Source organism: Pseudomonas haemolytica (assembly GCF_009659625.1).
Classification (GTDB): domain Bacteria; phylum Pseudomonadota; class Gammaproteobacteria; order Pseudomonadales; family Pseudomonadaceae; genus Aquipseudomonas; species Aquipseudomonas haemolytica.
This window is the reverse complement of the sequence record NZ_VOIW01000002.1, coordinates 687,278-802,620: the sequence shown is the minus strand read 5'-3', so window position 1 is coordinate 802,620 and position 115,343 is coordinate 687,278. Positions and strand designations below refer to the sequence as shown.

The window sequence follows — 115,343 nt, the reverse complement described above, 5'->3', positions numbered from 1 at the left end:
GTATTGTCCGAAGGCGATGACCAGCAGGACCCGATTGCCGACTCGGCGCGGGGCGTACTCGACGGGCACATCGTGCTGTCACGGCGTCTGGCGGAGGAGGGGCATTACCCCGCCATCGACATCGAGGCGTCGATCAGCCGGGTCATGCCAGCGGTGGTCACGCCGGAGCACATGGCGCGTGCGCAGCATTTCAAGCAACTCTGGTCGCGCTATCAACAGAGCCGCGACCTGATCAGCGTCGGTGCCTATGTGGCGGGCGGTGATCGCGAGACCGACCTGGCGATTGCCTTGCAACCGCAACTGGTCAGCTACCTGCGCCAGGGCCTCAACGACAAGATCAGCATGGCCGAAAGTGAATCGCACCTGGGCTCGATCTTCGCCCCGGCGCCAGGCGGCTAAGCCATGGCCAACAGCCGCGCCGCCCGCCTGGCCCCGGTGGTGGACATGGCCGAAAAGGCCGAGAAAGCCGCGGTGCAACGCCTGGGTTATTTCCAGGGCCAGGTGCGCCTGGCCCAAAGCAAGCTGGGCGACTTGGAGCGCTTTCGCGGCGAGTACCAGCAGCAGTGGATCGAGCGCGGCAGTAAAGGTGTGTCCGGCCAATGGTTGATGGGTTACCAGGGCTTTCTTACTCAGTTGGAAACCGCCGTAGGCCAACAACGCCAGAGCCTGGCCTGGCATGAGAGCAATCTCGACAAGGCCCGTGAGGCCTGGCAACAGGCGTTTGCCCGGGTCGAGGGGCTGCGCAAGCTGGTGCAGCGCTATATCGACGAGGCACGGGCCCTCGAAGACAAGCGCGAGCAAAAGCTGCTCGATGAACTGTCCCAGCGCCTGCCCCGCCAAGAACAATTCTAACTAACGACGCAGGGCAAATGTGGGAGGGGGCTTGCTCCCGATGGCGGTGTGTCAGTCAAAAAATCCATTGCTGACACACTGCCATCGGGAGCAAGCCCCCTCCCACATTTGAGCTGCTGTGTTGCCCATATCCCGTTCAACTGCTAAACCTTGTTGCACAGTGCCAATGACAAGGAAGCAGTCACATGTCAGTCGAGTCAGAAGTATCCCTGGATGGGAAGAAGTTGACGATCGCAATCAGGGGCCGGTTCGATTTCGGCAGCCACCAAAGCTTTCGGGATTCCTACGAGCGTTTCTATAAGGTGCCCGAGACCTATATCGTCGATCTCAAGGAGGCCACTTATATGGACAGTTCGGCCCTCGGCATGCTCCTGCTGCTACGTGATCATGCCGGCGGTGATGAGGCCGAGGTCCGCGTGATCAACAGTAACTCCGACGTGCGCAAGATCCTCGCGATCTCCAATTTCGACAAGCTGTTCGACATCTGTTGAGCGCCTTGGCCCCGGTTCTTGAGGCGCTGTGCATCCTGATCGCCGAAGACAGCGCGGCCGACCGGCTGTTGTTGTCCACTATCATCCGTCGCCAGGGCCACCAGGTGTTGACTGCCAGTAATGGTGCCGAGGCGGTTGAAGTCTTCACCCGTGAACGGCCGCAACTGGTGCTGATGGACGCGCTGATGCCGGTGATGGATGGCTTTGAAGCCGCCCGGCAGATCAAGCAACTGGCGGGTGAGGCGTTGGTGCCGATCATCTTCCTCACTTCGTTGCGCGAGAGCGAAGCCCTGGCCCAATGCCTGGATGCCGGCGGCGATGACTTCCTGCCCAAGCCCTACAACCCACTGATCCTGGCAGCCAAGATCAACGCCATGGACCGCCTGCGCCGCCTGCAGGCCACGGTGCTGCAACAGCGTGACCTGATCGCCAGGCACCACGAACACCTGATGCATGAGCAGCGGGTGGCCAAGGCGGTATTCGACAAGGTTGCTCACTCCGGTTGTATCAACGCCGCACCGAATATCCGCTACCTGCAATCGCCCTACGCGCTGTTCAACGGTGACTTGCTGCTGGCCGCCTATACGCCGTCCGGCGACATGCATGTGCTGCTCGGCGATTTCACCGGCCATGGCCTGCCAGCGGCCATCGGCGCCATGCCCTTGGCCGAAGTGTTCTACGGCATGACCGCCAAGGGCTATGGTCTGACACAGACCCTGCGGGAAATGAACGCCAAGCTCAAACGTATCCTGCCGGTGGACATGTTCTGCTGTGCCACCTTGCTGTGCCTGAGCCCCCAGCGCCGGGCGGTGGAGGTGTGGAACGGCGGCATGCCCGAAGGCTACCTGCATGAAGTCGCCACGGGCAGGCGCACGCCGTTGATGTCGCGGCACTTGCCCTTGGGCGTGCTATCGGCAGAGGCATTTGATGACAGCACTGAGGTCTGGCCGATGGCCTTGGGCGACCGGGTGTTCCTGCTCTCCGATGGCGTGCTGGATACCGCTGACGCCAATGATCAACTGTTCGGCGCCGAGCGTTTGCAGCAGGTGTTCGCCGCCAACCGTGAGCCGGACCGCCTGTTCGAGGATATCGAGCACGCCCTGGCGGCCTTTCGTGGCCAGGCACGCGATGACGTCAGCATGGTCGAGATCACCTTGCTGTCCGGCCTGGCGCTGCGTGTGGCCGAGCCAATGTATGCCGACAGCGGCCAGTCATGCCCGCTGGATTGGTCGGTGAGTTTCGAGTTCCGCGCCCAGACCCTCCAGCGTTACAACCCACTGCCGTACTTGCTGCAACTGCTGTTGGAGGTCCATGGCCTTCGAGAGCAGAGCGGGGCTCTCTACAGTGTGATGGCCGAGTTGTATTCCAATGCCCTGGAACACGGCGTGTTGGGCCTGGATTCACGGCTCAAGCGCGATGCGCAGGGGTTTGCGCAGTACTATCGCCAGCGCAATGAGCGGCTGGCGCAATTGAACAGCGGTTATGTGCGCATACATGTACAGGTGGCGCCGACCGACAGCGGCGGCAAGATGACCCTGCGTATCGAAGACAGCGGGCCGGGTTTCGACGTAGAACAGGAGCTGGCACGGCCTTTGGACGTCGACCGTCTGTCTGGCCGGGGCTTGAGCCTGGTGCGTCAATTGAGCAGCGCTGTACGCTGGTCTGATGGCGGGCGCAGTGTCTGCGTAGAGTTTTGCTGGGCGGCTCTGGCATAATCCGCCGATTCTTGATCAAGGAGCGAGCAAGTGGCTGAGATTCATTTGGACCCCGAGGTATTGTCGGGTTTGCAGGACGTCATGGAGAGCGAGTATCCCAAGCTGCTCGATACCTTTCTGGACGATTCGCAGAAGCGCGTCGAGGCGTTGCGCAAGGCAGGCGATGATGCCAAGGCGTTGGGGCGGATTGCGCACAGTTTCAAGGGCAGCAGTGGCAACCTTGGGGCGGTGCGGTTGGCGAAGTTGTGTCAGCGGTTGGAGGCTGAGTCCGTTGGGCCGGCGTCGAACCTGGGGGCGTTGGTTGATCAGATTGATCATGAGTTTGCATTGGTGAAGCCGCTGTATGAGTCGGAGCGCCAGCGCTTCAGTATCTGAATCATCGCCGTAAACCTGGCCCGACTCTTGCTCTATCTCCATTTACTGCATCCCCGACCCCCATGCAGTGGAGAACCTTACCTATGCCAGTCGCCCCTAATTCGCTCCTTCAGGCTGCCCCCGCGGCCAAGCCTCAAGCGTCTGCCGCCACCCCTGCGGTAGCGGTGGCGGCCCCGCGGGACAAGGGCCCTGGCTTTGCTCAAGTGTTTGCCAACCAAGGCAGCAAGCCGACGCTTACGGCCGACGACGGCGCAAACAAAGTCACACGGGACAAGCCTTCTGACGCCAACGCCAAGCCGGTTGCCGGTCACGACAAGCCTGCCGCCAGCAAGCCAGCGGTTGCCGATAGCGGCAATCCTTTGCCTGCCAAGCCACCGGCCAAGGCCGACGACGGCGCTGACAGTGATGGTGACAAAACCACTGACCCGTCCCAGGCGCAGCAACCCGCAGTTGATCCTGTGGTCGACCCGGCGGTGATCGCTGCCGTTACGCCCGTACCCGTAGCTGTGCAAGCCTCGGCACCCGCCGCGGCTGCCGAGGACGCGGCCCTGCCCGTCGCTGTGACCGATGAAGCCAAGCCGACGGCCTTCGACCCGGAGGCCGACCCCCTGGACTCGATGCCGGCCGTGCGCCTGGCGATGGAGCAGGGCGGTCACGTGTCGGCCAGCAGCCAGGCGCCGCAGAAAACCGCGTCCGCGCCTCAGGATCAACCGACCGCCGCGCAGAGCTTTGCCGCCGGCCTGGCCACGATGGTCGACCAGCAAGCCACCAAGGACAGCACCGACCAAGGTGGCGACAAGGCCTTTGGTGGGCTGATTGATGACGGCCTCAAGGACCTCAAGAACGCCAGCAGCGACACCCGCGTGGATGACTTCGCCAACCGTCTGGCCGCGCTGACCCAGGCCGCCACGCCGAAAACCGCGAATGCCTTGCCTCCCGTGGCCAATGCACCGCTGGCCATGCATCAGAGCGGCTGGACCGAAGAAGTGGTCAACCGCGTGATGTACCTGTCCAGCGCCAACCTCAAGTCGGCGGAGATCCAATTGCAGCCGGCTGAGCTCGGGCGCCTGGACATCAAGGTCAACATGACGGCGGACCAGCAGGCCCAGGTCAGTTTCATGAGCGGCCATGCGATCGTGCGTGAAGCCCTGGAAAGCCAGTCTGGCCGCTTGCGCGAGATGTTTGCCCAGCAGGGTATGGGGCAGGTGGATGTGAATGTGTCCGACCAGTCTCGTGGCCAGGAGCAGCAGCAACAGCAAGGCCAAGCGCGGGGCGTGAGCAGTGGCGGTCGGCGTGGTGATAGCGCTGACACTGGCAGTCACGTTGACGTGGCTGAAGTGGCAGCGCCAGTGACCTCAACCGTGATCGGCTCCAGCGCCGTCGACTACTACGCCTGACCTGAGTCAAATAGAGATCCAAATGTGGGAGGGGGCTTGCTCCCGATAGCGGTGCATCAGCTAAGGATGTCTTGACTGACACACTGCAATCGGGAGCAAGCCCCCTCCCACATTTGATGTGTGTTGCCAGGCTGCCAGACAACTCTGGCATAACACTTGCTCTTGCCTTCCCGTAGATCTATGAATCCCCGAATAGTGACGGATTATTGGCATGGCGAAGAGCGACGACGCAGCAACCCCCCCCGCAGGCAAAGGCAAGCTCAAGCTGATCCTGTTGATTGTGCTGGGCCTGCTCCTGGCCATCGGTGCCTCGATTGGCGGCACCTGGTACATCATGCACAGCAGTGCAAGCAAGCCGGCACCCGCCGCCGAAACCGCCACTAACGTCAAGCAACCGGCTATCTTCGAGCAGATGCTTCCGGCCTTTGTTGCCAATTACAACGTGAACGGTCGTCAGCGCTACTTGCAGGTGAGCATTACCTTGCTGGCGCGCAACCAGGCGGACCTGGATGCCCTCAAAGTGCATATGCCGGTGATCCGTAACAACCTGGTAATGCTGTTCTCCGGCCAGAGCTTCGACAACCTGGCCACCCCGGTCGGCCAGGAAATGCTGCGTCAGAAGGTCACTGCCAGCGTGCAGGAAGTGGCCCAGAAAGAACTCGGCAAAGTCGTGGTCGAGCAGGCGCTCTTCACTAACTTCGTATTGCAGTAGGATCACGACATGGCCGTGCAAGACCTGCTGTCCCAGGATGAAATCGACGCGCTGTTGCATGGTGTGGACGATGGTCTGGTACAGACCGAAATGGCTGCCGAGCCCGGCAGTGTCAAAAGTTATGACCTGACCAGCCAGGATCGCATCGTCCGTGGACGCATGCCGACCCTGGAAATGATCAACGAACGCTTTGCCCGCTATACCCGTATCAGCATGTTCAACATGCTGCGCCGTTCGGCCGACGTGGCCGTGGGCGGCGTGCAGGTGATGAAATTCGGTGAATACGTGCACTCGCTGTACGTGCCCACCAGTCTCAACCTGGTCAAGATCAAGCCGTTGCGTGGCACCGCGCTGTTCATCCTCGACGCCAAGCTGGTGTTCAAGCTGGTGGACAACTTCTTTGGTGGCGACGGCCGTCACGCCAAGATCGAAGGGCGTGAGTTCACCCCTACCGAATTGCGTGTAGTGCGCATGGTGCTGGAACAGGCCTTCATCGACCTGAAGGAAGCCTGGCAAGCGATCATGGAAGTCAACTTCGAGTACATCAACTCGGAAGTGAACCCGGCCATGGCCAACATCGTCGGCCCCAGCGAGGCCATCGTGGTGTCGACGTTCCACATCGAACTCGATGGCGGTGGCGGCGACCTGCACGTGACCATGCCGTACTCGATGATCGAACCGGTGCGCGAAATGCTCGACGCCGGCTTCCAGTCCGATCTCGACGACCAGGACGAGCGCTGGGTCAAGGCCCTGCGCGAAGACCTGCTGGACGTCGACGTGCCGCTGAGCGCCACCGTCGCCCGTCGGCAATTGCGCCTGCGGGATATTTTGCACATGGCGCCTGGGGACATCATCCCCGTCGAATTGCCGGAAGAACTGATCATGCGCGCCAACGGCGTGCCGTCGTTCAAGGTCAAGCTCGGTTCCCACAAGGGCAACCTGGCTTTGCAAGTGGTTGAGCCGATCAACCGTCGCTGATCCCTATTTATGATTGTTTGCTTCGCCGAGGACATGTAATGGCTACCGAACACGAAAACACTTCCGCCGAAGACCAGGCCCTGGCTGACGAGTGGGCTGCGGCCCTGGAAGAGACCGGCGATGTTGGGCAGGACGATATCGACGCGCTGCTGGCCGCCGATGCTGCCACCGCACCGGCCGGCAACCGCCTGCCGATGGAAGAATTCGGCAGCGTGCCGAAGAACAACGAGCCGGTGACCCTCGATGGCCCGAACCTGGATGTGATCCTCGATATCCCGGTGTCGATCTCCATGGAAGTGGGCAGCACCGAAATCAACATCCGCAACCTGCTGCAACTCAACCAGGGTTCGGTGATCGAGCTGGACCGCCTGGCCGGTGAGCCATTGGACGTGCTGGTCAACGGCACCCTGATCGCCCATGGCGAGGTGGTGGTGGTCAACGAGAAGTTCGGCATCCGCCTGACGGACGTGATCAGCCCGAGCGAACGCATCAAGAAGTTGCGCTGAGATGAAGTACTCGATGGCGGGACTGTTGCTGGCGCTGCCATTGAGCGCCCTGGCGGCTGAGCCGGTGGCGCAAGCGGCGGCTGCGGCGCCCGTAGTCAGCAGCGGTGTTGGCGGGCAATTGACCCAGCTTGTGCTGGGATTGTTGCTGGTGGTCGGCTTGATCTTCGTGCTCGCCTGGCTGATGCGCCGCGTGCAGAGCATCGGCCCAGGCAATGCGCAGGTTATCGAACTGGTCGGCTCGCGTGCCCTCGGCCCGCGCGATCGGCTGGTACTGGTGCAAGTCGGCGAGGAGCAGATCCTGCTCGGCATTACCCCCGGCCGCATCACCCCGCTGCACGTACTCAAGACCCCGGTGGACGCGGCCAAGACTGAGGCCGCTACGCCAGAATTCGCCCAGCGCCTGATGGAGTTGCTGGGCAAGGATCAGAAGGATAAGAAGTAATGCGCGTTTTATTGACGCTCATGCTGTTGCTGGCCGCGCCGTTGGCGATGGCTGCAGACCCGTTGTCGATCCCGGCGATCACCCTGGGTACCAACGCGGCCGGCGCCCAGGAATATTCGGTCAGCCTGCAGATCCTGCTGATCATGACGGCGCTGAGCTTTATCCCGGCGTTTGTCATGCTGATGACCAGTTTCACGCGGATCATCATCGTCTTCTCGATCCTGCGCCAGGCCCTGGGCCTGCAGCAGACGCCGTCGAACCAGATCCTCACCGGCATGGCCCTGTTCCTGACGCTGTTCATCATGGCGCCAGTGTTCGACAAGGTGAACCAGCAAGCCCTGCAACCGTATCTGGCAGAAAAACTCAACGCCCAGGACGCCATCGACAAGGCCCAGGGCCCGATCAAGGACTTCATGCTGTCGCAAACCCGCTCCAGCGACCTTGAACTGTTCATGCGCCTGTCCAAGCGTACCGACATCGCCACCCCCGACCAGGCGCCGCTGACTATCCTGGTGCCGGCATTCGTCACCTCTGAATTGAAGACCGCGTTCCAGATCGGTTTCATGATCTTTATCCCGTTCCTGATCATCGACCTGGTGGTGGCGAGCGTGCTGATGGCCATGGGCATGATGATGCTGTCGCCGCTGATTATTTCGTTGCCGTTCAAGATCATGCTGTTTGTGCTGGTGGACGGCTGGGCGCTGATTATCGGCACCCTGGCCGGCAGTTTCGGAGGGGTATAGCGCTATGACCCCAGAAGTCGCCGTCGACCTGTTCCGTGAAGCGCTGTGGCTGACCACCATGATGGTTGCCGTGCTGGTGGTGCCGAGCCTGTTGGTGGGCCTGTTGGTGGCGATGTTCCAGGCCGCGACCCAGATCAACGAACAAACTCTGAGCTTCCTGCCACGCCTGCTGGTGATGCTGGTCACCCTGATTGTCGCCGGCCCGTGGCTGGTGCAAACCTTCATGGAATACATCCTGCAGCTGTACGGCAGTATTCCGCAGTTGATCGGCTGAGCCCATGCAGTCCGTGCTGGCCTTGACCGACACCCAGATCAGCACCTGGGTGGCCGCTTTCATCTTGCCGCTGTTTCGCGTCACGGCGGTGCTGATGACCATGCCGGTGTTCGGTACCACCTTGGTGCCACGGCGCATCCGCCTGTATTTCGCCGTCGCCATTACCGTGGTGATCGTGCCCGGTTTACCGCCGATGCCGCCGGTGAATGCGTTGGACCTGAGTGCGCTCTTGCTGATTGCCGAGCAGATACTCATCGGTGCGGTGTTGGGCTTCTCCCTCACGCTGTTCTTCCAGGCGTTTGTGATTGCCGGGCAAATCGTCTCGATCCAGATGGGCATGGGCTTTGCCTCGATGGTCGACCCTACCAACGGCGTGTCGGTGGCGGTGATCGGTCAATTCCTGACCATGCTGGTGACCTTGCTGTTCCTGGCCATGAACGGCCACCTGGTAGCGTTCGAGGTGCTTACCGAAAGCTTCACCACCTTGCCGGTGGGTTCGGGGCTGGTGGTGAACCATTTCTGGGAGCTGGTGGGGCGCCTCAGCTGGGTGCTGGGCGCGGCGTTGCTGCTGGTGTTGCCGGCGATCACCGCGCTGCTGGTGGTCAACATTGCGTTTGGCGTGATGACCCGGGCGGCGCCGCAACTGAACATTTTCTCGATTGGTTTCCCCTTGACCCTGGTGTTGGGCATGGGGATTTTCTGGATCGGCATGGCCGACATTCTCAATCAGTATCAACCGCTGGCCACCGACGCCTTGCAGTTTTTACGTGACCTGGCACGGGCGCGCTGAGCCATGGCCGAAAGCGAGAGTGGTCAGGACAAAACAGAAGACCCCACGGAGAAACGTAAAAAGGACTCCAGGGAAAAGGGCGAGATTGCGCGCTCCAAAGAACTGAATACCTTCGCCACCATGATGGCCGGCGCCGGTGCCCTGCTGATCTACGGCGGTGGCTTGGCGCTGGACCTGATGGAGCTGATGAAACTCAACTTCAGCTTGCCCCGTGAAGTGCTGCTCAGCCCCGGCGCCATGGGCCAGTACCTGCTGCATTCGGGCAAGATCGCGATTCTGGCGGTACAGCCGGTGTTGATCACCTTGTTGCTGGCCGCGCTGATCGGCCCGGTCGCCCTCGGCGGCTGGTTGTTCGCGGCGGGCAGCATGGCGCCAAAGTTCAGCCGCATGAACCCAGGGGCCGGGCTCAAGCGCATGTTTTCCGCCAAGGCGCTGGTGGAATTGCTCAAGGCCCTGGCGAAATTCATCCTGATTCTGTTCGTGGCCCTGGCTGTGCTGTCGTCCGACATCGATGATTTGCAACGTATCGCCCATGAACCGCTGGAGTCAGCGATCATCCACAGCGTGCAAGTGGTGGGGTGGAGTGCACTGTGGATGGCCCTCGGGTTGATCCTCATCGCAGCGGTGGACGCACCGATCCAGCTGTGGGAAAGCCACAAGAAACTGCTGATGACCAAGCAGGAAGTACGCGACGAACACAAGGATCAGGAAGGCCGCCCCGAGGTCAAGCAGCGCATTCGCCAGCTGCAGCGGGAAATGTCCCAACGCAAGATGATGGCTGCCGTGCCCGATGCCGACGTGGTCATCACCAACCCGACCCACTACGCCGTGGCCCTCAAGTACGACCCCGAGAAAGGTGGCGCACCGATGCTGCTGGCCAAGGGCAGCGACTTTACCGCCCTGAAAATCCGTGAAATCGCCGTCGCCAACGACATCCTGCTGCTGGAATCGCCGGCGCTGGCGCGGTCGATCTTCTATTCCACGGACCTTGACCAGGAAATCCCTGCCGGCCTGTACCTGGCGGTGGCCCAGGTATTGGCCTATGTGTATCAGATCCGCCAATACCGCGCCGGCAAGGGCAAGCGCCCAGATCCGCTTAAAGACCTGCCCATCCCGCCGGATTTGCGCCGCGACACTTAATCCCCGTCTGACCTGTCAACTTTGACAGTAGCCATTACGCCGCCTTCACTGTTTGATACAGCGATGAGGCGCGCAGCCATGCGCGGCTCGGGAGGCGGTGATGGATAGGGGTTCGGTCAGGTGGTTCGATGCGGTCAAGGGCATTGGCTTTATTGCCCGGGACCTTGATGGCAATGAGGTTGCTGTTGAACCCAAAGGCGCTAAGTGCGGTGAAGCCCCGCCAGCCGTTCCCAGGCTTCGAAAAACCCGCAAGCGAAAAAAAACACCGGATGCATGATTCACTGGCCTTAGCACCTATCGACCACTTGCGTCTACCTGTCAACTTTGACAGTAGCCACAGTGCGCTTTCCGTTGTTTATTACCCTTCGCGCATGTAGTAAACGAGCTGCGGGGAGAGCGGTATTGAAGGTAGCTACAGGTACTGTCAAATCCTTTGAGTTGATCCGCGGCGAGTGGTTGATTGCGTTGGACGACGGGGAAGAAAACGTCTTCATCGATTGGAGCGATTGGCATTGGGCTGCACTGTCGATTGGTGAGCAGATAATGTTTCAGATGATCCATAAACCCCAGGGCGTTTACGCGCTTCCCATTAGTGCGTGTAACGACACAGAGGCGGATCCAAAGGTGTAAGGGAGAGCGGAAATGGCAACCGGTACTGTGAAGTGGTTTAACGCGGAGAAGGGGTTTGGTTTTATTACCCCGGATGATGGGAGTACGGATGTTTTTGCCCATTACTCGGCAATTCAGTCGCATGGGTTCAAAAGCCTGGAAGAAAACCAAAAAGTAGAATATGACCTAGCCCAAGGACCAAAAGGCCCTCAGGCCGATAATATACGGCCTATTTAAAGGCTCAAATGTGGGAGGGGGCTTGCCCCCGATAGCACTGGCTCAGTCAATGAATCTACTGCCTGACACAGAGCCATCGGGAGCAAGCCCCCTCCCACATTTGACCTGGTTTGTACTTCTATCAGATCAGTCAATTGCCAGGCCGTCACGGGGACGCGCCGGACTGCCATTTGTCAGAAGGCACGGCCTACCTGTCAATGTTGACAGTAGTTCGCCCACTACTTGCGCGCGTAGGCTTGGACAGGGACTTGTGGCCACGCCAGGGGGGCGGTCACGTAGGAGTGTCAAGGAGAGTCTTCATGGAAAAAGGTACCGTTCGTGTGTTCAACAAAGAGAATCAATTTGCGGAAATCCAGCCGGATGAAGGCGAGGGTAGGGTGACTGCGTATGAGGAGGCACTTAGCACCGCGAAGCTGACTGATCTACAAGAGGGGGACAGGGTGATTTACGAGGTACGCAGCGATGGCCACGTTAGCCACATCAGGCTCGTTAGGTCTTAACCCTCAATAGAAATACCCACCGGTATTCACTTCAAGTAAAAGTTGGAAGGCTTCTTGCAACCCCGCCTCCACGACGCTTCCCAGCGTCAAAACTTTGCTTCAAGGACACGAGGAATACCGGTGGTAGATCGCTCTCAAATGCTCAACACGGCCCGTGGCACCCTGACTGACCTGTCGCGGGGCAATCTGGGTGTGCCGTTGTTGTTGCTGGTGATGCTGGCAATGATGATGTTGCCGATGCCACCGTTTCTGCTCGACGTGTTCTTCACCTTCAACATTGCCCTGTCCGTCGTGGTACTGCTGGTGTGCGTGTACGCCCTGCGGCCGCTGGATTTCGCGGTGTTCCCCACCATCCTGTTGATTGCGACCCTGCTGCGCCTGGCGCTGAACGTGGCGTCGACGCGGGTGGTGATGCTCCACGGCCAGGACGGCCACGCCGCTGCCGGTAAAGTGATCCAGGCCTTCGGTGAGGTGGTGATCGGCGGTAACTATGTGGTCGGTATCGTGGTGTTCGCGATCCTGATGATCATCAACTTCGTGGTGGTGACCAAGGGCGCCGGGCGGATTTCCGAGGTGAGCGCGCGCTTTACCCTCGATGCGATGCCCGGCAAGCAGATGGCCATCGACGCCGACCTCAACGCCGGCCTGATCGACCAGAACCAAGCCAAGTCCCGCCGCCTGGAAGTGGCCCAGGAAGCCGAGTTCTATGGCTCGATGGACGGTGCCAGTAAGTTCGTGCGCGGTGACGCCATCGCCGGCCTGTTGATTCTGTTCATCAACCTGATTGGCGGTATGGCGGTCGGCATCTTCCAGCACGGCATGACCTTCGGCGATGCGGGCCGGGTGTACGCCTTGCTGACCATCGGTGACGGTTTAGTGGCGCAATTGCCATCACTGTTGTTATCCACAGCGGCGGCCATCATGGTCACCCGTGCTTCGGGCTCCGAAGACATGGGCAAGCAGATCAGCCGCCAGATGTTTGCCTCGCCCAAGGCCTTGGCCGTGGCGGCGGGCATCATGGCGATCATGGGCATCGTCCCGGGCATGCCCCACGTTTCATTCTTGACCATGGCAGCCCTGGCCGGCGGCGGCGCCTACCTGTTCTGGAAAAAGCAGAACGCCGTCAAGGTTCAAGCCTTGCAAGAGGTTGCGCGCCAGCAGGACCTGCTGCCATCCCCGGCCCGCGCCCAGGAAACCAAGGAGTTGGGCTGGGACGACGTGACTCCGATCGACATGATCGGCCTGGAAGTCGGCTACCGCCTGATCCCGCTGGTGGACCGCAACCAGGGTGGGCAACTGCTGGCACGGATCAAGGGCGTGCGCAAGAAGCTGTCCCAGGACCTGGGCTTCCTGATGCCCACCGTGCATATCCGCGACAACCTCGACCTGGCCCCCAGCGCCTATCGCCTGACCCTGATGGGCGTGATCCTGGCCGAAGCCGAGATCTACCCGGACCGCGAACTGGCGATCAACCCTGGCCAGGTGTTCGGCACGCTCAACGGCATTACCGCCAAAGATCCGGCTTTTGGCCTGGAAGCGGTGTGGATCGAAGTCAGCCAGCGCAGCCAGGCACAGTCCCTCGGGTATACCGTGGTCGACGCCAGCACCGTGGTCGCCACGCACCTCAACCAGATTCTCTACAAGCACTCTCATGAGCTGATCGGCCACGAGGAAGTCCAGCAATTGATGGGGTTGCTGGCCAAGTCGTCGCCGAAACTGGCCGAAGAGTTGGTGCCGGGCGTGCTGACACTGTCGCAGTTGCTCAAGGTGTTGCAAGCGCTGCTGGCCGAACAGGTGCCGGTACGCGATATTCGCAGCATTGCCGAGGCCATCGCCAACAATGCCGCCAAGAGTCAAGATACTGCCGCGCTGGTGGCAGCGGTGCGCGTCGGATTGTCCCGTGCAATCGTGCAAAGCATTGTAGGTATTGAGTCCGAGCTGCCTGTGATCACCTTGGAACCAAGGTTGGAACAAATATTGCTCAATAGTATTCAGAAGGCCGGTCAGGGCCAGGAAGAGGGTGTCCTGCTGGAGCCAAGCATGGCTGAGAAGCTGCAGCGTTCGTTGATCGACGCCGCACAGCGCCAGGAAATGCAAGGCAACCCGGTGATTCTGCTGGTGGCCGGTCCGGTTCGTGCGATGTTGTCGCGGTTTGGACGCCTGGCCGTACCGAATTTGCACGTATTGGCTTACCAGGAAATTCCTGACAATAAGCAAGTGACTATCGTCGCGACAGTTGGGCCCAATGGCTGAGGTAGTGGGTTATGCAAGTTAAGCGTTTTTTCGCCGCCGATATGCGTCAGGCCATGAAACTGGTCCGTGATGAGCTGGGCGCCGACGCCGCGATTATCGGTAACCGTCGGATTGCCGGCGGTGTCGAGCTGACGGCTGCGCTGGATTACACGCCCCAGGCCTTGGCCCCGCGTGTGCCGAACATGGAACTCGAAGACGAGCTGCGCAAGACCGCCTCGCGTATTGTGTCGGCCCAGGCTGAACTGAGCATGCGTGGCGACAGCGATGCCAGCACCAATCGCCAATTGTTCGCCGGCTTGCCATTGACCGCCGCCGAGCCGCTGGTAGAGCCAACCTTCATCGAACCCCCGCGCCCAGCCGCGCCTGCCCCGGCCGCTGCCGTCGACCAGCGTGTGTTTGACTCGATGCGCTTTGAACTCAACGGCCTGCGTGAGTTGCTCGAAGTGCAACTGGGCTCCCTGGCGTGGACGCAACTGCAAGGCAGCAAGCCGCAACAAGCCAACCTGTGGCGCCGCTTGCAACGCATCGGCCTGTCTGGCCCGCTGTCCCGCGACTTGCTGGCCTTGACCGCGGAAGTCGAAGAACCGCGCCAGGCCTGGCGCATGTTGCTGGCGCACTTGGCCCGCATGATCGCCACCCCGGAAATCGAACCGCTTGAAGAGGGCGGCGTGATCGCCATGGTCGGCCCCGCCGGCATGGGCAAGACCACCACCCTGGCCAAGCTGGCCGCCCGTTATGTGCTCAAGTACGGCGCGCAGAATATCGCCCTGGTGAGCATGGACAGCTACCGCATCGGCGCCCAGGAGCAGCTCAAGACCCTGGGCCGTATTCTCAATGTGCCGGTGACTCACGTCGACCCGGGCCAGTCCCTGGCCAACGCCCTGGACCCGCTGCTGCGCAAGCGCGTAGTGCTGATCGATACCGCTGGCCTGCAAGCCAGTGACCCGGCCCTGCGCATGCAGCTCGAAAGCCTGGCCGGGCGTGGCATCAAGTCGAAGAATTACCTGGTGCTTGCAACCACCAGTCAGAAACAGGTGCTTACCGCTGCTTATCACAGTTACAAGCGTTGCGGGCTGGCCGGCTGCATCCTCACCAAGCTCGATGAAACCGCGAGCCTGGGTGAAGTGTTGAGTTTGGCCATCAGCCATGAATTACCGGTCGCCTACCTGACCGACGGGCCGCGGATCCCGGATGATCTGCATCTACCGCGCCGTCATCAGTTGGTCAGCCGTGCCGTGAGTGTGCAAATGCAAGAAGAGCCTAGCGAGGAAGCGATGGCCGATATGTTCGCCGACCTTTACCACCACCCGGCTAAACGGGTCGGTTGAGGCAGGATGAACACCGTGAAATGTACCTACATCGATGGTCTGCAAGCGATTCACGCGGCCAAGCCATGTAGCCTGCGTCTAAGCAAGACAAGGTAAAGAAATAAAATGGGCAGCATGCATCCCGTACAGGTGATCGCGGTGACCGGCGGCAAAGGTGGCGTCGGAAAAACTAACGTGTCAGTGAATTTGTCCCTGGCCCTGGCAGAGCTTGGCCGTCGCGTCATGCTGCTGGATGCTGACCTGGGCTTGGCGAACGTGGACGTTCTGCTGGGACTGACACCCAAACATACCCTTGCCGATGTGATCGAGGGCCGCTGTGAGCTGCGCGATGTGCTGCTCCAGGGCCCCGGTGGCATCCGTATCGTGCCGGCGGCCTCGGGCACCCAGAGCATGGTGCACCTGAGCCCTGCGCAACATGCCGGGCTGATCCAGGCGTTCAGTGATATCGGCGACAACCTCGACGTGCTGGTGATCGACACCGCTGCCGGGATCGGCGAGTCAGTGGTCAGCTTCGTGCGCGCCGCCCAGGAAGTGCTGCTGGTGGTGTGCGACGAACCCACTTCGATCACTGACGCCTACGCGCTGATCAAACTGCTTAACCGTGACTACGGCATGAACCGCTTCCGCGTGCTGGCCAACATGGCCCAAAGCCCGCAGGAAGGGCGAAACCTGTTCGCCAAGTTGACCAAGGTCACGGATCGCTTCCTCGATGTTGCTTTACAATACGTCGGCGCAGTTCCCTATGACGAGTGTGTGCGCAAGGCCGTGCAAAAGCAGCGTGCGGTCTATGAAGCGTTCCCTCGTTCGAAGTGCGCACTGGCGTTCAAGGCCATTGCCCAGAAGGTCGATACCTGGCCGTTGCCCGCCAACCCTCGGGGGCATCTGGAGTTTTTCGTCGAGCGTTTGGTGCATCAGACGAGCGCAGGACCGGTGCTATGACAGCCAGCGGCTACAACCTTTACAAGAGATCGGCACGTGACAGCCAAGGTGAATTGATCGAGCGCTATGCGCCCCTGGTCAAGCGCATTGCCTATCACCTGTTGGCGCGCCTGCCGGCGAGTGTGCAGGTCGAAGACTTGATCCAGGCCGGCATGATCGGCCTGCTCGAAGTGTCGACCAAATACGACGCGAGCAAGGGTGCGAGTTTCGAGACGTATGCGGGTATCCGCATCCGTGGCGCGATGCTCGATGAAGTGCGTAAAGGGGATTGGGCGCCGCGTTCGGTACACCGCAATACGCGCATGGTCAGTGATGCAATTCGTGCAATTGAAGCAAAAACCGGTCGTGACGCTAAAGATCATGAAGTTGCGGCCGAACTCCAATTGAGTCTCGACGATTACTACGGGATTTTGAACGATACCTTGGGCAGCCGCCTGTTCAGTTTCGACGACCTGTTGCAGGACGGCGAACACGAAGGGCTGCACGAGGACGGCGCAAGTGCACATCTGGAGCCGTCCCGCGACCTGGAAGACGAACGTTTCCAGAGCGCGTTGGCGGACGCGATTGCCAATTTGCCGGAGCGTGAGCGCCTGGTGCTGGCGCTGTACTACGACGAAGAGCTGAACCTCAAGGAAATCGGTGAGGTCCTGGGGGTCAGCGAATCGCGTGTCAGCCAGTTGCATAGCCAGTGCGCAGCTCGCTTGCGGGGGCGATTGGGAGAGTGGCGCGCGCGCTGACAGGCAGTGTGGGGACACTGCAGACGCTACCGCGACGCCGCAAGGCTTCGCGGGTGCGCACCGTGGTGCCCTGGGCAGTCCTTTTTGTGTAACGCCTGTTGATTGAAATGGCGCGTCCAGGTGCTGGGCGCGTTTAAGACTGCTTGGAGGTCGAATTGGACAAGAACATGAAAATCCTCATCGTTGATGACTTCTCAACGATGCGGCGGATCATTAAGAACCTGTTGCGTGACCTTGGGTTCACTAACACGGTCGAGGCGGATGACGGCATTACGGCGATTCCGATCCTCAACAGCGGGAGCATCGACTTTCTGGTAACCGACTGGAACATGCCGGGTATGACCGGTATCGATCTGCTGCGCCACGTGCGCGCCGATGAAAAACTGCGCAGCCTGCCTGTGCTGATGGTGACCGCCGAAGCCAAGCGTGAACAGATCATCGAAGCCGCCCAAGCCGGGGTCAACGGTTACGTGGTCAAGCCATTCACGGCGCTGGCCTTGAAAGAGAAGATCGAAAAAATCTTCGAACGCATCGGTCATTGATGCAGCCACGGGGGAGCTATGGAGCATAACGAAACGTCACAGGGCGACTTTGAGTCGACCTTGAAAAAACATGCTCACCAGTTGGTCGACAGCCTGGAAAAAGGCCAGTTCGGCGATGCGGTGCAGTTGATCCATGAGCTTAACCAGACCCGTGACCGCGGCCTGTACCAGGAAGTGGGCAAGCTCACACGCGAGCTGCACAGTGCGATCGTCAATTTCCAGATTGACCCGCGCATGCCCCAGGCCGAAGAAATATCGCAAATCACCGACGCCACTGAACGCCTGTCCTATGTGGTCAGGCTGACCGAGGCGGCGGCCAACCGCACCATGGACCTGGTGGAAAACGCCACGCCCCTGGTCAACGGCATGGCCACCGAAGCCCAGGCCCTGAGCGTTGACTGGGGCCGCTTCATGCGCCGCGAAGTAGGCGCTGAAGAGTTTCGTGAGTTGGCGCGCCGGGTCGAAGGTTTCCTGTCGCGCAGCGAACAGGAAAACCGCACGGTTGCCAGCAACCTCAACGACATTCTGCTGGCCCAGGATTACCAGGACCTCACCGGTCAGGTGATCAAGCGCGTGACCCAGTTGGTCACCGAAGTGGAAAGCAACTTGCTCAAACTGGTGCTGATGGCCGGCCAGGTCGACCGTTTTGCCGGCATCGAACATGACCGCGAAGCGATCCTCTCGGAAAAAGATCCACAAAAACATCTCGCCAAGGGTGAAGGTCCGCAGATTCATGCCGATAAACGTGAAGACGTTATGTCAGGTCAGGATGACGTAGATGACCTGTTATCCAGTTTAGGCTTCTAAGGAGCACACCCATGAGCTTCGGCGCCGATGAAGAAATCCTCCAGGATTTCCTTGTAGAGGCCGGCGAAATTCTAGAGCAACTGTCCGAACAACTGGTCGAGCTGGAAAGCCGACCGGATGATGCGAACCTGCTCAATGCAATTTTTCGCGGTTTTCACACTGTAAAAGGGGGCGCCGGCTTCCTCCAGCTCCATGAGCTGGTGGAGTGCTGTCACATCGCCGAGAACGTGTTCGACATCCTGCGCAAGGGTGAGCGGCACGTCGACTCGGAACTGATGGACGTGATTCTCGAAGCACTGGATGCGGTCAACGGCATGTTCAGCGAAGTGCGCGAGCGTGCACCGATCACTGCTGCCACCCCGGAACTGCTGGCCGCCCTGGCGCGCCTGGCCGAACCGGCTGCTGCTGCGCCGGTGGTGCAAGCCGCGCCTGAGCCGGTGGTGGAAGCCGAGCAGGACGTGACCGACAGCGAGTTCGAGCAGTTGCTCGATTCGCTCAATGCGGTCAAGGCCGAAGCTGAAGCACCGGCTGCGCCTGCTGCCACGCCGACCAGCGAAGACATTACCGACGCAGAATTCGAATCCCTGCTCGACCAGTTGCATGGCAAAGGCCAGTTCGCGGCTGACGCCGTGGCACCTGCGGCAACGCCAGAAACTCCGGCTGCCAACGCCAGCACTGACATTACCGACGACGAATTCGAGGCGCTGCTCGACCAACTGCATGGCAAGGGCACGTTTGTGGCCGAAGCCCTGCCGGAGGTCGCCGCCACTGCCACCGCCGCTCCAGCGGCCAGTGCAGCACCTGCTGGCGACGGGTTGATCTCCGATCACGAGTTCGAAGCCTTGTTGGACGAGTTGCACGGCAAAGGCAAGTTCACCGAAGTGGCCCCGGCGGCTGCGGTCGCCACCGCCGCGCCGGTTGCCGCCAAAGCTGCTGCGCCGGCCGCCAAGCCAGCCCCTGCTGTGGCCCCGGCCCCTGCGCGTGCAGCGGCACCCGCGGCTGCAGAAAAGCCGGCCAGCGAAGCCGAAACCACCGTGCGCGTTGATACCGCACGCCTGGACGACATCATGAACATGGTCGGCGAACTGGTGCTGGTGCGTAACCGCCTGGTGCGCCTGGGCCTGAACAGCGGCGACGAAGCCATGCAAAAGGCCGTGTCGAACCTCGACGTGGTCACCGCTGACTTGCAGACCGCCGTGATGAAAACGCGGATGCAGCCGATCAAGAAAGTCTTCGGCCGCTTCCCGCGTCTGGTTCGCGACCTGGCACGCCAGCTCAAGAAAGAAATCAACCTGGAACTGGTGGGCGAAGAAACCGACCTCGACAAGAACCTGGTCGAGGCCCTGGCCGACCCGCTGGTCCACTTGGTGCGCAACGCCGTCGACCACGGCGTGGAAACCCCGGAAGAACGCGAGGCCGCAGGCAAGTCCCGCAACGGCAAGGTGATCCTGGCGGCGGAGCAGGAAGGCGACCATATCCTGCTGTCGATCACCGATGACGGCAAAGGCATGGACCCGAATATCCTGCGAGGCATCGCAGTCAAGCGTGGCGTGATGGACAAGGACGCCGCCGACCGCCTGACCGACACCGAGTGCTACAACCTGATCTTCGCCCCGGGCTTCTCGACCAAGACCGAGATCTCCGACGTATCCGGCCGTGGCGTGGGCATGGACGTGGTGAAGACCAAGATCAGCCAGCTCAACGGCTCGATCAATATCTACTCGACCAAGGGCCAGGGCTCCAAGATCGTCATCAAGGTGCCGTTGACCCTGGCGATCATGCCGACCCTGATGGTGATGCTGGGCAACCAGGCGTTCGCTTTCCCGCTCGTCAACGTCAACGAAATCTTCCACCTCGACCTGTCGCGCACCAACGTGGTGGACGGCCAGGAAGTGGTGATCGTGCGCGACAAAGCGTTGCCGCTGTTTTACCTCAAGCGCTGGCTGGTGGCTTCGGCCAAGCATGAAGAGCAGCGCGAAGGCCATGTGGTGATTCTGTCCGTGGGCACCCAGCGCATCGGCTTTGTGGTCGACCAACTGGTGGGCCAGGAAGAAGTGGTGATCAAGCCTTTGGGCAAGATGCTGCAGGGCACCCCGGGCATGTCGGGCGCGACCATTACCGGTGACGGTCGCATCGCGCTGATTCTCGATGTTCCAAGCATGCTCAAGCGTTACGCCGCACGGCGTATTTGATTCTGGTGGGGCAGGGCGGTAGTGCCCGCCCCGCCTAACGGAGTGTTTATGGCAGTCAAGGTCCTGGTGGTGGACGATTCGGGTTTCTTCCGCCGCCGCGTCTCGGAAATTCTTTCCGCCGATCCAACGATCCAGGTGGTCGGCACGGCCACGAACGGCAAAGAGGCGATCGATCAAGCAATTGCCTTGAAACCGGACGTAATCACCATGGACTACGAGATGCCGATGATGGATGGCATCACCGCCGTCCGTCATATCATGCAACGCTGCCCTACACCGGTATTGATGTTTTCCTCGCTGACTCATGAAGGCGCTCGGGTGACCCTCGACGCACTGGATGCCGGCGCGGTGGATTTCCTGCCGAAGAATTTCGAAGACATCTCGCGCAACCCCGAGAAGGTCAAGCAGATGCTGTGCGAGAAGGTGCACAGCATTTCCCGCAGTAACCGCCGCAGCTTGTTCAGCGCACCTGCGCCGGCACCCGTATCGACGCCCGCAGCGCCTGCGCCGACCTCATCGTTTGCGCGCCCGGCGCCTGCTGCGCCCGTGGCTCGGCCTGCAGTGGCGCCGGTACGCGCCGCCGCCCCGAGTGCTCATTCGCCAGCGCCCAAGCGCAAGGCTTACAAGCTGGTCGCCATCGGCACCTCCACTGGCGGCCCGGTGGCCTTGCAGCGGGTGTTGACCCAACTGCCGGCCAACTTCCCGGCGCCGATTGTGTTGATCCAACACATGCCGGCGGCATTCACCAAGGCGTTCGCCGAGCGCCTGGACAAGCTGTGCCGCATCACCGTCAAGGAAGCCGAGGATGGTGACATCCTGCGCCCTGGCCTGGCACTGCTGGCCCCGGGTGGCAAGCAGATGATGGTGGACGGCCGTGGCGCGATCAAAATCCTGCCGGGCGATGAACGCCTGAACTACAAGCCGTGCGTGGATATCACCTTCGGTTCGGCGGCCAAGTCCTACGGCGACAAAGTTCTGGCGGTGGTGCTCACCGGCATGGGCGCCGATGGTCGTGAAGGCGCACGCCTGCTCAAGCAGGGTGGCAGCGCCATCTGGGCCCAGGACGAGGCCAGCTGTGTGATCTATGGCATGCCCATGGCCATCGTCAAGGCTGACCTGGCTGACGCGGTCTACAGCCTGGATGACATCGGCAAGCATCTGGTGGAGGCTTGCCTCTGATGGATGTCTTGAGCCTGATCGGCATCACCATGGCGTTTGTCGCGATCATTGGCGGCAACTACCTTGAAGGCGGCCACCTCGGCGCCTTGGCCAACGGTCCGGCGGCGCTGATTGTGATCGGTGGCACCGTGGGCGCTGCGCTGTTGCAGTCGCCGCTGAGCTCGTTCAAGCGTGCCATGCAGATTCTGGTGTGGATCATTTTCCCGCCACGGGTCGACCTGCCAGGCGGCATCGACCGTGTGGTCAACTGGAGCCTCACCGCGCGCAAGGAGGGCCTGCTGGGCCTGGAAGGCGTGGCCGATGCCGAGCCCGACAGCTACGCACGCAAGGGCCTGCAATTGCTGGTGGACGGCGCCGAGCCGGAAGCGATCCGCAGCATCCTCGAAGTGGATTTCTACACCCAGGAAAGCCGCGACATCAACGCCGCCAAAGTCTTTGAAAGCATGGGCGGCTACGCGCCGACCATCGGCATCATCGGCGCGGTGATGGGCCTGATCCATGTGATGGGCAACCTGGCCGACCCTTCGCAGCTGGGCAGCGGCATTGCCGTGGCGTTCGTCGCGACTATCTACGGCGTGGCCAGTGCCAACCTGGTGTTGCTGCCGGTGGCCAGCAAGCTCAAGTCGATCGCCATGCGCCAGTCGCGTTATCGCGAGATGTTGCTCGAAGGCATCCTGTCGATTGCCGAGGGCGAGAACCCGCGCTCCATCGAATTGAAGCTTCAGGGCTTCATGGACTGATGGGAAGGAGCTGCCTGTGAGCCGTCGCCGTCGCGAGCCCGAGGAGCACGTCAACCACGAACGCTGGCTGGTGTCCTACGCGGACTTCATCACCTTGTTGTTTGCGTTTTTCGTGGTGATGTATTCCATCTCGTCGATCAACGAAGGCAAGTACAAGATCATCTCCCAGGCGCTGGTGGGCGTGTTCAACGATACCGAGCGTGCCCTCAAGCCGATTCCCATCGGTGAGGAACGACCCAAGACCGTGACCCCGGCCAAGCCGCTGGTCAACGACAGTGATGAAATCGCCGCCGGTGTTGGTGGCACCAGCGATCCGCTGAAAAGCATCGCCGACGACATCAGCGCCGCATTTGGCGACCTGATCAGTTCCAACCAGATGACCGTGCGCGGCAATGAGCTGTGGGTGGAGATCGAGCTGAACTCGAGCCTGTTGTTCGCCAGCGCCGATGCGTTACCGAGCGACCAGGCGTTCACCATCATCGACAAGGTGGCTTTGATCCTCAAACCGTTCGAAAACCCGATCCACGTTGAGGGCTTTACCGACAATTTCCCCATCAGCACCGCGCAGTACCCGACCAATTGGGAGCTGTCGTCCGCCCGTGCCTCGAGCATCGTGCGCATGTTGGCGATGCAGGGCGTGAACCCCCAGCGCCTGGCGTCGGTAGGCTATGGTGAATTCCAGCCGGTGGCCAATAACGCCACGGTGGAAGGTCGTGCACGCAACCGCCGGGTGGTGCTGGTGGTGTCGCGCAACCTGGATGTGCGCCGCAGCCTGACCGGTACCGGCACCGCCAATGCCACTCCGGATGCGGCGTTGAAGCGCGCTGGCACACAAACTGCACCGCCCGTTGTCAAGCCGCCGGCCAGATCGAGTAACGTCAATTCTCCGTCACCGGCTCAATAACTTTATGCAATGTCTCGGTCGCGCCTGTGCCCACCGGGAGGAACCAACCGAATGAGAGTCTGGGCAGTTGCCAATCAAAAGGGTGGAGTCGGCAAGACCACCACTTCCATCGCCTTAGCCGGCTTGCTGGCCGAGGCGGGCAAGCGTGTGGTCGTGGTCGACCTGGACCCCCACGGTTCCATGACCAGCTATTTCGGCTATGACCCGGATGCGCTGGAACACAGTTGCTATGACCTGTTCCTGCACAAGGGCAGCGTGCCATCGGATTTGCCCGGGCAACTGCTGTTGCCCACCAGCAACGACAGCATTTCCTTGCTGCCTTCGAGTACCGCCCTGGCTACCCTTGAGCGCCAGTCGCCGGGGCAGAGCGGCCTGGGCCTGGTAATCGCCAAGACCCTGGCGCAGCTGTGGCAGGAATTCGACTACGCGATCATCGACAGCCCGCCGTTGCTGGGTGTGCTGATGGTCAACGCCTTGGCCGCCAGCCAGCAGTTGGTGATCCCGGTGCAGACCGAGCACCTGGCGGTCAAGGGCCTGGAGCGCATGGTCAGCACCCTGGCGATGATCAACCGCTCGCGCAAGCAGGCGCTGCCGTTCAGCATCGTGCCGACCTTGTTCGACCGCCGTACCCAGGCGTCCCTCAGCACTCTGCGCGTACTGCGCGATGCCTACCCGGAGACTATCTGGAACGGCTACATCCCGGTGGACACGCGCCTGCGTGACGCCAGCCGTGCGGGGCTCACGCCGTCGCAGTTCGACGGCAAGAGCCGCGGCGTGCTGGCGTACCGTGCGTTGCTCAAGCACTTGCTGTCGCAGCAGCTTGTGGCGCAGGTGGCGTGATGAATCGTCCTGTTGAGCTCAAGACCCGGCCGCAACTGGCGCTGCAATCCTACCTGGATGCCTTGCTCCAGGATGCGACTGCCGAGGAGCTGCCGGAACCGATTCTGGTACTTGAACCTGCTATAGAAGAAAGCACGCTGGATGAGTTTCAGCAGGCCGTGATGGAAGAACAGGCGCGTGATGCGCAGGTTGTTGCGTCTCCAATCGTGGTGCCTATCGCCCCTGTGGAGGTGACGCCGGCGGTTGTCGAGCCGGTAGTTGAAGTGCACCTTGCGCCGAGCATTACACCACCGCCGATCACCGGCGATGGTCGCCCGTCGTGGGCTGCGGAGCCGTTCGAATGCCTGCTGTTCGACGTCGCCGGGTTGACCCTGGCGGTGCCGCTGGTGTGCCTGGGCTCGATCTATTCGCTGGAAGGCCAGGAACTGACACCGCTGTTCGGTCAACCGGAGTGGTTCCTCGGCATCCTGCCCAGCCAGGCCGGCAACCTCAAGGTGCTCGATACGGCGCGCTGGGTGATGCCCGACCGCTACCGCGACGACTTCCGCCAGGGCCTGCAGTATGTGATCTCGGTGCAGGGCTACGAGTGGGGGTTGGCCGTGCATCAAGTCAGCCGCTCGTTGCGCCTGGACCCGAATGAAATCAAATGGCGCAGCCACCGGGGCCAGCGCCCCTGGTTGGCGGGCACTGTGATCGAACACATGTGTGCATTGCTGGATGTCGCTGAGCTGGCCGAGTTGATCGCCAGCGGCGCGGTCAAGGAAATGCCACAGAGCAAACGCAGTTGATTGAACAATAAGGGCCGTGCGCGAGTGCGATCAGAGAAGTACATACGCCGTGAGCAACGGCACTTGAAGGGGTCAGAGCAATGAACAAGTCAGCGTCCGCACAGGGTTTGGATGATCCGATCCTGCAATGGGTAACCTTCAAACTGGACAATGAGTCCTATGGCATCAACGTGATGCGCGTGCAGGAAGTGCTGCGCTACACCGAGATCGCCCCGGTACCGGGTGCGCCTAGCTACGTGCTGGGCATCATCAACCTGCGCGGCAACGTGGTGACGGTCATAGACACCCGCCAGCGCTTCGGCCTGGTGCCGACCGAAGTCAACGACAACACCCGTATCGTCATCATCGAGGCCGACAAGCAAGTGGTCGGGATCATGGTCGATAGCGTGGCCGAAGTGGTTTACCTGCGCCAATCGGAAGTGGAAACCGCGCCGAACGTGGGTAACGAAGAGTCGGCCAAGTTCATCCAGGGCGTGTGCAACAAGAACGGCGAACTGCTGATTCTGGTTGAGCTGGACAAGATGATGAGCGAAGAAGAATGGTCGGAACTGGAGAGCATCTGATTGTTCCTTGATGCGGCGGTGATTGTCCTGGCCCTGTTGTGGGCCGGGACCTTGGCGTTTGTGCTGCGCTATGTGCGCCAGCAGCGGGAGTTGGCCTTGCAACAGGCCGAACGCGATGCAGTGCGTGACCGGCGCATTCTGGAACTGGTCAAGCGGGTCGACCACTTCCAGCAAAGTGCGGTACGGGTTGGGGACGAAGTGCATGAACTGCGCGCAATTCTTGCGCCGTTGCCGGATAAGTTGGTGCAGTTGGAACAGCGTGATCCTTCGAACCTGTCGTTTGCCCAGGCGGCCAAGTTGGTGGGGATGGGCGCGACCGTGGATGAGCTGACGCAGTCGTGTGGGTTGACCCAGGCTGAGGCGCAGTTGATGAGTAAGTTGCACAAAAGCTGATTGGGGCTGGGGGTAATGTGGGCGGGGGCTTGACAGTCGATAAGGTCCTCGCCCCACCACTCGGTGCCTCGCCTAGGCTCGGTGTGCCCGAACGAAGGCTTGAATCCGTGGCTAACCCGGCGTCCTGCCGGGTTACCCACGGATTCAAGCCTGCGTTCGGCCAGCGTGGTTTAACGGGGCGCCTGAGATCAAAACCGACTCGCTTCGCATCGTAGATACGCTGGCGGTGCTTCTGCTTTTCTGTGGGAGCCGGTCAGTTAAGCGAACGAAATGCTCAAGGCAGCGAAGATCAAATGTGGGAGCGGGCTTGCTCGCGAAGGCGTCGGCCCAGCAAACATTGATGTTGACTGACCCACCGCATTCGCGAGCAAGCCCGCTCCCACAGGGGGACGCGCACGCCTCGACGATCAGGTCGGCTATAAGGCCGCCTCGCTGTGTTTTTGATTTTGATCTTAGGCGCCCCGCGCCATGGATGGCGCGTGGCGTCGGCCCCCCAAATCAATGTCGGATTACGGGCACACCGAGCCTAGGCGAGGTGCCGAGTGGTGGGGCGAGAGCCCTTTGGTTACTTTGGGGCTCTTTTCCAAAGTGACCCGCTGTAAGAGCGGAACCAATAGTAGCCGTTACCTAAGCAACGGATATTTACGCGGTACACCACCCACCCACCCAATTTATTTCCCTCCCCATAGACTTTTTCCCCCTCTCCAAAGGTCAACATCCTTCAAGCACCTTTGACCCAGGAGATCTCCCCCAATGACCACCCCCAAGGCACTGTTAATCCTCCACGGCAAGCAAGCCCTCAACGAGGACGTGCGCGCCGCCGTGCTGGCCAGGCGCAAGGTAGGTTGGGAACTGGCCGTGCGGGTGACCTGGGAGGGCGGCGATGCCCAGCGTCTGGTCAACGAGGCACTGGAGGGCGGGTATACCCATATCATCGCCGGCGGCGGCGACGGCACCCTGCGCGATGTGGCCGAGGCCATGGCGTTGGCCAAGACCGATGCCAGCCTGGTGCTGATGCCCCTGGGCACCGCCAATGACTTCGCCAAGGCCGCCGGTGTGCCGTTGGAACCGGCCGGTGCCCTGGCCTTGCTGGACGTTCAGCCCAGGGCGATCGACCTCGGCCAGGTCGGCGGGCAAATCTTCCTGAACATGGCCACCGGTGGTTTCGGCAGCCAGGTCACGGCCAACACCTCCGAAGACTTGAAGAAAGTCCTCGGCGGTGCCGCTTACCTGTTCACCGGTTTATCGCGCTTCAGTGAATTGAAGGCTGCCTATGGGGAGCTGGAAGGCCCGGATTTCCATTGGAAAGGCGAGTTGCTCGCGCTGGGTATCGGCAACGGTCGCCAGGCCGGCGGCGGGCATGTCTTGTGTCCCGGCGCCTTGGCCGATGACGGGCTGCTGGATGTGAGCATCCTGCCCGCGCCTCAGGAAGTGGTCGGCACCCTGCGTGAATTGATGAATAACGGTTGGGGCCTGGACACCATGTTCGTGCGTGCACGCCTGCCGTGGGTCAATATCAAGGTGGCCCAAGGGTTGTACATCAACCTCGATGGTGAGCCACTGGAAGGCGATGACCTGCATTTCGAAGCGTTGCCCAAGGCCCTGCGCGTGCACTTGCCGCTGGGCTCGCCGTTAGTCGTCCAGGCTGATGATCTGCTCGCGCACGGCGAATAACACCAGGCCCGCCACGTCGAAGATCTGCAAGCGCTTCATGATCTGCGAGCGATGGGCTTCCACGGTCTTGATGCTCAGGCCCAGGCCGTGGGCGATTTCACGGGTGGACTTGCCGCGTACGATCAGGCGCAGGATTTCCAATTGCCGCGCCGTGAGGTTGTGACTGTGGGCGGCAGGTGCGCTGGAGCCCTGGTGGTGGATCAGCGCCTGATTGATCACGGTGTGGGCGATGGCGGGGCTCAGGTAGCGCTCGTTGTTACGCAGGGCCAGCAGGGCGTGTTCCAGTTCGTTGGCGGTGGTGTCCTTGAGCAGGTAGCCGTGGGCGCCAGCCTCCAGCGCACGCATGATCAGCTCGGGGTCGGTGTGCATCGACAGGATCAGCACCTTGCACTTGGGGTAGGCGCGCTTGAGTTGCTGCAAGGCGTCCAGGCCGCCGGTGTGCTTCATCGACAGGTCGAGCAGCACGATGTCCGGCAGCAGGGCGCTGAATTGCTCCAGCAGTTGCGCGCCATCGCTGGCTTCGCCGATCACGCTGTAACCGGGTATATCCAGGATCAGCGCGCGTACGCCGGCGCGAATCAGTGCGTGGTCATCGACCAGGAGTAAACTGCAGGTCACTCGAGAACCTTAGGGGCGCTGGCCCGTTCGAGGGCGCGGGGCGCCCAGGGGAAAAGTGCGTCGATACGTGTGCCTTTGCCTGGTCGGCTGCTGACGGACAGCGTGCCCCCCAACTGATCAATCCGTTCGGTCATGCCGGCCATGCCCCGTTGACCTTCCCTGCCGGGGTCGCTGGCAGGCGAAAAGCCCAGGCCGTCATCGCAGATCATCAGCGACAGGCCTTCCGGCAGGCGTTGCAGACGCACCCGCAAATTGTGCGCCTGGGCATGGCGCAGCATATTGGTCACCGCTTCCTGGGTGATGCGAAAGGCCGCCACGGCCATTTCTTCGGGGATGCCGGTGAGCCGTTGCTGGCACTCCAGGCTCCAGCACACCTGGGTGTTTTCCAGGGTTTTGAGCAGGTGCGCGCGCAGGCTGGCTTCCAGGCCCAGGCTCGCCAGTTGACGAGGGTTGAGGATCGCCGAAACGTCACGCACTTTCGCCAGGGTTTCAGTGAGTGTATTGCACAGCACCGAGCAATGGTTTTGCAGCTCTTGAGGCAGGCGGCGCTGCAACCATTCGCTCTGCAATTTGGCGGCGGTCAGCAGTTGGCCGATATCGTCGTGCAGCTCGCGGCTGAGGCGATGGCGTTCGTTTTCCTGGACTTGCAGCAGGCGGTCGGCCAGTTCCTGGGGCTGGAACTTGATGGATTTACGCGAATTCCACTGTCGCAGGCCCACCACCAACAACGTTGCCAGGTTGAGCAGCAGGATCAATAACGTCAGCGGCGCGCCCTGCAGGTAAGCCCACAGGCTGGCCAGCAGTGAGCACAGGCACAGGGCAGGGATGAGGTGACGCGCATGACTCCGGGACACGGACCTGGCGATAAGTGACTTGAAGTTGGCGTACATAGCGGATGGAGCCAATGAGGGTTCACTGCGGGAAGACCGGCAACGGCGATTGACTGGGCTTTGTTGGGCGTGCGGTGCCGAATCGTTGTTACCCATGAGGAAGTTGAGTCACTTGGAGCGGGGCATAGTACCACCACTATTACCGTTGGTCGCCAGCACTTTCCCCATCCATGTATTAACCACGCATATGCCCTGGCGGCAGTCCCAGAGTTCAAAGATAGTCAGTTGTATTAGTTGGAGTACTTTGTACAGTTATTGAGTAGCTGGCTAATTGATATTTCTTCCGCCGGTAATCGAGTTGCATCGTTTGAGCAAGGGCGGTCGTTTTTAGATAACCCATGTATTAAATACGACCTTTGCACGTTTCACGGCCCATGGCGCAAACGATGCTGCGGGTTACGTTCGTAGTCTTTCTGAGGGATCTGCGATGTGACGGTCGCAATCAGCGACGTTTGTTCACTCTCATCCAGGCCCAGCTTGCCGGTACGGATGTCGATCAATTCCAGTTGCCAGGCCAGCAACGTCAGGCAGTCGTGCAGGGCATCCAGGGCCTGGTCATGCAGTTGCACGGGGCTCACGGCATTGGCGATCAGGTATTGGATATGCCGGGAGAACTCGCTGATGGCTTGCAGGGCCAAGCCATCAGCCTTTTCAGCCAGCTTGGCCAGGCTGGCTTTCATGCAGTCGATGGCATCGCTGTCGTTGCGAATCAAATGCAGGTGGCTCAGGCATTCTTCAGACTTGGCCAGCAGCATTTCCGCTTCCAGCAGAAACTCGGGGAGTGCTGTTTGCCATTCGTTTGCGCTATTCATCATGCAATTCTCCACAACTTAAGGTCGGGTGATTGGATGTCGCACTGGGTGAATGGCTTAAAACTAGCGCTGAAATATGACTGGAATCTGTAGGTTGCTTCCGAGATTTCAGTAGGAATTTTATTTGAATACACACGCAAGCTCTGGATAGCTCTGGTTATCCACGGCGATTGCACAACTTCAGTTGCCGACATGTAAGTGCCTGAAAGACCCGTGGGTCGTGGGCTTGGGATGGCAAACAAAAGCCTGACTCCATTCATGCAATGAGAATGGCGTCACATTAATGGCTATTAGATATCGCGAATATCAGGTTGGGCCTGATTGTGCGTAGGGGAATCCCTTACACGGCGGAACCTCGCGTCGATTTGAATGTCGCGCAAGGCTCGGTATTGCCATATGAAGAGGCGCTTGCAGTAAAGCATGATGTCAGTGTGGCATCAATGCATTTACGTGGCATTTTAAGCGGGTCAAGGTCTGGCGCTCGCCGCCGATAACCCACTGGTAGGAGCGACGCTCAAGTCCGTTGCACACCCTCTCAGCACACCAGGAGCTTTCAATGGCCGGCATTCTCGACACGGTAGATCAACGCACGCAATTGGTGGGGGAGAATCGCCTGGAGATTCTCATGTTCCGCCTGGCCGGGCGGCAGTTGTTCGCGATCAACGTGTTCAAAGTGCAGGAAGTGCTGCAACTGCCCAAGCTGACCCTGATGCCCCAGCGCCACCCCTTCGTTTGCGGGGTGGTCAACCTGCGTGGCCAAACCCTGCCGGTGATCGACCTGTCCCAGGCCATCGGCATGCGCCCTTTGGTGCCGGGGCCCAACAGCACCATTATCGTCACCGAGTACAACCGTTCGGTGCAGGCGTTCCTGGTGGGCGGCGTCGACCGCATCGTCAACATGAACTGGGAAGCGATCCTGCCACCGCCGGCCAGCGCCGGTCGCCAGCATTACCTCACCGCCATCAGCAAGGTCGATGACCAGTTGGTGGAAATCATCGACGTGGAGAAGGTCCTCGCCGAGATCGTGCCCTACAACGCCAAGGTCTCCCGGGAGAAACTCGAAGACCCGGTGCTCGAGCGTGCCCGTGGTCGCGAAGTGCTGCTGGTGGACGACTCCAATGTGGCGCTCTCGCAATTGCGTGACACCCTGGGCCAGTTGGGCGTGAAGATGCACATCGCCAGCGACGGTCTCAAGGCGCTGAACATGCTCAAGGCCTGGGCCGACAGCGGCCAGGTGATGACCGACAAACTGCTGATGATCTTCACCGACGCCGAAATGCCCGAAATGGACGGCTACCGTCTCACCACTGAAATCCGCAACGATCCGCGCCTGCGCGGGCTCTACGTGGTGCTGCACACCTCGCTATCGGGCAGCTTCAACGAATCGATGGTGAAGAAGGTCGGCTGCGACAATTTCCTCTCCAAATTCCAGCCGGACAAGCTGGTGGATGTGGTGCGCCAGCGACTGATGTTGGACGAAGTGTCCGCCTGACTTTAGGATGACACTTTGTTTCCCAGGAATGCAGGCCCATGCTTCGTCTCAGCGCGTTGTACCGTTACCCCTTGAAATCCGGCAAGGGCGAACCCTTGCAGCAGATTGGCCTGGATAGACTCGGGGTGGATGGGGATCGACGCTGGATGCTGGTGGACGAAGCCAGCGGCAGGTTCCTGACGCAACGGGCCGTGGCGAAGATGAGCCAACTGTCGGCGCTGTGGAACAGCACCGGCGGCCTGACCCTCAGCTCGCCCGGCCATACCGCGCTTGACGTGGCCTTGCCCGGCGACGATGGGTTGCGCGGCGTGACCATCTGGCGCGATACCCTGCGCGTGCCGGATGCCGGCGATGCGGCGGCAGCCTGGGTCAGTGCGTTCATTGGCAAACCCACGCGCCTGGTCCATATGCCCCTTGAGCGCGCACGCTTCACCGAGTCCGGTTATGGCCAGGATGACGATCAGGTGGGGTTTGCCGACGGTTACCCCTTGCTGCTGATCGGCCAGGCTTCCCTTGACGACTTGTGCGCGCGTATCGGCCGGCCGATGCAGATGCTGCGCTTTCGTCCCAACCTGGTGATCGAAGGCGCCGAGGCCTTTGCCGAGGATGGCTGGAAACGCTTGCGCATCGGCGATGTGGAGTTTCGGGTGGTCAAGCCGTGCTCGCGTTGCATCCTCACCACCATTGACCCACAGACCGGCGAGCGCAGCCCCGACCGCGAGCCCTTCGCGACGCTTGAGGCCTACCGCAAGACCGAGAAGGGCGCGATGTTCGGCCAGAACCTGGTCAACGACGGCATCGGGCGCCTGGAAATCGGCATGCCGGTGACGGTGCTGGAATAAAAAATGCCCGTCTCGCTGGAGACGGGCATTTTTATGTGCCGGTGACGCTTAACCGCGGTATTCACACAGGTAAGCGGTGTCCACGGCGACCTTCAACTGGAACTTGCTGTTGGCCGGTACGTGGAACTGGCTGCCGGCGGCGAAGGTTTCCCACTCGTTGGCATCAGGCAGTTTGACGGTCAGGGCGCCGGACACCACGTGCATGATTTCACGCTGGGCGGTGCCGAATTCGTATTCACCCGGAGCCATCACGCCGATGGTCGCCGGACCCTCTGCGGTGCCGAAAGCGATCGACTTGACGGTGCCGTCGAAGTACTCGTTGACTTTGAACATGGGTGAATCCTCGGAAAAGGGTCTGGAAAGGCCGGCCAGTATGCCCAAGCCCACGGGAGCTGCCTAGACCGGCAAAATCAACGGTAACAGGCGTGCGGTGTTGCGTGCATCTTCCAACGCGCGATGCTGCTGACCATGGAACTGCATCCCGGCCAACTGCAGGGCGCCATTGAGCCCCAGCGGCTTGTCCAGGCGCCGGGCCTTGGCAAAGCGCTGCTTGAGGTTCACATGGGGCGTCTGCCCAAGCGCACTGGCCAGGCCATGGCGTTGCCATTCGAGTTCAAGCTGCACGCGATCGTAATCACCCCAACTGGCCCAACCTTCCAGGCGTGCCTGATGCTGGCCCAGCCAGCGCTCGAACAGTGGCCATACCTCGGTGATTGGCGCGGCTGCGTCGATGTTGGCCTGGGTGATATGCGTCAGTTTGCGGCAAAAGGGCGTCAGCAATGGCCGCCGCAGTGGCCGCACAAAGCGCTGGAAGTGATCCAGTTCGCGGCCCTGGCGGTTGACCAGGCTGGCGCCGATCTCGATGACTTCCATCTCCGTCACGGGCCAGCCGCCGTCATCCGTTGTGGCTTCAAGGTCAATAATCAGCCAATGAGGCATGGTGCAGGTTCCCGTACTCGTCCTTCCTGATGGGGATAGAGCGTAGCCGGGCCCTGTAGTTCCGCCTAGGCCGTTATTCGATCTCCAGCAAAACCTGACGATTGCGCACCTGATCGCCTGTTACCACCTGCACGCCCTTGATGATGCCGTCGATGCCCGCCTTCAACGGGTGCTCCATTTTCATCGCTTCGAGCACCAGCAAGAGTTGGCCTTTGCTGACGCGTTCACCGACGCTGACCCGTATGTCGACGATGGCGCCGTCCATTGGCGCCTTGACCGTGCCGCTGCTGGCGTCGGCCTGGCGACTGGCGACTTGTTGGGAGCGGTTGATGACCTTCAAGCCGGGCAACCACAGTTGAGTGTCGTCGAGGTGGTAGGCGATGCGCCGGCGAATCCCATTGAGCTCCAGGGTGGCCCAGCGCCCGTCGGTGGTGAGTGGCAGAGCGTCGCTCGTCACGGCGTGGATTTGGCCATTGACCTCCAGGCGATAGGTGCACGCAACAGTGGCGTTGTTGCGCCATCCTGCCAGACCTTGGGGATGCTGGTCGGCGCTGTGTGTATAAAACAGTGCTGCTGCCAGGGTGACCTGTTCTTGCGACGGCACTTGGGGCGGTATGTCGCCGAAGTGTTCTGCGATAAATGCGGTGCTGAAATCGCCGGCGATAAAACCCGGATGTTTGAGCAAATCAGCCAATAGCCTCTGATTGGTGGTGACGCCGAGTAACACCGTGTCTTCCACCGCCCGCAGCAACTTACGTCGGGCCTCTTCACGGTTGGCGCCATGGACGATGATCTTGCCCAGCATCGGGTCATAGAATGGGCTGATTTTTTCGCCTTCGCGTAAACCATGGTCGATACGCACGCCGGGGGCGGGATCCCAGCGCAGCACGTCACCGGTTTGCGGCAGGAAGCCCTGGGCCGGGTCTTCGGCGTACAGGCGTACTTCCATGGCGTGACCGCTGAGGACCACATCGGCTTGCTCAAACGGCAAGGGTTGGCCCGTGGCGATGTGTAGTTGCCAGGCCACCAGGTCGAGCCCGGTGATCAGTTCGGTCACCGGGTGTTCGACTTGCAGGCGCGTGTTCATTTCCAGGAAATAGAACCGGCCGTTGCGGTCGAGCAGAAATTCCACGGTGCCGGCGCCGACGTAATTCACCGCACGCCCGGCCTTCAGCGCAGCTTCGCCCATGGCCTGGCGCAGTTCGGGCGTCATCACGGGGCAGGGGGCTTCTTCGATGACTTTCTGATGGCGGCGCTGAATGGAACAGTCGCGCTCGCCGAGGTAGATAAGGTTGCCTTGGCTATCTCCGAACAGTTGGACCTCAACGTGGCGCGGGTCGATCAGGGCCTGTTCGAGGATCAACTCGTCGTTGCCGAAGGCGTGCATGGCTTCCGAACGTGCGGTGCGCAGTTGCTCCAGCAGTTGCTCGCGTTGATGCACCAGGCGCATGCCACGCCCACCGCCACCGGCGCTGGCCTTGATCATCAGCGGGAAGCCGATACGCTCGGCCTCTAGTTGCAGGGTGGCATCGTCCTGGGCGCTGCCTTGGTAACCGGCGATGCAGGGGACGCCGGCATCGAGCATGGCGAGTTTGGACAGGCGCTTGCTGCCCATCAGTTCGATAGCTTCGACGCTGGGGCCGATGAAGGTGATATTGGCGTTCTGGCAGGCACGGGCGAAGTCGGGGTTTTCGGAGAGGAAGCCGTAGCCAGGGTGGATCGCGTCGGCGCCGGTGCGGTGGGCGGCGTCGAGGATGGCGGCTATGTTCAGGTATGACTGGTGTACGGGAGCGGGGCCGATGTTCACGGCTTCGTCGGCCATCTGCACGTGCAGGGCGTGGGTGTCGGCGTCGCTGTACACGGCGACGGTGCGGTAGCCCAATGCCTGGGCGGTGCGTTGGAGACGGCAGGCGATTTCGCCGCGGTTGGCGATCAGAATCTTGGTGAGTGCGGGCATTGGGTTATCCCTTTGATGATGGAGGGTCTGTTCTGGCCTCATCGGGAGCAAGCCCCCTCCCACATTGGAATGCATTTCAAATGTGGGAGGGGGCTTGCCCCCGATAGCGTCATTCGCACCACCGAGGCATGCGCTTCTGCACAAATGCCTGCGTGCCCTCAATCCCTTCCTCACTTGTCACCGCCTCGGCAAACCACTGTGCCCCGCGGTCCAGCACGGCACCAAGCGGCTCATTCACACTGGCCAGCAACAGGGATTTAGTCCGTGCATTCGCCCCCGGCGCACATTGCAACACCTGCCCCAACACCTCATCCAGGCGCTGCGCCAATGCCTGCGGGTCATGCTCCACAAAATGCACCACCCCCAGCCGCTCTGCTTCAACCCCATCAAACCGCGCCGCCGTCAGCGCCAGTCGCCGTGCCTGGGTCAGCCCAATACGCTTGACCACAAACGGCGCAATCTGCGCCGGCAACAACCCCAGGCGGGTCTCCGGCAAGCCGAACTGCGCTTTGTGATCAGCGATTGCAATATCACTCACGCACGCCAACCCAAACCCGCCGCCTAGCACCGCGCCTTGCAGCAGCACAATCACTACCTGCGGCAACGCCTCGACCTCTTGCAGCAGCGTGCCAAACGCGCGATTCAACGCTTGCATCTGATTCCCCGCGCCGATCAGGTCCTTCACATCGGCCCCCGCGCAGAAATGCCCGCCAGCGCCGCTGATCACCACGGCGCGCACCTGGCTGTCCAACTGTGCCAGCACCTCACGCAGTTCCTTGACCATCTCCAAGCTCATCGCATTTCGGCATTCAGGCCGGTTGAGGGTGATGTGCAGCACACCGTTATGGGCTTCGAGCAGCAAGGTGTTCATGGCTTTTTACCGGGCAGGGTGCCCATCAGTTTGCAGATGATGCCCAGCATGATTTCGTCGGCACCGCCGCCAATCGATACCAGGCGTACGTCGCGATAGGCGCGGGCCACCGGGTTGTCCCACATGAAGCCCATGCCGCCCCAATATTGCAGGCAACTGTCGCTGACTTCACGGCCCAGGCGTCCGGCCTTGAGTTTGGCCATGGAGGCCAGGCGAGTCACGTCCTGGCCCTTGATGTATTGCTCGGTGGCCTGGTAGACCAAGGCGCGCAGGCACTCGATTTCGGTCGCCAGTTCGGCCAGGCGGAAGTGGATCACCTGGTTGTCGATCAAGGCTTTGCCGAAGGTCTGGCGCTCCTTGCAGTACTCGATGGTGCTGTCGATGCAGTACTCCAGGCCCTTGATCATATTGGCTGCGCCGAACAGGCGCTCTTCCTGGAACTGCAGCATCTGCATCATGAAGCCTGCGCCTTCGTGGCCGATGCGGTTGCGCTGCGGTACGCGCACGCTGTCGAAGAACACCTGGGCGGTCTCGGAGCTGTGCATGCCGAGCTTTTCCAGAGGTGGGCTGACGCTGATGCCCGGGGTGTTCATCGACACCATGATCAAGGATTTGTTGATATGCGGCTTGTCGTCCGAGGTGTTGGCCAGCAGGCAGATAAAGTCGGCGCTGGGCGAGTTGGTGATCCACATTTTGCTGCCGTTGATCACGTAGTCGTCGCCGTCCTTGCGTGCATGGGTCTTGAGCCCGGCCACATCGGAGCCGGCGCCGGTTTCCGAGACGCCAATGCAGCCGACCTGCTCGCCGCTGATGGCCGGGCGCAGGAACTCGTCGCGCAGTTCATCGGAACCGAAGCGCGCCAGGGCTGGGGTGCACATGTCGGTCTGCACGCCGATGGACATGGGGATGCCGCCACAGCGGATGCTGCCGAATTCTTCGGCGGCGACGATGGAGTAGCTGTAGTCCAGGCCCATGCCGCCGAATTGTTCCGGCTTGGAAATGCCCAGCAGGCCGAGGTCGCCGGCCTTGCGGAAGATCTCGTGGATGGGAAAGCGCCCGGCTTTTTCCCATTCATCCACATGGGGGTTGATCTCGCGGTCGACGAAGGCGCGCACGGTGCGGCGCAGTTCCTGGTGTTCCTGGGTAAAGATCATTGTTCTTGTTCTCCTGTTAGAAACGCGCCACGCCAAAGCTGTTCGGTTGCAGTTGCCGCAGTTCGGCTTCGTGACAGATATCCAGCACAAACCCAAGCAAAGTGCGGGTATCCCGTGGATCGATCAGCCCGTCGTCCCACAGGTTGGCGCTGCCGTAGAGCGCAGTGGACTGGCTGTCGAGCTTTTGCGCAGTCACCTGTTCGAGCATGTCCAGCACCTTGGGGTCGGGCACCAGACCGTCCTTCAACTGTTTGGCCTCGGTGACGATACGCAGCACTTTGCCGGCTTGCGCGCCGCCCATCACCGCCGTGCGGCTGTTGGGCCAGGCGAAGATAAAGCGTGGGTCCAGGCCGCGTCCGCACATCGCATAATTGCCGGCGCCGTAGGAGCCGCCGACCACGATGGTGAGTTTAGGCACGCGGGCGTTGGCCACCGCCTGAATCATCTTTGCGCCGTGCTTGATCACCCCTTGTTGTTCGGACTCGGTGCCGACCATGAAACCGGTGGTGTTGTGCAGGAACAGCAGCGGCGTGCGGCTCTGGTCACACAGCTGGATAAACTGCGCGGCCTTGCTTGCGCCCTTCGGCGTGATCGGGCCGTTGTTGCCGATCACGCCGACGGCGCGCCCTTGGATATGCAGGTGGCCGCAGACGGTGTGGGCGTCGAACTCGCCCTTGAATTCCAGGAAGTGCGAGCCGTCTGCCAGGCGCGCCAGGATCTCGCGGACGTCGTAGGGTTTTTTCGGGTCATCGGGGATCAGTCCCAGCAACTGGTCGATGGGGTACAACGGCTCTTTATAGGTGCTTTTCGCGGGCTTCGGCAGCCGGTCATTCCACGGCAGCAGGCTGACAACTTCACGCACGATACGCACGCCATCGGCATCGTTTTCCGCCAGGTATTCGGCTGTACCGGCGGTTTGCGCGTGCATCTGGGCGCCACCCAGTTCTTCATCGCTGGCGACTTCGCCCGTCGCGGCCTTGAGCAGCGGGGGCCCGGCGAGGAACAGCTTGGCCTTGCCGCGCACCACCACCACGTAATCCGACAGCCCCGGCTGATAGGCACCGCCGGCCGTGGCCGAGCCGTGCACCACGGTGATCTGTGGCAGGCCCATGGCTGACATACGCGCCTGGTTGGCGAAGCTGCGTGCGCCTTCGACGAAAATCTCGGCGGCATAGTTGAGGTTGGCGCCGCCGCTTTCGGCGAGGGTCACCACCGGCAGTTTGTTCTCCATGGCGATCTGTTGCAGGCGCAGGGACTTTTTCAGGCCGGAGGGCGAAATGGTACCGCCCTTGATCGCGCTGTTGTTGGCCACCACCAGCATGCGCACGCCACTGACATAGCCGATGCCGGCGATCAGCCCGCCACCGGCGGCGCTGCCGTCTTTGTCGTCGTGAAGCTTATAGCCGGCCAGGCTGGCCAGCTCGAGGAATGGCGCGCCGGGGTCGAGCAGCAAATTGAGGCGCTCGCGAGGCAGCAGTTGGCTGCGCTTGTCGAACTTGGGCTTGGCTTCCTGGGCCTTGGAAAGCAGGGTGTGTTCCAGTTGGCGCAACTGGGCGATGGCGGCCAGCATGGCGTCGCGGTTTTGCGCGAACTGCGGGCTGTGGGCGTCGATCAGGCTTTCAATCATCGGCATGGGGTTATTGCTCCGCCTTTAGCACATCCGGCAGGTAGGCACGGTGGAAACCGTTGAAGGGTTCACTCGGCGCCTGTGCCGTGTGCAGCGGCCACGCGCGGCTGCCCAGGCTGGCGGCGCCGTCAATGCGCAGGGTGCTGCCGCTGACAAAGGCTGCGGCCGGGCTGAGTAGAAACACGATGGCGGCGCTGACTTCCGACTCGGTGCCGATACGCTTGAGCGGTACATGCTCGCGCAGGGTAGGGATCACCGCCTTGAACGCGCCGTCATAAGTGTCCATGCCGCTGGAGGCAATCCAGCCGGGCGCCACGGCGTTGACGCGCACCCCGGCATAGCCCCATTCAAACGCGGCGGTCTTGGTGAAGTTGTCCATGCCCGAACGCGCCGCGCCGGAGTGGCCCATGCCGGGCATGCCGCCCCACATGTCGGCGAGCATATTGACGATGGCGCCGCCGTGTTTGCTCATCGACTGGTTGAACACTTCCCTCGCCATCAGGAAGCCGCCCACCAGATTGGTGCGCAGTACGGTTTCAAAGCCCTTTTGATTGATCGCGGCCAGTGGCGACGGATATTGGCCGCCCGCATTATTCACCAGGCCGTGGATCGGGCCGTGGTCCTGCAGGATCTGGGTGACCAGCGCTTTCACCGCCTCTTCATCGCGGATATCACAGGCGTGCCAATGGGCGTCGCCGCCGTCTTCGGCAATTTCTGCCGCGACCTTCTGCAGCTTTTCCGGCTTGCGCCCCACCAGGATGACGCGGGCGCCCAGGGCCGCCAGTTCATGGGCGGTGCAGCGGCCAATGCCACTGCCGCCACCGGTGACAATCACGGTTTGCCCCTGGAACAGGTCGGCTTTGAAGATTGAGTCGAAGGCCACGGCGACGGTCCTTTTTAGATGAGAGAGTCTGCGATGTGTTGCGGCACGGCGATGGGGATTTCCAGCAGTTGCTGGGCGAAGGCTTTGCCTTGGGGGTCGATGCGCAGGCTGGCGATGCCGCCGCCGCCCAAGGCATTTTCCAGCAGGAAATTCAGGCTGTGGCTGCCGGGCAAGTACCAGCGTTCGACACGACCATGGATCGGGTCGAGCAGGTGGCCCATCCAGTCGACGATCACCTCCGGGGTCAACGCTTCGGCAATCCACGGCAGGTAGTCGGGGTGGCGGGCGATCACGCCGATATTGCTGTGGTTGCCCTTGTCACCAGAGCGCGCCACGGCGAGTTTCACCAGCGGCACGCTGGCGTCGGCGCGGCCCTGGGGTTTGGCCGGTTCCGTGGGGGCGGCGGGTGTGAGCATGGGCGTCGAGGCAGGCAGCTCGACGGCGTGGCGTTGGCCCAGGTAGTCGATGACCACTTCGCAGGACGATTTGTCGATCAGGAACGAAAACAGCCGGATCAGCGGGTACACCGTGGGCCGCCCACCGACGATGCCGGTCAACCCCGGAGCCATGCCCGTGGCCGCCTGGGCGATCTCGCGGGCAAACAGCACCAGCGCCTGCTTGCTCGGGTGCCTTACGGCCAGCTTGACCACCACCTCACGGCAGTCCTCGCGCCGGGCATGGGCGCCGTAGGTGGCTTCACTGCCGAGCAGCTCGATGTTGACTTCGCTGTAGGGTGCCCAGCCACGCTGGCTGAACAGTTCTGCGGTCTTGTTGATGATCGCCTGGCTGACTCGCTCGGCCTTGGCCACCGCGTCGATCCCGGCGAGCAGGCAACTGGCGGTACAACGAAAGCCATCGGGGTAGGTGGCGCTGACCTTGTACTGATCGGTGGGTGGTAGGCCTTTGGCGCCATGCAGGCGCACCGAGTGTTTGCCCTGTTGCTGCACTTTGACCCGGCTGAAATCGCAGATCACATCGGGCAATAGATAGGCGCGCGGATCACCGATTTCATACAGCAGCTGTTCGGCCACGCTCAGTTCGCTGATCAGCCCGCCGCTGCCCTCGACCTTGTTCACGGTGAACTGGCCGTCGGCGCTGACTTCGACAATCGGGAAGCCGATGTGCTCATAGTCCGGCACGTCGCGCCAATCGGTGAAATTGCCGCCGGTGCACTGGGCGCCGCATTCGATGATATGCCCGGCCAACGCGGCCTGGGCCAGGTGATCGTAATCCTGCCAAGACCAGTTGAATTCATGCACCAGTGCCGCGCTCACCACTGCGCTGTCGACCACCCGGCCGGTGATGACGATATCAGCGCCCAGTCCCAGGGCCTGGGCAATGCCCGGCGCGCCAAAGTAGGCGTTGGCGGACACACACATGGGGGGCAGCGGGGCAGCGGTGAACATCTCGCTGACAGTGGGCAGGTGTTTGAGTTGGGGGTGCAGGTCATCGCCAAGCAATACCGCGATTTTCAGCGGCACCTGGGCTTTGTCGCAGGCTGCTTGCAGGGCGGCGGCGCACGCCTGGGGATTGATGCCACCGGCATTGCTGATCACGCGGATGCCTTGGCGCTGGATATCCGCCAGCAACGGTGTGAGGACGTCGACAAAATCCATGGCGTAACCGGCCTGGGGATCTTTCATGCGCGCACCGGCAAGGATCGACATCGTGACTTCGGCCAGGTAGTCGAACACCAGGTAATCCAAGGCGCCACCGTGCACCAACTGGGCGGCGGCGGTGCAGGTGTCGCCCCAGAAGGCGCTGGCGCAGCCGATACGAACCGTCTTGCTCATGAGAAATCCTTGCTCCAATGGCTGGCGTCGAGACTACCAAGCAAGCGCTTGGTTTGTAAACTCTCTGAACAAGTTTCACCCAAGCGCTTGCTTGGGTGGCGGCCACGGCCTAAATTGCCGCCCAAGACGTCAGTAGAAGTGAAGGAGAGCAGCATGGATGAGCACAAAGCCCTGGGGGTGATGCGCGCCATGGTCGACGGTGGCCAGTTGACCGATCCCGAGAGTGCGCGGGGCAAATTGCTGCAAACCGCGGCTCACCTGTTTCGCAATAAGGGCTTTGAGCGCACTACCGTACGTGATCTGGCCAGCGCGGTGGGCATCCAGTCCGGCAGCATCTTTCACCACTTCAAGAGCAAGGATGAGATCTTGCGGGCGGTGATGGAGGAAACCATTCACTACAACACCGCGATGATGCGTGCCTCGCTGGAGGAGGCAAGCAACGTGCGCGAGCGTGTGCTGGCGCTGATTCGCTGCGAGTTGCAGTCGATCATGGGCGGCAGTGGCGAGGCGATGGCGGTGCTGGTCTACGAGTGGCGTTCGCTGTCGGCCGAAGGTCAGGCCCAGGTGCTGGCATTGCGCGATGTGTATGAGCAGCTCTGGCTGCAGGTGCTAGGCGAGGCCAAGGCCGCTGGCTACATCAGGGGCGATGTGTTTATCACCCGGCGCTTCCTGACAGGCGCGTTGTCCTGGACCACCACCTGGTTCCGCGCGCAGGGCAGCCTGACCCTTGAAGAACTGGCCGAAGAAGCCTTGTTGATGGTGCTGAAGTCGGACTGAAGCGCAGGCCATTAATTTGATGGCAAACGTTGTCTCTCCAGGCAAAAACGCCTAGCTTATCGCCCTCAGAGTATTCAACGGTGTGTGTCTCGATGTTTTCGCCATGGCGGCTGGCTGCAGGACTTACTTTATGGGCACTGGGCACCGCAGCGTGGACGCAGGCCGGTGCTGCGCAGTTGGTGAGAGTCGGCGCGGCGCACTTTCCGCCCTACACCATACGCCCTGAGCAAGGGGCCGACACCGGCTTGCTGCCGCAATTGGTCGAGGCCCTGAACGCTGCGCAAACCGACTATCAGTTTGTATTGGTGCCTACCTCCATCCCACGGCGTTTTCGCGATTTCGAGCAAGGCCGGGTCGACATGGCGATCTTCGAAAACCCGTCCTGGGGTTGGAAGAACATTGCCCATACCAGTGTCGACATGGGCCTGGAAGATGCAGAAATCTTCGTCGCCCAACGTCAGTCCGGCCGCGACCAGCGCTATTTCGCCGACCTCACCGGTAAACGCCTGGCGGTATTCAGCGGCTATCACTACGCCTTCGCCAACTTCAACTCCGACCCCAAGCACATGGCCGAGCACTTCAACGCCACGTTGACCTATTCCCATGACAGCAACTTGCTGATGGTCGCCCGTGGGCGCGCCGATATCGCCCTGGTCACCCGTTCGTACTTGAGTGACTTCATGGTGCGCAACGCGGACATGGCTGGGCAGTTCCTGGTGTCGGAGCGCATTGACCAGGTTTATCACCATTACGCGTTGCTGCGGCCGAAGGCACCGATCACGGGGGAGGCGTTTTCTGTATTGCTCAAGGGCCTTCGGGATAATGGTGAGATGCTGAAGATCTTCGAGCCGTATCGCATTGATGTAACACCACTGCCCTGAGTTCTCTGGGGGGGCAAAATGTGGGAGTCCCCACCCTACTTCAAACCCTGCGCGCAAACGTATCGCTATGGCTACCCGATACCTTGCGGCAATGCACCAGCGCATCACGAATCATGAAGTTCACCAGGGTCGGCGAAACCCCCAGTTCCTTGGCGATATCCTTTTGCGGCACCCCATGCAGGCGGTACATCTCGAAGGCATAGCGGGTGCGCTGGGGCAGCTCCGTCAGGGCGTCGGCGATGTTTTCCAGAGTGTTGAAATTGATGTGGGAGGTTTCCGGTGACGCGCCGTGAATAACCACATTCAAGCCTTCCTCTTCGGGCCCGGAGTATTTGAGCTCCAGAGCCTGCTTGCGGTAGTGATCGATCGCCAGGTTGCGCACGATCTGGAACAGATAACTCAGTTGGGCCTTGAACGAAGAGGTGATCGTCGGTGCCGACTGCAACCGGAAGTACGCATCCTGCACCACATCTTCGGCGCGGGAGCGGCACCCGGTAATACGTGCCGCGATCTTCACCAAAATCAGTCGATTGTCGACGAACGCCTGGAGAAGGGGTGAGTCGCACCTGCCTGTGGATACTTGTTCCGTCATGGAAATCACCTTACTGCTAATAGGTTAGGGGAGGGCGTCCCTGCTGAGGCCTCCTACACATCGGGCAACAAATTATGCTGAATGATAATGATTGTCAAATGAGAAGACGAACTAATCTTATGCCTTTGTGGAAGGTGTGAACCACGCCTCGCTCGTCCCCGGCGACTAATTATTTGCCGCTGCCGTCCGTTCTTCTGGGTGACAGGCCTGTTAGTGCAACGGCCAAGGATCAGCACCCGCAGGAGGACCAGATGGGTTTTTATCGTGCATTCGGCATGTTGCAGTTTGGAGTCCTCACCTCATGAGTGCGCCAACCCGGCTGCGCCTGTTTTGCCTGCCCCACTCAGGCGCCAGTGCCTCGGTCTACGCCCGCTGGCGTCGCGCCCTGCCGGATTGGCTGCACGTATGCCCGTTGGAGTTGCCGGGGCGTGGCATGCGCATGGACGAGCCGTTGCAACGCGATATCAAGGCCCTGGCCGCGCAGCTCGCAGAAGAAATCAGCCCTGACCTCGACGGCCCCTATGCCTTGTTTGGCCACAGCCTTGGCGGGTTGCTGGCGTTTGAATTGGCCCACGCTTTAAGCGCACGCAATGTGCCTGCGCCTCTGGCCCTGTTCGCCTCCGGCACTGCTGGCCCGGCGCGCCGTGATGTCAGTGAATACGCCATCGAAAAGACCGATGCCCAACTGATAGCCCGCTTGCGGGAGTTGAAGGGCACCGCCGAAGAAGCCTTGGCCAGCCCCGAGTTGATGCAGTTGATGTTGCCGATCCTGCGCGCCGACTTCCTGCTGTGCGGCAGCTTCAGCTATGGCGAGCGCGAGCCTCTGGGCCTGCCGATCCATGTGTTCGGCGGCAAGCAGGACAGCGTGCGCGCCGACCAGTTGCTCGACTGGCAACTTGACACCGCCAGCGGCTTTTCCCTGGACATGTTTGACGGCCACCACTTCTTCCTCGTGCAACACGAAAGCGCCGTGCTGCGTTGCGTGCGCCGCTATGCCGACGAACACCTGGCCCGCTGGCGCAGCGACGCAGCGCGGCAACGGGTTGCCGTCTGATCGCTCCCCGCTGTTGATTTTCAAGTACGCCGAATTTCCCGTAAGCCGATTTCAGGCAGGAACCCCATGATGGACGCCTTCGAACTCCCCCGCACTTTGGTCCAGTCCCTTCAACGCCGTGCCGCGCAGACACCGGACCAGGTAGCTCTGCGCTTCCTGGCCGAGTCGGCCGAGCAGAGCGTGGTGCTCAGCTACCGTGACCTGGACCAACGCGCCCGCACGATCGCCGCCGCCTTGCAAGCCAGCGCCGGCCCGGGCGAGCGTGCGGTGCTGCTGTTTCCCAGCGGCCCGGACTACGTCGCGGCGTTCTTTGGTTGCCTGTACGCCGGGGTGATCGCCGTGCCGGCTTACCCGCCGGAGTCCACGCGCCGCCATCACCAGGAGCGCTTGCTGTCGATCATTGCCGACGCCGAGCCGCGCCTGCTGTTGACGATTGCCAGCCTCAGCGAAGGCCTGGCGCAGATCGAAAACGCGCCGCCGGTATTGAGCGTGGACACGCTGGATGCGCAGCAGGCCGACCACTGGTTCGAGCCCGCGCTGCAAGCCGACGACATCGCCTTCCTGCAATACACCTCAGGCTCCACCGCCTTGCCCAAGGGCGTGCAGGTCAGCCACGGTAACCTGGTGGCCAACGAAGTGCTGATCCGCCGTGGCTTCGGTATCGACCTCAACCCCGATGACGTGATCGTCAGCTGGTTGCCGCTGTACCACGACATGGGCCTGATCGGTGGCCTGCTGCAACCGATTTTCAGTGGCGTGCCCTGCGTGTTGATGTCGCCGGCCTACTTCCTCGGCCGCCCACTGCGTTGGCTGGAAGCAATCAGTGAATACGGCGGCACCATCAGCGGCGGCCCGGATTTCGCCTACCGGTTGTGCAGCGAGCGGGTCAGTGAGCCGGCATTGGGGCGCCTGGATTTGAGCCGTTGGCGCGTGGCCTATTCAGGCTCCGAGCCGATTCGCCTCGACACCCTGGAACGCTTCGCGGAAAAATTCGCCCCCTGCGGCTTCACCCCGAATAATTTCTTCGCCTCCTATGGTTTGGCCGAAGCAACCCTGTTTGTCGCCGGCGGCACCCGTGGCCAGGGCATTCCCGCGATGCGCATGGACGAACAGGCGCTGGCCGCCAACCGCGCCGAACCGGGGCAGGGCAGTGCGATCATGAGTTGCGGCACCAGCCAGCCGGACCATGCTGTGCTGATCGCCGATCCTCATACGCTCACGAAGCTTGCCGACAACTGCGTCGGTGAGCTCTGGGCCACGGGCCCGAGCATCGCCCACGGTTACTGGCGCAACCCCGAAGCCAGCGCCAAGACCTTCGTCCAGCACGCCGGCCGCACCTGGTTGCGTACCGGTGACCTGGGTTTCATCCGCGACGGCGAGGTGTATATCACCGGGCGCCTGAAGGACCTGCTGATCGTGCGCGGCCACAACCTCTACCCCCAGGACATCGAACAGACCATCGAGCGCGAAGTGGAAGTGGTACGCAAAGGTCGTGTCGCTGCCTTTGCGGTGAATGACCAAGGCCTGGAAGGCATCGGCATCGCCGCGGAAATCAGCCGCAGCGTGCAGAAAATTCTGCCGCCCGAAGCGCTGATCAAGGCGATCCGCCAAGCCGTGGCCGAGGCTTATCAAGAAGCCCCGAATGTAGTGGTGCTGCTCAACCCTGGCGCTTTGCCGAAGACCTCCAGCGGCAAGGTGCAACGTGCGGCCTGCGCGATTCGCTATGCCGATGGCAGCCTCGACAGCTACGCGCAATTCCCCGGTGTGCAAACGCCGGCGAGCGAGGTGGCGCTGGCGTCCGACCTGCACAACCAGATCGCGGCGATCTGGTGTGAACAACTGCAACTGACCAGCGTGGCCGCCGACGATCACTTCTTCCTGCTCGGCGGCAACTCCATCACCGCCACCCAAGTGGTCGCCCGCCTGCGCGAAACCCTGGGCCTGGAACTCAACCTGCGCCTGCTGTTCGAAGCGCCGACGCTGTCGGCATTCGCCGCGAGCGTGGCGCAACTGCAACAGGACGGCGGCGTTGCCCAGGGCGCGATCCATGCACTGTCGCGCCACGAAGACCTGCCTCAATCCCTGGCACAGAACCGCCTGTGGATCACCTGGCAGCTGGACCCTCACAGCAGCGCCTACACTATTCCGGGCGCGCTGCACCTGCGCGGCGAGCTGGATGAAGACGCGCTGCGCGCAAGCTTCCAGCAACTGATCCAGCGCCACGAAGCCTTGCGCACGCGTTTCTACGAACGCGATGGGCAGGCCTTCCAGCGTGTCGAGCCACGGGTGGATTTCACGCTGCAAGTCATCGACCTCGGCGACCTGCCGCACGCTGAGCGCGAGGCCCGTGCGCAACAGATCCGCGAAGACGAAGCACGCACCCAGTTCGACCTTGAAACAGGCCCGCTGCTGTGGGTCACCCTGGTGCGCCTGGACGATGAAGAGCACCAGCTGCTGGTGACGCTGCATCACATCATCGCTGACGGCTGGTCGCTGAATATCCTGATTGACGAGTTCTCGCGCCTGTACGCCGCTGCCGTGCAAGGCCAGAGCCTGGAACTGCCACCGCTGGCCCTGCACTATGCCGACTACGGCAGCTGGCAGCGCCAATGGCTGGCCGAAGGCGAAGGCCAGCACCAACTGGCGTACTGGAAGGCCCAGTTGGGTGAAGAACATCCGGCCCTGAACCTGGCCACCGATCACCCGCGTTCTGCTCTGCATCGGCACAGCGCCTCGCGCCACAGCCTGCGCCTGGATGCGCGCCTCAGCGCCGCCGTTCGCCAGACGGCCCAGGCCCATGAGTCGACCCCGTTCATGCTGCTGTTGGCAGCGTTCCAGGCTTTGCTCTATCGCTACAGCGGCCAGCGCGATATCCGCATCGGCGTGCCCAATGCCAACCGCCCGCGCCAGGAAACCCAGGGCCTGATCGGTTTCTTTATCAACACCCTGGTGCTGCGTGCCGAGCTGGATGGGCGCCTGCCGTTCAACCAACTGTTGGCGACCACCCGCGAGACCGCAATGGCCGCCCAGGCCCATCAGGACTTGCCCTTCGAACAACTGCTGGAGGCCTTCCCCCAGGCCCGCGAACAGGGCCTGTTCCAGGTGATGTTCAACCACCAGCAACGTGACCTCAGCGCCTTGCGCCGCCTGCCGGGCCTGCTCGCCGATGAACTGCCATGGCACAGCCGCGAAGCCAAGTTCGACCTGCAACTGCACAGCGAAGAAGACCGTAACGGGCGCTTGAGCCTGTCGTTCGACTACGCCGACGAGTTGTTCGAACCCGTGACCATTCAGCGCCTGGCCGAGCATTTCATCCACCTGCTGCAAGCGGTGTGCACGCAACCCCAGCAAGCCCTTGGCGACTTGCCGTTGATGCCGGCTGACGAACAGCAACCCTGGAGCGAAGCGCCCTGTGCACCGGCCCGGCAATGGCTGCCCGACCTGCTCAACCAGCAGACTTCGGACGCCACCGCGCTGGTCTGGCAGGACGCCAGCCTGACCTTCGCCCAACTGCATACCCAGGCCAACCGCCTGGCCCATTACTTGCGCGACAAAGGCGTCGGCCCGGACGTGTGCGTGGCCATCGCCGCCGAGCGTTCGCCGCAACTGCTGATCGGCCTGCTGGCGATCATCAAGGCCGGTGGCGCCTACGTGCCGCTGGACCCGGATTACCCCACCGAGCGCCTGGCCTACATGCTCAACGACAGCGGCGTACACCTGCTGCTGACCCAGACGGCGTTGCTGGAGCAGTTGCCCACCGCCGAAGGCGTGTGCGTGATTGCCATGGACAGCCTGCACCTCGACAGCTGGCCAACCCAGGCACCGGGCCTGCACCTGCACGGCGAAAACCTTGCCTACGTGATCTACACCTCCGGCTCCACTGGCCAGCCCAAGGGCGTGGGCAACACCCATGGGGCGCTGGCCGAGCGTTTGCAGTGGATGCAGGCCACGTACCAGCTGAATGAAACCGATGTGCTGATGCAAAAGGCACCGATCAGTTTCGACGTGTCGGTGTGGGAATGCTTCTGGCCGCTGATCACCGGTTGCCGCCTGGTGCTGGCGGGGCCTGGTGAGCATCGCGACCCGCACCGCATCGCGCAGTTGGTGCAGGAACACGGCGTGACCACGCTGCACTTCGTGCCGCCGTTGTTGCAGTTGTTTATCGACGAGCCGTTGGTGGCTGAATGCACCAGCCTGCGTCGCCTGTTCTCCGGTGGCGAAGCCTTGCCCGCCGAGTTGCGTAACCGCGTACTTGCGCAACTGCCGGCGGTGCAGTTGCACAACCGTTATGGCCCAACCGAGACCGCGATCAACGTCACACATTGGCATTGCACCGCCGCGGATGGCGAGCGCTCGCCGATTGGCCGGCCGTTGGGCAATGTGATCTGCCGCGTGCTCGACGAGCAGCTCAACCCGCTGCCGGCCGGTGTGCCGGGTGAGTTGTGCATCGGCGGTATCGGCCTGGCCCGAGGTTACCTTGGCCGTGCCGGGCTGACCGCTGAACGCTTTGTCGCGGACCCCATGGGCGCGGCCGGCGCACGTCTGTACCGCACCGGGGACCGTGCGCGCTGGAATGACGATGGTGTGCTCGAATACCTCGGGCGTCTGGACCAGCAGGTCAAACTGCGCGGTTTCCGTGTGGAGCCGGAAGAAATCGAAGCGCGCCTGCTGGCCCTCGACGGCATCGCCCAAGCCGTGGTGCTGGTGCGCGATGAGCAGTTGATCGGTTACTACACCGGCCCCACCGAACTGGACGAACAGCAACTCAAGACCGCCCTGGCCGCCGAGTTGCCGGAATACATGGTGCCTGCGCTGCTGATGCGCCTGGACGCCATGCCCCTGAGCCCCAGCGGCAAGCTCGACCGCCGTGCCTTGCCGGAGCCGGTGTGGCAAACCCGCGAGCACGTCGAACCGCACACGCCTTTGCAACTGCAAATCGCCGCGATCTGGCGCGAAGTACTCGGCCTGCCACGCATCGGCCTGCGCGACGACTTCTTCGCGTTGGGCGGGCACTCGTTGCTGGCCACGCAAATCATCTCGCGCACCCGCCAGGCGTGTGATGTCGAGCTGCCATTGCGCACCCTGTTCGACGCCAGCGAGTTGGGCGCCTTTGTCGAGCAGGTCGGGTTGATCCAGGCCGCGGGCCAACGTAACCAACAGACTGCAATCACCAAGGTCGACCGCAGCGCGCCGGTGCCGTTGTCCTATTCCCAGCAGCGCATGTGGTTCCTCTGGCAGATGGAACCCGACAGCCCGGCCTACAACGTTGGCGGCATGGCGCGCCTGCGCGGGGTGCTGGATGTGGGGCGTTTCGAGGCGGCGTTGCAGGCGTTGATCATGCGCCATGAAACCCTGCGCACCACCTTCCCGAGCGTCGACGGTGTGGCGTGCCAGAAGGTCGCTCCGCAGACCGGTGTGCGCATGGACTGGCAGGACTTTTCAGCGCTCAACCAAACCGAGCGCCAGCAGCGTTTGCAGCAACTGGCGGATCAAGAAGCACACACGCCATTCAACCTGGAAACCGGGCCGCTGTTGCGGGCCTGCCTGGTCAAGGCCGGCGAGCAGGAACACTACCTGGTGCTGACCCTGCACCATATCGTCACCGAAGGCTGGGCCATGGACATCTTTGCCCGTGAACTCAGCGCCTTGTACGAAGCCTTTATCGACGATCGCGACTCGCCGCTGGCGCCGTTGCCGGTGCAGTACCTCGACTACAGCGTGTGGCAGCGCCAGTGGCTGGAGTCCGGCGAGCGCCAACGCCAGCTGGATTACTGGACCGCGCAATTGGGCACTGAACACCCGCTGCTGGAACTGCCCGGCGACCGCCCGCGGCCACCGGTACAAAGCCACCAGGGCGAGCTGTACCGCTTCGACCTGAGTGATGAGTTGGCCGCGCGCGTACGCGCCTTCAATGCCGAGCGCGGCCTGACCCTGTTCATGACCATGACCGCGACCCTGGCCGTGTTGCTCTACCGCTACAGCGGCCAGACCGACCTGCGCATCGGCGCCCCCGTGGCCAACCGGATTCGCCCGGAAAGCGAAGGGCTGATCGGCGCATTCCTCAATACCCAGGTGCTGCGTTGCCAGCTCAATGGGCAAATGAATGTCGTCGAACTGTTCGAGCAGGTGCGTCACACCGTGATCGAGGGCCAGTCGCACCAGGACCTGCCGTTCGACCATCTGGTCGAAGCCCTGCAACCACCCCGCAGCGCCGCGTACAACCCGCTGTTCCAGGTGATGTGCAACGTGCAGCGCTGGGAATTCCAGCAGAGCCGTGAACTGGCAGGCATGACCGTCGAGTACCTGGCCAACGATGCGCGGGCCACCAAGTTCGACCTCAACCTGGAAGTCACCGACCTCGACCATCGCCTGGGTTGCTGCATGACCTACAGCACCGACCTATTCGATGAGCCGCGCATTGCGCGCATGGCCGAGCATTGGCGCAACCTGCTGGAAGCCTTGATCACCAACCCGCAGCAGCGCCTCAGTGAGCTGCCGCTACTGACCGCAGATGAACAGCGTGCATTGCACGACAGCCTGGGGGTTGAGAAGGGCGAGCACCGCCTCGACCAGTGCATCCATCAACTGTTCAGCCAGCAGGCCAGCCAGCGTGCCGATGCTCCGGCGCTGACCTTTGCCGGTGTGACCCTGAGTTACGCTGAACTGGATGCCCGCGCCAACCGCCTGGCCTGGATGCTGCGCGAGCGCGGCGTCGGCCCGCAGGTACGTGTCGGCCTGGCGCTGCCGCGCTCGCTGGAAATGGTCATTGGCCTGCTGGCGATCCTCAAGGCTGGTGGCGCCTACGTGCCGCTGGACCCGGAATACCCACTGGACCGCCTGCACTACATGATCGAGGACAGCGACATCGGCCTGCTGCTCAGTGATGCGGCGATGTTCGAAGCCCTCGGCGAACTGCCGGCGACGGTGGCGTGCTGGTGCCTGGAAGATGATCTGCCGGTGTTGACGAATTACCCCGCCGACGCGCTGCCGTTTGTCAGCCTGCCACAACACCAGGCGTACCTGATCTACACCTCGGGCTCCACCGGCAAACCCAAAGGCGTGGTGGTGTCCCACGGTGAAATCGCCATGCATTGCCAGGCGGTGATCGAGCGGTTTGGCATGCGTGCGGATGACTGCGAACTGCACTTTTATTCGATCAACTTCGACGCCGCCACCGAGCGTTTGCTGGTGCCGCTGCTCAGTGGTGCGCAGGTGGTATTGCGCGCCCAGGGCCAGTGGGATGCTGAAGAAATCTGTGGGCTGATTCGTACCCACCGCATCAATATTCTCGGCTTCACTCCCAGCTACGGCAGCCAGTTGGCGCAGTGGCTGGCGACCCAGCAGCAGACGTTGCCGGTGCGCATGTGCATCACCGGTGGCGAAGCGCTGACCGGCGAACACCTGCAGCGCATTCGTGCGGCGTTCACGCCCGAGGTGTTTTTCAACGCCTACGGCCCGACTGAAACGGTGGTCATGCCGTTGGCCAGTCTCGCTCCGCAGCAGTTGGAGGAGGGCGCTGGCAGCGTGCCGATTGGCAGCATCATTGGTGAGCGCGTGGCTTACATTCTCGACGCCGACCTGGCGCTGGTGCCCCAAGGCGCCAGCGGCGAGTTGTATATCGGTGGCGCCGGGCTGGCCCAGGGTTATCACCGCCGTCCGGGGATGACGGCGGAGCGCTTTGTCGCGGACCCGTTTGCCGCCAATGGCGGGCGCCTCTACCGCACTGGCGACCTGGTGCGCCAACGCGCCGATGGCCTGGTGGAATACCTGGGTCGCATTGACCATCAGGTGAAGATTCGTGGTTTCCGCATCGAACTGGGCGAGATCGAAACGCGCCTGCTGGAACATGCCGCCGTGCGCGAAGCGGTGGTGCTGGCGCTGGATGCGCCGAGTGGCAAACAGCTGGTGGCGTACCTGGTCAGCGATGCCGAACACGCTGGATTGCGCGAAGCGCTGAAGGCGCACCTCAAGGCGCAACTGCCAGACTACATGGTGCCCGCGCATTTGATCGTGCTCGACAGCATGCCGCTGACCGCCAACGGCAAGCTCGACCGCCGGGCTCTGCCGCAACCCGACCCGGAGGCCAACCGCCAACACTACGTGGCGCCACGCACCGAGCTTGAAAGTACGCTGGCGGCAATCTGGTGCGCGGTGTTGAACGTGCAGCAAGTCGGCCTCGACGATAACTTCTTTGAACTGGGCGGCGACTCGATCCTGTCGATCCAGGTGGTCAGCCGCGCACGCCAGGCCGGGATTCATTTCAGCCCCCGCGACCTGTTCCAGCACCAGACCGTGCAAACCCTGGCCGCCGTCGCCACCCGCTCGGAGCAGGTCACGGCCGAGCAAGGGCTGCTGACCGGCCGCTCGGGCCTCACGCCGATCCAGCACTGGTTCTTTGACACCGATATTCCGACGCGTCAGCACTGGAACCAGGCGTTGGTGCTCAAGCCACTGCAACTGCTCGAACCCCATCGCCTGGAGCAAGCGCTGCTGGCGGTGTTGGAACACCACGATGCGTTGCGCCTGAGCTTTACCCAGCGCGACGCGCAATGGCACGCCGAACACTTGGCCGTACCGGAAGGCGGCGTGCTGATGCAGGCCCAGGTGCGTGATATGCAGCAGTGCACCGCACTGTTCACCGACACCCAGCGCAGCCTCGATCTGGAACACGGGCCGCTGTTGCGTGCTTTGCTGGTGGACGGCCCGCAAGGCCAGCAGCGCTTGTTGATCGCGATCCATCACTTGGTGGTGGACGGCGTGTCATGGCGCGTGTTGCTGGAAGACCTGCAAAACGTCTATCGCCAACTCAGTGAAGGCCAGTCCGTCAGCCTGCCGGCCAAGACCAGCGCGCTACGGGATTGGGCTGCGCGTTTGCAGGCGTATGCCCATAGCGAATCCCTGCGCGAAGAATTGAGCGTGTGGCAAGCACAGTTGGCCGGCCCGACCGTGGCATTGCCGGTGCAGCGCCCACAAGGCGCACTGCGCAATCGCGATGCCGACACAGTCAGCGTGCGCCTGGATGCCGAGCATACCCGTCAGTTGCTGCAACAGGCGCCGAGCACCTATCGCACCCAGGTCAACGACCTGCTGCTGACCGCCCTGGCCCGCGTACTATGCCGCTGGAGCGGGCATGCCTCGGCGCTGATCCAGCTGGAAGGCCATGGCCGCGAAACCTTGTTCGATGATATCGACCTGACCCGCAGCGTTGGCTGGTTCACCAGTGCCTATCCGTTGCGCCTGACACCGCAGGCCGGGCAGGGCGACTCGATCAAGGCGATCAAGGAGCAACTGCGTGCCTTGCCGCACAAAGGCTTGGGCTATGGCGTGCTGCGTTATCTGGCCGATGACCTTTGCAAACAGAGCATGGCCGCACTGCCGAGCGCGCAGCTCACCTTCAACTACCTTGGGCAGTTCGACCAGAGTTTTGGCACCGACGCACTGTTCCATCCGCTGGAGGAGTCCGCCGGCCTCGCCCATGATCCGGACGCACCGTTGCCCAATGAGCTGAGCGTCGATGGCCAGGTGTACGGCGGTGAGCTGGTGCTGCGCTGGACCTTCAGCCGTGAGCGGCATGATCAACAGACCATTCGCGATCTGGCCGAGGCTTACCTGGCCGAGTTGCACAGCCTGATCGCCCATTGTCTCCAGGACGACGCCGGCGGCCTTACGCCGTCCGACTTCCCCCTGGCGCACCTGAGCCAGGCGCAACTGGACGCCTTGCCGGTACCGCCCAGCGCCATCGAGGACGTCTACCCGCTGACCCCGATGCAGGAGGGCCTGCTGCTGCACACCCTGCTGGAACCGGGCACCGGCCTGTATTACATGCAGGACCGCTACCGCATCAACAGCGCCCTGGACCCCGAACGTTTCGCCCAGGCCTGGCAAGCGGTGATCGCCCGGCATGAAGCCTTGCGCGCCTCGTTCTGCTGGAACGTTGGCGAAGACATGCTGCAAGTGATCCACAAACCCGGCAGCACGCCGATTGAGTACCTGGACTGGAGCGCCGTTCCCGAGGCCGAGCAGGAGCCGCGTCTGCAAGCGTTGCTCAAGGCCGAACGCGAAGCCGGCTTCGACCTGCTCAACCAGGCGCCATTCCACCTGCGCCTGATCCGTGTGGGCGAGGCACGCTACTGGTTCATGATGAGCAACCACCACATCCTCATCGATGCCTGGTGCCGTTCGCTGCTGATGAATGATTTCTTCGATATCTACATGGCCCTGGGCGAGGGCCGCGAGGCGCAACTGGCCCCGCCGCCGCGCTACCGCGACTACATTGCCTGGTTGCAACGCCAGAACCTCAATGAGGCGCGCCAGTGGTGGCAGCACAACCTGCAAGGTTTCGAGCGCACCACACCGATCCCGAGCGACCGCCCATTCTTGCGCGAACACGCCGGTGGCAGCGGCGGTATGGTGGTGGGCGACTGTTACACTCGCCTCGATGCCCGTGACGGTGCGCAACTGCGCGAACTGGCCCAGGCGCACCAGCTCACCGTCAATACCTTTGCCCAGGCGGCCTGGGCCTTGGTGCTGCGCCGTTTGAGCGGCGAGCGAGACGTACTGTTCGGCGTCACCGTGGCCGGGCGCCCGGTGGAAATGCCCGAGATGCAGCGCACCGTCGGCCTGTTTATCAACAGCATCGCGCTGCGGGTGAAGCTGCCCGAGGATGGCCAGCGTTGCAGCGTGCGCCAGTGGTTGAGCGGCTTGCTTGACAGCAATATGCAACTGCGCGAGTACGAATACCTGCCGCTGGTGACCATCCAGGAGCACAGCGAATTGCCCAAGGGCCAGCCGCTGTTCGACAGCCTGTTTGTGTTCGAGAACGCGCCGGTAGAAGTCTCGGTGCTGGACCGTGCGCAAAGCCTGAACGCCACCTCGGATTCGGGCCGCACCCACACCAACTTCCCGCTCACCGCCGTGTGCTATCCAGGCGATGACCTTGGCTTGCACCTGTCCTACGACCAGCGCTACTTCGATGAAAGCACCGTGCAAGGCATGCTTGGCGAGTTCAAGCGCTTGCTGTTGGCGCTGGTGCAGGGCTTCCATGGCGACATGGCCGAGCTGCCGCTGATTGGTGAGCAGGAGCATGAATTCCTGGTGGAAGGCTGCAACCAGAGCGAGCACCGCTATCCGCTGGAACGCAGCTACGTTCAGTTGTTCGAAGAACAGGTGGCGCAGCATCCGCAGCGTATTGCCGCCAGTTGCCTCGACCAGCAATGGAGCTACGACGAGCTGAACCGCCGCAGTAACGGCCTGGGCCATGCGCTGATTGCGGCGGGTGTCGGCCTGGATCAACCGGTGGCGCTGCTGGCTGAACGTAACCTCGACCTGCTGGGCATGATCATCGGCAGCTTCAAGGCCGGTGCCGGCTACCTGCCGCTGGACCCGGGGCTGCCGAGCCAGCGCCTGAGCCGCATCATCGACCTGAGCCGCACGCCGTTGCTGGTGTGTACCGAGGCGTGCCGCGAGCAGGCCATCGAATTGCTCGAAGGCGTTGAGTGCCAGTTGCTGGTGTGGGAGGAAGTGCCCGCTCGTGGTGAGAACCCAGGTGTCTACAGCGGCCCGGACAACCTCGCCTACGTGATCTACACCTCAGGTTCTACCGGCCTGCCCAAGGGCGTGATGGTCGAACAGCGTGGGATGCTCAATAACCAGTTGAGCAAGGTGCCGTACCTGCAACTGAGCGAGACGGATGTGATCGCCCAGACCGCTTCGCAAAGTTTCGATATTTCCGTCTGGCAGTTCCTCGCCGCGCCGCTGTTTGGGGCGCGTGTGGATATTGTGCCGAACACTATTGCCCATGATCCGCAAGGCTTGCTGGAGCACGTTCAAGCACAAGGCATCAGCGTGCTGGAGAGTGTGCCGTCGCTGATCCAGGGCATGTTGGCCCAGGACCGCATCAGCCTCGACGGCCTGCGCTGGATGTTGCCTACGGGTGAAGCGATGCCACCGGAGTTGGCACACCAATGGCTGCTGCGCTATCCGCAGATTGGCCTGGTCAATGCCTACGGCCCGGCGGAATGTTCGGATGATGTGGCGTTCTTCCGCGTCGACCTGGCCTCGACCCGTGGCACTTATCTGCCGATTGGTACGCCAACCGACAACAACCGTTTGTACCTGCTTGATGGTGCCTTGGAGTTGGTACCCCAGGGCGCGGTCGGTGAGCTGTGCGTCGCTGGCATTGGTGTCGGTCGTGGCTACGTCAGCGATCCGCTGCGCACCGCCCCGGTGTTTGTGCCGAACCCATTCGGCGCACCAGGCGAGCGTCTCTACCGCACCGGCGACCTGGCGCGGCGACGCAGTGACGGCGTGTTGGAATACGTCGGGCGTATCGACCATCAGGTGAAAATTCGCGGCTATCGCATCGAACTGGGTGAAATCGAAGCGCGCCTGCACGAACAACCGGAGGTACGCGACGCGGCGGTTGGCGTGCAGGAAGGCGTCAACGGCAAGCATCTAGTGGGTTACCTGGTGGCCGCCGACGCAACGCTCAACCCGAGCGAGCGCCTGGACCGCATCAAGCAACGCCTGCGTGCCGAACTGCCGGAATACATGGTGCCGCTGCACTGGCTATGGCTCGAGCGCCTGCCGCTCAACGCCAACGGCAAACTCGACCGCAAGGCCCTGCCAGCCTTGGAGATCGGCCAACTGCACAGCCAGGACTACCTGGCGCCGCGCAATGAACTGGAAACCACCTTGGCCGGAATTTGGGCCGAGGTACTGAAAGTCGACAGGGTAGGTGTGCAGGACAACTTCTTCGAACTGGGCGGGCACTCGTTGCTGGCTACGCAGATCGCCTCGCGGGTGCAAAAGACGTTGCAGCGCGACGTGCCGCTGCGGGCGATGTTCGAGTGCAGCACGGTGGCGGAGTTGGCCGAGTATATCGATGGGTTGGCGGCCAATGAGATCAGCGCCGAGAAGGTGGATCGGTTGAGTGATTTGATGGCGGAGTTGGAGGGGCTTTAAGGCGCAATGGCGCTGCCCGTTGGTCGGGTAGCGCCGTTTTTCTAGCGAGAACTGTCAATTTTGACAGTAGGAAAAGCTGCTTTTTTACGCTGTGATGGGTGATGTCGGTTAGGCGAACGCCTGGGGTTCGACATTCCCTGTTTGTTGAAAAGGAGCTTTTACCATGCCCAAGTCATTGCCGGATGCCCTTGATCTACCCATACCCAAGCTGGTTGAGGCCGACGAAGATGGAGAGGTCAAAGACCCCAGGGTACTGCTGAACGGAGGCACCGTCAGGGTCTGCTACGACGACATGCAGCCAACAGACCGTATCACCCTGAACTGGCCCCGGACGGGAAGCTCTTATCCACCGATCGAGCCTCAGGATGGCGGTGGCGACGGTTGCATCAACTTTTATATCCCAGCCCAATACTAGCACTGCGGCTGGACAACTTTGCCAGGTTTACCTACACCGTCACACGAGACTGTGAGGAGGATCAAACCTCATTGGAAGGTGAGGTAAGAATCAGCCTGCCCTACCTGCCTCAGGTGCAAGTACTCAAAACTATCAACGACGAGCTGGATCTTTCTTTGTTTTGCTGTAAAGACCCGGTTATTTGCATTCCGGCTTGGGATTTTGCCAGCACGATCCAAACGATCAACTGCTATATAAGCGGGATTCGTCCTGATGGTACCGAATTCGGTTTCTACCGATACCAGCATGAGCCGGTTACCGAGGAGGACGTACGCGATGGATGGAAACGAGTCTTGCCTCAGTCCGTGCTCCGGCAGTTCAAGCATGACAGTGAGCTGTATATTTTTTGCAGTGTTCGCTTCAGTGCGGTTACACCTTACAGGGGCTTCCCAGGGAAGACCTATACGTTGCTGACCGAGCCCCATCTGGAGTTGGATGCGCCTAACGTTGTTCAATCGGTGGAATGTAGCCCTGGGGAGTTCCTGCTCAACCCGCTCAATGCCACGGAAGGCGCCACGCTTCGGGTGGCTTACGATCATCCGTGCCCCAAGGACTATGTGTGCGCTCACTGGACGGGCACCGCTGGGCCGGGCAACCCTTACCTGGCCTGCCAAGAGGTGGGGGCTGATGGCGTTGTCGACTTTGCGGTACCGGCTTCGGCGATCAGCGCCAATTTTAAGGAAACGGTTTCGGTGTACTACACCGTTTTACGCAATGGAGAGACGTGGACATCACGGCTCCGTGACATCCATATTCTGAACATCAGTGATTTGCCCAAGCCTGAGGTAACCGAGGCCACCGGCACGACGCTGGATCTCAATACCTTCCCCGGTGACGCTCAGATAACGGTCATCCCCTGGTGGTTTATCGATAAGGTTCACCCGCGCTGGCTATGGGTCACGGGCACCTTGGAAGACGGCACGTCGTACAGTTTTGAGGTGCTACGAGGCGAGTCTGGCCCGCTGACGGGGGTCACTGAAATCCTGCCACGACGCGAGCTGCAAAAGCTGGCGGATTGCAGCTGTGTGCAGGTGCATTTTGCGGTCAATTTCAATGGTCAGCTGGATAAGGCCAGCGCTGAGGAATTTCCAGCGTTGGAGTTGAAGTTGGTGCAGGAAGATCTGGTCCTCAAGGCGCCCACCGTACGGGAGGCAGTGGGTAGCGAGTTGACGATTTGGAACGGTCGGGACGGAGTGACTGTTCGCGTGGAGTACGAGCGCATCAGCGCGCAGCATGAGATTAGCCTGTGCTGGAAAGACCCGGACGGTGCTCGCTTGCCGTTGGCGCCAAAACCGGGCAACAGCAGTACGGGCTATGTCGATTTCGATATCCCCCGCGAGGCCGTCATTCGAGGCGCCGGCAAGAGGGTAGTGATCCATTACACCGTCACCAGTGCATGCAAAAACGCGACCTCCGATGATCTTGAGTTGAATATCAGCGTTCCGGTGCGCCTGCCGACGCCGGTGGTGCCGGAGGCCACGCGCGGCATTCTGGATCTGCGGACGGTCCTTGGCGACGCGCATATCACGGTCAATGATGAAAAATTCGATAAGGCATGGTGGTTCATCCTGGCGGGGCAGATGGGGTGGCTGGAGTGCCGGGGCATCAAAGAAGATGGCTCCCCCTACACTATCAAGGTGATGGTCAACGAGCCGATTACCGAGAACGATGTGGCCGATGGATTATCGCGAGTACTCAGACGCCAAGAGCTGGACAAACTGCGCAATGGAACGGCCTTGGACGTTGTATTCAAGGGCACTACTGAGATCGGCGGTAATGTGGGGAGCGCGATTGAGTTTCCTCTCTTGCATCTGGCGTTCCGTAAACTGTTCAGGGATGAAACGGACTTCAATCCCCAAGGTCCGGACAACGGTTGGAATCACTGGAAAAAAGGCGCGGGAGCCACGGATAGCAGGGACCTAGTCGTTAAACCGGGGGCCGGACCAGGCGGTCAGGCCGGTTACTACTTGTTTGATTGGGGATACACCAATACGAGAGACCCCATTACTCAGCGTGAGAAGTTGTTCAAGGAGTATTTCGAGTTGGAAGAGGGAAATCGCTACACATTCAGTGCATGGGTGCGTGATAACAGCGGCGCTCGCCCAGCACCTCGTCTTGTACTGGTGGCTGATGGCGTTGAAATCACCCCGATTACGACTCTTGGCAGGAATTGGGATGTGCTCGAGGGGGTGTTTACTGCAACGTCGGCAGCGACAAGACTCAGTATTGATAACCTCCAGATGGGGATGAATGGTAATGACTTTGACGTCACATCGATTGTCGTAACGGAAGTCTGATTAACCTCAGGTAATACCCTCAAAGCAAAAGGCCTCCCGTTTCTGGAGGCCTTTTGCTTTGGCATGACCCTTTATCGGGTACCCAGTATCTTGATCAACTTCTCCGGCGAAGGCGCCCCCTGCTGCTGCTGCAACCCACCCTTGTCATCCAGATAGAAAATCGCCGGCGTCGCCGACAACTCCAGCTCATCCATCAACTTCATATTGGCATCGAGCTTGGCCTCGACATCGGCCGGGATCTTCTCCAGAGCCTTGAGCTTGCTGCCCTTGCCGGCGGCTTCGTGTTCCTGCAGGGCTTTTTGCGGGTCTTTGGCGGCGAGCAGGGCGGCGGATTTGCCTGGGCTGTCTTCGCGGATGATGCCGACCATGATGTGGCGCAACTGCACCTTGCCGGCCTTGACCCATGGGCGCGCCTGTTCCCAGAACATGTTGCAGTACGGGCAGTTGGGGTCGCTGAACAGGTAAACGGTGCGCGGTGCGTTTTTATCGCCGTCCTGGATCCAGCTGCTTTTTTCCATCTTGGCCCAGACTTCCTTGGCCATCGGCGCGTACACCAGCTTTTCCAGGGGCGCGGTGCTCAGGTCATTGCCCTGGGCGTCGTACAGGTTGCCGGCGATCACGTGCTTGCCGTCGGCGGTCAGGTACAGCGCCATGCCTCGGTTCTGGTACTGCGCGGCGTAGCCGGTGAGGCCGCTGGGGGCGTCGAATGTGCCGATGATCTTGGCGCCCTTGGCTTCGATCTGCTTGATCGGCGCCGGCCAGTCTTCGGCGTGTGCCAGGGTGGCAGCGAGCGTCAAAGGCAGCAGGGTCAGCAAGTGGCGGAGGCGAGGCATGTCGGTTTCCTTGTTGTGGCGTTGTCGAAGGGTTCCATGGCGCGGGCCAGGCTGGCGTCGGATAGTTCGCCCAGGTGGCTGTTGATCAGGCGCCCATCGGCTTGGTAGAACAGCGTGGTCGGCAGCGCCATGGAACCCACGGCCTGGCCGAGGCGGCCGCTGGCGTCGAACAGCACGTTATCGAGATTCAGGCCCTGGGTGGCCAGGTAGGTGCTGACGCTTTGCATGCTTTCGGCCTGGTTGACGAACAGGAAGGTCACGTCGGGGCGCAGGCGCTGGGCGCTTTCCAGCACCGGCATTTCGCGACGGCACGGCGGGCACCATGTAGCCCACAGGTTGATCACCAGCGGCCCGCCCTGGTAGTCCGCCAGTTGCACCACTTCGCCATTGGCATTGCGCAAGGTGATGTCCGGCAGGCGGGTGCCTTTTTCGTAAACGCTGAGGGACAGGTTGGCCATGCCCCAGAACACCAGGCCGGTGATCACCCCGGCGCAGAGCGGCTTGCGCAGGGGCGGGCGACGCCAGCCGTACGCCAGCGCGCCGAGCACCAGCGCGATAATCCCGGGCCACGCAAGAAAGCCACCGTCGCGCAAGTCGACCATCTCGACCCAGTCGTTGCTGTAATAACTCCAGTACATCAACACAAAGCTGACACGGGCGGCGAGCATGCCCAGCAGGAACAGGCTGAACAGCACCGACTCAGGGTTCTCACCGCCGCGCTTGGCTACGCGCCAGCCCACCAGGGTGGCGAGAATCAGCGCGCTGATCAGCAGCAGATGATTCAGGGCAATGGCGAAGGTGCCGATGGTGAAGGTCAGCATCAGAGCGCGTTCCGTGTCTGGGTCCAGCGTTGCAGGAAGGCAGCCGCATCCACTTCGCCGGTGATGCGTTGGGCGCGGCGTTCGTCACCGTCCGGGCCGATCCACACGAAACTCGGCGGCCCCGGTACTTTGTAACGGCCCAGCAGCTCGCGGCTGGCGGCGTTGTCGGCGGTGACGTCCAGGCGCAGCAGGCGCACGTCTTTGAGCGCATCCATCACTTCGGGTTTGCCGAAGACCTGTTTCTCCATGATCTTGCACGACACGCACCAGTCGGCGTAGTAGTCCAGCAGCACCCATTGGCCCTGCGCCTTGGCGCTGTCGAGTTGGCTTTGCAGCGCGGCCGGGTCATTGATGGTCATGAACGCATCATGGGCGCTCGGTGCACTGGCGATCCGCGAGCCGCTGTAGACCTTCAACGGTTGCCACAGCTCATCGCTGCCACCCGCTGCACCCACCACCAGCACCGCGCCCCACAGGCCCAATACCAGGGAGCCGGCGCCGAAGACCTTGGCCGCCAGGCCGAACTCACGGGCCAGCGTCCAGCCGCAGTAGGCCATCACCAGCGCCAGGGCGCCCCACAAGCCGATCCACAGGCTGTCGTCGACCACGGGGCGAATCATCAGCACGGCGGTACCCAGGAACAGGAAGCCGAAGATGCCCTTGAGCACATTCATCCAGGTGCCCGGCTTGGGCAGGAAGCGGTTGCCCACAGTGACCAGCAACAACAGCGGAATACCGATACCGATACCCATGGCGAACAGGATCAGGCCACCGTGCAACGCATTGCCGCTCTGGGCGATATACAGCAGGGCGCCGGCCAGGGGCGCAGTCATGCACGGGCCCACCAGCAGACCGGACAGCGCGCCGAGTACCCCGGCACCCACCAGGCTGCCGCCGCTTTGCTGACGGCTGACGTTATCGAGACGGTCACGCAGGAAGGCGGGCAGTTGCAGTTCAAAGACGCCGAACATCGGCAGGGCGAGCACCACAAACAAGGCGGCAAAACTACCCAGGATCCATGGGGTTTGCAGCAGTGCGGCGAGGTTGGCGCCGAGCAATGCGGCCACCACACCCAGGGCCGCATACACCAGCGCCATGCACACCACGTAGCTGCCGGCCAGGGCAAAGCCACGACGCGGGCTGGCGCCACTGCCGACTACCAGGCCGGCGAGAATCGGCAGCATCGGCAACGAGCAGGGTGCAAACGCTAATAGCAGGCCCAGGCCAAAGAATACCAGCAGGCTCCAACCCAGGCTGCGCTGTTGCAGGCCGCTGGCCAGGCTTTGGTCCTGGGCCTGCGCGGTAGCGGCTACAGCCGGGTTGCCGCCCAGGTCTACGGTAATCGACTGTGGCGGATAGCACAGGCCCGCATCGGCACAGCCCTGCCAGCCCAGCTTGACCTGGCCAGTGGCGCCGGCGGGGATCTTCACCTCCAGGCCCTGGCGGTACACTTGCTGCTCGCCGAAGAACTCATCGCTATGGGCTTCACCCTGAGGCAGCACCGGCTGTTCGGCGAGACCGTCGAACTTCATGCGTTGCTGGTACAGGTAGTAACCGTCGGCAATCTGCCAATACAGTTGTGTCTCGCCACTTTCAAGACGTTCAGAGGTAAAGGTGAAGGCTTTGCCCACCGGGAGAAAGTCGGGTTTGGTTTCGAAGGGACTGCCCGGCGCTGCCTGGGCGAATCCTGCGAACAACACCAGCAGAAAGGTCAATAGATGCCGCATGGTCAAGCCTTAGTTCGATGCAAGTGAGGCACACAATGTGTGGCGTTGATTAACCGATGATTAACCGGGGCTATTCTAAAGTGTAGGGATTGTCCGAGCTTGCTTCTTTTCACGGCATAATCGGCGCTTAATCCGCTGCACTTTTAATCCTCCCATCTTTCATGAAGGGTTCACCATGCACGTACTGGTTTGTGAAGACGACGAACTGATCGCCAGCGGCATCGTGGCCGGCCTCACTGCCCAGGGCTTCACGGTGGAGCGCGTGGCCACAGCCTCGGCAGCGCGGGCGATGCTCAAGGCAGCGGCCTTCGACATCATGGTGCTCGACCTCGGCCTGCCTGACGAAGACGGCCTCAAGCTGCTGCAACAACAGCGCAGCCAGGGCTTGGAGATCCCGGTGTTGATCCTCACTGCGCGGGACTCGGTGACCAACCGTGTCGATGGCCTGCAAGCCGGCGCCGATGACTACCTGCTCAAGCCCTTCGACCTGCGTGAACTCGCGGCTCGCCTGCAAACCCTGTTGCGCCGGGTGGCAGGGCGTAGCGTCAACCTGATCGAACATGGCCGCCTGGCCTACGACCCCAGCAGCCGCGAGACTTTCCTGGGTGGCCAACCGGTGGACCTGTCCCGTCGCGAACAGGCGCTGTTGCAGGCGTTGCTGCATAACAAGGGCCGCGTGCTGTCCAGCGAACAGCTCAAGGACAGCGTATACGGCTTCAATGACGAGCTCGAAAGCAATGCGCTCAACGTGCATATCCACCACCTGCGGCGCAAATTGGGCAACGGTATCGTCGAAACCGTCCGGGGCCTGGGCTATCGCCTGGGCCCGGCGGATGCTGGAGAGAACACCCAGTGATGAGCTTGCGCCTGCGCCTGACGTTCAAGCTGGGCGCCGCCTTTGTGCTTATCTGGGTGCTGGCGGCAGCCTGGATGCTCAACGATTTGCGCAACCAGATGATGTTTTCCCTCGACCAGCGCCTGGTGGCCTCGGCGCGCATGGTGGCGGGGCTGACCGAGCAGATGCCGGGTTTGGCCAGTGTCAGCGCCGGTACGCATTTGCGCGCTGAACAACTGAATGTGCCGGGTGGCATGGCTTGCCAGGTCAGCTCTCTGCGCGGTGAGATCCTGGCGCGCAGCCACACCACGCCCGAGGAGGGGCTGGAGTCGCGCAAGAGTGGGTTTCGTGACCAGGTCATCGATGGTGTGGGCTGGCGCAGTTTCACGTTGTCCCGTGGTGACTTGCTGATTACCACCGCCGACCGCCAGGTGGAGCGCGAAGCTCTCAACCTGTCGATACTGCTGGCTGCCTCGGTGCCGGTCGGCGTGGCCTTGCTGGGGTGCCTGTGCCTGCTGTGGTTGGGTATCGGCCAGAGCCTGGTGCCGCTCAATCGCATGCGTGACGCCTTGATGCGCCGCAGTGCCGATTCCCTTGAGCCCCTACAGATTCACCCGTTGCCCAGCGAGCTCAAGCCGCTGCTCGACACCCAGAACCAATTGCTGCAACGCATTGCCAAGACCATCGAGCGCGAACGCCGCCTTACCGGAGACGCCGCTCATGAGCTACGCAGCCCATTGACGGCCATCAAGACTCACCTGCAGGTGGCACGCATGACCGAGGGCGCGGCCCGCGACCAGTCCCTGGCCCACGCGGAGGAAGGCGCTGACCGTCTGCATCGCACCTTGGAGCAACTGTTGCTGCTGGCGCGGGTGGAGGGCAGCCTGTCGTTTGACGATGGCGTGCAGTCCAGTGCCGAGGAAGTGGCACGGCTGGCGATCCAGGACGCCAACGCCGGTGACAATCGTCGGATCGACCTGATCTTGACGAACGATCTTTCCAACCGCCCGGTGGAAATGCCCGTGGGCCTGGCCGTCGCCGCCTTGCGCAACCTGCTGGACAATGCCTTGCGCCATACCCCGGCCGATACCCGGGTGGAACTGAGCGTGTCCAGCAACGCTCAACACGTGGTTTTCCGCGTGCGTGACCATGGCAAGCAGATCTCCAGCGAAGACCTGCAATACCTCACCCAGCGTTTCTGGCGCAATGGCAACAGCGAAGGCTGTGGCCTGGGCCTGGCCATCGTCCAGGCGATTGTGCAGCGCTGCTCCTGCTCGTTGACATTCGACAGCCAGCCGGACGGCTTGCGGGTTGACCTGGGTATGCCGTTGCGTCGCTGAACCTTCTTTTCACGTGCCAAATAATTACCGCCCGCCTGAAATTCAACCCTTCAGGATGGCGGTAATTTTTTGCGCTTGAACGGGCCGAATGAGTCGGCCTGAATTGAAAAGGACGGTTCTTATGTTGGTTATCGATACCAGTTTCCCTGCCAAGGATTTCAACGACCGCGACGGCGAATCCGTGCGGCAGATCATCCTGCACTACACGGCGGCGCCCTTTGCTTCATCCCTGGGCACCCTGACTCAAGATGGCGTCAGCGCCCACTACCTGCTGCCCGACCCCGATGAACCCAGCTACCGCGCTGCAGGTTATGAAGAGTTACGCGTGTTTCGCCTGGTGGACGAGGGCAAGCGCGCCTGGCATGCGGGGGTGAGCTACTGGGGCGGGAGGGGCAATCTTAACGGCCGATCGATTGGCATTGAGATCGTTAACCTGGCGCGGGATGACGCGGGTGCATTTACCTTTCCTCAGTACCCTGAAGAGCAGATTGACGTGTTGGTTGCGTTGGTTCGCGACATTCTCGGGCGTTACCCGCAGATTGGGCCGACCGACATTCTCGGGCATTCAGACGTGGCCTATTGGCGCAAGAGCGATCCCGGGCCTCGGTTGCCCTGGCATTTTCTGCATGAAGCCGGAGTAGGCGCCTGGTTTGATGAGCCGACCCGGGCGATGTACCAGCGTCGCTTTTGTGTCGGCTTGCCGCCAGAGGTCGAGGTGGAGCGGGCGTTTCAGCGTTATGGGTATAAGCCGGCGCAGAATCGGCAGGCATTTGAGCGGCGAACCCGGGCGTTTCAGATGCACTTTCGGCCGAGGGATTATTGTGGATTCCTGGATGCGCAGACCTGCGCGATTTTGTATGCACTGAACGAAAAATACCGTGGGCTTTGAGCGCCGATCGCGGTTCGAATGTGGGAGTCCCCACCCCATCGTCGATGTGACGCTGTGGCGCAGCAAACTGTTTAGTAAGAGGGGTTGCCTGCCATAGTGGTGGGTCGGCGTGGGAATCTACTCAGTTTTGGCGTGGTCCTGAACCTGTGGGAGGGGGCTTGCCCCCGATGGCGGCCTGACAGCCGACCAGGATGTTGGGGGTTTTGACCGAGTACATATCCGTTATTTAGGTAACGGCCACTTAGGGTTCCGCTCTTACAGCGGCTCACTTTTGGAAGGACCCAAAAGTAAGCAAAAGGTCCTCGCCCCACCACTCGGCACCTCGCTAATGCTCGGTGTGCCCGAACGCAGGCTTGAATCCGTGGGCCGCCGCAATGGGCCATCCATGGCCCAGTGCGGCTAACCCGGCGTCCTGCCGGGTTACCCACGGATTCAAGCCTGCGTTCGGCCAGCGTGGTTTGACGGGGCGCCTAAGATCAAGATCAAAAGCCAGATCAAGAGCGACTCGCTTCGCATCGTAGATACGCTGGCGGCGTTTCTGCTTTTCTGTGGGAGCGGGTCAGTTAAGCGAACGAAATGCTCAAGGCAGCGAAGATCAAATGTGGGAGCGGCGGTGCGACGATTCGACTTGCCCGCGAAGACGCCGGCCCAGCAAACAGTGAGGTTGACTGACCCACCGCTTTCGCGAGCAAGCCCGCTCCCACAGGGGTACGCGCACGCAGCATCGATCAGGTCGGCTACAAGGCCGCCTCGCTTTTGCTTTTGATTTTGATCTTAGGCGCCCCGTTAAACCACGCTGGCCGGAATTCGACATGGATTTGGGGGGTAAACCGGCAGGGATGCCGGTTTAGCCGCCCCGCGCCATGGATGGCGCGTGGCGGCGGCCCCCCAAATCCATGTCGGATTACGGGCACACCGAGCCTAAGCGAGGTGCCGAGTGGTGGGGCGAGGACGTTTTGCTTACTTTTGCGCTTCTCAAAAGTGAGCCGCTGTAAGAGCGGAACCTATAGTGGCCGTTACCTAAATAACGGATATGTACCCGGTCCAAAAACCCAACCACCCGTTCATATCGTCGACGTTGCGCTGTCGCGCAGCAAGCTGGGCCGCCTCCCACATTTGGATCTTTATTCATCAATTAACAACCGTCGTCCCCTAAATCCTCTTCAAGCTGATGCGTCTCCAGAACAGGAAATCCGTGCGCATGCCCTTGGGCCAGACGCCAACGGATCGGCAGTTTGGTCACCATCACCAGCGTATTGAGGGATCGAGAGATGTCAGTCGCTACCAGCCTTATCGAAGACGCCCTGGCGCCTGCGGAAACGCTCTACCAGTTCGACGAAACCCCGCTGCTGGCCCGCCAGCGCCAGCAGGAATCCAACGCCCGCAGCTACCCGCGACGCATCCCCCTGGCGCTCAAGCGTGCCAAGGGCATCTATGTGGAAGACGTCGAGGGACGGCGTTTCATCGACTGCCTGGCCGGCGCCGGGACCCTGGCGCTGGGGCATAACCACCCAGTGGTGATCCAGGCGATACAGCAAGTGCTGAGCGATGAACTGCCCCTGCACACCCTCGACCTGACTACGCCGGTCAAGGATCAGTTCGTGCAGGACCTGTTCGGTGTGCTGCCCTCTGAATTGGCGCGAGAAGCGAAGATCCAGTTCTGCGGCCCCACCGGCACCGATGCGGTGGAAGCCGCATTGAAACTGGTGCGCACCGCCACCGGGCGCAGCACCGTGCTGTCGTTCCAGGGCGGTTATCACGGCATGAGCCAGGGTGCGTTGAGTCTGATGGGCAGCCTGGGGCCGAAGAAACCCTTGGGCGCGTTGCTCAGCAATGGCGTGCAATTCCTGCCATTCCCGTATGACTACCGTTGCCCGTTCGGCCTGGGCGGCGCGGAGGGTGTGCGGGTCAACCTGCATTACCTGGAAAACCTGCTCAACGATCCGGAAGCCGGGGTGTTGTTGCCAGCGGCGGTGATTGTCGAAGTGGTTCAGGGCGAGGGCGGCGTGATTCCGGCGGACCTCGACTGGCTGCGTGGCCTGAGACGTATCACCGAGCAGGCGGGTGTAGCGCTGATCGTCGATGAAATCCAGAGTGGCTTCGGGCGCACCGGCAAGATGTTCGCGTTCGAACACGCCGGCATCATTCCGGATGTGGTGGTGATGTCCAAGGCCATTGGCGGCAGCCTGCCGTTGGCGGTGGTGGTGTATCGCGACTGGCTCGACACCTGGCTGCCGGGCGCCCATGCCGGGACGTTCCGGGGCAACCAGATGGCGATGGCGGCGGGCTCGGCGGTGATGCGCTACCTCAAGGATCACGACCTGGCTGGCCATGCGGCGGCCATGGGGGAGCGCCTGGGTGAACACCTGCGCATCCTGCAGCGCGACTTCCCGCACCTGGGGGATATTCGTGGCCGTGGGCTGATGCTGGGGGTGGAATTGGTCGACCCGACAGGCACGCCTGATAGCCAGGGCCACCCACCGGTACATCGCCAGTTGGCGCCGCTGGTGCAGCGTGAATGCCTCAAGCGCGGCCTGATCCTGGAGTTGGGCGGGCGCCATGGCAGCGTGGTGCGCTTCCTGCCACCGCTGGTGATCACTGCTGCCGAGGTTGACCAGGTGGCCGAGATCTTCGGGCGTGCCCTGGCGGCAGCGGTCGCCAGCGTCTAATTTTCCAGGCCCTTGGTACGTTTCTACAGATATCAGTGCTGCGCGTGGTGCGCAGCCAGCCTTTGAGCGATGGAGAACAGCAATGACCTCAGTATTTGACCGCGACGACATCCTGTTTCAGGTAGTGGTCAACCACGAAGAGCAGTATTCGATCTGGCCCGACTACAAGGCTGTGCCTGAAGGCTGGCGTACGGTGGGCAAGAGCGGCATGAAGAAAGAGTGTCTGGCCTACATCGAGGAAGTGTGGACTGATATGCGCCCGTTGAGCCTGCGCCAGAAGATGGATGGTGCCGTGCTGGCCAACTGATTCACCTCGGTTCAAATGTGGGAGGGGGCTTGCCCCCGATGGCGGTACATCAGGTGAATATGTTCAACCTGGCACACCGCTATCGGGAGCAAGCCCCCTCCCACATTAAGAAGCACTACTGCGGTGTGTTGGCGTAGAGATAATCCGTCGCCAACGACGCCAGCGTCCTCACGCCCACCACCAACGCCGACTCATCCACAAAGAACCCCGGGTTGTGATTTGGCGCGGCCTTGCTCATGTCCTGATCCCTCGGGGTCACCCCCAGGAACACAAACAGCCCCGGCGCTTCTTTGGCATAAAACGAGAAGTCTTCGGCGCCTCCCACCAACGGGCCTTGCACCACATCATCCTGGGCCGCCCAACGCAGGCTTGGCAGCATTTTTTCGGTCAGCGCCGGGTTGTTGATGGTGGGGTCGTACTTCTCGATGATCGTTACTTCGGCCTTGGCGCCGCCGCTCTCGGCAATTTTTTCTACGGTCTGGCGCACGTCCGCATGCAGCTTCTGGCGAATGCCGTAGTCGTAGGAGCGAATGGTGCCGCTCATGTCCACCGACTCGGGGATGATGTTGTAGCGGGTGCCACCGTTAATGGTGCCGATGCTCACCACAGAGGGAAATGAGGATATATCGGTACGGCGGCTGACCACGGTTTGCAGGCCGACAATGGTCTGTGCGCCAACGGTGATCGGGTCGATGCCATCCCACGGGCGACCGGCGTGGGTCTGTTTGCCGAGGATCTTGATGCGCAGGTCATCGGAGCTGGCCAGGGTCGGCCCCGGGCGGTAGGCGATTTGCCCGGCGGGTACACCGGCCCACAGATGCAGGCCGAACACCGCGTCGGGTTTCGGCGCTTTCATTACGCCTTCCTGCACCATCATCTTCGCGCCCCAGGTGTTCTTGCCATCGGGGATGAAGTCGCTCGGGCCTTCTTCAGCCGGTTGGAAATAGAACACCACGGTGCCGGGCAGGCGCTCGCGCATACCGGTAAGAATCTTCGCAGTGCTCAGCAGGATTGCGGTGTGGGCGTCGTGGCCGCAGGCGTGCATCACGTCAACTTCCTTGCCCAGGTAGGTGCCTTTGGCTTTGGAGGCGAAAGGCAGGTCAGCGACTTCCTTGACCGGCAGCGCATCCATATCGGCGCGCAGGGCCACGGTCGGGCCGGGCAGGGCGCCTTTCAAGGTGGCGACGACGCCGGTGCGGGCCACGCCCGTTTTCACCTCAAGGCCAAGGTCGCGCAGCTGTTTGGCGACCAGCTCGGCGGTGCGGGTTTCGGTGTTGCCCAACTCCGGATGAGCGTGGATATCGCGGCGGGTTTCCAGTAAGGCCGGTTCGAGGATTTTTGCCTGGGTGGCAATCTCCTCCCGGGCACTGTCCTGGCCGCTGCTGGCGGCAATCACCGCACTACTCGCCACCCCGCAGAGCAAGCCGAATACCCACTGGTGTGTCAGACCGTTCAAACGCATACAAACCTCTCTCTATTTATTGTTGTTGGTCTTTCTCCTGCACGCTGCCGGCGGTGACCACCTGCACACTCAAGCGCGGCGTCGCCAGGTCGAGCCCGGCTTCATCCAGATGGCGCTTGAGCGACAGGTTGAACGCCCGCGACACTTCCCACTGCTTGATCGGTGCGGTCTTGAAGCGTGCGCGCAGGATCGCGCTGCCGGACTCGAAACTCTCCACACCCTGGATCTCCAGCGGAGACCAGATATTGCGGCGTTGCAGTGGGTCGTTGCGCATGGCATGGCCGACATCGCGCATCAGCTTGATCGCGTCGTCGATCTCCATGTTGTACGGGATCGCCACCCGGAAGATCGCATAGCCGAACTCCCGGGAGTAGTTCTTGATGCTCTTGATTTCGCTGAACGGGATGGTGTGCACGATGCCGTCGATATCGCGCAGGCGCACGGTACGGATGGTCAGGCCCTCCACTGTACCGAGGTGGCCGCCGACATCCACGTAGTCGTCGATGGCCAGGGAGTCTTCGATGATGATGAACAAACCGGTGATCAAGTCCGCCACCAGCGACTGCGCACCAAAACCGATGGCCAGACCGATCACACCGGCACCGGCCAGCAGTGGCGTGACGTTCATGCCCATGTTCGCCAGGGCGACGATGGCGGCGATGATAAAGATGGTCACGAACAGCACGTTGCGGATCAACGGCATCATGGTCTGCGCACGCGCATTGGCCAGGCCTTTGCGCGAGCGGGTCAGGGCATGGTGGATTGCGGTGTCGCTGAGGATCCAGATCAGCCAGGCAAACAGCAGCGTGCCGGCCAGGCCGAACAGCTTGACGCTGATTTCATGGCCGTCGCCTTCGGTAAAGCGAATCAGCGACAGGCCCCACACGCGCAGGCCCAGTTCGATAAACACCAGCCACACCACCAGGTGGGCCAGGGTGTAGACAAAGCTTTTCAGGCGCTCGGAATACAGCGCGTGGCGCTTGTGCCCGCGTTGTGGCTTGAGGGCGTGGCGGCGCACCAGACCATTGATCACCATGCACAACACCAGCAACACCGTGCACAGCAGCGACTGGCGCAGGGCGGTGCTGCTGTCGCCGGCCGACAGGAAGGTGGCGAACAGCGAGATACCGACCAGCAACAGGGCTGGCAGGTACCAGAAGGTGCCGATAATTGACAGGGTGTCGGTGAGCGCACGCCGGGTCAGGCGACGCGACAGCGGCTGGTTACGGATCAAGTGCGCAATCGGTCGGCGGAAACGCAGGATGAACACGCCGGTGGACAACGCGGCCATTACATTGGCTACGGTCGCGGCGGTGTGGGCCAGGTGCTGGCCGAGCGCCTCGACCAGTCGCGGGTCGCTCAAGGCTTCACCGAAGGCCGCAAAACTGCCGATCCACCACAACGGGCGGAACGCCTGGTGGCGCAGGATATACAGGGCGCGGTGGCGGTGCGGGCCATCGAGCACGGAGAAGGCGATCACGCAGATGGCCGAGAAACAGGTGCCGACTACCAAGGCGTAGGCCAGCACCATCGCCAGGGACTTGCCCAGGGATGAAGGCAGCGCGTAGCTGAGGTAAACCGTGATCACCAAAGCAATCAGCCAAGGCCCCAGCTTGCGTAGGGCGAAGCGCAGCATGTCCCAGGTGCGTGGGTGTTGCGGCAGCTCCTCGGGTAGGCCGAAGCGCTCGCGTACCCGATGGCTGAGCCAGATCAGCGCGGCGGCCAGCAGGCTCCACACCGCTAAAATCAAGGCAAACCCGAAGATGATCGGCAGCCACTCGCTGGCTGGCAGCATCAGGGCACCCAGTTCTTCCTTGGCCAGGTCCACTTCATTGGACCAGCGCCCCAGCGGGCTGTCGGCGCCGGAGAACTGCTGTTCAAAGCCCGACAGTGTGCTGCCGATCAACCCAAGCACACCTTGTTCGGCGGCGGGTTGGGCCTTTTGCGTGGCGGCGCGCAGTTTCTTCAGGTCGCTCAGCAACTGGGTTCGCTGCTGGTCGTTCTCGAGGGTCTTGATCACCTCGTCCAGCGACTGGCCCAGGGGCACTTCGGCCTGGGGTTGGGTCTTGCTGGAGCTGCCCAGCATCCCGGGCAAGCCCACGGCTTGGGCGGACGTCAGCGGCAGCAGCGTGAGCAGGGTGATCAGCAGGTAGCAGGGCAGGGCAAACAGACGGGAGAACACGAGGCGGTCAACCTTGAAAACGACGAGTTGACCGAGTGTACGAGGCCGCTATGCCCAATGCGAGCGCATTTGTCATTGCGCCAGTTTGGCGAGGATCTTGTACACCACGGTGCCCAGGATCAACAGCATGCCGACCCACATGCCGAACACGCCGAGGGGCTTGTCGCGAAAGTTGAAACCGACCGCGAGCATGATCATGCCGATCACAATGGGGATGAGCATGGTGTGGAACGAGGACATTGAGATCATCGTGGAGGCGGCCTTGTCGGAGTGGGAATTTTGACAAGTCTAGGCCGGATTATCAGAAGTGCAGGTGATATAGGTCAGTCTGGCAGTACACCCAACCAAATGTGGGAGGGGGCTTGCTCCCGATGGCGGAGTGTCAGCCACTGCTTCGGGTGACTGACCCGCCGCCATCGGGAGCAAGCCCCCTCCCACATTTCGATCACATTTTGCCCATCAAATCAGGGCAAGTCGCGACTGGCGTAGAACGCACCCAACACCTTCACCAGATGCGCCAGGTCATGGCTGCCGCACAACTCTCGAATGGAGTGCATGGCAAAGGTCGGCAAGCCGATATCCACGGTGCGCACGCCCAGGTGGCTGGCGGTGATGGGGCCGATGGTCGAGCCGCAGCCCATGTCACTGCGCACCACGAAGCTCTGCACCGGCACCTCCAGGGCCATGCACAGGTGGCGGAAGAACCCGGCGGTTTCGCTGTTGGTGGCGTAGCGCTGGTTGCTGTTGACCTTGATCACCGGGCCGGCGTTGAGTTTCGGGCCGTGGTTGGCATCGTGTTTCTCGGCGTAGTTAGGGTGCACGCCGTGGGCGTTGTCTGCCGATACCAACAGGGATTTCTGAATGGTACGTACGAACTCATCACCTTCGGGTAACAGGCGGCGCAGGGTCTGTTCCAGCATCGGGCCATCGGCACCGCAGGCCGAGCAGGATCCGACTTCTTCGTGGTCGTTGCACACCAGTACGCAGGTTTCGTCGGTCTCGCTGGTGAGCAAGGCTTGCAGCCCGGCGTAGCACGACAGCAGGTTGTCCAGGCGTGCGCCGGCGATGAAGTCGCCATTGAGGCCGATGACCGCAGCGCTTTGGGTGTCGTAGAAGCTCAGCTCGTAGTCGAGCACCACGTCAGCGTTCAACCCATGCTCACGGGCCAACTGCTCGGTGAGCACGGCGCGGAAGTCCACGCGTTCGTCACCGGCAAACTGCGCGAGGATCGGTGGCAGCTCGGTCTGGGCATTGATCGCCCAGCCCTGGTTCGCTTCACGGTTGAGGTGAATGGCCAGGTTGGGAATGATCGCGATCGGCAGCTTGAAGTCGATCAATTGGCTTTCGACCTTGCCGTCGCGGCGGAAGGTCACGCGGCCGGCCAGGGACAGGTCGCGGTCGAACCACGGGGCCAGCAGCGCGCCGCCGTAGACTTCCACACCCAACTGCCAGAAACCCTGGCGTTGCAGCTCAGGCTGGGGCTTGACCCGCAGGCATGGGCTGTCGGTGTGGGCGCCGACCAGGCGGATGCCGCCTTGCAGCGGCGAGTGACGGCCGAGCTTGAAGGCGATGATCGAGGAATCGTTGCGGGTCACGTAGTAGCGACCGTTGGCCTCGGTGGTCCAGGTGTCGCGCTCGTCGAGGCGCTGGTAACCGGCCGCTTCCAGGCGCTGGGCGAGGGCGGCAGTGGCATGAAAAGGAGTAGGGGAGGCCTTGAGGAAGTCGATCAGGCCTTGATTCAACGCTTCGCGCATAAGTAGCTCCAGACAGCAATGCGCGGAGTTTACCGTATTGGTTTGACTCGGTGTCTAGAACTGACACAGAACTGAATGTGGGAGGGGGCTTGCTCGCGATGCGGTGGGTCAGTCAACAGATTCAGTGACTGACACTCCGCCATCGGGAGCAAGCCCCCTCCCACAGTTTTGATTGTATTGCCAATTCTAGAACGGGGCAGGGCACTCGAAGCGCAAACGCTCGCCGCTTTGCGGATGAGTGAAACTCAGCATGCTCGCATGCAGGCACAGGCGGGGCCAGGCGGCCAGGGCCTGTTCATGGGCATACAAACCATCACCGAGCAACGGATGCCCGATAGACAACATGTGCACACGTAACTGATGCGAACGCCCGGTGATCGGTGTCAGCTCTACCCGGCACCAGTCGCCGCAACGCTCCAGCACTTTCCAGAAGGTCAGCGCGTGCTTGCCGAACTCGTGGTCCACCACATGGCGTGGCTTGGTCGGCGGGTCGTAGCGCAGGGGCAGGTCGATGCTGCCGCTGTCCAGTTCCGGCTGACCCCAGGCCAAGGCGGTGTAGGCTTTTTCGGTTTCGCGGTCATGAAACTGGCGGGACAGTTCGCGGTGGGTATCGGCGTCCCGGGCCAGCAGGATGATCCCCGAGGTTTCCCAGTCCAGGCGATGGACGATGCGGGCCTCGGGGTAACCGTTTTCCTGCAGGCGGGTAATCAGGCAGTCCTTGTTGTCGTCGGCGCGACCCGGCACCGAGAGCAGCAGGGTTGGCTTGTTCACCACCAGGACAGCGTCGTCCTGATGCAGGATATGGATATTGGACAGCGGCATTAAACAGCCTCGTAACAAACGCCAACGGCGGCTCGCCCACCCGGTTCCCGAAAAGGGATCAAGGTGACCGAGCCGCCGTGGCGACCGCCCTTTCGATCAACGATCGGGCAGGGTGATATTGAGTTCCAGAATCGAGCAACTGCCGTCATTTTCCAGGGCGACATGCACGTCATCGTTGCCGATATTGACGTACTTGCGGATCACCTCGACCAGTTCCTTCTGCAAGGCTGGCAGGTAGTCCGGCGTGCTGCGTTGGCCGCGTTCGTGCGCCACGATGATCTGTAGACGCTCTTTCGCTACCGACGCGGTACTTGGCTTTTTGTTGGCGCGAAAGAAGTCGAGAAATTTCATTGTTTAGTTGCCTCCAAAGATACGCTCGAAGAATCCCTTCTTCTTAACATCGAGGAAGCGGTGTTCCACGGTCTTGCCCAGCAAGCGATCCACTGCATCGCTGTACGCCTGGCCGGCGTCGCTCTGGTCGTCAAGAATCACCGGCACACCCTGGTTGGATGCCTTCAGTACGGCCTGGGATTCCGGAATCACGCCCAGCAGGGTCACTGCGAGGATTTCCTTCACGTCTTCAACGCCGAGCATTTCGCCATTGCTGACGCGCTCAGGGTTGTAGCGGGTGAGCAGCAGGTGCTCCTTGATCGGGTCCTGGCCTTCTTCGGCGCGCTTGGACTTGCTGGCCAGCAGGCCGAGCATGCGGTCCGAGTCACGTACCGAGGAAACTTCCGGGTTGGTTACCACGATGGCTTCATCGGCGAAGTACATCGCCAGGTGAGCGCCGGTTTCGATACCCGCCGGGGAATCGCACACTACGTATTCGAAGGTTTCTTTCAGCTCAGCGAGGACTTTGCCCACGCCTTCTTTGGTCAGCGCGTCTTTGTCACGGGTCTGGCTGGCGGCCAGCACGTACAGGTTCTCAAGGCGCTTGTCCTTGATCAGGGCCTGTTGCAGGTTGGCTTCGCCGTTCACCACGTTGACGAAGTCGTACACCACGCGGCGCTCGCAGCCCATGATCAGGTCGAGGTTACGCAAACCGACGTCGAAGTCGACGATGACTGTCTTGTGGCCGCGCAGAGCGAGGCCGGTACCGATAGCGGCGCTGGTGGTGGTCTTACCCACACCACCCTTGCCGGATGTAACCACGAGAATCTTGGCCAAGGTGTTTCACCCCTAAGGAAAAAGGACTTTTCAGTCCCTGAAAAACATCTCTTGGAACTCGCTGCAGGCGGACAGCCCTTGTAGGAAAAAGATGGTGTTTCCGTAGGGAGACACTAACTTCCAAATATTCCTACACAAGTCTTGCCGGTTTCGCTTTGCTATCAGAGTCTAGAGATGCTTGGAAAATGCGGCAGTATCCGTTAAAGACGGATGATGTTCAACACATCGCCCGACAGGTTGACCTGCACCGAAGCCCCCCACAGCGGATCACGGCGCAAATCTTCTGAAACCTTGTACTGGCCTGCGATGGACACTAGCTCAGCGGTCAACTGCTGGCAAAAAATACGGGCCTTGGTATCGCCCTTGATGCCGGCGAGGGCACGTCCGCGCATCGGGCCGTATACATGGATATTGCCATCGGCAAGAAGTTCCGCCCCCGGGCTGACCGAGGAGATCACCACAAGGTCGCCACCCTGGGCGTAAATCTGCTGCCCGCCGCGTACCGGCGAGGTGATGATCTTTGTAGGCTTGATCGCAGGCTCGGGTGGTTTTTCCGGTTTTTTCTTCTCTTCACCGACCAATGGTTCCAGCGGACGCTCACGGGCGCCGGACGGTGGCAGTACTGGCAGTTCAATGGCGATGGCGGCGGCGATGTCTTCGATGCGGCTGGCGCGAATCGCCAGGGTACGCAAGCCATGGGAGCGACACACACGCATCAGCCCGGGCAAATCAATCGCACCTTGGCCGGCCGGCAGTTTGTCTAGGGCGAGTACCAGCGGGGCATTGTTGAAAAAGTTCGGCGCCAGGGCGACCTTGGCGGCCAACTGGCGGTCCAGGGCATCGAGGTCGTTGCGGGCCAGTTCCAGCACGGTAATGGCGAGCATGCTGCCTTTCAGCTGGAACACGGGATCTTGGTCTAGCGGTTCGGTTTGGCTCATGGTCGGCGAAAGCGGCTTGTCACGAAAAGTGTCGAGACTTATAACGAGAACACTCACCCGCCGCAAGCCGAGTCGAACCGTTGTAGAATGCGCGGCCCTTGTCTTTACCGGAATCTGTAATGGATCGCCCGCGTTTTCGAGCTGTATTTTTTCATCCGCGTTTTTGGCTGCTATGGCTGGGGCTCGGCCTGTTGTGGCTGGTCACCCAGTTGCCGTACCGGGCGCTGTTGACCATTGGTCGCCTGCTGGGCGCGGGCATGTACCGCGTGGCGGGTGATCGCCGCCGTATCGCGGCCCGCAACCTTGAGCTGTGCTTCCCGGAAAAATCCGCCAAGGAACGTAAACGCCTGCTCAAGGAAAATTTCGCCTCCACCGGCATCGCCTTCTTTGAAATGGCCATGAGCTGGTGGTGGCCCAAGCCACGCCTGGCACGCCTGGCCCATGTCGAAGGGCTCGAACACCTCAAGCAGGCGCAGTTGGAAGGCAAGGGCGTGATCCTCATGGCCTTGCACTTCACCACCCTGGAAATCGGCGCGGCCCTGCTCGGGCAGAAACACACCATCGATGGCATGTACCGCGAACACGGCAACCCGCTGTTCGACTTTATCCAGCGCCGTGGCCGCGAACGCCATAACCTCGATTCCCTGGCCGTGGAGCGTGACGACGTGCGCGGCATGCTCAAGCTGCTGCGTGCCGGCCGGGCCATCTGGTACGCACCGGACCAGGATTACGGCGCCAAGCAAAGCATCTTCGTGCCGCTGTTCGGCATCCAGGCCGCCACCGTCACCGCCACCAGCAAGTTCGCCCGCCTGGGCAAGGCGCTCGTAGTGCCGTTCACCCAGGAGCGCCTGGCCGATGGCAGTGGTTACCGCTTGGTGATCCATCCGCCGTTGACCGACTTCCCAGGGGAAACCGACGAAATCGACTGCCTGCGCATCAACCAATGGGTCGAAGCCTCGGTGCGCGACTGCCCCGAGCAATACCTGTGGACCCACCGCCGCTTCAAGAGCCGGCCTGCGGGTGAACCCAAGTTGTACGAAAAACGCCGTCGATAAGAGCTGATTTACCCCACATGGAGTGACGCAATGCGCCCAGTTGAACCGGTCACAGGCTTGATTCTTTCCGGCGGCGGGGCGCGAGCGGCGTATCAGGTGGGGGTGCTGGCGGCGATTGCCGAGTTGCTGCCGCCTGGGGCGCCGAATCCTTTCCCGGTGATCGTCGGCACGTCCGCTGGTGCGATCAATGCGGTGAGTCTGGCCAGTGGGGCCACCGATTTCTGCGCGGCTATCCAACGGCTGACGGCATTCTGGCAGGGCTTTCGCAGCCATCAGGTGCTGCGCAGCGACTGGCCGGGGGTGATCCGCCAGGCGAGCCGCTTCCTGACCCACAGCCTGTTGGGCTTCGGCGCCCAGGTGCCGGTGGCGCTGCTCAACAGTTCGCCGCTACGCGACCTGCTGCAAGCGCGCTTGAACCTGGACGGCATCGACGAGGCCATCCGCCGCAAGCATCTGCAGGCGGTGGCGGTAACGGCCTTTGGTTACGAGTCCGGGCAAGCCGTGACCTTTTATCAAGGCGGCGGCACCATCGATGCCTGGCTGCGCCATCGGCGGATCGGCGTGCCGACCCAATTGACGGTGGACCACCTGCTGGCGAGTTCGGCGATCCCGCTGCTGTTCGCCCCGGTCAAGCTCGATCAGGAGTATTTCGGCGATGGCGCGGTGCGGCAGTCGGCGCCCATCAGCCCGGCCTTGCACCTTGGGGCCAGCCGCGTGTTGGTGGTCGGCGTGAGTGGCAACCCACGGGGCAATGAGCCTTCGATGCAACGCACCTACACCGGCCAGGAACCGACCCTGGCGCAAATCGGCGGGCACATGCTCAACAGCACATTCATCGACAGCCTGGAAAGCGATATCGAACTGCTGGAGCGCTTGAACCAGTTCAGTCGTGTCGTGCCTGCTGATGCAGCGGTACAGGGCCTGGCGCCGGTGGAAGTGCTGGTGATTGCACCCAGCCAACCCATCGATGAAATCGCTGCACGGCATCGTCAGGAATTGCCCGCGGCGTTGCGCTTGTTCTTGCGTGGCCCGGGGGCGACGAAGACGAGCGGGGCGGGGGTGTTGAGTTACTTGTTGTTCGAGGCTGGGTATTGCAGTGAGTTGATTGAACTGGGCCGCAAGGATGCGTTGGCCAAGCGTGAGGAAATAACCCGGTTTCTGGGCCTGACACTGAGCTAAATGTGGGAGGGGGCAAGCCCCCTCCCACATTTGAACTGCTGTGTTCAATCAGAAGTGGTACTTGACCAGGAAGCTCGCCGTGTCCTGAGTCGTCTTGAAAGCGCCGCTGTCTTCAATCCCGTACTTGTTCTTCCAGTAGTCGTATTCAAAACCTACATACAACTGCTTGTCGCCCCAATGCAGCGCTTTACCCAGGTCGTATTTGACCTGCGGGTTGAAGTGCAAGTTGGCGTGATAAGTGCCACGGGCGTTCTTGTCGTTATCCACCACCCAATCCATGAAGCCGTCGATCAGCACGTCGGAGTTGCCCACGGGAATGGTGTACGACCAAACCGGGGTGATCTGCCAGACACCGTCACCCGGGCGATTGCCTTCGGTCTGGCGCTGGTAGAAGTTCAGCTGGAAGTAATCGAAGCCGGGGATGTTCAAGTCGAAGGCCGGGCCGACCAGGTACGATTCGTTATCGCCTTCGCCGAACTCGTAGGTGAACGCCAGCAGCACATCCTTGATCGGGCCGAATGACAGGTCTTTATCGAAGATCTTGCCGAATGACAAACGCGGGCTGAACTCGCCGTAATAAGTATTCGGACCCACGTTGCCGTCTTCCTTGCCGTTGTAAAAGATACGGTCGAGGAAGAAGAAGTTGTCGCCGTACTTCCATGCGTCGGCATGTTCGAAGGTGACGGTTTGCTGGATCTGTGGGTTGACGGTAAAGCTCTTGCCCCACAGGTAAGTCAGGCTGTTGTTCTGCCACTGCAACAAGTCACCGGCCACGGCCTGGCCACCGGCCAGCAGGGATCCCGCCAGCATCAGGCCTTTGAACATAGGTTTCATTCGGTTGCTCCCGAGTTAAAGTTTTATGGTTTTTCTTCTACGCAGGCGCTCTGGTATGGCGCCTTTTGGTTCGCTGCAAAAATCGTCTGTTCGGTCAGCTTTAATGCTTTTAGCAAGAGCTGCGCCAAGGTGTTTGAAAAACCAAAAAATCCCCGTCGGCTGCAAGGGATGCAGTCGAATTCAGAGGACTTTTGCGCACTTTGGCAGCCAACATCAGGCCGGGATAAGTTGGCCTTGAAGTCAGCTTTTACATTCGCTGTTTTTTTTTGAGTCGATTCGAGCGGGCGCGGAGAATACTGGCTCCCAGGCCTGGGCTCAAGTGCGCTGTAACAGAGCGCGTGGGGCAAGAATGGGGCGCGGTGTGTGGCCGGCCCCGGGTGAATGGCGTGCATACGGTGTTACCTGTTCGTTATTATTTTTGTTGTCGGTGTAACAGGTGAATCAATGCGTATGGGCGACTTCGGGGCGTTCAGCGCCGCCGAGGATGTTGAACAGTATGTTCAGCGACAACGCGCTGAGGGTGGCCATGGCGATGCCGCTGTGGGTAATCGGGCTCATCCACAGCGGTAATTGCGCGAAGAACTCCGGGCGCACCACGGGAATCAGCCCCATGCCGATGCTCACCGCCACCAGCAACTGGTTGCGACGGTCGGCGATGTCGGCTTCCTGCAGGATCTTGATGCCGGTCGCCGCGACCATGCCGAACATGGCAATTGCCGCGCCGCCGAGTACCGCTGGCGGAATCGACGCCACCAGGTAAGCGGCCTTGGGTAACAGGCTGAGCACAATCAAAAATGCACCCGCCATGATCGTGACCGAGCGGCAGCGCACGCCGGTCATCTGCACCAGGCCGATATTCTGCGCGAAGGATGAGTGGGTAAAAGTGTTGAAGAAGCCGGCGAAAAACGATGCACCGGCATCACACAGCAAGCCGCGACGCAGCATCTTCGGCGTGACGTCCTGCCCGGTGATCTTGCCCAGGGCGAGGAACATGCCGGTGGACTCGACAAAGATGATCACCACCACCAGGCACATCGACAGGATCGGTGCCAGCTCGAACGTGGGCATGCCAAAGTGCATCGGCGTCACCACCTGCACCCACGGCGCCAGGGCCAGGCCGCTGAGGTCGACCATGCCGAGCAGGCCGCACAAGCCGTAGCCCAGCGCCATGCCGATCAGCACCGAGATGTTCACCCAGAAGCCGCGCATGAAACGGTTGATCAACAGGATGGTGGCCAGTACCAGGGCGGCAATCGCCAGGTACACCGGCGAGCCGAATGTGGCGGCGGCGCTGCCGCCCCCGGCCCAGTTCACGGCCACGGGAAACAGTGAGAGGCCGATGGCGGTAATCACGGTACCGGTCACCAACGGCGGGAAAAAGCGTACGACCTTGGACATGAACGGCGCGATAAGGATGCCGAAGAACCCGGCGGCGATGGTCGCGCCGAAGATGCCCTGCAAACCGATACCGGGCATGCCGGCCATGGCGACCATGCTACCGACGGCGGCGAAACTGGCGCCCATCATCACCGGCATGCGGATACCCACCGGGCCGATGCCGAACGACTGCACCATGGTGGCGATACCGGCCACCAGCAAGTCGGCGTTGATCAGGAAAGCGATTTCTTCACGGCTTAGCCCTGCGGCCTGGCCGATGATCAGGGGTACGGCGACGGCGCCGCCGTACATCAGCAAGACGTGTTGCAGGCCTACCAGAATCAGTTGCAAGAGGGGTAGCCGCACCATGGCGGGCGCGGCGGGAATCTGCGGTTCGACTAACTCGGTCATGCAACACCTCGGATCTTTTTTATTTTTGTGTTGTGTGGAACGCAATCTTCAAAACACAGCAGAACCCCTGTGGGAGGGAGCAAGCCCCCTCCCACATTGGAACTGTGTGAATCTGTCAGTTGGTGCGAGCTCCTTGATTGATCCACGAGCCAATCAAATCCCGCTCCTGCTGGGTCATCTGGGTAATGTTGCCCAACGGCATGATCTGGCTCGCCACGGCCTGCGCTTGAATGCGCGCCGCCTGCTGCTGGATCTGCGCCGGGGTGTCGAACATCACCCCAGCCGGTGCGGTGCTGAACAGCGGGCTGGTGGGCTTGGCCGAGTGGCATACAGTGCAACGTTGCTCGATCACGCCGTGCACCTTGTCAAAATCAATCGATGCTTGAGCGGGCGCCGCCGCCGGGGCAGGTTCTGCAGTTGCCGGTGCCGCCGGTTTCAAGCCACCGCCCAGGGCTGTTTCAGGCAAGGGTTGGTACTCGATGGCCGCCGGTGCCTTGGCAACTTCCGGTGCGTTCGACATGGGTTTTGGCCCGGTTACATACGCCAGGCAAATCATCGCCAATGCACCTACCGGTAGGGTCCACGCATACTTCTGGCTGTTGTGCCGGGTGTTGAAGTAGTGCCTTACCAACACCGCCGCCACCGCGATCCCGGCCAGGATCAGCCAGTTGTACTGGCTGCCGTAGGTGCTCGGGAAGTGGTTGCTGATCATGATGAACAGCACCGGCAAGGTGAAGTAGTTGTTGTGCCGCGAACGCAGCAGGCCCTTGGCTGGCAGCGCCGGGTCCGGGGTGCGGTTCTCGGCGATGGCCGCCACCAACGCACGTTGGGCGGGCATGATGATGCGGAACACGTTGCCCACCATGATCGTACCGATCACCGCACCTACGTGCAGGTAGGCACCGCGGCCGCTGAACACCTTGCTGAAGCCGTAGGCCGCGGCAATCAACAGCACGAACAGGATCAAGCCGAGCAGGGCAGGGCGCTTGCCCAGGGCCGAGTCGCAGAGGAAGGAGTAGATGAACCAGCCGGCGAGCAGTGAGCCGATGCCCAGCAACACGCCTTCGGTGCCACTGAGGCTGCTGCCCGGGGCGAGCAGGTACAGCGTCGGGTTCCAGTAGAACACCACGCACAGCAGCGCGACGCCCGACATCCAGGTGAAGTAGGCTTCCCATTTGAACCAGTGCAGGTTGTCCGGCATGGTCGGCGGGGCCAGTTTGTATTTTTCCAGGTGGTAGATACCGCCACCGTGGATCGCCCACAAGTCGCCGGCCAGGCCGCTCTTGGGGTTGACGCGATTAAGGTTGTTTTCCAGCCAGACAAAGTAGAACGAAGCGCCGATCCAGGCGACGCCAGTGATCATGTGAACCCAGCGCACGCTCAGGTTCAGCCATTCCAACAGATGTGCTTCCACAGTCTTTACCTCTCGCCTGTCACCCTTGTTGTCGGGTGATCCGGCCTTCTCTTATTGGTGGGGGGCGAGGATCAACCGCTCATCCTCTTTGAAAAAATGCTCATCGCAGTTATTGCCTGTGCCACTGCGATCAACCACCAGGAAGTCATCCCGCTTTTCGATCGTCAGCACCGGGTGGTGCCAGACGCCGCGATGGTAATTGATGCCCTGCCTGCCGTTGGTGACGAAGGCGCGGACCAAGCCTGATACAGGTGCATCGCCAAGTGGCGCGACCACGATCAGAAAGGGGTTGCCGAGCAGCGGAATGAAAGCCTGGCTGCCCAGCGGGTGTCTTTCCAGCATGCACACGGTCAGCGGCATGTCCTGCGCGTCGGCGCGGAAGATGCTGATGATGGCGTTGTCCTCTGGCTTGGCGGTTTCCACCGTTGCCAGTTTGTGGAAGCGCATGGTCGACCCGTTGTTGATCATGAAGTGATCGCTGCCATCGGTTTCGATAACGTCTCCGAAGGGGGCGAAGGCTTCTTTGGTCAGGGGTTCGATCATCAGTGTGCGCATGGCTGTCTTCTTAATCTTGAATTGTTATTGGATCAGTGTAGGAGCGAGCTTGCTCGCGAAAAACTCAAGGACACCGCGTATATCCAGGATGGGCGCGTTATCGTTGACGATCTTCGCGAGCAAGCTCGCTCCTACAGTCTCAGCATTACTTCGAAACCTTGCCCAAGACTCGCAGGCGACTTACACCACCATCCGGGAACACATTCAGGCGGATATGGGTAATCGGCCCCAGCGTCTTGATCTGCTCGGCAAACGTGTGTTCAGCGTGCATTTCCAGTTTCTGCGCCGGCAGCAGTTCACGCCAGAACAGCGATTGGGTTTCGATCTGGCTGTCGGTGCCGCCCTTCACGAATGCGCCCTGGATCGAGCAGGTGTCCGGGTAGTTGCCCTTGAAGTGCAGGGTGTCGACGATGATCTTCTCGATCTCGCCCGGGTGGCCCAGAGCGACGATTACCCAGTCGTTACCTGGCGTGCGACGACGCGCGGTTTCCCAGCCGTCGCCCATGTTGATGCCACGGCCTGGGTTGAGGATGTTGCTCATACGCCCGAAGTGTTCGTCGGAGCAGGCCAGGGCACGACCGCCGTTAAGAGCGGCAGCCAGGTCGACCTGTTCGTTGTCGCCCACCGAGGACCAGTCGCGGAACGGCACGCCGTACACACGCAGACGCGCCACGCCGCCATCCGGGTAGATGTTGAAGCGCAGGTGGCTGAAGGCCTGGTCGTTGTTGATCTCGTGGTAGTGATGGCTGTTACCTTGCAGCTCCACGGCCGACAGCACTTCCACCCACTGCGTGTTGGCATCCGGCTCGCCCGAGGCCAGGAAGCAGGCTTCCAGGGAGGCCGACGGCGGGAAGTTGCCGGTGAAGAATGAAGTGTCGATGTCCACACCCTTGATCGAGCCGGGCACGCCCAGGCGGATCACTGCGCTGTCGTAGCCTTCGAAGCGCTTGCGGCGTGACTCCCAGCCGTCCATCCACTTGCCGTTATCATCGAAAACGCCCTCCTTCCACACGGCCGGGGTCGGCTGGAACAGGCGGTTGGCGTCGGCGAACCAGTCATCGGTCACAGAGATGATCTTGGTGCCCAGGCGGGCGTCGGCCAGGTTGACGAACTTCTCGAAAGGTACGGCGTAAGCTTTCATTCTTCTTGTCTGCCTTAGATAGAGTGGCTGGGGATGGTCGTTTAGAGGGTCAATAAACGGAACAACGCGATCTTGTTGATCTCGTCCAGCGCGCACTTGAATTCGGTGTCTGCCGAATTGTGGATGCGCGTTTCGAACGCGGCGAGAATCTGATGCCGGTTGCTGCCTTTTACCGCCATGATGAAGGGAAACTTGAACTTGGCCTTGTAGGCATCGTTCAGCTCGGTGAAGCGAGAAAACTCTTCGGCCGTGCATTGGTGGATACCGGCGCCAGCCTGTTCATTGGTACTGGCTTCGGTCAACTGGCCCTGGACGGCCGCACGGCCTGCCAGGTCCGGGTGAGCGTTGATCAAGGCCAACTGACTGGCATGATCGGCGCTCAACAGGATATCGCTCATGCGCTGGTGCAGGGTTTCGATCTGGTCGATCGAAGCATCCTGGCCCAGCTCGAAGGCCTTTTCGGCCACCCATGGCGAATGTTCGTAGATGTCGGCAAAGGCCTGGACGAATGCGTCGCGGCTCAAGGTCGAGGGTTTCAAGGTATGGAACGCAGTCATTTCGCCGCTCCCGTGTAGGGGTGGGTTTGCTGCCAATGGCGGGCAATGTCGACGCGGCGGGTGAACCACACCTGTTCGTGGCCCTTGGCGTATTCAATAAAACGCTTCAAGGCTGCCAGGCGCGCCGGGCGGCCGATCAGGCGGCAATGCAGGCCGATGGACAGCATCTTCGGTGCCTCGGCGCCTTCGGCGTAGAGCACGTCGAACGCGTCTTTGAGGTACTCGAAAAAGTCATCGCCCTTGTTGAAGCCCTGCACCTGGGTGAAGCGCATGTCGTTGGTGTCCAGGGTGTAGGGGATCACCAGGTGCGGCTTGCCGGTGGGGGTGTTGGGTTCCCAGTAGGGCAGGTCGTCGTCGTAGGTGTCGCAGTCGTACAGGAAGCCGCCTTCCTCCATCACCAGCCGCCGTGTGTTGGGGCCGGTGCGCCCGGTGTACCAGCCCAGTGGGCGTTCGCCGGTCAGCTCGGTAAGGATGCGGATGGCTTCGAGCATGTGCTCGCGTTCCTGGGCCTCGTCCATGTACTGGTAGTCGATCCAGCGGTAGCCGTGGCTGCAGATCTCATGGCCGGCGGCGACCATCGCACGGATCACGTCCGGATGGCGCTGGGCGGCCATGGCCACGGCGAAGATGGTCAGCGGGATATCGAACTCTTTGAATAGCTTGAGGATGCGCCACACGCCGGCGCGGCTGCCGTATTCGTACAGCGATTCCATGCTCATGTTGCGCTCGCCTTGCAGCGGCTGGGCCGAGACCATTTCCGAGAGGAAGGCTTCGGACTCTTTGTCGCCATGCAGGATATTGCGCTCGCCACCTTCTTCGTAATTGAGTACGAAAGACAGCGCAATGCGTGCCTTGCCCGGCCAGTGGGGGTGAGGAGGGTTACTGCCGTAACCGATCAGGTCGCGTGGGTAGTCAGCGCTCACTGCAGTCTTCCTTCTTGTTCGTGGTAGCAAGTATGTGTGGCGGCCGGGCAGTGAAAAGACTGGTTGGCGTCACAGCGATGAGTGATTGTATACAACTTATCGAGCACTTTGTAAGCCTACATTTCCGCATTTTTTCCGCAGACATCGGTTCACAGGCTGAAGCAAGAAACTTGCCTGAGTGGTCAGTTAATGGACAAAAGGTCGTTTAAAAGCAAGGATTACCCGAGGATTGACCTGTCGAGCAATGCGGCTGGGCGTCTCCAAAGGTTTGTAGTTTTTATTGTGTACAATTTTATTAAAAAGTGTCTTAATCGGTCATCGCCGGCTTTTTCGATGCCCTGAAAAAGCGCAGGTTTCTCTTCTACTGACTTAGGGAGGCGCGTTGACGCCATGGGACGTTTGACTACACACGTTTTGGACGCCGCACATGGCTGCCCTGGCAGCGCGATCAAGGTTGAGCTGTACCGCGTCGAAGGTGCACAGCTGGAGCTGGTTGCCAGCGCTGTGACCAATAGCGACGGCCGTTGCGACGCGCCCTTGCTGCAAGGTGACGACTACCGCAGCGGCGTGTACCAGTTGCAATTCAGCGCTGGCGACTACTACCGCGCCCGTGGCGTGCAACTGCCGACACCTGCGTTTCTCGACGTGGTGGTACTGCGCTTCGGCATCAGCGCCGAACAGGATCACTACCATGTGCCGCTGCTGATTTCGCCTTACAGCTACTCCACCTATCGCGGTAGCTGAGTCGTCACCTCGCTTCTCACCCCAAATGCTCTTCGTTGGTTTCGCCCGCGCACACTGCGGGCTTTTTTTTGCAGGTGTGCGCTCACTATCTAGCGCCTTTTGAACATCTGCCATGCCTAGGCTGGGTCCTTTCTCACAGGGAAGCACCATGACCTCGCCACCCCCTTCCAGCCCATTGTCCGACATCGCCGATTTTGAATTGGCTGCCTACGCGCAGTCACAAGCAGTGCGCGAGCAGCTGAGGCGACGGATTAACGTACAGACTCATCCCAGCCGTCTGATCAACCAGATCGGCCTTGCCGACTGGCGATGCAGCGAGTCGACAAAGGCGCTTACACGCCTTATAGGGCGCTCGCCTAGCGTGTTGAAGGTGATCCGCGCCGAGCTGCGCAAAGCGTTTGAGGTTGATCCGGACAGCCTGCTTTTCACCGAACTCGCCCCGTCAGGTATGCCTGAGAAGATCGACAGCTTGACCGATCGAGCGTTGCTGCTGCTGGTTCGGCCCTCTGTGCCGATCAATGTCAATCAATTCACCCGCCTGAACGTCAAAGGCGATCCGAGCCGTCGGTTGCCGTATACACCGTTGCAGATATTGCAGCGAGTGATCGCGTTGAGGCTTTTTGACCGGCTGGCGCGTGCGCACACCGAATATTGGGACGCCCTGGTGCAGGGTTCCTGGCGCACACGCCGGGAACGTTGGGTTGAGTTGCATACGGAATTGTTCGCTGACCGGGCCTTTCTGGCCCGGCAACTGGACGAGCTATCGACTGCAGGAGTAGCCATGGTTCAGGCGGTGATCGATGCGCCTGGCGCTGAGGCTCGTCAGCGCGCAGGCGGGGCCTGGGCTTGCGTGCGGGTGGGCCTGTTGATGTGGCCCGGTACGCCTGCGGTGGCGATCCCGGGCGCATTGCATGTGTATCGTGAGGGTGACCCCAGCGGTGCACCCCATGTCATTTACTTGCCGGGGGTTGCCCGCAACTTCTACGAGTACCCATCCTTCATCGCGCTTCAGTGTGGCCTGTTGGAACTGAACAGGACGCTGTTTCACGACCTCTGGCAGTGCTTGCCGTTAAATCGGCGCAATGCGTTGTGCCGGCCCGCAGACCTGTCCCCGGCGTCCAGTGTGGTTCGTGGCATGGAGATCATGGGCGATGCGCTGGCGTTGGGTGCCGAAGCATTACTGAGCGAGCAATGGGGAAACGAACTGGCGTGTGCTGTGATGATCAATTACGCCCACGTGTATTCTGAAGAACGGCCTCGGCCTGCGCCGCTGACCGCTGTGCCTTTTCTCAAGCATGTGGAGGGTGCCAGGAAGCAACTGGTCGGCAGCGCTCGGCTCGGTGCCCTTCGTGACCGATTACTCAAATGGGACCAGCAACGACGACGCGAAGAAATAATTTTTGCCAGCACTGCGTCCGGCCTGGCCCTGCGCACCACCGAGCAGCAGATCAAACGTTACGAAAAAGGTCTGCTTGCGCTGCTCAATCCCGATGACCTGAGCGAAGAGACTGCGGCGTATCAGGCGTTTATGTCGCTGGTAAGCCAACTCAAGGTGCATGCCCAAACGTTGAATACGTTGCTGCAGGATGCGCAGCAACGGCTGCTCGATCTGGCTTTTTGGACTGAGCGCCCCGGTGGCGCGGGGACGCTCAGGCGTGGTTCCCTGTTCATGAATGCCCAAACCGAGGCCCTGCGCTGTGAGGTTCAGTTGCAACACCGGCTCAAGCGGCTAAGCACGGCCCATCGAGATCTGGTGATTGAGGTGGTGGAGCAACCTTTGCCAGCTAAACGCCCAGGCAGTGAAACCCAGGTGCTGTGGATCGCGGTGGGCAGCGAGCCAGATGCCTTCTATTCACTCCATAACGTGTGGGTGGTGACGACAGCGGCGGCAGTAAGGGTTCCGTCCCGGCAGCGTCCGGTAGTCCTGTACGCTTTTGGGATCGAGGGTGGGGTGCAGGCTTTTTCCGGATTGGATGCTTTGACCCGAAGTGTCAAGGCGAGCCTGAGCAGCCAGGACGACTCCGTGCTGTGGGGTTGTATCGAGCGCGATAAACGTAACGACTTACGCGCACACGCGATGCGTGAGACCTTGGCAGTGCGTTACGTACCCATCGAGCGCAAGCCTGCGCTGGTCTCTCTTCAGAAAATGCTTGGATCCTACGATCGCTTACACAAAAGCACCGAGGACATCACGCGTATTTTCAGTGAAGTGAGAGGGGCTGAGCTGAGCCGCGCGCTGCTGATGGTGGAGCTGCAAGAGCAACTGAAGGTTCCTGCCAGTAGCGCCCTGAGTCAGGCCCAGGCGAATATTGAATTGCTGCGCAAGGCCGCCTCTGACGCGAAAAAACTGCCGGCATGGTTGGCGAATGCCGCGCGTGCGCAACGTAAACACTTCAGGCGCTTGCAGCGTCTTTACCTGAGCGCCGCCTTTGCCTATAGCGCTCGGCTTGAACAGCATCTGCCGGACTTATATACGTTCGCCCGCCGCGCCTTGATCGCCCGTTTGAACCAGGACGATATCTCGCCTCTGTTGGACATCGACCAGCCCTTTATTGATATGCCCGATGATGTTCAAGGCAGCATCTGTGCGGGCACAAGCGCCTGCCCCGTGGGCGATCGCAACATAATATTGACCCCAAGCACGACGCGTACCACTTTTAGCCTGTTGCAACTGGTGCTGCACAACCTGGATCCACTGGCGCCCTGGACGCGGTGGCGCTTGAGTCGCGCCCGCTTTCTGCAACCCGAATGCACGCAACTACTGAATGCCGATTACCTGATCGGCATGGTGTCCTCGCTGGATATCGGTGGCCAGTACGACGCATTGATCACCCAAACGTTTTACCCGCCGGTGGGCGCCGACGATACGCTCAGTGAAGGGCGCATCTGCGCTTTATTGAATCGCTCGCTGCACGCGGGCGTTGCGTACCACCTGTTCTCGGCAACACAAGGGGGGCTCACGGCGACGGCACAAAGCGTAGTCAAAACTGCGCTGGCGGCCCGTACGCCGCAAGACCTACTGAAAAACCAGCATGAGTTACAACTGTACGTGATTCATCTGGTGGGGCACACGATGCAGCATGATCGCTATATCGCCGGGATAGTGCTCGTGCACGACAAGCGCTCGGGGCTGTGCGTTGTCTATTGGCCCCAGGCCACGCAAGCATTGATCCTCACCGAGTACAGCAGCCTGCAACAGGCCCATGATGAATTGAACCGTATAGGCGCCTTGCCTGATAACGCCAAGGCGCTGGCGCGGCAGGTCGCACCGGGCTGGGCATTTGAGGCCATCACCCACCATCCCGATCGCGACGACAGGGCCGCCCAGGGATTCGAACTGCTGGATCTATCACCTTATGCTTGCTTGGTGAAGGGCGTTTGGCGGGGGAGCGAATTTATTCGCTCATTCAGCATCAAGTATCTGGAGCCGACGGCGATTGCTGATGAGATCGAAAAGCAAACCCTTGAGCAGATTGCCAGTGATCCGCAGGACTGGTTGGCGCTTGTCGCCACGTCCCACAGCAACGCCCAGGCCTTGCTGTACCGCGCCAGCGTGCTTGAGCTGCAACGCCGGACACAGGCTGCCAGCCATTCAGCAAAGGCGCTCGAGGCCTATCGGATCCGTCGTCTTGACGAGCAGAGCGATGCCACCATACGAAGGTCGGTTGCTTTTTTCAGTCCGCTGTACGGGTTGGTTAATGAGTTTTATGAGTTGCTGCTTGCGGCGCGGCGTTATCACCGCTTTGGCGATCCCAATGATGCAGTCGATGTGACCTTTATGAGCATCTTTCTGGCTGTTGATCTCTTATCGAACTTTGTACCCGGGCCCAAGAAAAAGGCAGGTATTGCGACTCCCGCCCCAAGGCCTGCACTGCGGCAGACCTTGGGGCGGATACACCGCTTGCGTATGTCCAAGAGCGGGCCTTCCCGCCTGGCACCGTCCCCCGTGCCTCACCTCAAAGCCCTGGAGCCTTTCAAAATCAAGGGTGTGCCTGAGGGGGCGGTAGCGTTGAAAGGGCCGGGCGAAAAAGGTGTCTATGTTAAGAATGGCGAGCCATTTGTGGCGGATGATACCCACCATTACCCGCTCCACCGGCGCGGCAACGATCCGTCGTTTCGCCTGAAGAACAAGCAGGCGTTGGGGCAAGATGAGCTGATCTTGACTATCCACGAGCCTGGGGAATGGTTGCTCGGCGCAGATGCGCCTCAACCGGAGGCGGGAGCGGTAGCACTTAACCCGTTGCGTGCGCCTGACCTGTCGTCCGATTGGAAGCCATCCAGTGTCGCGCGCGATGCTGTGCAAAATGCGATTCTCCAGTCTGGCCCGGCAACTACCCATTGGCACACTTGGCAAATCTCACCCCAGCAGGTGGGGGCGATATCCCATTCTCCGTCTGCCGGGGTGTTTCATATCGCGCAGGATGCCCGGGGGTACCCTCACAATGTCCTTCGGGCCGCGGCCCCGAATTCCAGCCTGATGGATCCTGCGAGCAGTTATTTCAGGCTGCTTCCCGAGGGCGATCAGGCTCCAACGAGTAGCATTGTGTTTATTCACAGGAATGAACCGCTGGTTTCGTTGGCCGAAGTTGACATTGTGCGTTGGACGAGCGATGCACCTGTTGAGCAACCCCTTCCGGTGTCACGTACTCAAGCGGGCACATGGCTCGTCCATGCCCCTCTGTTCGACAGGCCTTTGACGGACTCTGTGGGGACGGCCTTCCCCACCATGACGCGCTATAGCCGAGAGTTCACTGTCGCAAGGGTCATCGAGTTATCAGGTCCAAAGCGCCCGGCAACGGCCAGCCATTTGCTCAATGCTCGTGCGACGCTCGACGATTGGATACCCCCACTTCCTGCGAGGCCTGGCCAGACGGATGATTTGCTCCGAATGTTGCGTCCCCATGAAATGGACCGAGACTTCATACACATCGGTTTCGATGGTAAGGCGCCTGGCTTCACGCGTGTTGACTTCACCGTCAGTCCAGAACCCAGGCTCCAGCGCGGCGGCAAAGTGGTTGTGGCAGACAGGGAGGTTGCGCAAAGAGCCGCAGTCAAGGCAGTACTGACGTCGCAGGGCTTCGAGCTCCGGGAGCTCCAGGTACAACGTTACGGGAAAAAAACCACTCACGAATTGATCGCTACACACCCCAATTCTCCAACCCAACTGTATTACGTGGCCTACCAGTGGGTTGAGAAGGGGAGCATCAAGATCGGTGTCAGGCTTGATGACCGCTGGTTTCACGCAAACCCATCATTACCCGCCGAGGTTAAAAGTGCACTGCAGGAAAAGCGCCTGGTTCGGATCATGGCGGGCATTCAGTGGCCTACCTTTGGAAAGGTGCCTCCAAGCGTTTACTTCATCAAAATGATGCCTAGCGTGTAATTAACGACGCTGCGCCGGCGCTGCCGAACAATGCGGCGCTGACCCGGTTGAACCAGCTTTGACCCTTGCCGCTGCGCAAATACCGCGCGGCGCCATGGGCACCCAGGCCGTAGGCCAGCTTGCACAGCAGGTCGAGCACCGTCCAGGTAGCGATCATGATCAACAACTGTGGCAGAAACGGCTGCTGGCTATTGAGAAACTGCGGCAGGAAGGCCGCGAAAAACAGGATGTCCTTGGGGTTGCTGGCACCCAGCACAAAGGCCCGGCCAAACAGCGTGCGGAAGCGGGGCGTCGCCGCGGCCGCAGGCACTACCGCGCCCTGGCTCGGTTGGCGCGATTGCTGCCAGCTCTGCCAGGCGAGGTAGAACAAGTAGGCCGCACCGACGATTTTCAAGGCGCTGAACAGCTGTTCCGAGGCCAGCAACAAGGCCCCCAGACCCAGGGCCGAAGCACTCAACAGGCAGATCGACGCGAACACTCCGCCCAGAAACGCCGGGTACGAGCGGCGCAGGCCGTAATTGAGGCTGTTGCTGATCATCAGCAGTGACAGTGGGCCTGGAATCAGGATCACGATCAATGCAGCCCCACTGAACAGCAGCCAGGTATCCAGGTTCATCATTTGCTCCCTTTACAAAAATATGAATTTCGCGATGAAAATCGCGCACAACACCCACAGGCTGACGGAAATCTCCCGGTACTTGCCGGTGCCGGCCTTGAGCGCCACATAAGTGATGAAGCCCAGGGCGATACCGTCAGCGACCGAGAACGTCAGTGGCATCATGATCGCGGTGACAATCGCCGGAATGCTGTCGGTGGCTTCGTCCCAATTGATATGGGCCATGCTCGCCATCATCAGCATTGCCACGTAGATCAGCGCACCGGCGGTGGCATAGGCTGGGATCATCCCGGCCAGAGGCGCGAAAAACATTGCCGCCACGAAAAGGATTCCCACGGTCACGGCGGTCAACCCGGTGCGTCCACCCGCGGCCACCCCCGCGGCACTTTCCACATAGCTGGTCACCGGAGGCACGCCGACCATGGCGCCAAACACGCTGGACGCACTGTCGGCCTTCAAGGCGCGTGACAAGTTATCGATCTTGCCATCGGCATTCACCAGCCCGGCACGTTGTGCCACGCCCATCAGTGTACCGGCGGTATCAAACATGTGTACAAAAAGAAAAGCAAATACCACGCTAATCATGCTGACATTGAATACACCCTTGACATCCATGGCCATCCAGGTCGGTGCCAGGCTCGGCGGAGTGGAGAGGATGCCGTTGTAATGCACCAGGCCCAGGCCCCAGCCGGCGAGGGTCACGGCGATGATGCTGATCAGGATTGCGCCGAATACCCGGTGGTAGCTGAGGATCGCAATCAACAGGAAGCACACCGCCGCCAGCAGCGGTGCCGGTTCGTGCAGGGAGCCGAGCTTGATCAAGGTGGCCGGGCTGTCGACGATGATGCCCGCGGTTTTCAGGCCGATCACCCCGAGGAACAAGCCGACACCGGCGCCCATCGCGTGGCGCAGGCTTACGGGGATGCTATTGAGCAGCCACTCGCGCACCCGCGACAGCGTCAGGCCCATGAACAGCACCCCGGAAATGAACACCGCGCCCAGCGCGGTTTCCCAGGTGTAGCCCATGGTACCGACCACGGTATAAGTGAAAAACGCGTTCAGCCCCATGCCCGGCGCGAGGCCCACCGGCCAGTTGGCGTACAGGCCCATCAACAGGCAGCCCAGCGCAGCGGCAATACAGGTGGCGACAAACGCCGCGCCGTGATCGATGCCTGCGTCAGCCATGATGTTGGGGTTGACGAAGATGATGTAGGCCATGGTGATAAACGTGGTGAGGCCGGCGATCAGCTCGGTCTTCACTGTGGTGCCATGCAAGCGCAGTTTGAACAGGCGTTCCAGCCAACCGCCTTGTGGCGTGGCGAGGTCCAGCGTAGGGGCTTCGGTTTTTCGGCTATCCACAGCAAATACTCCTCAAGCGTTTTATTGTTATGTCCAGCGCCGTTCGCATGGGTAGGTAGCGGCGCTTTGAGGTATTGGCGGGTTTTGTTGACCAATAGGTCAGGAACTCGCACGAAGCGAATTATGCTTTTGTATACAAATAAAGCAAATAATGTTTTCGATCGGTTCGGCAAAAGAGGATGAAAGGCCAATTTCAGAAGTACGAGGGGATTTATTCTGCCTGCCTCCTTGAAACAATCCCCCGACACCCGCACCTTATCGGCGCAAGTATTCGGTCAGAGCGCACCAGCGGCATAAGGGGAGCCCCATGTACAAGGTTTATGGCGATTACAAGTCGGGCAACTGCTACAAGGTCAAATTGATGCTCAACCTACTGGGCATTCCGTATCAATGGATCGATGTCGACATCCTCAACGGCGACACCGAGACCGCCGAATTCCTGGCCAAGAACCCCAACGGCAAGATTCCGGTACTGGAACTGGAAGATGGCACCTGCCTGTGGGAATCCAATGCGATTCTCAATTTTCTCGCCGATGGCAGCGAGTTCTTGCCGACAGAACCACGCCTGCGCACCCAGGTATTGCAGTGGCAGTTTTTCGAGCAGTACAGCCATGAGCCGTATATTGCGGTGGCGCGGTTTATCCAGTTTTACCTGAACATGCCGCAAGATCGCCTCGAGGAATACAAGACCACCCACAAGGGCGGTTACAAGGCCTTGAAGGTCATGGAGCGCCAACTGCAAGCCACGCCATACCTGGTGGGGGACACCTATTCGATTGCCGATATTGCGCTGTATGCCTACACCCATGTGGCCCATGAAGGAGGCTTTGACCTGGCGCCCTATCCGGCGGTGAAGGCGTGGTTGGCACGCGTCGCCAGTCATCCAAAACATGTGGCGATGCTGGACTGAACACCCATTCAAATAGGGGAGGGGCTTGCCCTCTCCCACAGTGAATATGCGCAGGTCTGTCAGATGGCAGCGAAACGCTTGTCCAGGTAATCGATGATCACCTTGGAGTCATACATCCAGGTGGTCTGGCCGTTCTCTTCGATGCGCAGGCACGGCACCTTGATCTTGCCACCTTGCTCCAGCAGGGTCTGGCGGTCTTGTTCGTTGTTCTTCGCGTCCTTCAAGGCCACCGGCACGTTCAAGCGGTGCAGGGTGCGACGGGTCTTCACGCAGAACGGGCAGGCGTGGAACTGATACAGGGTCAGGTCCTTGGCCGCAGCGTTTACCTGGGCCTGTTGTTCGGCGGGGCGCTGTTTTTTGCGTGGACGGGTCAGAAAGTCGCCCGCGATGATGACGTGGCCGAGGCCGACTCGAAGTGCTTTGACGAACATGGCTGAAAACCTCTTGCCCATGAAGAAGGGGCCGCAGCTTACCTGAATTCTACGCACGAAAAAAAACCGGCGATGAACGCCGGTTTTTTTATGCCGCCTGTTTACTTGATCAGGCTGAGAAACTCGCTGCGGGTAGCGGCGTTTTCGCGGAACTCACCCAGCATCACCGAGGTGATCATCGACGAGTTCTGTTTCTCCACACCGCGCATCATCATGCACATGTGCTTGGCCTCGATCACCACGGCCACGCCCAGGGCGCCAGTGACTTCCAATACGGCGTCGGCGATCTGGCGGCTGAGGTTTTCCTGGATCTGCAGGCGGCGCGCATACATGTCGACAATCCGCGCGACTTTCGACAGGCCCAACACTTTGCCGCTCGGGATATACGCGACATGGGCCTTGCCGATAAACGGCAGCAGGTGGTGCTCGCACAACGAATACAACTCGATGTCCTTGACCAGCACCATTTCACTGTTGTCGGAGCTGAACAAGGCACCATTGGTGACTTCTTCGAGCGTCTGTGCATAACCGCGGCAGAGGTACTGCATCGCCTTGGCGGCACGCTTTGGCGTGTCGAGCAGGCCCTCGCGGGAGACGTCCTCGCCGAGTTGGCCAAGGATCGCGGTGTAATTCTGTTCCAGGGACATGAAACTACCTGTGGGATTTTCGCAAAGCGCAAGGTTACGGTGGCGGGCACATCGCTGCAAGCCTGACGATGGCACTTGTTACTCGTCGCGCCCCTCCATCATGGTGCGCTTGAGCATCACATACACCGCGCCGGCGCCGCCGTGGCGGGCCTGGCATGAGGTAAAACCGAGCACCTGGGCATGCTGGCGCAGCCAGGTGTTGACGTGGCTCTTGATCATCGGCCGCTTGCCATCCAACCGCACAGCCTTGCCGTGGGTGACGCGCACGCAGCGGATTTCGAACTGGGTGGCTTCGGCGAGGAAGGCCCACAGGGTTTCCCGGGCTTTCTCCACATTCATGCCGTGCAGGTCCAGGCTACCTTCGAAGGGGACCTGGCCGAGCTTGAGCTTGCGCATCTGGCTTTCCTGCACGCCGTCGCGGGCCCACATCAGCTCATCTTCGGGGCCGACGTCGATCACGAACTGATCCGACAGGCCATCCACGTTGGTGATATCGGTGCGCACGGTCGCGGCCTGGCGCAGTTTGGCGATCTGCGCCCGGTCAGTCTTGGGTTTGCCGGTGTCAGCGCGGTCGTGCTTGATCGGCTTGACGCCGCGCAACTCGTTTTTGAACAGGGAAAAATCGTCGTCTTGCATGTCAGCCTCCGCGAAGGGCGGGCAGTTTACCTAAATCGCGGCGGCCAGGGCGCAGGAAACGCTATCCAAGCGCCATCAGTCGTGCTTTTTCATCAGGTGCGAAGCGATATTCAACGACAACGGCTGGCGCATCCGCCGACGGCTGCGACGCCATAACCACACGCCCAGCCACACCACCAGCAGGCCGATCACCAACAGGATCGCCGAGCCGCCCGGGCTGGCGTTCAGCTCGCCCAGTGCCGGTGAATGCCCAAACAGGCCAGCGCCACCAGCGCCCGCCAACAATAAACCTACGATCGCCAGCAACGCGGCTATGCCGGCCACCAGGCGCAGACGCCAGTTGCTCGGGCCCTTGGGGCGCAAGCGACGAGCATCAAAACCATCGGATATCTTCATTCCGACCTTTCCTCCAGGGTATCGGCCCTTCGACCGGAAGATACACAGGTTGTTCCTGTACCTGAGGTAAATGCGCCAAATGAAAGGGCTCAGCGGATGAGCGGAGCAATGAACACGCCGCTCATCAGAGGAATGATCAAATCAGATCTTTGGCCAACGCGAGGGTGGCGAAGTTGTCAGCCATGATGGCCATTTCGGTTTGCTGCACATGCTCGGCACTCAGGATGCCGCCCTTGTAGGGCAGGTCGCGGGTGGCGCAGGCATCTTCCACCAGGGTGCAGCGAAAGCCCAGGTTCTTGGCCGCGCGTACGGTGGTGCTGACACTGGAGTGGCTCATGAAGCCGCAGACGATCAGGTCCAGGGAGCCAAGGTCTTGCAGGTGTTTTTCCAGGCCGGTGCCGTGGAAGGCGCTGGGCAGCAGTTTGCCGATGATGGTTTCATCACCCAGAGGCTCCAGGCCCGGGATGAATTCGCCGCGCTCGCCCTGGGGGTCAAACAGGCCGCCGACGGTGCCCAGGTGACGCACATGCACAATCGGGCGCCCGGCGTTACGCGCTGCAGTCACTAGCTGCTTGATGTTATCGACAGCGGCGTCCATGCCCGAGAGGGCGAGCGGGCCGCTGAGGTATTCCTTCTGGGCGTCGATGATCACGAGGGTCGCATGATTGAGGTTGGCTGCTGCGTAACCGCGACCGCTGAGTTGAAACATCGTCTTTGGAACGGACATTCTGGGGGCTCCTGTGAGTGGGGCTTTTGCGACATTGTCCACTGGCTGAGCGCTTCTGTGAATCGCTACTATCGTAAGGTACGCCGTTGCTGGCGTGCAGCCATGTCAAGAGGTGGGCTTGTTTAACACAATGCTGGCAAATTGGATGAAATCCGACGTACGGCGCAAGGGCTTTCGTACATCGTCGGTACAGGTGAAGGCTGTTAGAATCGCCAGTCGTTTTTTCCAGGAGCTTGCCCCGTGATCACTTCTCGCCTGCGCACTTTGCGCGACCACATCCGTTGGGCTGTCAGCCGTTTCCATGGGGAAGACCTGTTTTTTGGCCATGGCACCGACAATGCCTGGGACGAAGCTCGGCAATTGGTGCTCGGTGCGTTGCACCTGCCGTGGGAAATTGCCGACAGCTACCTGGATTGCAACCTGGAAGAAGAGGAAATCTCCCATGTGCAGCGCTTGCTGCATCGCCGTATCCATGAGCGTGTACCGACCGCCTACCTGTTGAAAGAGGCGTGGTTCTGCGGCATGTCGTTTATTGTCGATGAGCGTGTGTTGATCCCGCGTTCACCCATTGGTGAGTTGATTGAAAACCGCTTCGAACCCTGGCTGGCCCAACCACCGGCTCGCATCCTTGACCTGTGCACCGGCTCCGGTTGCATCGGCATCGCTTGCGCCTATGAGTTCCAGGACGCTGAAGTGGTGCTGGGTGACCTGTCCTTTGAAGCCCTGGAAGTGGCGAATCAGAATATCGAGCGCCATGGCGTCGACGAGCGGGTTTATACCGTGCAGGGCGACGGCTTCGATGGTTTGCCGGGCCAGCGTTTTGACCTGATCGTGTCGAACCCGCCGTATGTAGATGCCGAAGATTTCGCCGACATGCCGGACGAATACCAGCACGAGCCCGAACTGGGCCTGGCTTGCGGTGACGACGGCTTGAACCTGGTACGCCGGATGCTGGCCGAAGCGGCCGATCACCTGACTGAGAAGGGCTTGCTGATTGTCGAAGTGGGCAACAGCCAGGTGCATGTCGAGGCGTTGTACCCGGAAGTGGACTTTGCCTGGCTGGACTTCCAGCGCGGCGGGCATGGGGTGTTCATGCTTACGGCTGAACAGTGCCGCCAACACCAGGCCGTCTTCGCTGCCCGGGTTTAACCAAGGTTTAACTGAAGAAACTGGGCCAATGTGGGAGGGGGCTTGCTCCCGATAGCGGTGTATCAGTTAGCAATGCATCTACTGATACTCCCTCATCGGGAGCAAGCCCCCTCCCACAATTTGACTGCATTCCAGTCTGCTACCGGTGTGTCGCAATCCAGATCAACAACCCCGCCTGAAACACCGTAAACGCCACCAAACAGGTAATCGTAAAGCGCAGCCCACTGTCTTCACGCTTGAACTTGATGACTTTTTCCTCTTCCTTGCGCAGCTTCACTTCCTGTTCCGCCAGGTTCTGCTCGGCCTGTTGCAGCATCTGCGCGGCTTCGAGGATTTCCACGAACTGCACCTTCTCGGTATTCCAGCTGTCCAGCACGTCGCTGACCTTGCCCGGCTGCACATTGCCTTTGAGATGCTGCACATCGGCGTAGGCCACATCAAAACCCTGGATACGCAGGAAGTGATCGCGGCGCAGGCGCGTGGCTTCGTTGAGGGCGTCCTTGTTGGCCAGGTCCACGCCATCGACGCGGTAGTGTGACCATTTCTTCTTCGCCCAAGCGGCGGCCTGTGCGACCAGAAAGCGGCCAAGACCACGGTTGACCGGCTCTATTTCCAGGCTGTTGCCCGGGCCGAAGTGCACGCGGTGTTTATCGTGATCCACCCAGATATCCAGGTGGTTCTGCTCGCGGCGTACCCGCTGGCCCGGTAACTGGATGACCATGCGCAACAGGCTGTGGTGTTTGTCATGACGCTCGGCATAGCCGAACTGCACAAAGCGTAACGGCCGCGCGCCGGTGGCCCGGTCAGTGGCGAGGGGGGCAAGGCGCAGCATCTTGAAATGTTCGGCGTGTACGTCCGCCCACGGCAGGGCCGCAGCCTCGGCGGCCTCGGGTTCAGCCGGGGTGTCGGCGGGAGATTCGGGTGTTGCTTCGGTGGTTGTCATGCGGCGCGATCCTGTCCAAGCCCTGCAAGCCGACAGTCTTTTTACTGTCGACCCAGGGCTTATCGGCCGTTTTTCCCAAGACTGGAGGCCAATAGTCGCTTAACGGGGCTGAAGTCCGTCGATAAACGCGACGATGCGCTGCCCCAGTTCGGCGGCGAGGGGCAGTTTCGGGTCGTTGTAGGACGCCAGTTGCTGCTTCACGTCGTTGGGCACGATGCGCATCACGTGGTTCATGCCTTCGATCACGGTCAAATGCGCGTCGGGCTTGGCCTTTTTCAGTTGCTGGGCATCTGCTACGCCGACCTGGATATCGTTGGTGCCCTGGATGATCAACGCCGGCATGGTCAGCTTGGCGAAGGCAGCCGAGGGGTCGGCGCGAAACAGGCTGATCAGGTAAGGCTGCACACTTGGGCGGAAAATGCCCTCCAGCGGGCGGGGCACGTCGGCATCTACCTGGCCGGCCTTGAGGTGGTCGAGGATTTGATTGCTGCGCAGCAACAGGGCAGGGGGCAAGTGATCGGCCAATTGCTGGCGAATCACCTGGTCCACCGGGCGCGCGCTACCGGACAAGGAAATCACCCCGGCCGGCGCCAGTTGCGGTGCGGCGAGAGCGGCCACCAAAGCGCCTTCGCTATGGCCCAGCACAATCAACGGGCCCATGCGCTGGTCGGCCTTGAGCAACTTGCCCCAGGCCACCGCGTCGGACACATAAGCGTCAAGGGTGAGGTTACGTTCATCCGGCGTGGCGGCCAGGCTTGCAGCGACCCCGCGCTTGTCGTAACGCACACTGGCAATGTTATGCCGGGCCAGCACCCAGGCCAGGCGCTTGAGGCTGTCATTGCGAGCGCCGTCAGCGCTGTTGCCATTGCGGTCGGTCGGCCCGGAACCGGCGATGATCAGCACCACGGGCACCGGTTTGTCGGACTGCGGTAACAGCAATGAGCCAAATAATTCGCCGCTGCCGGTGTCCAGGCTGATAGGGCGTTGCAGTACGACAGGGGAGGCGGCCTGGGCCACGGCGGTAAACAGGGTGAGGGTGAACAGTAAAGCTCGCAGCATCATAGCGCCATCATCAGTGAGGTGCCGGTTGGACCAACGTCTACCGGTAAGGTTTCGAGGATGAACTAGTCGGTTAGCCTGCGTATACTGGCCGCCTTAAGTTATTACGGTTGACTTGATTCAACTGATTTCACGGAGCGCCCTGCATGTCCGGCAATACCTTCGGCAAGCTGTTCACTGTCACCACCGCGGGCGAAAGCCATGGCCCGGCGTTGGTCGCCATTGTCGACGGCTGCCCGCCAGGCCTCGAACTGTCCCAGGAAGACCTGCAGCGCGACCTCGACCGCCGCAAGCCCGGCACCAGCCGCCACACTACCCAGCGTCAGGAGCCGGACGAAGTCGAAATCCTCTCCGGGGTATTCGAAGGTCGCACCACCGGCTGCGCCATCGGCCTGCTGATTCGCAACACCGACCAGAAGTCCAAGGACTACTCGGCAATCAAGGACCTGTTCCGCCCGTCCCATGCCGACTATACCTACCACCACAAATACGGCGAGCGCGACTACCGCGGCGGTGGCCGCAGTTCGGCGCGCGAAACCGCCATGCGCGTGGCTGCCGGTGCCATTGCCAAGAAATACCTGGCCACCCAGGGCATCGTCATCCGTGGCTACATGAGCCAGTTGGGCCCCATCGAAATCCCCTTCAAGAGCTGGGACAGTGTCGACGATAACGCCTTCTTCAGCCCCGACCCGGACAAGGTGCCGGAACTGGAGGCCTACATGGACCAGTTGCGCCGCGACCAGGACTCCGTTGGCGCCAAGATCACCGTGGTGGCCGAAGGTGTGAAACCGGGCCTGGGCGAGCCAATCTTCGACCGCCTCGACGCCGAACTGGCTCACGCGCTGATGAGCATCAACGCGGTGAAGGGCGTGGAAATCGGCGCCGGTTTCGCCTGTGTTGCCCAACGTGGTACCGAACACCGCGATGAACTGACCCCGGAAGGTTTCCTCAGTAACAACGCGGGCGGCATCCTCGGCGGTATTTCCTCCGGCCAGCCGATCGTGGCGCACCTGGCGCTCAAGGCGACGTCGAGCATTACCACGCCGGGCCGTTCGATCGATGTGCACGGCAACCCGGTGGATGTGATCACCAAGGGCCGCCACGACCCCTGCGTTGGCATCCGTGCCACGCCGATTGCCGAGGCTATGATGGCCATCGTGCTGATGGATCACCTGCTGCGCAACCGTGGGCAAAATGCCGATGTGCGCGTGACGACGCCGGTACTGGGCCAGCTGTGACGGTCCGTGGCGGCGAGCGCGCTTGTTGTGGCGAGCGAGCTTGCTCGCGCTGGGCTGCCAAGCAGCCCCCAGTAAAATGAACCCACCGCTCCCGTACTGGCGCCTCTCCAGCTTCTACCTGTTCTACTTCGCCCTGCTGGGGGCGACTGCACCGTTCCTGGCGCTGTACTTCGATCACCTGGGCTTCTCCAGCGCGCGTATCGGTGAACTGGTGTCCATCTCTATGCTGATGCGTTGCGTAGCGCCGAATCTATGGGGCTGGATCGGCGACGCCACTGGCCGGCGCCTGGCCATCGTGCGGTTTGGCGCGGTGTGCAGCACCCTGGCCAGCTTTTGCCTGATTTTCGTCCCCAAGACTTACGCCTGGGTTGCGCTGGTCATAGCCTTGCACGCGTTCTTCTGGCACGCAGTGCTGCCGCAGTTTGAAGTCATCACCCTGGCCCACTTGCACAAACAAACCTCGCGCTACAGCCAGATCCGTCTGTGGGGCTCCATCGGTTTTATCCTCACCGTGGTGATTATTGGGCGCCTGTACGACTGGCTGAGCCTGGATAGCTATCCGGTGGTGGTCGTGGTGATCATGGTTGGCATAATCAGTGCCAGCCTGTGGGTGCCAAATGCTCAGCCCTCCAGCGAGGGTAATCGCTTGGCCGGCGACGGTTTCCTCAAGCAATTGCTCAGTCCCGGCGTACTGGCGTTTTACGCCTGCGTGGCGCTGATGCAAATGAGTCACGGCCCGTATTACACCTTTCTCACCCTGCACCTGGAACACCTGGGCTACAGCCGTGGTGTGATCGGCATGTTGTGGGCGCTGGGCGTAGTGGCAGAGGTCCTGATGTTCCTGGCCATGAGCCGCATTTTCGAGCGTTTTTCGGTGCGCCGAGTGCTGTTGGCCAGCTTCCTGCTGGCAGCACTGCGCTGGTTGCTGCTGGGCTCCTTTGCCGAATTTTTCTGGGTGCTGATAGTGGCGCAATTGCTGCACGCCGCTACGTTCGGCAGCTTTCATGCGGCGGCGATCGCCTTTGTGCAGTGCAATTTCAGTGACCGTGAGCAAGGCCGGGGCCAGGCGTTGTACTCGGCGTTGGTCGGCACCGGTGGTGTAATCGGCGCCCTGTATTCCGGTTATAGCTGGAACCTGTTGGGGCCAACCCTGACCTTCAGCGTCGCGAGCATCGCCGCCCTGGCCGCCGCCATTATCATCGGCCTTCGATTGCACGAACCGAACCAAGGAGCCATGCAATGAGTTATGTAGCTGTCTACCCTATCGACCACCCGGACACCCCGAACAAGGTGTTGACCCATCTCGACGACATTCAGTCGACCCTGGCCGAGCACGGCGTGCGGTTTGAGCGCTGGCAGCCCAGCCCTATCGAGAGGGGCGCCAGCGAGGCTGAACTGATCGACGCTTACCAGGCTCAGATCGACGCCCTCGGCTACGCCGCCGTGGAGGTGATCAGCGTGACTCACGATCATCCACAGAAAGATGAGTTACGTACCCAGTTTCTCCAGGAGCGTACTTATAGTGAAGATGAAGTGTGCTTCTTTATCGCCGGCCAGGGGCTATACACACTGCATATTGGCAACTATGTGTACGGCGTACGCTGTGAGAAAAATGACCTGCTGATAATTCCGGCTGGCCTGCCGCACGGGTTCGACATAGGGGAGAGCCCGCACTTGGTGGCACTGCGCCTGTTCAACACCACCCAAGGCAAGGTACCTGAGTTCACCGGCGATAATAGTTGCGCTCGCTTCCCAGGGCTGGACGACTAAGCATAAATATCTGAATTTTCAACCCTGGCAAGTTGGAAGTTGCTGTGGGAAGAAACTCAATTTCTCGTAGGGTAAAGCTGTTTATTCTGTGGTTAACGCTTTCATTCCACGCGTTATGTAACTCTCCGTTTGCACCCGTGTTTATGTCACCTGTCAATAGGAGGAATCCGAAAGGTGGCATTGCGTCAGCAGATATAAAAGGAGAGAGCAATGAGTGGCCCAGAGCAGACGTATTCCCCGTTGGTGATTGTGCCGACGGCTATCAGAAAGCGCCTGAGCTTGTCTGGCAAGCCCCTGACTCCATCGGAGCTGGAGATCCTGCGGTGGGCCTCCGAGGGCAAGACCGTCTGGGAAATCAGCCAGATTCGCGCCTCTTCAGAAGCTACGGTGAAATTCCATCTGCGTAACATCTACGGCAAGCTGGATGTCACCAATCGTGTACAGGCGATGAATGAAGCAGCCCGCCGAGGTTTATGCTGAAGGCAAAAAAAGGGCCGCGACGCCAATGGCGTCGCGGCCCTTTTACTATCTGTCGCTTAAGCCGAATGGTAAGTCGGCAGCGCAAAGCGGTTCTGGCTTTGCAGCATCGAAATTTGCGGCAACTCGCTGGCTTGTTCGGCCAAGTCACGGCGAATGGCGCTGATGACCCAGGTCAGTTGGTCGGCTGTGTGCAGTTGCTGGTACGAAATCGAGCGCTTGACCTGTTTGCCTTCGCTATTGCGCAGAGTCAACAGGATGCCGCCGTCGGGACGTGGCTGAGTGGTGACGTCGTAGTTGGAAAATACTGAAGCGAATTTGTCTTGGATCAGGCTCATGTCTATCAGCTCCGTTGGCTTAAGTTGGCAAGCATGGAGTGATAGGTGCAGTGATTGTGCCAGTATTGCCAGTATTAAAAAATCCTTATAAATCAGCTACTTATAAAATTTTTGAATTTTCATTTTCGTGCAATTTGCATGAATGGCCATCGTGCATCCTGCATTTTGCGTTGTCTGGCCGAGGTTTTTTTACGGGCAGTGGTAATACTATGAAGATACTGACCGTCTTTTTCGCGGGAAAATTCCATTCCGTGACCGGACTACCAATGGGATACAAAACTTTTCAAATCCCGCATGTACAGCCCGGGAAGGGCTGACGTATTTTCCGGTAAGTCATTCGGCGAATTCCCTCATGGGCGCCGAGTTTCCGGCCCCGACCAAGAATAAGAAAAAGGACGTTCCGCCATGAGTCACCAGCAAACCGACCTAATCACCTGGCGCATGATGCTGCGCAAGGTGCCCGCTATCGTTAGGGCGCTCCCAAGGGTTGTTCGCGGCATGCGCGCAGCCAATGTCACCGACCCAACGCAGCCCTGCGGCTTGGCCTGGCATTTCGAGCAAGCGGCCTTGCGTAACCCGCACGGTGCCGCGCTGCTGTACGGCGACAGCGTGATCAGCTATCGCGACGCCAACCAGCGTGCCAATCGCATCGCCCATTTCTTGCATGCCCAAGGCATTCGCAAGGGCGACGTGGTGGCGCTGTTTATCGAAAACCGTCCCGAACTGCTCTTGAACGTGCTGGCCGTGGCCAAGCTGGGCGGTATCTGTGCCATGCTCAATACCTCGCAGACCCAGGCCCCGCTGGTGCACAGCCTGACGCTGGTCAACCCGGTAGCCATTGTGGTGGGGGCGGAGTTGCTGAGTGCCTACGCAGCAGTGCGTGAACACGTGCAGATCCGTGCCGAGCGGACCTGGTTCGTGGCTGATCAACCCGGTACTGAGGCTCCCCAGGGCTATATCGACCTGATGGCCGCGAGTGCCGAAAGCCCGGTCGACAATCTCGCGAGCTCTGCGCAGATTTTCTTCAACGACCCCTGCTTCTATATCTACACGTCCGGCACCACCGGCTTGCCCAAGGCCGGCATCATGAAGCACGGGCGCTGGACCAAGACCGCCGTGAGCTTCGGCAGCATCGCCCTGGACATGGGGCCGCAGGACGTCCTCTATTGCACCTTGCCGCTGTACCACGCCACCGGCCTGTGTGTGTGCTGGGGCTCGGCCATTATCGGTGCTTCCGGCTTCGCCATTCGGCGCAAATTCAGCGCCAGCCAGTTCTGGGACGATGCGCGCAAGTTCAACGCGACCACCCTTGGCTATGTCGGTGAGTTGTGCCGCTACCTGCTTGATCAGCCGCCCAGCGCACAGGATCGCGATAATCGCGTGACCAAGATGGTCGGTAACGGCTTGCGTCCCGGGGTGTGGGCACAATTCAAGCAGCGCTATGGCGTCGAGCATATCTGCGAGCTGTATGCCGCCAGCGACGGCAATATCGGCTTTACCAACGTGCTGAATTTCGACAACACCATCGGCTTTTGCCTGCAGCACTGGGCGCTGGTGGATTACGCCCACGACACGGGTGAGCCGCTGCGCGCCAGCAATGGGTTCATGCTCAAGGTGCCCACCGGCGGGCAGGGCCTGTTGTTGGCGCGCATCGATGAAAAGTCGCCTTTCGACGGCTATACCGACCCGGAAAAGAATCGCAAGGTAGTGCTGACGGACGTGTTCAAAAAGGGTGACCGCTACTTCAATACGGGCGACCTGGTGCGCAGTATCGGTTTTGGTCATGCGCAATTTGTCGATCGCCTGGGCGATACCTATCGTTGGAAGGGCGAAAACGTCTCGACCACCGAAGTGGAAAACGTCCTGCTGCAACACCCGCAGATTGCCGAAGTGGTGGCATATGGCGTCGAGATTGAAAACACTAACGGCCGCGCAGGCATGGTCGCCATCACTCCCAGCGAATCCCTGGCCGCCCTGGATATGCGCGAGTTGCTGCAATTCGCTCATGGCCAGTTGCCGCATTATGCGGTGCCGCTGTTCCTGCGGATCAAGGTGAAGATGGAAACCACCGGCACCTTCAAATACCAGAAAGTGAAACTCAAAGAGGAGGCATTCGACCCGGACAAGGCCGGCAATGATCCGGTCTACGCCTGGTTGCCGGGTTCGGACAGCTACGTGCCGGTCACCGGGCAATTGTTGGCGCAGATCCAGGGCGGGCAGTTCCGTTATTGATTCTGGCTATGGCGGCTTTTGACAAAAAAGCCATGACACTGGGGAACTCCATCGCGACACTGGGCGCCTTATCCAGTTACATAAGCCGCATCAGGAAGGAGCCCCCATGTCAGATCAGCCTAAACAAATGACCAAAGATGAAGCTGCCGAATTCGCCGAGCAGGTCTTCGACGTGGCCCGCAAAGGCGACGCCGCCATGCTCGCTGCACTCTTGGCCAAGGGCTTGCCGGCCAACTTTCGTAATCACAATGGCGACACCTTGTTGATGCTCGCGGCCTACCATGGCCACGCCGAGGCGGTAAAGGTGCTGCTGGAATTCAAGGCCGACCCCTTGATCGCCAACGACAAGAACCAGTTGCCGATTGCCGGGGCGGCGTTCAAAGGCAACCTGCCGGTGGTCAAGGCGCTGATCGAAGGGGGGACGCCGGTTGAGGCCGCGTCGTCGGACGGGCGTACGGCGCTGATGATGGCCGCGATGTTTAACCGCGTTGAAATGGTTGAGTACCTGCTAGGCCAAGGTGCCAACCCCAAAGCCACTGACGCTCAGGGCGCAACCGCGCTGGCGGCGGCGCAGACCATGGGGGCGGTGGATACGGCGGCGCAGTTGCAGAAACTGGTGTAGGCTACGCGCCCTTTAAAACCCGCCCGCCACAGGACCACCTCATGAAAACCGCCCTCGTCGAACTCCTCAGCAAAATCAGCGCCGGCGTCATGAGCGACGACGAGGTCGCGCGTATCGCCGACGAAGCGGCCCAGGCCTATGCGGACCCGCTGGCGTTTCTGGCGGCCAATCCGGATATCAACTATGACGACACCTTCCCTATCTCACTGGGAGAGTGGGTGGTGGTCGGTAGCCTGCCGGACACGGTATTGTTCCAGGCCGATACCTATGTCGACCTGTTTGCCCAGATCGTCGCGTCGTTCGGCCCGGATGTGGCGTTCAACCTCAAGCCCAAGCAACTGGCCAAGGCCGAAGACCTGACCGCGCTGAACCGCATCCAGATCCAGATGAGCGCCTTGAGCCCGGAAGACGGCGGCTATGTGTTGATGAACTTCAGCCAGTTGTTGGACGACGAGATCCAGGCGGTGTTGGTGTTTGGCAACGACCTGCCACGAGTGCTGGAACTGTGCGCCGAAGTGGGTATCAAGGCCGAGCCGTCGCTGGAAGCGTTGAAGATCGCTGTGCACGTCTGAAATAAAACGGAACCCCCGCCAAGGCTGGCTATCCTACAAGTGCATGCCCTCACTTAGGAGCGACACCATGGGTTCCACTTTTAATGGCCTGATTGGCCTGATCATCCTCGCGCTGGATATCTGGGCGATCATCAACGTGTTCAAAAGCGGCGCGAGCACGGGCGCCAAAGTGCTATGGATCCTGCTGATCCTGCTGTTGCCAGTACTGGGCCTGATCATCTGGGCGATTGCCGGGCCACGCGGTAACGTGCGGATCTAAGCACCTCACTTTCTTTGGAGTGAGCACAGTTAGTGTGGGAGCGGGCTTGCTCGCGAAAGCGGTGTATCAGTATCAGATGTTTTGACTGACACACCGCATTCGCGAGCAAGCCCGCTCCCACATTGCTTTTCACTGCATCAATTAGTTTTATGTGTCGAAAGTATTCGGTGCACAGAATTTTCACATCTTATCCAAGACAATTCGCCGGCTTTATCTCCCTGCCAAGGCTCTGACTCCAATGCTTTTAAAGGCAGGATCGTGGCGCACGTTCAGTAATTAATAGCCTTGCCGGGCTTGATCGGGCACCATTTGTGCCACCGCGTTAACCGCCTACCCCAGCCAGCCTGGGCGAGGGACGGACGCCACTGCATTATTTCGCAACTTAAACTTCCAATGGGTCCTAAAACGACATGGCAAACCCGGACGCCCTGAATCAGCAGCGAGCTTCAAATCGCCTGCTGCAACCGACCGTCAAATCCCATCTGGCTTACACGCTGCTTTGCGCATTGGTCATGATGGTGATGTTCTCCCTGCTACGCCTGGCGTTGCTGGTCTACAACCGCGAGATGATCCTGGATACGCCCGCCTCGACGTTCCTGGAAGCGTTCGCCAACGGCCTGCGCCTGGACATTCGCCTGGTGATGTACCTGCTGATCCCGCTGCTGCTGGCGTTGTTCAGTGTGCGGGCCATGGCGGCACGTGGCTTCTTCCGTGTGTGGCTGACCGTCGCGTCGAGCATCGCCTTGTTCCTGGGCTTGATGGAGATGGACTTCTACCGTGAGTTCCACCAGCGCCTCAACGGCCTGGTCTTCCAGTATGTGAAGGAAGACCCGAAAACCGTGATGAGCATGCTCTGGTACGGTTTCCCGGTCGTGCGCTACCTGCTGGCCTGGGCCGTGGGTACGCTGATCCTGAGCATGGCCTTCAAAGGGGCAGACCGGGCAACGCGCCCACGCGGCCCGTTCAGTGGCGGCACTATCAGTACGCGCCAGGTGGCACCGTGGTACAGCCGCATCGCCGTGTTCGTGGTCTGCCTGCTGGTCGCTGTGGTCGCCATCCGTGGCACCCTGCGCCAGGGGCCGCCGTTGCGTTGGGGTGATGTGTACACCACCGATTCCAACTTCGCCAACCAGTTGGGCCTCAATGGCACCCTGTCGCTGATCGCCGCGGCCAAGGCGCGGTTCGGTGAAGACCGTGCCAACATCTGGAAAGCCACCCTGGAGCAGCCGCTGGCCACCCAGACCGTGCGCGACATGCTGGTGTTGCCGCAAGAGAAGCTGGTGGATACCGACACTGCTGCCGTGCGCCGTGACTTCACGCCACCGGCCGAGAAAACCCTGCCGATCAAGAACGTCGTGGTGATCCTGATGGAAAGCTTCGCCGGTCATTCGGTGGGCGCATTGGGTCGTCCGGGCAATATCACGCCGTACTTCGACAAGCTGACCAAGGAAGGCTTGCTGTTCGACCGCTTCTTCTCCAACGGCACCCACACCCACCAGGGTATGTTCGCCACCATGGCTTGCTTCCCGAACCTGCCGGGTTTCGAATACCTGATGCAGACGCCGGAAGGCAGCCACAAACTGTCGGGCTTGCCGCAGTTGCTCAGCGCCCGTGATTTCGACGATGTGTATGTCTACAACGGCGATTTCGCCTGGGACAACCAGTCGGGCTTCTTCAGCAACCAGGGCATGACCAACTTCATCGGCCGCAATGACTTCGTCGACCCGGTATTCTCCGACCCGACGTGGGGCGTATCCGACCAGGACATGTTCAACCGTGGCCTGGAAGAATTAAAGGCCCGTGAAGGCGGCAAGCCGTTCTACGCGCTGCTGCAAACCCTGTCCAACCACACGCCGTACGCTTTGCCGACGCCATTGCCGGTTGAGAAAGTCACCGACCGTGGCAGCCTCAATGAGCATTTGACGGCGATGCGCTACTCCGACTGGGCCTTGGGCCAGTTCTTTGAAAAGGCCCGTAAAGAGCCGTACTTCAAGGAAACCCTGTTTGTGGTCGTAGGCGACCACGGCTTCGGTAACGAGCAGCAGATCACCGAGATGGACCTGGGCCGCTTCAACGTGCCGATGCTGTTGATTGCACCGGGCATGCAGGAGAAGTTCGGCGAGCGTGACCACACCGTGGGCACTCAGATCGACATCGTGCCGACCATCATGGGCCGCCTTGGCGGCGACACCCTGCACCAGTGCTGGGGCCGTGACCTGCTGAACCTGCCGGAAGGCGACAAGGGCTTCGGCGTGATCAAGCCGTCAGGCAGCGACCAGACCGTGGCCTTGCTTACCGGTGACCGCGTGCTGGTATTGCCAAAAGAAATGCCACCCAAGTTGTGGGAATACACCTTGGGCGCCGAGCCGACTGGCAAGGTGATCCCGGAATCGCCGGACGAGGCTGCACTCAAGCAAAAACTCGAGTCGTTCTTGCAAACCGCTACCAAGAGCCTGCTGGATAACACCGCAGGTGTCGTGGATGGTAAGCCGGACTGATTGACCGGCAATAAAAAAGAGGCCTTCTAGAAGGCCTCTTTTTTTTGCGGCATTCGCCCGGGCCGCAGTGCGCAGGACGCGGTTTTGGCGGCTCAGCACCACGTGTTCTCAGGGTGCAGAATGGTGGTAGATGTTGATCTGGAGAAGTTCTTCGATCGGGTTGACCACAATACTTTGATCGATCGTTTGGGCAATCGGATTGCGGATCGGTCGGTTATCCGGCTGATTCGGGCGTATCTGGATGCAGGAACGCTGATCAATGGCGAGGTCGAGAAAAGCCGCTGCGGGGCGCCACAAGGCGGCCCACTGTTGCCGTTGCTGACGAATGTGCTGCTGGACGAAGTGGACCGGGAGCTTGAGCGCCGAGGCCATTGTTTTGTGCGCTATGCCGACGATGCGAATGCGTATGTTCGTAGCCTCAGTCCGGCGATGAGTCAGTTTCTGGAGTCGGGCAAACACCCTTTTGGCTATCGCTGCGTTGGCGAAATGCAGGCCCTGTGGGAAATGGTGTTCACCCGGCCGCCCAAGGTTCCAGCTTTTCTGGCGAGGGCGCTGGCGAACAAGGGGGCACAGCGCTATGAGAAAATTGGAAAAATACTAGGGGACTTCAAGGATGCCGGACTGTACCCGCTTCAACCGCGATTGGCGGACGTTCAAGCCAAGACATTGGTGGTGTGGGGGAGCAATGATCGGGTCTTTGATGTTTCGTGCTTGTACGAGGTCCGCCGGCTTTTGCCACAGGCCAGTATTTGCATTATCGAGGATGCGGGGCATGTACCCTACCTAGAGTATGCCGAGCAAACCCTGCAGGCTATCCAGCGGTTTCTTGCAGGGGCTCAGGCGTTGCCTGACCCTGTATGAGAGCGCCTGTAAACCTTAGGTAATTGAGGTTGACCCCTATTGAACCTATGAGTAGTATCCAACGGGTATTCAGGAATCACTCCTGCAATGCCCTCAAGACACAGGAAGTCTTAAATGTATTACCGACTATCAGTGCTGAAGAGCTCCCTCGGATCATCCTCCGAGTCCAACACTGCCCATCTTTCGGTTTTCAAAAGCAATATCTGGCGTCGCTAATCCAGCAACCGCCGGTGTCTTGCTGCCTGTTTCAGTCAAACACCCCCTTATTGGTAATTCATTAATAGCCGAGCGCTGTTGTTCGATTTTTCGTGGCTGTTCCCACGAGAATCGTAATACGCGAATGGTGCGCTGAAGTTTTGTCTCTTTTTGAGTAAGTACTTTTGCGGGCCCTAGTGGGCGCGTGGCTGATGAATCCTTCACATCAATAATTAGCCGGCTGAACTACCAGACAGCATGAGGCGTCGCCCTGCGCGCTCGATTCTCTGCTGTGTGAGCCTGTTATCAATAAAAAGGAGTTATATCATGCGTGGGATAACCACACCCGTGAGCGTTCAACTACATACTGAACGTTTGAAATGCGACCCGCTTGTAGTCTATGAAGCGGCGACAAAAGTACTCGGTGCCGATAAAACCTTCATTCTCGAATCGCTGTCCGGCCCCAGCCGGGATCGCAAGGCGACAATAATCGGAATAGAACCCCTGTTGGCGGTAAAGATTTATGAGGGGTATGCAACACTCGAAGCTAATGAGCAACTGCTCAGTTATTTAAGAAGTGCATTGTCGGCACAGGAAATAGTTCTGGATGACCAAGGGCGTATAAGTATTCGTTCGAACGATGCGGTATGGAATTTGCTGCGTGCGTTACAAACGCCATTTGAAGTTCCGCGTCAGACTAACCCCAGCCTCGCTTTTTTTGGCTATCTCTCTTATGACTGTGTTCGGTTTGTCGAGGATATTCCCGACCTCACCGAGCGAACCAATGATTATCCGATCATTGCCTTGACCGTGTTTCAGACGCTGGTGTACTTCCACGCCAATGGAACAGTGGACGTCATGGTTAACAACAGTCCACTCTGGAAATCCTGTAGCACCGATGACTACGTTGCGCTGCTGGCGGACGCTAAGGGTATCCCGGCTGTTGACTCGCCGATTATTTATCCATCGGCCACGGTCGCGCGCGATACGGTGCAAAAGGAGCAGTTCCTTAGTTGGGTCGACAAGGCGCTGGAGCACATTCGCCAAGGTGATATTTATCAGATCCAGTTGGGTCATGAGGTGCAGGTGGATACGCCGGTCAAACCCTTTGACGTGTATCGGGCGCTGCGCAGGAACAATCCGTCTCCCTACATGTATTTGGCCAACCTGGGTGGCGTTGACCTGATTGGCGCAAGCCCCGAGCTATTTGTTCGCATCAAGGACGATCTGATCGAGATGAGGCCCATCGCCGGTACCGTGGGCAAAACCCCTGGCATACCGTCCAGCGAGCTGATCCTAAGCATGACGCGCTCTGAAAAAGAGCGGGCTGAACATTTGATGCTGGTGGATTTGTGCAGGAACGACATTGGTCGTGTCTGCCAGCCAGGTTCACTTGAAGTCGATGAGTTAATGTTGGTCGAGGAGTACTCCCACCTTTATCACATGGTCTCCAACGTGCGTGGCTTATTGCGAAAAGGCTTCGACGCCTTTGACGTGATCAAGGCTTCTTTCCCCGCGGGAACCATGACCGGTGCCCCAAAAATACGTGCGAT

General features: G+C 60.8%; 102 protein-coding genes and 1 pseudogene (2 of these 103 running past the window's edge). 62 read left to right on the top strand and 41 right to left on the bottom strand.

The genetic code is table 11. The features are described from left to right. The 31 genes from fliI to yegS form a co-directional block, all read left to right on the top strand. Positions 1–399 carry the 3' portion of a flagellar protein export ATPase FliI gene (gene fliI, locus FRT59_RS09870; protein WP_034117084.1) on the top strand. Its footprint begins 960 nt before the window's first position, so only the last 399 of its 1,359 coding nucleotides appear in the window; its start codon lies beyond the left edge, outside the window; its stop codon occupies positions 397–399. Between the two features lie 3 nt (positions 400–402). Continuing rightward, entirely contained in the window at positions 403–852 is a 450-nt protein-coding gene (gene fliJ, locus FRT59_RS09865; protein ID WP_153871076.1) for a flagellar export protein FliJ, read from the top strand. A 185-nt stretch (positions 853–1,037) separates the two neighbouring features. Further along, positions 1,038–1,343, top strand: coding sequence for an STAS domain-containing protein (locus FRT59_RS09860; protein ID WP_153871075.1), 306 nt, complete (start codon positions 1,038–1,040; stop codon positions 1,341–1,343). After that, positions 1,340–3,058, top strand: coding sequence for an ATP-binding SpoIIE family protein phosphatase (locus tag FRT59_RS09855; RefSeq protein ID WP_153871074.1), 1,719 nt, complete (start codon positions 1,340–1,342; stop codon positions 3,056–3,058). Before FRT59_RS09860 ends, FRT59_RS09855 begins: the two co-directional genes overlap by 4 nt. 30 nt (positions 3,059–3,088) lie before the next feature. Further along, entirely contained in the window at positions 3,089–3,433 is a 345-nt protein-coding gene (locus tag FRT59_RS09850) for an Hpt domain-containing protein (RefSeq protein ID WP_198809649.1), read from the top strand. A gap of 83 nt (positions 3,434–3,516) precedes the next feature. Continuing rightward, on the top strand, positions 3,517–4,830 hold the full coding sequence (locus FRT59_RS09845; RefSeq protein ID WP_153871073.1) for a flagellar hook-length control protein FliK: 1,314 nt from the start codon (positions 3,517–3,519) through the stop codon (positions 4,828–4,830). 211 nt (positions 4,831–5,041) lie between these two features. Next, a complete protein-coding gene (fliL, locus tag FRT59_RS09840; RefSeq protein WP_034117078.1) occupies positions 5,042–5,542 on the top strand; it encodes a flagellar basal body-associated protein FliL in 501 nt (166 codons plus the stop codon). Between the two features lie 9 nt (positions 5,543–5,551). Then, on the top strand, positions 5,552–6,520 hold the full coding sequence (fliM, locus tag FRT59_RS09835) for a flagellar motor switch protein FliM (protein WP_153838100.1): 969 nt from the start codon (positions 5,552–5,554) through the stop codon (positions 6,518–6,520). A 38-nt stretch (positions 6,521–6,558) separates the two neighbouring features. Continuing rightward, complete coding sequence (fliN, locus tag FRT59_RS09830) at positions 6,559–7,026, top strand: flagellar motor switch protein FliN (protein ID WP_010208756.1); 468 nt, start codon at positions 6,559–6,561, stop codon at positions 7,024–7,026. Position 7,027: 1 nt separating this feature from the next. Continuing rightward, positions 7,028–7,468, top strand: a complete 441-nt coding sequence (gene fliO / locus FRT59_RS09825; protein WP_034117076.1) for a flagellar biosynthetic protein FliO — start codon at positions 7,028–7,030, stop codon at positions 7,466–7,468. After that, a complete protein-coding gene (gene fliP, locus FRT59_RS09820; RefSeq protein ID WP_034117075.1) occupies positions 7,468–8,211 on the top strand; it encodes a flagellar type III secretion system pore protein FliP in 744 nt (247 codons plus the stop codon). Before fliO ends, fliP begins: the two co-directional genes overlap by 1 nt. Before the next feature lie 4 nt (positions 8,212–8,215). Further along, positions 8,216–8,485, top strand: coding sequence for a flagellar biosynthesis protein FliQ (fliQ, locus tag FRT59_RS09815; RefSeq protein WP_003175300.1), 270 nt, complete (start codon positions 8,216–8,218; stop codon positions 8,483–8,485). Between the two features lie 4 nt (positions 8,486–8,489). Then, complete coding sequence (gene fliR / locus FRT59_RS09810; RefSeq protein WP_034117074.1) at positions 8,490–9,275, top strand: flagellar biosynthetic protein FliR; 786 nt, start codon at positions 8,490–8,492, stop codon at positions 9,273–9,275. Positions 9,276–9,278: 3 nt separating this feature from the next. Further along, the gene (gene flhB, locus FRT59_RS09805; protein WP_153871072.1) at positions 9,279–10,415 is read left to right on the top strand and encodes a flagellar biosynthesis protein FlhB; all 1,137 of its coding nucleotides are present in this window, start codon (positions 9,279–9,281) and stop codon (positions 10,413–10,415) included. Positions 10,416–11,057: 642 nt separating this feature from the next. Then, positions 11,058–11,261 carry a cold-shock protein gene (locus FRT59_RS09800; protein ID WP_034117071.1) on the top strand — a complete coding sequence of 68 codons (204 nt, stop codon included), beginning with the start codon at positions 11,058–11,060 and terminating at the stop codon, positions 11,259–11,261. Positions 11,262–11,560: 299 nt separating this feature from the next. Further along, positions 11,561–11,761 (top strand): cold-shock protein, encoded by a 201-nt coding sequence (locus tag FRT59_RS09795; protein WP_034117070.1) that lies wholly within the window; start codon positions 11,561–11,563, stop codon positions 11,759–11,761. A 138-nt stretch (positions 11,762–11,899) separates the two neighbouring features. Beyond that, entirely contained in the window at positions 11,900–14,014 is a 2,115-nt protein-coding gene (gene flhA / locus FRT59_RS09790) for a flagellar biosynthesis protein FlhA (RefSeq protein WP_034117069.1), read from the top strand. A gap of 11 nt (positions 14,015–14,025) precedes the next feature. Beyond that, entirely contained in the window at positions 14,026–15,342 is a 1,317-nt protein-coding gene (flhF, locus tag FRT59_RS09785) for a flagellar biosynthesis GTPase FlhF (RefSeq protein ID WP_034117068.1), read from the top strand. A 105-nt stretch (positions 15,343–15,447) separates the two neighbouring features. Then, the gene (fleN, locus tag FRT59_RS09780; RefSeq protein WP_003192912.1) at positions 15,448–16,281 is read left to right on the top strand and encodes a flagellar synthesis regulator FleN; all 834 of its coding nucleotides are present in this window, start codon (positions 15,448–15,450) and stop codon (positions 16,279–16,281) included. Further along, positions 16,278–17,018 (top strand): RNA polymerase sigma factor FliA, encoded by a 741-nt coding sequence (gene fliA / locus FRT59_RS09775; protein WP_034117067.1) that lies wholly within the window; start codon positions 16,278–16,280, stop codon positions 17,016–17,018. The genes fleN and fliA overlap by 4 nt, the downstream gene beginning before the upstream one ends. Before the next feature lie 167 nt (positions 17,019–17,185). Further along, a complete protein-coding gene (locus FRT59_RS09770) occupies positions 17,186–17,560 on the top strand; it encodes a chemotaxis response regulator CheY (protein ID WP_005790040.1) in 375 nt (124 codons plus the stop codon). An 18-nt stretch (positions 17,561–17,578) separates the two neighbouring features. After that, positions 17,579–18,367 (top strand): protein phosphatase CheZ, encoded by a 789-nt coding sequence (locus tag FRT59_RS09765; RefSeq protein ID WP_034117066.1) that lies wholly within the window; start codon positions 17,579–17,581, stop codon positions 18,365–18,367. Between the two features lie 11 nt (positions 18,368–18,378). Continuing rightward, positions 18,379–20,559: a chemotaxis protein CheA gene (locus FRT59_RS09760; RefSeq protein WP_153871071.1), complete on the top strand. Its 2,181-nt coding sequence runs from the start codon at positions 18,379–18,381 to the stop codon at positions 20,557–20,559. A gap of 48 nt (positions 20,560–20,607) precedes the next feature. Beyond that, the gene (locus FRT59_RS09755; protein WP_153871070.1) at positions 20,608–21,738 is read left to right on the top strand and encodes a protein-glutamate methylesterase/protein-glutamine glutaminase; all 1,131 of its coding nucleotides are present in this window, start codon (positions 20,608–20,610) and stop codon (positions 21,736–21,738) included. Beyond that, on the top strand, positions 21,738–22,478 hold the full coding sequence (locus FRT59_RS09750; protein ID WP_005790033.1) for a flagellar motor protein: 741 nt from the start codon (positions 21,738–21,740) through the stop codon (positions 22,476–22,478). The genes FRT59_RS09755 and FRT59_RS09750 overlap by 1 nt, the downstream gene beginning before the upstream one ends. 16 nt (positions 22,479–22,494) lie before the next feature. Next, positions 22,495–23,382, top strand: coding sequence for a flagellar motor protein MotD (gene motD, locus FRT59_RS09745; protein ID WP_034117062.1), 888 nt, complete (start codon positions 22,495–22,497; stop codon positions 23,380–23,382). Positions 23,383–23,433: 51 nt separating this feature from the next. Then, positions 23,434–24,222 (top strand): ParA family protein, encoded by a 789-nt coding sequence (locus FRT59_RS09740; protein WP_153871069.1) that lies wholly within the window; start codon positions 23,434–23,436, stop codon positions 24,220–24,222. Next, the gene (locus FRT59_RS09735; RefSeq protein WP_153871068.1) at positions 24,222–25,010 is read left to right on the top strand and encodes a CheW domain-containing protein; all 789 of its coding nucleotides are present in this window, start codon (positions 24,222–24,224) and stop codon (positions 25,008–25,010) included. The genes FRT59_RS09740 and FRT59_RS09735 overlap by 1 nt, the downstream gene beginning before the upstream one ends. 80 nt (positions 25,011–25,090) lie before the next feature. Next, positions 25,091–25,573 (top strand): chemotaxis protein CheW, encoded by a 483-nt coding sequence (locus FRT59_RS09730; RefSeq protein ID WP_010564003.1) that lies wholly within the window; start codon positions 25,091–25,093, stop codon positions 25,571–25,573. Beyond that, positions 25,574–25,966 (top strand): DUF2802 domain-containing protein, encoded by a 393-nt coding sequence (locus FRT59_RS09725; RefSeq protein ID WP_034117056.1) that lies wholly within the window; start codon positions 25,574–25,576, stop codon positions 25,964–25,966. Between the two features lie 753 nt (positions 25,967–26,719). Further along, a complete protein-coding gene (yegS, locus tag FRT59_RS09720; RefSeq protein WP_153871067.1) occupies positions 26,720–27,640 on the top strand; it encodes a lipid kinase YegS in 921 nt (306 codons plus the stop codon). Here yegS and FRT59_RS09715 read toward each other — a convergent pair. The 3 genes from FRT59_RS09715 to FRT59_RS09705 all read right to left on the bottom strand — a co-directional run bounded on the left by FRT59_RS09715 (position 27,599) and on the right by FRT59_RS09705 (position 29,963). After that, positions 27,599–28,258 carry a response regulator transcription factor gene (locus FRT59_RS09715; RefSeq protein ID WP_162524857.1) on the bottom strand — a complete coding sequence of 220 codons (660 nt, stop codon included), beginning with the start codon at positions 28,256–28,258 and terminating at the stop codon, positions 27,599–27,601. The two genes, yegS and FRT59_RS09715, sit on opposite strands and share 42 nt — an antisense overlap. Then, positions 28,255–29,148 carry a sensor histidine kinase gene (locus FRT59_RS09710; RefSeq protein WP_153871150.1) on the bottom strand — a complete coding sequence of 298 codons (894 nt, stop codon included), beginning with the start codon at positions 29,146–29,148 and terminating at the stop codon, positions 28,255–28,257. Before FRT59_RS09710 ends, FRT59_RS09715 begins: the two co-directional genes overlap by 4 nt. A 365-nt stretch (positions 29,149–29,513) precedes the next feature. After that, on the bottom strand, positions 29,514–29,963 hold the full coding sequence (locus FRT59_RS09705) for a hypothetical protein (RefSeq protein WP_198809648.1): 450 nt from the start codon (positions 29,961–29,963) through the stop codon (positions 29,514–29,516). 553 nt (positions 29,964–30,516) lie between these two features. On the opposite strand from FRT59_RS09705, the gene FRT59_RS09700 reads away from it, so the two are divergent. Both FRT59_RS09700 and FRT59_RS09695 read left to right on the top strand, forming a co-directional pair. Then, positions 30,517–31,452, top strand: coding sequence for a chemotaxis protein CheV (locus FRT59_RS09700; RefSeq protein WP_034117049.1), 936 nt, complete (start codon positions 30,517–30,519; stop codon positions 31,450–31,452). A gap of 38 nt (positions 31,453–31,490) precedes the next feature. After that, on the top strand, positions 31,491–32,294 hold the full coding sequence (locus tag FRT59_RS09695) for an MOSC domain-containing protein (protein WP_153871066.1): 804 nt from the start codon (positions 31,491–31,493) through the stop codon (positions 32,292–32,294). 48 nt (positions 32,295–32,342) lie between these two features. On the opposite strand, the gene ppnP is transcribed toward FRT59_RS09695, so the two are convergent. The 8 genes from ppnP to FRT59_RS09655 form a co-directional block, all read right to left on the bottom strand. Beyond that, positions 32,343–32,627, bottom strand: a complete 285-nt coding sequence (ppnP, locus tag FRT59_RS09690) for a pyrimidine/purine nucleoside phosphorylase (RefSeq protein ID WP_034117044.1) — start codon at positions 32,625–32,627, stop codon at positions 32,343–32,345. 63 nt (positions 32,628–32,690) lie between these two features. Beyond that, on the bottom strand, positions 32,691–33,233 hold the full coding sequence (locus FRT59_RS09685; RefSeq protein WP_034117041.1) for a 3'-5' exonuclease: 543 nt from the start codon (positions 33,231–33,233) through the stop codon (positions 32,691–32,693). A gap of 73 nt (positions 33,234–33,306) precedes the next feature. Beyond that, positions 33,307–35,190: an acetyl/propionyl/methylcrotonyl-CoA carboxylase subunit alpha gene (locus FRT59_RS09680; RefSeq protein ID WP_153871065.1), complete on the bottom strand. Its 1,884-nt coding sequence runs from the start codon at positions 35,188–35,190 to the stop codon at positions 33,307–33,309. Positions 35,191–35,299: 109 nt separating this feature from the next. Further along, the gene (locus FRT59_RS09675) at positions 35,300–36,061 is read right to left on the bottom strand and encodes an enoyl-CoA hydratase/isomerase family protein (protein WP_153871064.1); all 762 of its coding nucleotides are present in this window, start codon (positions 36,059–36,061) and stop codon (positions 35,300–35,302) included. Further along, positions 36,058–37,215 carry a citronellyl-CoA dehydrogenase gene (gene atuD / locus FRT59_RS09670; protein WP_153871063.1) on the bottom strand — a complete coding sequence of 386 codons (1,158 nt, stop codon included), beginning with the start codon at positions 37,213–37,215 and terminating at the stop codon, positions 36,058–36,060. Before atuD ends, FRT59_RS09675 begins: the two co-directional genes overlap by 4 nt. Positions 37,216–37,231: 16 nt before the next feature. Then, on the bottom strand, positions 37,232–38,848 hold the full coding sequence (locus FRT59_RS09665) for an acyl-CoA carboxylase subunit beta (RefSeq protein WP_153871062.1): 1,617 nt from the start codon (positions 38,846–38,848) through the stop codon (positions 37,232–37,234). A 4-nt stretch (positions 38,849–38,852) separates the two neighbouring features. Then, complete coding sequence (locus FRT59_RS09660) at positions 38,853–39,725, bottom strand: SDR family oxidoreductase (RefSeq protein ID WP_034117032.1); 873 nt, start codon at positions 39,723–39,725, stop codon at positions 38,853–38,855. A gap of 14 nt (positions 39,726–39,739) precedes the next feature. After that, positions 39,740–41,518 (bottom strand): acyclic terpene utilization AtuA family protein, encoded by a 1,779-nt coding sequence (locus FRT59_RS09655; RefSeq protein WP_153871061.1) that lies wholly within the window; start codon positions 41,516–41,518, stop codon positions 39,740–39,742. A 153-nt stretch (positions 41,519–41,671) separates the two neighbouring features. On the opposite strand from FRT59_RS09655, the gene FRT59_RS09650 reads away from it, so the two are divergent. Continuing rightward, on the top strand, positions 41,672–42,295 hold the full coding sequence (locus FRT59_RS09650; protein ID WP_153871060.1) for a TetR/AcrR family transcriptional regulator: 624 nt from the start codon (positions 41,672–41,674) through the stop codon (positions 42,293–42,295). A 92-nt stretch (positions 42,296–42,387) separates the two neighbouring features. After that, on the top strand, positions 42,388–43,176 hold the full coding sequence (locus FRT59_RS09645; RefSeq protein ID WP_153838085.1) for a substrate-binding periplasmic protein: 789 nt from the start codon (positions 42,388–42,390) through the stop codon (positions 43,174–43,176). A 40-nt stretch (positions 43,177–43,216) separates the two neighbouring features. Here FRT59_RS09645 and FRT59_RS09640 read toward each other — a convergent pair whose 3' ends face one another. Continuing rightward, positions 43,217–43,768, bottom strand: a complete 552-nt coding sequence (locus tag FRT59_RS09640) for an RNA polymerase factor sigma-70 (RefSeq protein WP_034117025.1) — start codon at positions 43,766–43,768, stop codon at positions 43,217–43,219. A gap of 301 nt (positions 43,769–44,069) precedes the next feature. On the opposite strand from FRT59_RS09640, the gene FRT59_RS09635 reads away from it, so the two are divergent. The 4 genes from FRT59_RS09635 (at position 44,070) to FRT59_RS09620 (ending at position 60,536) form a co-directional block, all read left to right on the top strand. Then, entirely contained in the window at positions 44,070–44,822 is a 753-nt protein-coding gene (locus tag FRT59_RS09635) for a thioesterase II family protein (protein ID WP_034117024.1), read from the top strand. A gap of 66 nt (positions 44,823–44,888) precedes the next feature. Further along, positions 44,889–57,785 carry a non-ribosomal peptide synthetase gene (locus FRT59_RS09630; RefSeq protein ID WP_153871059.1) on the top strand — a complete coding sequence of 4,299 codons (12,897 nt, stop codon included), beginning with the start codon at positions 44,889–44,891 and terminating at the stop codon, positions 57,783–57,785. A gap of 163 nt (positions 57,786–57,948) precedes the next feature. Continuing rightward, positions 57,949–58,200: a hypothetical protein gene (locus tag FRT59_RS09625; RefSeq protein ID WP_153871058.1), complete on the top strand. Its 252-nt coding sequence runs from the start codon at positions 57,949–57,951 to the stop codon at positions 58,198–58,200. Between the two features lie 71 nt (positions 58,201–58,271). Next, positions 58,272–60,536 carry a hypothetical protein gene (locus tag FRT59_RS09620; protein ID WP_153871057.1) on the top strand — a complete coding sequence of 755 codons (2,265 nt, stop codon included), beginning with the start codon at positions 58,272–58,274 and terminating at the stop codon, positions 60,534–60,536. A gap of 71 nt (positions 60,537–60,607) precedes the next feature. Here FRT59_RS09620 and dsbG read toward each other — a convergent pair whose 3' ends face one another. From dsbG to dsbD, 3 genes are read right to left on the bottom strand one after another with little or no spacing between them, the layout of a single operon-like run. Continuing rightward, a complete protein-coding gene (dsbG, locus tag FRT59_RS09615) occupies positions 60,608–61,369 on the bottom strand; it encodes a thiol:disulfide interchange protein DsbG (RefSeq protein ID WP_153871056.1) in 762 nt (253 codons plus the stop codon). Beyond that, on the bottom strand, positions 61,345–62,190 hold the full coding sequence (locus FRT59_RS09610) for a TlpA disulfide reductase family protein (protein WP_153871055.1): 846 nt from the start codon (positions 62,188–62,190) through the stop codon (positions 61,345–61,347). Before FRT59_RS09610 ends, dsbG begins: the two co-directional genes overlap by 25 nt. Next, a complete protein-coding gene (dsbD, locus tag FRT59_RS09605) occupies positions 62,190–63,917 on the bottom strand; it encodes a protein-disulfide reductase DsbD (RefSeq protein WP_153871054.1) in 1,728 nt (575 codons plus the stop codon). The genes FRT59_RS09610 and dsbD overlap by 1 nt, the downstream gene beginning before the upstream one ends. Positions 63,918–64,092: 175 nt before the next feature. On the opposite strand from dsbD, the gene FRT59_RS09600 reads away from it, so the two are divergent. The 5 genes from FRT59_RS09600 to FRT59_RS09580 all read left to right on the top strand — a co-directional run bounded on the left by FRT59_RS09600 (position 64,093) and on the right by FRT59_RS09580 (position 69,957). After that, positions 64,093–64,773 (top strand): response regulator, encoded by a 681-nt coding sequence (locus tag FRT59_RS09600; RefSeq protein WP_153838081.1) that lies wholly within the window; start codon positions 64,093–64,095, stop codon positions 64,771–64,773. Continuing rightward, a complete protein-coding gene (locus tag FRT59_RS09595; RefSeq protein WP_153871053.1) occupies positions 64,773–66,092 on the top strand; it encodes a sensor histidine kinase in 1,320 nt (439 codons plus the stop codon). The genes FRT59_RS09600 and FRT59_RS09595 overlap by 1 nt, the downstream gene beginning before the upstream one ends. 121 nt (positions 66,093–66,213) lie before the next feature. Beyond that, the gene (locus FRT59_RS09590; RefSeq protein WP_153871052.1) at positions 66,214–66,981 is read left to right on the top strand and encodes an N-acetylmuramoyl-L-alanine amidase; all 768 of its coding nucleotides are present in this window, start codon (positions 66,214–66,216) and stop codon (positions 66,979–66,981) included. Positions 66,982–68,252: 1,271 nt separating this feature from the next. Continuing rightward, a complete protein-coding gene (locus tag FRT59_RS09585) occupies positions 68,253–69,650 on the top strand; it encodes an aspartate aminotransferase family protein (RefSeq protein ID WP_034117012.1) in 1,398 nt (465 codons plus the stop codon). A gap of 82 nt (positions 69,651–69,732) precedes the next feature. Next, positions 69,733–69,957 carry an MbtH family protein gene (locus FRT59_RS09580; protein WP_034117011.1) on the top strand — a complete coding sequence of 75 codons (225 nt, stop codon included), beginning with the start codon at positions 69,733–69,735 and terminating at the stop codon, positions 69,955–69,957. Between the two features lie 115 nt (positions 69,958–70,072). On the opposite strand, the gene FRT59_RS09575 is transcribed toward FRT59_RS09580, so the two are convergent. From FRT59_RS09575 to minC, 8 genes are all read right to left on the bottom strand, one after another. Next, a complete protein-coding gene (locus FRT59_RS09575; protein ID WP_153871051.1) occupies positions 70,073–71,419 on the bottom strand; it encodes an amidohydrolase in 1,347 nt (448 codons plus the stop codon). 16 nt (positions 71,420–71,435) lie between these two features. After that, complete coding sequence (locus FRT59_RS09570; protein ID WP_198832769.1) at positions 71,436–73,601, bottom strand: mechanosensitive ion channel family protein; 2,166 nt, start codon at positions 73,599–73,601, stop codon at positions 71,436–71,438. Between the two features lie 72 nt (positions 73,602–73,673). Continuing rightward, positions 73,674–73,841, bottom strand: coding sequence for a hypothetical protein (locus tag FRT59_RS26985; RefSeq protein ID WP_162524839.1), 168 nt, complete (start codon positions 73,839–73,841; stop codon positions 73,674–73,676). Positions 73,842–74,065: 224 nt separating this feature from the next. Further along, on the bottom strand, positions 74,066–75,355 hold the full coding sequence (locus FRT59_RS09565) for a M18 family aminopeptidase (protein ID WP_153871050.1): 1,290 nt from the start codon (positions 75,353–75,355) through the stop codon (positions 74,066–74,068). Positions 75,356–75,541: 186 nt separating this feature from the next. Beyond that, on the bottom strand, positions 75,542–76,177 hold the full coding sequence (locus tag FRT59_RS09560; protein ID WP_005789965.1) for an RluA family pseudouridine synthase: 636 nt from the start codon (positions 76,175–76,177) through the stop codon (positions 75,542–75,544). Between the two features lie 96 nt (positions 76,178–76,273). Beyond that, positions 76,274–76,528, bottom strand: coding sequence for a cell division topological specificity factor MinE (gene minE, locus FRT59_RS09555; protein ID WP_003175252.1), 255 nt, complete (start codon positions 76,526–76,528; stop codon positions 76,274–76,276). Positions 76,529–76,531: 3 nt separating this feature from the next. After that, positions 76,532–77,344, bottom strand: a complete 813-nt coding sequence (gene minD / locus FRT59_RS09550) for a septum site-determining protein MinD (protein WP_003175251.1) — start codon at positions 77,342–77,344, stop codon at positions 76,532–76,534. Between the two features lie 200 nt (positions 77,345–77,544). Then, on the bottom strand, positions 77,545–78,282 hold the full coding sequence (minC, locus tag FRT59_RS09545; protein WP_034117002.1) for a septum site-determining protein MinC: 738 nt from the start codon (positions 78,280–78,282) through the stop codon (positions 77,545–77,547). A gap of 119 nt (positions 78,283–78,401) precedes the next feature. Here minC and FRT59_RS09540 point away from each other — a divergent pair, with 119 nt between their 5' ends. Then, the gene (locus tag FRT59_RS09540; RefSeq protein ID WP_153838075.1) at positions 78,402–79,337 is read left to right on the top strand and encodes a lipid A biosynthesis lauroyl acyltransferase; all 936 of its coding nucleotides are present in this window, start codon (positions 78,402–78,404) and stop codon (positions 79,335–79,337) included. A gap of 30 nt (positions 79,338–79,367) precedes the next feature. Further along, on the top strand, positions 79,368–80,516 hold the full coding sequence (locus tag FRT59_RS09535) for a patatin-like phospholipase family protein (protein ID WP_153838074.1): 1,149 nt from the start codon (positions 79,368–79,370) through the stop codon (positions 80,514–80,516). 48 nt (positions 80,517–80,564) lie between these two features. Here FRT59_RS09535 and FRT59_RS09530 read toward each other — a convergent pair whose 3' ends face one another. From FRT59_RS09530 to puuE, 8 genes are all read right to left on the bottom strand, one after another. Then, positions 80,565–81,350, bottom strand: a complete 786-nt coding sequence (locus tag FRT59_RS09530) for an outer membrane protein OmpK (RefSeq protein ID WP_034116999.1) — start codon at positions 81,348–81,350, stop codon at positions 80,565–80,567. 23 nt (positions 81,351–81,373) lie between these two features. Then, entirely contained in the window at positions 81,374–81,742 is a 369-nt protein-coding gene (locus FRT59_RS09525; protein WP_152612296.1) for a hypothetical protein, read from the bottom strand. 49 nt (positions 81,743–81,791) lie between these two features. Further along, positions 81,792–83,138 (bottom strand): nucleobase:cation symporter-2 family protein, encoded by a 1,347-nt coding sequence (locus tag FRT59_RS09520; RefSeq protein ID WP_153871049.1) that lies wholly within the window; start codon positions 83,136–83,138, stop codon positions 81,792–81,794. 115 nt (positions 83,139–83,253) lie between these two features. Then, positions 83,254–84,552, bottom strand: coding sequence for a urate hydroxylase PuuD (locus FRT59_RS09515; protein WP_162524854.1), 1,299 nt, complete (start codon positions 84,550–84,552; stop codon positions 83,254–83,256). Positions 84,553–84,603: 51 nt separating this feature from the next. Further along, positions 84,604–85,107: an ureidoglycolate lyase gene (locus FRT59_RS09510; RefSeq protein WP_099492371.1), complete on the bottom strand. Its 504-nt coding sequence runs from the start codon at positions 85,105–85,107 to the stop codon at positions 84,604–84,606. Positions 85,108–85,252: 145 nt separating this feature from the next. Continuing rightward, positions 85,253–86,248 (bottom strand): allantoicase, encoded by a 996-nt coding sequence (gene alc / locus FRT59_RS09505; protein WP_153871048.1) that lies wholly within the window; start codon positions 86,246–86,248, stop codon positions 85,253–85,255. Between the two features lie 41 nt (positions 86,249–86,289). Continuing rightward, on the bottom strand, positions 86,290–86,805 hold the full coding sequence (gene uraD / locus FRT59_RS09500; protein ID WP_153871047.1) for a 2-oxo-4-hydroxy-4-carboxy-5-ureidoimidazoline decarboxylase: 516 nt from the start codon (positions 86,803–86,805) through the stop codon (positions 86,290–86,292). Further along, positions 86,802–87,728 (bottom strand): allantoinase PuuE, encoded by a 927-nt coding sequence (puuE, locus tag FRT59_RS09495; protein ID WP_034116989.1) that lies wholly within the window; start codon positions 87,726–87,728, stop codon positions 86,802–86,804. The genes uraD and puuE overlap by 4 nt, the downstream gene beginning before the upstream one ends. Before the next feature lie 390 nt (positions 87,729–88,118). On the opposite strand from puuE, the gene uraH reads away from it, so the two are divergent. Both uraH and FRT59_RS09485 read left to right on the top strand, forming a co-directional pair. Next, on the top strand, positions 88,119–88,472 hold the full coding sequence (gene uraH / locus FRT59_RS09490) for a hydroxyisourate hydrolase (protein WP_034116988.1): 354 nt from the start codon (positions 88,119–88,121) through the stop codon (positions 88,470–88,472). 148 nt (positions 88,473–88,620) lie between these two features. Further along, a complete protein-coding gene (locus FRT59_RS09485) occupies positions 88,621–93,855 on the top strand; it encodes a dermonecrotic toxin domain-containing protein (protein WP_153871046.1) in 5,235 nt (1,744 codons plus the stop codon). Here the strand turns inward: FRT59_RS09485 and FRT59_RS09480 are convergent. Together FRT59_RS09480 and FRT59_RS09475 are read right to left on the bottom strand one after the other, a co-directional pair. Beyond that, entirely contained in the window at positions 93,845–94,471 is a 627-nt protein-coding gene (locus FRT59_RS09480; protein ID WP_153871045.1) for a LysE family translocator, read from the bottom strand. The two genes, FRT59_RS09485 and FRT59_RS09480, sit on opposite strands and share 11 nt — an antisense overlap. Positions 94,472–94,483: 12 nt before the next feature. After that, positions 94,484–95,830 carry an NCS2 family permease gene (locus tag FRT59_RS09475; RefSeq protein WP_034116982.1) on the bottom strand — a complete coding sequence of 449 codons (1,347 nt, stop codon included), beginning with the start codon at positions 95,828–95,830 and terminating at the stop codon, positions 94,484–94,486. Between the two features lie 307 nt (positions 95,831–96,137). Between FRT59_RS09475 and FRT59_RS09470 the strand changes: the two genes are divergently transcribed. Then, positions 96,138–96,740 carry a glutathione S-transferase family protein gene (locus FRT59_RS09470; RefSeq protein ID WP_153871044.1) on the top strand — a complete coding sequence of 201 codons (603 nt, stop codon included), beginning with the start codon at positions 96,138–96,140 and terminating at the stop codon, positions 96,738–96,740. Positions 96,741–96,799: 59 nt separating this feature from the next. On the opposite strand, the gene FRT59_RS09465 is transcribed toward FRT59_RS09470, so the two are convergent. From FRT59_RS09465 to FRT59_RS09445, 5 genes are all read right to left on the bottom strand, one after another. Next, positions 96,800–97,171 (bottom strand): glutathione S-transferase N-terminal domain-containing protein, encoded by a 372-nt coding sequence (locus tag FRT59_RS09465; RefSeq protein WP_027603930.1) that lies wholly within the window; start codon positions 97,169–97,171, stop codon positions 96,800–96,802. 101 nt (positions 97,172–97,272) lie between these two features. Next, positions 97,273–97,818 carry a GTP cyclohydrolase I FolE gene (gene folE, locus FRT59_RS09460; RefSeq protein ID WP_034116980.1) on the bottom strand — a complete coding sequence of 182 codons (546 nt, stop codon included), beginning with the start codon at positions 97,816–97,818 and terminating at the stop codon, positions 97,273–97,275. Between the two features lie 78 nt (positions 97,819–97,896). Continuing rightward, positions 97,897–98,454, bottom strand: coding sequence for a Smr/MutS family protein (locus FRT59_RS09455; protein ID WP_153871043.1), 558 nt, complete (start codon positions 98,452–98,454; stop codon positions 97,897–97,899). A 75-nt stretch (positions 98,455–98,529) separates the two neighbouring features. Further along, positions 98,530–98,850: a hypothetical protein gene (locus tag FRT59_RS09450; protein WP_034116978.1), complete on the bottom strand. Its 321-nt coding sequence runs from the start codon at positions 98,848–98,850 to the stop codon at positions 98,530–98,532. 136 nt (positions 98,851–98,986) lie between these two features. Further along, entirely contained in the window at positions 98,987–99,577 is a 591-nt protein-coding gene (locus tag FRT59_RS09445) for a cysteine hydrolase family protein (RefSeq protein WP_034116977.1), read from the bottom strand. 240 nt (positions 99,578–99,817) lie between these two features. Here FRT59_RS09445 and prmB point away from each other — a divergent pair, with 240 nt between their 5' ends. Further along, on the top strand, positions 99,818–100,726 hold the full coding sequence (prmB, locus tag FRT59_RS09440; RefSeq protein WP_034116976.1) for a 50S ribosomal protein L3 N(5)-glutamine methyltransferase: 909 nt from the start codon (positions 99,818–99,820) through the stop codon (positions 100,724–100,726). A gap of 139 nt (positions 100,727–100,865) precedes the next feature. Here prmB and FRT59_RS09435 read toward each other — a convergent pair whose 3' ends face one another. Together FRT59_RS09435 and FRT59_RS09430 are read right to left on the bottom strand one after the other, a co-directional pair. Next, a complete protein-coding gene (locus FRT59_RS09435; protein WP_153871042.1) occupies positions 100,866–101,669 on the bottom strand; it encodes a hypothetical protein in 804 nt (267 codons plus the stop codon). 99 nt (positions 101,670–101,768) lie between these two features. Continuing rightward, positions 101,769–102,731 (bottom strand): alpha/beta hydrolase, encoded by a 963-nt coding sequence (locus FRT59_RS09430; protein ID WP_153838067.1) that lies wholly within the window; start codon positions 102,729–102,731, stop codon positions 101,769–101,771. Positions 102,732–102,874: 143 nt separating this feature from the next. Here FRT59_RS09430 and aroC point away from each other — a divergent pair, with 143 nt between their 5' ends. The 4 genes from aroC (at position 102,875) to FRT59_RS09410 (ending at position 106,216) form a co-directional block, all read left to right on the top strand. Further along, positions 102,875–103,966 (top strand): chorismate synthase, encoded by a 1,092-nt coding sequence (gene aroC / locus FRT59_RS09425; protein ID WP_153871041.1) that lies wholly within the window; start codon positions 102,875–102,877, stop codon positions 103,964–103,966. Between the two features lie 76 nt (positions 103,967–104,042). Continuing rightward, positions 104,043–105,209, top strand: coding sequence for an MFS transporter (locus FRT59_RS09420; RefSeq protein ID WP_153871040.1), 1,167 nt, complete (start codon positions 104,043–104,045; stop codon positions 105,207–105,209). Further along, a complete protein-coding gene (locus tag FRT59_RS09415) occupies positions 105,206–105,736 on the top strand; it encodes a 1,2-dihydroxy-3-keto-5-methylthiopentene dioxygenase (RefSeq protein ID WP_153871039.1) in 531 nt (176 codons plus the stop codon). Before FRT59_RS09420 ends, FRT59_RS09415 begins: the two co-directional genes overlap by 4 nt. 210 nt (positions 105,737–105,946) lie before the next feature. Beyond that, complete coding sequence (locus FRT59_RS09410; RefSeq protein WP_034116970.1) at positions 105,947–106,216, top strand: response regulator transcription factor; 270 nt, start codon at positions 105,947–105,949, stop codon at positions 106,214–106,216. Positions 106,217–106,272: 56 nt separating this feature from the next. On the opposite strand, the gene FRT59_RS09405 is transcribed toward FRT59_RS09410, so the two are convergent. Further along, positions 106,273–106,551: a DUF3509 domain-containing protein gene (locus tag FRT59_RS09405; RefSeq protein WP_003172952.1), complete on the bottom strand. Its 279-nt coding sequence runs from the start codon at positions 106,549–106,551 to the stop codon at positions 106,273–106,275. Between the two features lie 405 nt (positions 106,552–106,956). Between FRT59_RS09405 and FRT59_RS09400 the strand changes: the two genes are divergently transcribed. The 8 genes and pseudogenes from FRT59_RS09400 to FRT59_RS09365 form a co-directional block, all read left to right on the top strand. After that, a complete protein-coding gene (locus tag FRT59_RS09400) occupies positions 106,957–108,783 on the top strand; it encodes a long-chain-acyl-CoA synthetase (protein ID WP_034116969.1) in 1,827 nt (608 codons plus the stop codon). 106 nt (positions 108,784–108,889) lie between these two features. Beyond that, on the top strand, positions 108,890–109,405 hold the full coding sequence (locus FRT59_RS09395) for an ankyrin repeat domain-containing protein (protein ID WP_153871038.1): 516 nt from the start codon (positions 108,890–108,892) through the stop codon (positions 109,403–109,405). Between the two features lie 41 nt (positions 109,406–109,446). Beyond that, complete coding sequence (locus FRT59_RS09390; RefSeq protein ID WP_153871037.1) at positions 109,447–109,977, top strand: hypothetical protein; 531 nt, start codon at positions 109,447–109,449, stop codon at positions 109,975–109,977. A gap of 67 nt (positions 109,978–110,044) precedes the next feature. Continuing rightward, complete coding sequence (locus FRT59_RS09385; protein ID WP_003172956.1) at positions 110,045–110,236, top strand: PLDc N-terminal domain-containing protein; 192 nt, start codon at positions 110,045–110,047, stop codon at positions 110,234–110,236. Between the two features lie 410 nt (positions 110,237–110,646). Beyond that, positions 110,647–112,734 carry an LTA synthase family protein gene (locus FRT59_RS09380; protein WP_034116966.1) on the top strand — a complete coding sequence of 696 codons (2,088 nt, stop codon included), beginning with the start codon at positions 110,647–110,649 and terminating at the stop codon, positions 112,732–112,734. A gap of 48 nt (positions 112,735–112,782) precedes the next feature. Continuing rightward, a pseudogene (locus FRT59_RS09375) lies at positions 112,783–113,151 on the top strand (reverse transcriptase domain-containing protein); the annotation flags it as partial. Positions 113,152–113,163: 12 nt separating this feature from the next. Then, complete coding sequence (locus FRT59_RS09370; protein WP_052224532.1) at positions 113,164–113,595, top strand: alpha/beta fold hydrolase; 432 nt, start codon at positions 113,164–113,166, stop codon at positions 113,593–113,595. 522 nt (positions 113,596–114,117) lie between these two features. Then, positions 114,118–115,343, top strand: partial view of an anthranilate synthase component I family protein gene (locus FRT59_RS09365; RefSeq protein WP_153871036.1) — the 5' portion only. Its footprint extends 250 nt past the window's final position; the window shows 1,226 of its 1,476 coding nt (coding positions 1–1,226); it begins with the start codon at positions 114,118–114,120; its stop codon lies beyond the right edge, outside the window.

Coding starts and splice junctions, on each gene's coding strand:
- FRT59_RS09580 (WP_034117011.1), top strand. CDS start 69,733: ATGACCTCAGTATTTGACCGCGACGACATCCTGTTTCAGGTAGTGGTC.
- flhF (WP_034117068.1), top strand. CDS start 14,026: ATGCAAGTTAAGCGTTTTTTCGCCGCCGATATGCGTCAGGCCATGAAA.
- FRT59_RS09485 (WP_153871046.1), top strand. CDS start 88,621: ATGACCTCGCCACCCCCTTCCAGCCCATTGTCCGACATCGCCGATTTT.
- FRT59_RS09540 (WP_153838075.1), top strand. CDS start 78,402: ATGGATCGCCCGCGTTTTCGAGCTGTATTTTTTCATCCGCGTTTTTGG.
- FRT59_RS09665 (WP_153871062.1), bottom strand. CDS start 38,848: ATGCCGATGATTGAAAGCCTGATCGACGCCCACAGCCCGCAGTTCGCG.
- FRT59_RS09405 (WP_003172952.1), bottom strand. CDS start 106,551: ATGAGCCTGATCCAAGACAAATTCGCTTCAGTATTTTCCAACTACGAC.
- FRT59_RS09730 (WP_010564003.1), top strand. CDS start 25,091: ATGAACAAGTCAGCGTCCGCACAGGGTTTGGATGATCCGATCCTGCAA.
- FRT59_RS09800 (WP_034117071.1), top strand. CDS start 11,058: ATGGCAACCGGTACTGTGAAGTGGTTTAACGCGGAGAAGGGGTTTGGT.
- fleN (WP_003192912.1), top strand. CDS start 15,448: ATGGGCAGCATGCATCCCGTACAGGTGATCGCGGTGACCGGCGGCAAA.
- FRT59_RS09645 (WP_153838085.1), top strand. CDS start 42,388: ATGTTTTCGCCATGGCGGCTGGCTGCAGGACTTACTTTATGGGCACTG.
- FRT59_RS09705 (WP_198809648.1), bottom strand. CDS start 29,963: ATGATGAATAGCGCAAACGAATGGCAAACAGCACTCCCCGAGTTTCTG.
- FRT59_RS09560 (WP_005789965.1), bottom strand. CDS start 76,177: ATGCCGCTGTCCAATATCCATATCCTGCATCAGGACGACGCTGTCCTG.
- FRT59_RS09680 (WP_153871065.1), bottom strand. CDS start 35,190: ATGCCCGCACTCACCAAGATTCTGATCGCCAACCGCGGCGAAATCGCC.
- FRT59_RS09390 (WP_153871037.1), top strand. CDS start 109,447: ATGAAAACCGCCCTCGTCGAACTCCTCAGCAAAATCAGCGCCGGCGTC.
- fliL (WP_034117078.1), top strand. CDS start 5,042: ATGGCGAAGAGCGACGACGCAGCAACCCCCCCCGCAGGCAAAGGCAAG.
- FRT59_RS09755 (WP_153871070.1), top strand. CDS start 20,608: ATGGCAGTCAAGGTCCTGGTGGTGGACGATTCGGGTTTCTTCCGCCGC.
- FRT59_RS09480 (WP_153871045.1), bottom strand. CDS start 94,471: ATGAACCTGGATACCTGGCTGCTGTTCAGTGGGGCTGCATTGATCGTG.
- ppnP (WP_034117044.1), bottom strand. CDS start 32,627: ATGTTCAAAGTCAACGAGTACTTCGACGGCACCGTCAAGTCGATCGCT.
- FRT59_RS09585 (WP_034117012.1), top strand. CDS start 68,253: ATGTCAGTCGCTACCAGCCTTATCGAAGACGCCCTGGCGCCTGCGGAA.
- FRT59_RS09650 (WP_153871060.1), top strand. CDS start 41,672: ATGGATGAGCACAAAGCCCTGGGGGTGATGCGCGCCATGGTCGACGGT.
- fliO (WP_034117076.1), top strand. CDS start 7,028: ATGAAGTACTCGATGGCGGGACTGTTGCTGGCGCTGCCATTGAGCGCC.
- FRT59_RS09600 (WP_153838081.1), top strand. CDS start 64,093: ATGCACGTACTGGTTTGTGAAGACGACGAACTGATCGCCAGCGGCATC.
- fliN (WP_010208756.1), top strand. CDS start 6,559: ATGGCTACCGAACACGAAAACACTTCCGCCGAAGACCAGGCCCTGGCT.
- FRT59_RS09385 (WP_003172956.1), top strand. CDS start 110,045: ATGGGTTCCACTTTTAATGGCCTGATTGGCCTGATCATCCTCGCGCTG.
- fliA (WP_034117067.1), top strand. CDS start 16,278: ATGACAGCCAGCGGCTACAACCTTTACAAGAGATCGGCACGTGACAGC.
- FRT59_RS09420 (WP_153871040.1), top strand. CDS start 104,043: ATGAACCCACCGCTCCCGTACTGGCGCCTCTCCAGCTTCTACCTGTTC.
- FRT59_RS09510 (WP_099492371.1), bottom strand. CDS start 85,107: ATGCGCACACTGATGATCGAACCCCTGACCAAAGAAGCCTTCGCCCCC.
- FRT59_RS09760 (WP_153871071.1), top strand. CDS start 18,379: ATGAGCTTCGGCGCCGATGAAGAAATCCTCCAGGATTTCCTTGTAGAG.
- FRT59_RS09410 (WP_034116970.1), top strand. CDS start 105,947: ATGAGTGGCCCAGAGCAGACGTATTCCCCGTTGGTGATTGTGCCGACG.
- FRT59_RS09450 (WP_034116978.1), bottom strand. CDS start 98,850: ATGAAGATATCCGATGGTTTTGATGCTCGTCGCTTGCGCCCCAAGGGC.
- minE (WP_003175252.1), bottom strand. CDS start 76,528: ATGAAATTTCTCGACTTCTTTCGCGCCAACAAAAAGCCAAGTACCGCG.
- FRT59_RS09845 (WP_153871073.1), top strand. CDS start 3,517: ATGCCAGTCGCCCCTAATTCGCTCCTTCAGGCTGCCCCCGCGGCCAAG.
- FRT59_RS09595 (WP_153871053.1), top strand. CDS start 64,773: ATGAGCTTGCGCCTGCGCCTGACGTTCAAGCTGGGCGCCGCCTTTGTG.
- FRT59_RS09465 (WP_027603930.1), bottom strand. CDS start 97,171: ATGTTCGTCAAAGCACTTCGAGTCGGCCTCGGCCACGTCATCATCGCG.
- FRT59_RS09370 (WP_052224532.1), top strand. CDS start 113,164: ATGAGTCAGTTTCTGGAGTCGGGCAAACACCCTTTTGGCTATCGCTGC.
- FRT59_RS09625 (WP_153871058.1), top strand. CDS start 57,949: ATGCCCAAGTCATTGCCGGATGCCCTTGATCTACCCATACCCAAGCTG.
- FRT59_RS09735 (WP_153871068.1), top strand. CDS start 24,222: ATGAATCGTCCTGTTGAGCTCAAGACCCGGCCGCAACTGGCGCTGCAA.
- FRT59_RS09530 (WP_034116999.1), bottom strand. CDS start 81,350: ATGAAACCTATGTTCAAAGGCCTGATGCTGGCGGGATCCCTGCTGGCC.
- alc (WP_153871048.1), bottom strand. CDS start 86,248: ATGAAAGCTTACGCCGTACCTTTCGAGAAGTTCGTCAACCTGGCCGAC.
- FRT59_RS09415 (WP_153871039.1), top strand. CDS start 105,206: ATGAGTTATGTAGCTGTCTACCCTATCGACCACCCGGACACCCCGAAC.
- fliP (WP_034117075.1), top strand. CDS start 7,468: ATGCGCGTTTTATTGACGCTCATGCTGTTGCTGGCCGCGCCGTTGGCG.
- minC (WP_034117002.1), bottom strand. CDS start 78,282: ATGAGCCAAACCGAACCGCTAGACCAAGATCCCGTGTTCCAGCTGAAA.
- FRT59_RS09455 (WP_153871043.1), bottom strand. CDS start 98,454: ATGCAAGACGACGATTTTTCCCTGTTCAAAAACGAGTTGCGCGGCGTC.
- flhB (WP_153871072.1), top strand. CDS start 9,279: ATGGCCGAAAGCGAGAGTGGTCAGGACAAAACAGAAGACCCCACGGAG.
- FRT59_RS09770 (WP_005790040.1), top strand. CDS start 17,186: ATGAAAATCCTCATCGTTGATGACTTCTCAACGATGCGGCGGATCATT.
- FRT59_RS09575 (WP_153871051.1), bottom strand. CDS start 71,419: ATGCGTTTGAACGGTCTGACACACCAGTGGGTATTCGGCTTGCTCTGC.
- fliQ (WP_003175300.1), top strand. CDS start 8,216: ATGACCCCAGAAGTCGCCGTCGACCTGTTCCGTGAAGCGCTGTGGCTG.
- FRT59_RS09655 (WP_153871061.1), bottom strand. CDS start 41,518: ATGAGCAAGACGGTTCGTATCGGCTGCGCCAGCGCCTTCTGGGGCGAC.
- aroC (WP_153871041.1), top strand. CDS start 102,875: ATGTCCGGCAATACCTTCGGCAAGCTGTTCACTGTCACCACCGCGGGC.
- FRT59_RS09750 (WP_005790033.1), top strand. CDS start 21,738: ATGGATGTCTTGAGCCTGATCGGCATCACCATGGCGTTTGTCGCGATC.
- flhA (WP_034117069.1), top strand. CDS start 11,900: ATGCTCAACACGGCCCGTGGCACCCTGACTGACCTGTCGCGGGGCAAT.
- FRT59_RS09740 (WP_153871069.1), top strand. CDS start 23,434: ATGAGAGTCTGGGCAGTTGCCAATCAAAAGGGTGGAGTCGGCAAGACC.
- FRT59_RS09710 (WP_153871150.1), bottom strand. CDS start 29,148: ATGTACGCCAACTTCAAGTCACTTATCGCCAGGTCCGTGTCCCGGAGT.
- FRT59_RS09685 (WP_034117041.1), bottom strand. CDS start 33,233: ATGCCTCATTGGCTGATTATTGACCTTGAAGCCACAACGGATGACGGC.
- FRT59_RS09445 (WP_034116977.1), bottom strand. CDS start 99,577: ATGTCCGTTCCAAAGACGATGTTTCAACTCAGCGGTCGCGGTTACGCA.
- FRT59_RS09590 (WP_153871052.1), top strand. CDS start 66,214: ATGTTGGTTATCGATACCAGTTTCCCTGCCAAGGATTTCAACGACCGC.
- FRT59_RS09470 (WP_153871044.1), top strand. CDS start 96,138: ATGTACAAGGTTTATGGCGATTACAAGTCGGGCAACTGCTACAAGGTC.
- FRT59_RS09695 (WP_153871066.1), top strand. CDS start 31,491: ATGCTTCGTCTCAGCGCGTTGTACCGTTACCCCTTGAAATCCGGCAAG.
- dsbG (WP_153871056.1), bottom strand. CDS start 61,369: ATGCCTCGCCTCCGCCACTTGCTGACCCTGCTGCCTTTGACGCTCGCT.
- FRT59_RS09565 (WP_153871050.1), bottom strand. CDS start 75,355: ATGCGCGAAGCGTTGAATCAAGGCCTGATCGACTTCCTCAAGGCCTCC.
- FRT59_RS09635 (WP_034117024.1), top strand. CDS start 44,070: ATGAGTGCGCCAACCCGGCTGCGCCTGTTTTGCCTGCCCCACTCAGGC.
- FRT59_RS09435 (WP_153871042.1), bottom strand. CDS start 101,669: ATGACAACCACCGAAGCAACACCCGAATCTCCCGCCGACACCCCGGCT.
- fliR (WP_034117074.1), top strand. CDS start 8,490: ATGCAGTCCGTGCTGGCCTTGACCGACACCCAGATCAGCACCTGGGTG.
- FRT59_RS09860 (WP_153871075.1), top strand. CDS start 1,038: ATGTCAGTCGAGTCAGAAGTATCCCTGGATGGGAAGAAGTTGACGATC.
- FRT59_RS09795 (WP_034117070.1), top strand. CDS start 11,561: ATGGAAAAAGGTACCGTTCGTGTGTTCAACAAAGAGAATCAATTTGCG.
- FRT59_RS09520 (WP_153871049.1), bottom strand. CDS start 83,138: ATGACCGAGTTAGTCGAACCGCAGATTCCCGCCGCGCCCGCCATGGTG.
- FRT59_RS09400 (WP_034116969.1), top strand. CDS start 106,957: ATGAGTCACCAGCAAACCGACCTAATCACCTGGCGCATGATGCTGCGC.
- FRT59_RS09765 (WP_034117066.1), top strand. CDS start 17,579: ATGGAGCATAACGAAACGTCACAGGGCGACTTTGAGTCGACCTTGAAA.
- uraD (WP_153871047.1), bottom strand. CDS start 86,805: ATGACTGCGTTCCATACCTTGAAACCCTCGACCTTGAGCCGCGACGCA.
- fliJ (WP_153871076.1), top strand. CDS start 403: ATGGCCAACAGCCGCGCCGCCCGCCTGGCCCCGGTGGTGGACATGGCC.
- yegS (WP_153871067.1), top strand. CDS start 26,720: ATGACCACCCCCAAGGCACTGTTAATCCTCCACGGCAAGCAAGCCCTC.
- FRT59_RS09380 (WP_034116966.1), top strand. CDS start 110,647: ATGGCAAACCCGGACGCCCTGAATCAGCAGCGAGCTTCAAATCGCCTG.
- FRT59_RS09630 (WP_153871059.1), top strand. CDS start 44,889: ATGATGGACGCCTTCGAACTCCCCCGCACTTTGGTCCAGTCCCTTCAA.
- FRT59_RS09525 (WP_152612296.1), bottom strand. CDS start 81,742: ATGCACGCCATTCACCCGGGGCCGGCCACACACCGCGCCCCATTCTTG.
- FRT59_RS09640 (WP_034117025.1), bottom strand. CDS start 43,768: ATGACGGAACAAGTATCCACAGGCAGGTGCGACTCACCCCTTCTCCAG.
- FRT59_RS09535 (WP_153838074.1), top strand. CDS start 79,368: ATGCGCCCAGTTGAACCGGTCACAGGCTTGATTCTTTCCGGCGGCGGG.
- FRT59_RS09700 (WP_034117049.1), top strand. CDS start 30,517: ATGGCCGGCATTCTCGACACGGTAGATCAACGCACGCAATTGGTGGGG.
- FRT59_RS09430 (WP_153838067.1), bottom strand. CDS start 102,731: ATGATGCTGCGAGCTTTACTGTTCACCCTCACCCTGTTTACCGCCGTG.
- FRT59_RS26985 (WP_162524839.1), bottom strand. CDS start 73,841: ATGTCCTCGTTCCACACCATGCTCATCCCCATTGTGATCGGCATGATC.
- FRT59_RS09610 (WP_153871055.1), bottom strand. CDS start 62,190: ATGCTGACCTTCACCATCGGCACCTTCGCCATTGCCCTGAATCATCTG.
- FRT59_RS09675 (WP_153871064.1), bottom strand. CDS start 36,061: ATGAACACCTTGCTGCTCGAAGCCCATAACGGTGTGCTGCACATCACC.
- dsbD (WP_153871054.1), bottom strand. CDS start 63,917: ATGCGGCATCTATTGACCTTTCTGCTGGTGTTGTTCGCAGGATTCGCC.
- atuD (WP_153871063.1), bottom strand. CDS start 37,215: ATGATCTTTACCCAGGAACACCAGGAACTGCGCCGCACCGTGCGCGCC.
- fliM (WP_153838100.1), top strand. CDS start 5,552: ATGGCCGTGCAAGACCTGCTGTCCCAGGATGAAATCGACGCGCTGTTG.
- FRT59_RS09395 (WP_153871038.1), top strand. CDS start 108,890: ATGTCAGATCAGCCTAAACAAATGACCAAAGATGAAGCTGCCGAATTC.
- folE (WP_034116980.1), bottom strand. CDS start 97,818: ATGTCCCTGGAACAGAATTACACCGCGATCCTTGGCCAACTCGGCGAG.
- uraH (WP_034116988.1), top strand. CDS start 88,119: ATGGGACGTTTGACTACACACGTTTTGGACGCCGCACATGGCTGCCCT.